The sequence below is a fragment of the Galbibacter sp. genome (assembly GCF_048266365.1).
Taxonomy (GTDB): Bacteria; Bacteroidota; Bacteroidia; order Flavobacteriales; family Flavobacteriaceae; genus Galbibacter.
In genome coordinates this window covers 1-115,343 of the sequence record NZ_JBLWZP010000002.1, presented here as the reverse complement: position 1 = coordinate 115,343, position 115,343 = coordinate 1, and the positions used below count along the sequence as shown (strand labels likewise).

104 protein-coding genes (1 of these 104 running past the window's edge) are annotated in these 115,343 nt (G+C 37.3%); 52 read left to right on the top strand and 52 right to left on the bottom strand.

Going from position 1 to position 115,343, the window contains the following annotated elements:
• On the bottom strand, positions 1-279 hold the 5' portion of the coding sequence (locus ACN0TV_RS03475; RefSeq protein WP_417360157.1) for a vWA domain-containing protein. It extends 780 nt beyond the left edge of the window; 279 of the gene's 1,059 nt are visible here — the first part of the coding sequence; the start codon lies at positions 277-279; its stop codon lies beyond the left edge, outside the window.
• A gap of 105 nt (positions 280-384) precedes the next feature.
• Positions 385-1,002: an alpha-ketoglutarate-dependent dioxygenase AlkB family protein gene (locus ACN0TV_RS03470; RefSeq protein WP_417360155.1), complete on the bottom strand. Its 618-nt coding sequence runs from the start codon at positions 1,000-1,002 to the stop codon at positions 385-387.
• 162 nt (positions 1,003-1,164) lie between these two features.
• Here ACN0TV_RS03470 and ACN0TV_RS03465 point away from each other — a divergent pair, with 162 nt between their 5' ends.
• From ACN0TV_RS03465 to ACN0TV_RS03420, 10 genes are all read left to right on the top strand, one after another.
• Complete coding sequence (locus tag ACN0TV_RS03465; RefSeq protein WP_417360153.1) at positions 1,165-1,995, top strand: S1 RNA-binding domain-containing protein; 831 nt, start codon at positions 1,165-1,167, stop codon at positions 1,993-1,995.
• Between the two features lie 125 nt (positions 1,996-2,120).
• Complete coding sequence (locus ACN0TV_RS03460) at positions 2,121-2,963, top strand: 1,4-dihydroxy-2-naphthoyl-CoA synthase (protein WP_417360151.1); 843 nt, start codon at positions 2,121-2,123, stop codon at positions 2,961-2,963.
• Between the two features lie 31 nt (positions 2,964-2,994).
• Positions 2,995-3,603: an SPOR domain-containing protein gene (locus ACN0TV_RS03455; RefSeq protein WP_417360149.1), complete on the top strand. Its 609-nt coding sequence runs from the start codon at positions 2,995-2,997 to the stop codon at positions 3,601-3,603.
• Between the two features lie 6 nt (positions 3,604-3,609).
• Positions 3,610-4,518, top strand: coding sequence for a 1,4-dihydroxy-2-naphthoate octaprenyltransferase (gene menA, locus ACN0TV_RS03450; protein ID WP_417360147.1), 909 nt, complete (start codon positions 3,610-3,612; stop codon positions 4,516-4,518).
• 28 nt (positions 4,519-4,546) lie between these two features.
• Positions 4,547-5,305: a LytR/AlgR family response regulator transcription factor gene (locus ACN0TV_RS03445; protein WP_417360145.1), complete on the top strand. Its 759-nt coding sequence runs from the start codon at positions 4,547-4,549 to the stop codon at positions 5,303-5,305.
• A gap of 618 nt (positions 5,306-5,923) precedes the next feature.
• Positions 5,924-7,831, top strand: coding sequence for a histidine kinase dimerization/phosphoacceptor domain -containing protein (locus ACN0TV_RS03440; RefSeq protein ID WP_417360143.1), 1,908 nt, complete (start codon positions 5,924-5,926; stop codon positions 7,829-7,831).
• Positions 7,832-7,926: 95 nt separating this feature from the next.
• The gene (locus tag ACN0TV_RS03435; RefSeq protein ID WP_417360141.1) at positions 7,927-8,604 is read left to right on the top strand and encodes a metal-dependent hydrolase; all 678 of its coding nucleotides are present in this window, start codon (positions 7,927-7,929) and stop codon (positions 8,602-8,604) included.
• The gene (locus ACN0TV_RS03430) at positions 8,605-9,651 is read left to right on the top strand and encodes an o-succinylbenzoate synthase (RefSeq protein ID WP_417360140.1); all 1,047 of its coding nucleotides are present in this window, start codon (positions 8,605-8,607) and stop codon (positions 9,649-9,651) included.
• Between the two features lie 3 nt (positions 9,652-9,654).
• A complete protein-coding gene (locus ACN0TV_RS03425) occupies positions 9,655-10,569 on the top strand; it encodes a CPBP family intramembrane glutamic endopeptidase (RefSeq protein WP_417360138.1) in 915 nt (304 codons plus the stop codon).
• Between the two features lie 91 nt (positions 10,570-10,660).
• Positions 10,661-11,758 (top strand): AMP-binding protein, encoded by a 1,098-nt coding sequence (locus tag ACN0TV_RS03420; RefSeq protein WP_417360136.1) that lies wholly within the window; start codon positions 10,661-10,663, stop codon positions 11,756-11,758.
• A 33-nt stretch (positions 11,759-11,791) separates the two neighbouring features.
• On the opposite strand, the gene ACN0TV_RS03415 is transcribed toward ACN0TV_RS03420, so the two are convergent.
• Positions 11,792-13,420: an acyl-CoA carboxylase subunit beta gene (locus ACN0TV_RS03415; protein WP_417360135.1), complete on the bottom strand. Its 1,629-nt coding sequence runs from the start codon at positions 13,418-13,420 to the stop codon at positions 11,792-11,794.
• Positions 13,421-13,618: 198 nt separating this feature from the next.
• On the opposite strand from ACN0TV_RS03415, the gene ACN0TV_RS03410 reads away from it, so the two are divergent.
• The gene (locus ACN0TV_RS03410; RefSeq protein ID WP_417360946.1) at positions 13,619-13,795 is read left to right on the top strand and encodes a CAL67264 family membrane protein; all 177 of its coding nucleotides are present in this window, start codon (positions 13,619-13,621) and stop codon (positions 13,793-13,795) included.
• A 79-nt stretch (positions 13,796-13,874) separates the two neighbouring features.
• Complete coding sequence (gene ettA / locus ACN0TV_RS03405; RefSeq protein ID WP_417360133.1) at positions 13,875-15,569, top strand: energy-dependent translational throttle protein EttA; 1,695 nt, start codon at positions 13,875-13,877, stop codon at positions 15,567-15,569.
• Between the two features lie 81 nt (positions 15,570-15,650).
• Here ettA and ACN0TV_RS03400 read toward each other — a convergent pair whose 3' ends face one another.
• On the bottom strand, positions 15,651-16,664 hold the full coding sequence (locus ACN0TV_RS03400; protein WP_417360131.1) for a formimidoylglutamase: 1,014 nt from the start codon (positions 16,662-16,664) through the stop codon (positions 15,651-15,653).
• Positions 16,665-16,797: 133 nt separating this feature from the next.
• On the opposite strand from ACN0TV_RS03400, the gene ACN0TV_RS03395 reads away from it, so the two are divergent.
• From ACN0TV_RS03395 to ACN0TV_RS03385, 3 genes are all read left to right on the top strand, one after another.
• Entirely contained in the window at positions 16,798-17,700 is a 903-nt protein-coding gene (locus ACN0TV_RS03395; protein ID WP_417360129.1) for a hypothetical protein, read from the top strand.
• Between the two features lie 282 nt (positions 17,701-17,982).
• Complete coding sequence (locus ACN0TV_RS03390; protein ID WP_417360127.1) at positions 17,983-18,216, top strand: DUF5808 domain-containing protein; 234 nt, start codon at positions 17,983-17,985, stop codon at positions 18,214-18,216.
• A 4-nt stretch (positions 18,217-18,220) separates the two neighbouring features.
• Entirely contained in the window at positions 18,221-19,618 is a 1,398-nt protein-coding gene (locus tag ACN0TV_RS03385) for an alpha/beta hydrolase family protein (protein ID WP_417360125.1), read from the top strand.
• A 22-nt stretch (positions 19,619-19,640) separates the two neighbouring features.
• Here the strand turns inward: ACN0TV_RS03385 and ACN0TV_RS03380 are convergent, their stop codons facing one another.
• The 6 genes from ACN0TV_RS03380 to xerD all read right to left on the bottom strand — a co-directional run bounded on the left by ACN0TV_RS03380 (position 19,641) and on the right by xerD (position 25,060).
• Complete coding sequence (locus tag ACN0TV_RS03380) at positions 19,641-20,159, bottom strand: gluconokinase (protein ID WP_417360123.1); 519 nt, start codon at positions 20,157-20,159, stop codon at positions 19,641-19,643.
• Positions 20,146-21,066: a tRNA (adenosine(37)-N6)-dimethylallyltransferase MiaA gene (gene miaA, locus ACN0TV_RS03375; protein WP_417360121.1), complete on the bottom strand. Its 921-nt coding sequence runs from the start codon at positions 21,064-21,066 to the stop codon at positions 20,146-20,148. The genes ACN0TV_RS03380 and miaA overlap by 14 nt, the downstream gene beginning before the upstream one ends.
• The gene (locus tag ACN0TV_RS03370) at positions 21,056-21,895 is read right to left on the bottom strand and encodes an ion transporter (RefSeq protein WP_417360119.1); all 840 of its coding nucleotides are present in this window, start codon (positions 21,893-21,895) and stop codon (positions 21,056-21,058) included. Before ACN0TV_RS03370 ends, miaA begins: the two co-directional genes overlap by 11 nt.
• A 93-nt stretch (positions 21,896-21,988) precedes the next feature.
• A complete protein-coding gene (locus ACN0TV_RS03365; protein ID WP_417360117.1) occupies positions 21,989-23,344 on the bottom strand; it encodes an exonuclease domain-containing protein in 1,356 nt (451 codons plus the stop codon).
• Positions 23,345-23,385: 41 nt separating this feature from the next.
• Complete coding sequence (locus ACN0TV_RS03360) at positions 23,386-24,060, bottom strand: YggS family pyridoxal phosphate-dependent enzyme (protein ID WP_417360115.1); 675 nt, start codon at positions 24,058-24,060, stop codon at positions 23,386-23,388.
• Positions 24,061-24,157: 97 nt separating this feature from the next.
• The gene (gene xerD, locus ACN0TV_RS03355; RefSeq protein ID WP_417360113.1) at positions 24,158-25,060 is read right to left on the bottom strand and encodes a site-specific tyrosine recombinase XerD; all 903 of its coding nucleotides are present in this window, start codon (positions 25,058-25,060) and stop codon (positions 24,158-24,160) included.
• A 196-nt stretch (positions 25,061-25,256) separates the two neighbouring features.
• On the opposite strand from xerD, the gene ACN0TV_RS03350 reads away from it, so the two are divergent.
• From ACN0TV_RS03350 to ACN0TV_RS03340, 3 genes are all read left to right on the top strand, one after another.
• A complete protein-coding gene (locus ACN0TV_RS03350; protein ID WP_417360111.1) occupies positions 25,257-25,778 on the top strand; it encodes a hypothetical protein in 522 nt (173 codons plus the stop codon).
• A 172-nt stretch (positions 25,779-25,950) separates the two neighbouring features.
• Positions 25,951-26,370: a type II 3-dehydroquinate dehydratase gene (locus ACN0TV_RS03345; protein WP_417360109.1), complete on the top strand. Its 420-nt coding sequence runs from the start codon at positions 25,951-25,953 to the stop codon at positions 26,368-26,370.
• A 19-nt stretch (positions 26,371-26,389) separates the two neighbouring features.
• The gene (locus ACN0TV_RS03340; RefSeq protein WP_417360107.1) at positions 26,390-27,109 is read left to right on the top strand and encodes a diphthine--ammonia ligase; all 720 of its coding nucleotides are present in this window, start codon (positions 26,390-26,392) and stop codon (positions 27,107-27,109) included.
• 97 nt (positions 27,110-27,206) lie between these two features.
• Here ACN0TV_RS03340 and lpdA read toward each other — a convergent pair whose 3' ends face one another.
• The gene (lpdA, locus tag ACN0TV_RS03335) at positions 27,207-28,598 is read right to left on the bottom strand and encodes a dihydrolipoyl dehydrogenase (RefSeq protein WP_417360105.1); all 1,392 of its coding nucleotides are present in this window, start codon (positions 28,596-28,598) and stop codon (positions 27,207-27,209) included.
• Between the two features lie 224 nt (positions 28,599-28,822).
• On the opposite strand from lpdA, the gene ACN0TV_RS03330 reads away from it, so the two are divergent.
• Complete coding sequence (locus ACN0TV_RS03330) at positions 28,823-30,340, top strand: carboxypeptidase-like regulatory domain-containing protein (RefSeq protein WP_417360104.1); 1,518 nt, start codon at positions 28,823-28,825, stop codon at positions 30,338-30,340.
• A gap of 114 nt (positions 30,341-30,454) precedes the next feature.
• On the opposite strand, the gene ACN0TV_RS03325 is transcribed toward ACN0TV_RS03330, so the two are convergent.
• On the bottom strand, positions 30,455-30,949 hold the full coding sequence (locus tag ACN0TV_RS03325; RefSeq protein WP_417360102.1) for a hypothetical protein: 495 nt from the start codon (positions 30,947-30,949) through the stop codon (positions 30,455-30,457).
• Between the two features lie 85 nt (positions 30,950-31,034).
• Positions 31,035-31,916 carry an alpha/beta hydrolase gene (locus ACN0TV_RS03320; protein WP_417360100.1) on the bottom strand — a complete coding sequence of 294 codons (882 nt, stop codon included), beginning with the start codon at positions 31,914-31,916 and terminating at the stop codon, positions 31,035-31,037.
• A gap of 361 nt (positions 31,917-32,277) precedes the next feature.
• Between ACN0TV_RS03320 and ACN0TV_RS03315 the strand changes: the two genes are divergently transcribed.
• A complete protein-coding gene (locus ACN0TV_RS03315) occupies positions 32,278-33,099 on the top strand; it encodes a M48 family metallopeptidase (RefSeq protein ID WP_417360098.1) in 822 nt (273 codons plus the stop codon).
• Positions 33,100-33,176: 77 nt separating this feature from the next.
• A complete protein-coding gene (locus ACN0TV_RS03310) occupies positions 33,177-34,493 on the top strand; it encodes an MFS transporter (protein ID WP_417360096.1) in 1,317 nt (438 codons plus the stop codon).
• Here the strand turns inward: ACN0TV_RS03310 and ACN0TV_RS03305 are convergent.
• The gene (locus ACN0TV_RS03305; RefSeq protein ID WP_417360094.1) at positions 34,486-35,079 is read right to left on the bottom strand and encodes a TetR/AcrR family transcriptional regulator; all 594 of its coding nucleotides are present in this window, start codon (positions 35,077-35,079) and stop codon (positions 34,486-34,488) included. The two genes, ACN0TV_RS03310 and ACN0TV_RS03305, sit on opposite strands and share 8 nt — an antisense overlap.
• Positions 35,080-35,329: 250 nt before the next feature.
• Positions 35,330-37,936, bottom strand: a complete 2,607-nt coding sequence (clpB, locus tag ACN0TV_RS03300; protein ID WP_417360092.1) for an ATP-dependent chaperone ClpB — start codon at positions 37,934-37,936, stop codon at positions 35,330-35,332.
• Positions 37,937-38,081: 145 nt separating this feature from the next.
• On the opposite strand from clpB, the gene ytxJ reads away from it, so the two are divergent.
• Positions 38,082-38,477: a bacillithiol system redox-active protein YtxJ gene (ytxJ, locus tag ACN0TV_RS03295; RefSeq protein WP_417360090.1), complete on the top strand. Its 396-nt coding sequence runs from the start codon at positions 38,082-38,084 to the stop codon at positions 38,475-38,477.
• A 28-nt stretch (positions 38,478-38,505) separates the two neighbouring features.
• Here the strand turns inward: ytxJ and fahA are convergent, their stop codons facing one another.
• Positions 38,506-39,798: a fumarylacetoacetase gene (fahA, locus tag ACN0TV_RS03290; protein WP_417360088.1), complete on the bottom strand. Its 1,293-nt coding sequence runs from the start codon at positions 39,796-39,798 to the stop codon at positions 38,506-38,508.
• A 111-nt stretch (positions 39,799-39,909) separates the two neighbouring features.
• Here fahA and glyA point away from each other — a divergent pair, with 111 nt between their 5' ends.
• Complete coding sequence (gene glyA / locus ACN0TV_RS03285; protein WP_417360086.1) at positions 39,910-41,187, top strand: serine hydroxymethyltransferase; 1,278 nt, start codon at positions 39,910-39,912, stop codon at positions 41,185-41,187.
• Positions 41,188-41,728: 541 nt separating this feature from the next.
• Here the strand turns inward: glyA and ACN0TV_RS03280 are convergent.
• The 3 genes from ACN0TV_RS03280 to ACN0TV_RS03270 all read right to left on the bottom strand — a co-directional run bounded on the left by ACN0TV_RS03280 (position 41,729) and on the right by ACN0TV_RS03270 (position 44,182).
• Positions 41,729-42,568 (bottom strand): OmpA/MotB family protein, encoded by an 840-nt coding sequence (locus ACN0TV_RS03280; RefSeq protein ID WP_417360084.1) that lies wholly within the window; start codon positions 42,566-42,568, stop codon positions 41,729-41,731.
• Between the two features lie 114 nt (positions 42,569-42,682).
• Positions 42,683-43,693: a glycosyltransferase gene (locus ACN0TV_RS03275; protein WP_417360082.1), complete on the bottom strand. Its 1,011-nt coding sequence runs from the start codon at positions 43,691-43,693 to the stop codon at positions 42,683-42,685.
• A 42-nt stretch (positions 43,694-43,735) separates the two neighbouring features.
• A complete protein-coding gene (locus tag ACN0TV_RS03270) occupies positions 43,736-44,182 on the bottom strand; it encodes a type I restriction enzyme HsdR N-terminal domain-containing protein (protein WP_417360080.1) in 447 nt (148 codons plus the stop codon).
• 53 nt (positions 44,183-44,235) lie between these two features.
• Here ACN0TV_RS03270 and holA point away from each other — a divergent pair, with 53 nt between their 5' ends.
• The gene (gene holA / locus ACN0TV_RS03265) at positions 44,236-45,237 is read left to right on the top strand and encodes a DNA polymerase III subunit delta (RefSeq protein WP_417360078.1); all 1,002 of its coding nucleotides are present in this window, start codon (positions 44,236-44,238) and stop codon (positions 45,235-45,237) included.
• 13 nt (positions 45,238-45,250) lie between these two features.
• Here holA and ACN0TV_RS03260 read toward each other — a convergent pair whose 3' ends face one another.
• A complete protein-coding gene (locus ACN0TV_RS03260; RefSeq protein WP_417360076.1) occupies positions 45,251-47,662 on the bottom strand; it encodes an alpha-ketoacid dehydrogenase subunit alpha/beta in 2,412 nt (803 codons plus the stop codon).
• A 219-nt stretch (positions 47,663-47,881) separates the two neighbouring features.
• Positions 47,882-50,716: a metalloprotease gene (locus tag ACN0TV_RS03255; protein WP_417360074.1), complete on the bottom strand. Its 2,835-nt coding sequence runs from the start codon at positions 50,714-50,716 to the stop codon at positions 47,882-47,884.
• 141 nt (positions 50,717-50,857) lie between these two features.
• On the opposite strand from ACN0TV_RS03255, the gene ACN0TV_RS03250 reads away from it, so the two are divergent.
• Positions 50,858-51,376, top strand: coding sequence for a DinB family protein (locus ACN0TV_RS03250; RefSeq protein WP_417360072.1), 519 nt, complete (start codon positions 50,858-50,860; stop codon positions 51,374-51,376).
• 50 nt (positions 51,377-51,426) lie between these two features.
• Here ACN0TV_RS03250 and ACN0TV_RS03245 read toward each other — a convergent pair whose 3' ends face one another.
• The 5 genes from ACN0TV_RS03245 to aroB all read right to left on the bottom strand — a co-directional run bounded on the left by ACN0TV_RS03245 (position 51,427) and on the right by aroB (position 56,462).
• Complete coding sequence (locus ACN0TV_RS03245; protein WP_417360070.1) at positions 51,427-51,726, bottom strand: hypothetical protein; 300 nt, start codon at positions 51,724-51,726, stop codon at positions 51,427-51,429.
• Between the two features lie 75 nt (positions 51,727-51,801).
• A complete protein-coding gene (locus tag ACN0TV_RS03240) occupies positions 51,802-52,779 on the bottom strand; it encodes a deoxyhypusine synthase family protein (RefSeq protein WP_417360069.1) in 978 nt (325 codons plus the stop codon).
• Entirely contained in the window at positions 52,772-53,650 is an 879-nt protein-coding gene (speB, locus tag ACN0TV_RS03235) for an agmatinase (RefSeq protein WP_417360067.1), read from the bottom strand. The genes ACN0TV_RS03240 and speB overlap by 8 nt, the downstream gene beginning before the upstream one ends.
• A complete protein-coding gene (locus ACN0TV_RS03230; RefSeq protein WP_417360063.1) occupies positions 53,637-55,040 on the bottom strand; it encodes an arginine decarboxylase in 1,404 nt (467 codons plus the stop codon). The genes speB and ACN0TV_RS03230 overlap by 14 nt, the downstream gene beginning before the upstream one ends.
• 351 nt (positions 55,041-55,391) lie before the next feature.
• A complete protein-coding gene (gene aroB / locus ACN0TV_RS03225; RefSeq protein ID WP_417360061.1) occupies positions 55,392-56,462 on the bottom strand; it encodes a 3-dehydroquinate synthase in 1,071 nt (356 codons plus the stop codon).
• Positions 56,463-56,567: 105 nt separating this feature from the next.
• On the opposite strand from aroB, the gene ACN0TV_RS03220 reads away from it, so the two are divergent.
• Entirely contained in the window at positions 56,568-57,734 is a 1,167-nt protein-coding gene (locus ACN0TV_RS03220; protein ID WP_417360059.1) for a proline dehydrogenase family protein, read from the top strand.
• A gap of 10 nt (positions 57,735-57,744) precedes the next feature.
• Here the strand turns inward: ACN0TV_RS03220 and ACN0TV_RS03215 are convergent, their stop codons facing one another.
• The 7 genes from ACN0TV_RS03215 to ACN0TV_RS03185 all read right to left on the bottom strand — a co-directional run bounded on the left by ACN0TV_RS03215 (position 57,745) and on the right by ACN0TV_RS03185 (position 62,978).
• The gene (locus tag ACN0TV_RS03215; protein ID WP_417360057.1) at positions 57,745-58,146 is read right to left on the bottom strand and encodes a DUF4258 domain-containing protein; all 402 of its coding nucleotides are present in this window, start codon (positions 58,144-58,146) and stop codon (positions 57,745-57,747) included.
• A 4-nt stretch (positions 58,147-58,150) separates the two neighbouring features.
• The gene (locus ACN0TV_RS03210; protein ID WP_417360055.1) at positions 58,151-59,350 is read right to left on the bottom strand and encodes an alanine dehydrogenase; all 1,200 of its coding nucleotides are present in this window, start codon (positions 59,348-59,350) and stop codon (positions 58,151-58,153) included.
• Positions 59,351-59,412: 62 nt separating this feature from the next.
• Positions 59,413-59,904: a hypothetical protein gene (locus ACN0TV_RS03205; protein ID WP_417360053.1), complete on the bottom strand. Its 492-nt coding sequence runs from the start codon at positions 59,902-59,904 to the stop codon at positions 59,413-59,415.
• A gap of 113 nt (positions 59,905-60,017) precedes the next feature.
• Positions 60,018-60,179, bottom strand: coding sequence for a hypothetical protein (locus tag ACN0TV_RS03200; protein ID WP_417360052.1), 162 nt, complete (start codon positions 60,177-60,179; stop codon positions 60,018-60,020).
• A 141-nt stretch (positions 60,180-60,320) separates the two neighbouring features.
• A complete protein-coding gene (gene tsaE, locus ACN0TV_RS03195; RefSeq protein WP_417360050.1) occupies positions 60,321-60,728 on the bottom strand; it encodes a tRNA (adenosine(37)-N6)-threonylcarbamoyltransferase complex ATPase subunit type 1 TsaE in 408 nt (135 codons plus the stop codon).
• A gap of 114 nt (positions 60,729-60,842) precedes the next feature.
• Entirely contained in the window at positions 60,843-61,235 is a 393-nt protein-coding gene (locus tag ACN0TV_RS03190) for a hypothetical protein (protein WP_417360048.1), read from the bottom strand.
• Positions 61,236-61,424: 189 nt separating this feature from the next.
• The gene (locus ACN0TV_RS03185; RefSeq protein WP_417360047.1) at positions 61,425-62,978 is read right to left on the bottom strand and encodes a PglZ domain-containing protein; all 1,554 of its coding nucleotides are present in this window, start codon (positions 62,976-62,978) and stop codon (positions 61,425-61,427) included.
• 48 nt (positions 62,979-63,026) lie between these two features.
• On the opposite strand from ACN0TV_RS03185, the gene ACN0TV_RS03180 reads away from it, so the two are divergent.
• The 10 genes from ACN0TV_RS03180 (at position 63,027) to ACN0TV_RS03135 (ending at position 73,988) form a co-directional block, all read left to right on the top strand.
• Positions 63,027-64,250 carry an HD domain-containing protein gene (locus ACN0TV_RS03180; RefSeq protein WP_417360045.1) on the top strand — a complete coding sequence of 408 codons (1,224 nt, stop codon included), beginning with the start codon at positions 63,027-63,029 and terminating at the stop codon, positions 64,248-64,250.
• 28 nt (positions 64,251-64,278) lie between these two features.
• The gene (gene lpxD, locus ACN0TV_RS03175; protein WP_417360044.1) at positions 64,279-65,292 is read left to right on the top strand and encodes a UDP-3-O-(3-hydroxymyristoyl)glucosamine N-acyltransferase; all 1,014 of its coding nucleotides are present in this window, start codon (positions 64,279-64,281) and stop codon (positions 65,290-65,292) included.
• 4 nt (positions 65,293-65,296) lie between these two features.
• Positions 65,297-66,712, top strand: coding sequence for a bifunctional UDP-3-O-[3-hydroxymyristoyl] N-acetylglucosamine deacetylase/3-hydroxyacyl-ACP dehydratase (locus ACN0TV_RS03170; protein WP_417360041.1), 1,416 nt, complete (start codon positions 65,297-65,299; stop codon positions 66,710-66,712).
• Positions 66,712-67,500 carry an acyl-ACP--UDP-N-acetylglucosamine O-acyltransferase gene (gene lpxA / locus ACN0TV_RS03165; protein WP_417360039.1) on the top strand — a complete coding sequence of 263 codons (789 nt, stop codon included), beginning with the start codon at positions 66,712-66,714 and terminating at the stop codon, positions 67,498-67,500. The genes ACN0TV_RS03170 and lpxA overlap by 1 nt, the downstream gene beginning before the upstream one ends.
• Positions 67,501-67,509: 9 nt before the next feature.
• A complete protein-coding gene (gene efp, locus ACN0TV_RS03160) occupies positions 67,510-68,076 on the top strand; it encodes an elongation factor P (RefSeq protein WP_417360037.1) in 567 nt (188 codons plus the stop codon).
• A gap of 25 nt (positions 68,077-68,101) precedes the next feature.
• On the top strand, positions 68,102-69,031 hold the full coding sequence (locus tag ACN0TV_RS03155; RefSeq protein ID WP_417360035.1) for a UDP-3-O-(3-hydroxymyristoyl)glucosamine N-acyltransferase: 930 nt from the start codon (positions 68,102-68,104) through the stop codon (positions 69,029-69,031).
• Positions 69,032-69,173: 142 nt separating this feature from the next.
• Complete coding sequence (gene sucD / locus ACN0TV_RS03150) at positions 69,174-70,049, top strand: succinate--CoA ligase subunit alpha (RefSeq protein WP_417360033.1); 876 nt, start codon at positions 69,174-69,176, stop codon at positions 70,047-70,049.
• Between the two features lie 207 nt (positions 70,050-70,256).
• Positions 70,257-71,003, top strand: a complete 747-nt coding sequence (fabG, locus tag ACN0TV_RS03145; RefSeq protein WP_417360031.1) for a 3-oxoacyl-[acyl-carrier-protein] reductase — start codon at positions 70,257-70,259, stop codon at positions 71,001-71,003.
• 109 nt (positions 71,004-71,112) lie between these two features.
• Positions 71,113-73,152 (top strand): VWA domain-containing protein, encoded by a 2,040-nt coding sequence (locus tag ACN0TV_RS03140; RefSeq protein ID WP_417360029.1) that lies wholly within the window; start codon positions 71,113-71,115, stop codon positions 73,150-73,152.
• 20 nt (positions 73,153-73,172) lie between these two features.
• Positions 73,173-73,988: a prohibitin family protein gene (locus ACN0TV_RS03135; RefSeq protein ID WP_417360027.1), complete on the top strand. Its 816-nt coding sequence runs from the start codon at positions 73,173-73,175 to the stop codon at positions 73,986-73,988.
• A gap of 14 nt (positions 73,989-74,002) precedes the next feature.
• Here ACN0TV_RS03135 and ACN0TV_RS03130 read toward each other — a convergent pair whose 3' ends face one another.
• The 7 genes from ACN0TV_RS03130 to ACN0TV_RS03100 form a co-directional block, all read right to left on the bottom strand.
• Positions 74,003-74,572, bottom strand: coding sequence for a hypothetical protein (locus ACN0TV_RS03130; protein WP_417360025.1), 570 nt, complete (start codon positions 74,570-74,572; stop codon positions 74,003-74,005).
• A gap of 278 nt (positions 74,573-74,850) precedes the next feature.
• A complete protein-coding gene (locus tag ACN0TV_RS03125; protein ID WP_417360023.1) occupies positions 74,851-75,615 on the bottom strand; it encodes a hypothetical protein in 765 nt (254 codons plus the stop codon).
• A gap of 168 nt (positions 75,616-75,783) precedes the next feature.
• Positions 75,784-76,269 (bottom strand): DUF6146 family protein, encoded by a 486-nt coding sequence (locus tag ACN0TV_RS03120; RefSeq protein ID WP_417360021.1) that lies wholly within the window; start codon positions 76,267-76,269, stop codon positions 75,784-75,786.
• Between the two features lie 110 nt (positions 76,270-76,379).
• Complete coding sequence (locus ACN0TV_RS03115) at positions 76,380-77,009, bottom strand: DUF937 domain-containing protein (RefSeq protein WP_417360019.1); 630 nt, start codon at positions 77,007-77,009, stop codon at positions 76,380-76,382.
• 90 nt (positions 77,010-77,099) lie between these two features.
• Positions 77,100-78,050: a D-2-hydroxyacid dehydrogenase gene (locus ACN0TV_RS03110; RefSeq protein WP_417360017.1), complete on the bottom strand. Its 951-nt coding sequence runs from the start codon at positions 78,048-78,050 to the stop codon at positions 77,100-77,102.
• A gap of 44 nt (positions 78,051-78,094) precedes the next feature.
• Complete coding sequence (gene serC, locus ACN0TV_RS03105) at positions 78,095-79,159, bottom strand: 3-phosphoserine/phosphohydroxythreonine transaminase (RefSeq protein WP_417360015.1); 1,065 nt, start codon at positions 79,157-79,159, stop codon at positions 78,095-78,097.
• Positions 79,160-79,312: 153 nt separating this feature from the next.
• Complete coding sequence (locus ACN0TV_RS03100; protein ID WP_417360013.1) at positions 79,313-80,365, bottom strand: acyl-CoA reductase; 1,053 nt, start codon at positions 80,363-80,365, stop codon at positions 79,313-79,315.
• A 186-nt stretch (positions 80,366-80,551) separates the two neighbouring features.
• Between ACN0TV_RS03100 and ACN0TV_RS03095 the strand changes: the two genes are divergently transcribed.
• On the top strand, positions 80,552-80,902 hold the full coding sequence (locus ACN0TV_RS03095; RefSeq protein ID WP_417360011.1) for a 4Fe-4S binding protein: 351 nt from the start codon (positions 80,552-80,554) through the stop codon (positions 80,900-80,902).
• 86 nt (positions 80,903-80,988) lie between these two features.
• Here the strand turns inward: ACN0TV_RS03095 and ACN0TV_RS03090 are convergent, their stop codons facing one another.
• Complete coding sequence (locus tag ACN0TV_RS03090; protein WP_417360009.1) at positions 80,989-81,522, bottom strand: hypothetical protein; 534 nt, start codon at positions 81,520-81,522, stop codon at positions 80,989-80,991.
• Between the two features lie 190 nt (positions 81,523-81,712).
• Between ACN0TV_RS03090 and ychF the strand changes: the two genes are divergently transcribed.
• From ychF to ACN0TV_RS03075, 3 genes are all read left to right on the top strand, one after another.
• Complete coding sequence (ychF, locus tag ACN0TV_RS03085; RefSeq protein WP_417360007.1) at positions 81,713-82,804, top strand: redox-regulated ATPase YchF; 1,092 nt, start codon at positions 81,713-81,715, stop codon at positions 82,802-82,804.
• 253 nt (positions 82,805-83,057) lie between these two features.
• Positions 83,058-84,920, top strand: coding sequence for a DNA topoisomerase IV subunit B (locus ACN0TV_RS03080; RefSeq protein ID WP_417360005.1), 1,863 nt, complete (start codon positions 83,058-83,060; stop codon positions 84,918-84,920).
• A gap of 93 nt (positions 84,921-85,013) precedes the next feature.
• Positions 85,014-87,614 carry a DNA gyrase/topoisomerase IV subunit A gene (locus ACN0TV_RS03075; RefSeq protein WP_417360003.1) on the top strand — a complete coding sequence of 867 codons (2,601 nt, stop codon included), beginning with the start codon at positions 85,014-85,016 and terminating at the stop codon, positions 87,612-87,614.
• A gap of 134 nt (positions 87,615-87,748) precedes the next feature.
• Here the strand turns inward: ACN0TV_RS03075 and ACN0TV_RS03070 are convergent, their stop codons facing one another.
• The 4 genes from ACN0TV_RS03070 to ACN0TV_RS03055 form a co-directional block, all read right to left on the bottom strand.
• Entirely contained in the window at positions 87,749-88,192 is a 444-nt protein-coding gene (locus ACN0TV_RS03070; protein ID WP_417360001.1) for an MgtC/SapB family protein, read from the bottom strand.
• A 64-nt stretch (positions 88,193-88,256) separates the two neighbouring features.
• Positions 88,257-88,646, bottom strand: coding sequence for a TerC family protein (locus ACN0TV_RS03065; protein WP_417359999.1), 390 nt, complete (start codon positions 88,644-88,646; stop codon positions 88,257-88,259).
• A gap of 326 nt (positions 88,647-88,972) precedes the next feature.
• Positions 88,973-89,359 carry a hypothetical protein gene (locus ACN0TV_RS03060; RefSeq protein ID WP_417359997.1) on the bottom strand — a complete coding sequence of 129 codons (387 nt, stop codon included), beginning with the start codon at positions 89,357-89,359 and terminating at the stop codon, positions 88,973-88,975.
• Complete coding sequence (locus tag ACN0TV_RS03055; protein WP_417359995.1) at positions 89,356-89,769, bottom strand: helix-turn-helix transcriptional regulator; 414 nt, start codon at positions 89,767-89,769, stop codon at positions 89,356-89,358. Before ACN0TV_RS03055 ends, ACN0TV_RS03060 begins: the two co-directional genes overlap by 4 nt.
• Positions 89,770-90,069: 300 nt before the next feature.
• Here ACN0TV_RS03055 and ACN0TV_RS03050 point away from each other — a divergent pair, with 300 nt between their 5' ends.
• The 4 genes from ACN0TV_RS03050 to ACN0TV_RS03035 all read left to right on the top strand — a co-directional run bounded on the left by ACN0TV_RS03050 (position 90,070) and on the right by ACN0TV_RS03035 (position 95,069).
• Positions 90,070-91,203, top strand: coding sequence for a M14 metallopeptidase family protein (locus tag ACN0TV_RS03050; protein WP_417359993.1), 1,134 nt, complete (start codon positions 90,070-90,072; stop codon positions 91,201-91,203).
• A 102-nt stretch (positions 91,204-91,305) separates the two neighbouring features.
• Positions 91,306-91,785 carry an Lrp/AsnC family transcriptional regulator gene (locus ACN0TV_RS03045; RefSeq protein WP_417359991.1) on the top strand — a complete coding sequence of 160 codons (480 nt, stop codon included), beginning with the start codon at positions 91,306-91,308 and terminating at the stop codon, positions 91,783-91,785.
• Between the two features lie 87 nt (positions 91,786-91,872).
• Positions 91,873-94,461 (top strand): phosphoenolpyruvate carboxylase, encoded by a 2,589-nt coding sequence (locus tag ACN0TV_RS03040; protein ID WP_417359990.1) that lies wholly within the window; start codon positions 91,873-91,875, stop codon positions 94,459-94,461.
• A 248-nt stretch (positions 94,462-94,709) separates the two neighbouring features.
• A complete protein-coding gene (locus ACN0TV_RS03035; RefSeq protein ID WP_417359988.1) occupies positions 94,710-95,069 on the top strand; it encodes a hypothetical protein in 360 nt (119 codons plus the stop codon).
• A 95-nt stretch (positions 95,070-95,164) separates the two neighbouring features.
• Here ACN0TV_RS03035 and ACN0TV_RS03030 read toward each other — a convergent pair whose 3' ends face one another.
• Both ACN0TV_RS03030 and uvrA read right to left on the bottom strand, forming a co-directional pair.
• Positions 95,165-95,854, bottom strand: coding sequence for a TIGR00730 family Rossman fold protein (locus ACN0TV_RS03030; RefSeq protein WP_417359986.1), 690 nt, complete (start codon positions 95,852-95,854; stop codon positions 95,165-95,167).
• A 54-nt stretch (positions 95,855-95,908) separates the two neighbouring features.
• Positions 95,909-98,749: an excinuclease ABC subunit UvrA gene (uvrA, locus tag ACN0TV_RS03025; RefSeq protein ID WP_417359984.1), complete on the bottom strand. Its 2,841-nt coding sequence runs from the start codon at positions 98,747-98,749 to the stop codon at positions 95,909-95,911.
• 238 nt (positions 98,750-98,987) lie between these two features.
• On the opposite strand from uvrA, the gene ACN0TV_RS03020 reads away from it, so the two are divergent.
• The gene (locus ACN0TV_RS03020; RefSeq protein WP_417359982.1) at positions 98,988-99,947 is read left to right on the top strand and encodes a bifunctional helix-turn-helix transcriptional regulator/GNAT family N-acetyltransferase; all 960 of its coding nucleotides are present in this window, start codon (positions 98,988-98,990) and stop codon (positions 99,945-99,947) included.
• 45 nt (positions 99,948-99,992) lie between these two features.
• On the opposite strand, the gene ACN0TV_RS03015 is transcribed toward ACN0TV_RS03020, so the two are convergent.
• Positions 99,993-101,366, bottom strand: a complete 1,374-nt coding sequence (locus tag ACN0TV_RS03015; RefSeq protein ID WP_417359980.1) for an aldehyde dehydrogenase — start codon at positions 101,364-101,366, stop codon at positions 99,993-99,995.
• 531 nt (positions 101,367-101,897) lie between these two features.
• Between ACN0TV_RS03015 and ilvD the strand changes: the two genes are divergently transcribed.
• From ilvD to ACN0TV_RS02985, 6 genes are all read left to right on the top strand, one after another.
• Positions 101,898-103,580, top strand: a complete 1,683-nt coding sequence (ilvD, locus tag ACN0TV_RS03010; RefSeq protein WP_417359979.1) for a dihydroxy-acid dehydratase — start codon at positions 101,898-101,900, stop codon at positions 103,578-103,580.
• A gap of 54 nt (positions 103,581-103,634) precedes the next feature.
• A complete protein-coding gene (gene ilvB, locus ACN0TV_RS03005) occupies positions 103,635-105,368 on the top strand; it encodes a biosynthetic-type acetolactate synthase large subunit (protein WP_417359977.1) in 1,734 nt (577 codons plus the stop codon).
• Between the two features lie 15 nt (positions 105,369-105,383).
• The gene (gene ilvN, locus ACN0TV_RS03000; RefSeq protein ID WP_417359975.1) at positions 105,384-105,911 is read left to right on the top strand and encodes an acetolactate synthase small subunit; all 528 of its coding nucleotides are present in this window, start codon (positions 105,384-105,386) and stop codon (positions 105,909-105,911) included.
• A gap of 37 nt (positions 105,912-105,948) precedes the next feature.
• A complete protein-coding gene (gene ilvC, locus ACN0TV_RS02995; protein ID WP_417359973.1) occupies positions 105,949-107,418 on the top strand; it encodes a ketol-acid reductoisomerase in 1,470 nt (489 codons plus the stop codon).
• A gap of 67 nt (positions 107,419-107,485) precedes the next feature.
• Positions 107,486-108,748: a threonine ammonia-lyase IlvA gene (ilvA, locus tag ACN0TV_RS02990; RefSeq protein ID WP_417359971.1), complete on the top strand. Its 1,263-nt coding sequence runs from the start codon at positions 107,486-107,488 to the stop codon at positions 108,746-108,748.
• Positions 108,749-108,876: 128 nt separating this feature from the next.
• Entirely contained in the window at positions 108,877-110,478 is a 1,602-nt protein-coding gene (locus ACN0TV_RS02985; protein WP_417359970.1) for an NADP-dependent glyceraldehyde-3-phosphate dehydrogenase, read from the top strand.
• A gap of 148 nt (positions 110,479-110,626) precedes the next feature.
• Here ACN0TV_RS02985 and trxA read toward each other — a convergent pair whose 3' ends face one another.
• The 3 genes from trxA to ACN0TV_RS02970 all read right to left on the bottom strand — a co-directional run bounded on the left by trxA (position 110,627) and on the right by ACN0TV_RS02970 (position 112,290).
• Positions 110,627-110,926, bottom strand: coding sequence for a thioredoxin (gene trxA / locus ACN0TV_RS02980; protein WP_417359968.1), 300 nt, complete (start codon positions 110,924-110,926; stop codon positions 110,627-110,629).
• 112 nt (positions 110,927-111,038) lie between these two features.
• A complete protein-coding gene (locus tag ACN0TV_RS02975) occupies positions 111,039-111,320 on the bottom strand; it encodes a DUF3817 domain-containing protein (protein ID WP_417359966.1) in 282 nt (93 codons plus the stop codon).
• Between the two features lie 136 nt (positions 111,321-111,456).
• Positions 111,457-112,290, bottom strand: a complete 834-nt coding sequence (locus tag ACN0TV_RS02970) for an OmpA/MotB family protein (RefSeq protein ID WP_417359964.1) — start codon at positions 112,288-112,290, stop codon at positions 111,457-111,459.
• Positions 112,291-112,628: 338 nt separating this feature from the next.
• Here ACN0TV_RS02970 and ACN0TV_RS02965 point away from each other — a divergent pair, with 338 nt between their 5' ends.
• The gene (locus ACN0TV_RS02965; RefSeq protein ID WP_417359962.1) at positions 112,629-114,584 is read left to right on the top strand and encodes a heavy metal translocating P-type ATPase; all 1,956 of its coding nucleotides are present in this window, start codon (positions 112,629-112,631) and stop codon (positions 114,582-114,584) included.
• Here ACN0TV_RS02965 and ACN0TV_RS02960 read toward each other — a convergent pair.
• Positions 114,541-115,146: a pseudouridine synthase gene (locus ACN0TV_RS02960; protein ID WP_417359960.1), complete on the bottom strand. Its 606-nt coding sequence runs from the start codon at positions 115,144-115,146 to the stop codon at positions 114,541-114,543. The two genes, ACN0TV_RS02965 and ACN0TV_RS02960, sit on opposite strands and share 44 nt — an antisense overlap.
• Positions 115,147-115,343: the final 197 nt, after the last annotated feature.

The following is a 115,343-nucleotide window of genomic DNA, read 5'->3' as shown; positions in this document are numbered from 1 at the left end:
GCAGTTGTCATTTGAACCTTTTTCAAAAATTTTAAAATTAGTGGCTGTAAGCCCGGAAACAGGATGATTACCGTCCTTTGTGGTGACTTTAAAAAACACGGAGACTTTACCAGGTAAAGTGGTGTAATGATCCTGAATTTTTAAAGAAAGTTGCTCGGCACCAAGACCTAAACAATCATCTACTACAGGGCCTGAACCAAAGTCATCGTCTGAAGAACCACAGCTAGTTAGTACGAACAGTGTACAAAATAGGCTGAAAAATAAATTGTTAAGTTTCATTTGCATCGTTATTTTTTGATTTGTTTACACTAAACATTTAACGATGTATCATTGCATAAAGTGTGCCAGGCCTCTAATAATTTATAAAATTAAACAAAGAATAGCCTAAGCCTTAGTACTATCAATGGTGCGAAAGGTAAGGTTTATCCTGGGCTGATTGATTTTTTTGGTAGGAGGTAAGCGGTGAAGCCAATGCCGCTGCGTTTCTCCCTTCATCACTAAAAGACTTCCTGAAGGTAGGTGAATAGCACGTGTTTCCTTGGTTGTCTTATGTTTGAATGCAAACTTGCGCTGCGCTCCTAAGCTAAGCGAAGCGATGGCTCCATTTTCTTTCAAATCCTTCTCCGCATCACTGTGCCAGGCCATAGATTGATTACCGTCGTGGTATAAATTTAAAAGGCAGGAGTTGAAACTTTCATTTGTATACGATTCGACTAAGGATTTTAGCTCCAATAGTTCCTTAGTCCATGGTAATGCGGTTTTGGTAGTATTGGAGTAAGAGTAGGAAAAAGGTTGGTCTGCATACCAAGCAACCTCTCTTTTGGTGATGATGAGCTTCCCAAATATAATAGCCCGATCATTTTGCCATGAAATTGTATCCATTAAAATCCGATAAAAATGCGCTGCTTTTGTGGCATCCATAATGAGACCGTAGTAGTTGACTATTCCTTGATAGGGAAGAAGATTCTCAGAAGGATTATTTGAATGGCTAAAAAGATCCATATAATTTAGTGTTAACTCTCGCAAAGTTATTAAATTTCAATGGGGTGAGCATTACGAAAAGTTGCTGTATTTCTATGTAAACGGTAGGGTAAAAGCACGGATTTTCTACATTATTTCACTTTAATTGTGTTCCTTTGCAGCCAGTTTAATAACTTGAGCTTTATGATACGTATCGGTGAATATAATACCTTAGAAATATTAAGAGAAACCTCTGTAGGAATTTTTCTTGGAGATGAATCTGGAAATGATGTTTTATTGCCTAATAAATACGTTCCCAAAGAATTTGAGATTGGGCAAAGCATTACTGTATTCTGCTATCTTGACCACGAAGAGCGTCCAGTGGCTACGACCTTAAAACCTAAAGTTACTAAAGACGAATTTGCCCTATTAAAGGTTGTGGAGGTGAACAACATTGGCGCCTTTTTAGATTGGGGACTAGAGAAGCATCTTTTCGCACCCTTTAGGGAGCAAGCTCGAAAAATGGAAGAGGGGAAGTGGTATTTAGTATATGTGTACGAGGACACTGAAACTGGAAGGTTGGTAGCCTCGAGTAAAACCAATCAATTTGTATCCAATGAGCATATAGAATTAGCCTTTAATGATCAGGTTCAATTGATTGTCTCTAGATTCACTGAATTGGGTGTGGAGGTGATCATTAACAACAAGAATAAAGGCTTGATCTATAACGATGAACTTTTCGAAAATTTGAAACTTGGGAGTATTCATCAAGGGTACATCAAAAAGGTAAGGGAGGATCAAAAAATTGACGTGAGTTTACAACCGCAAGGTTATAAAGCAATCGAGCCTGCTTCTCAAAAAGTGCTCGATGAGTTAAGAGCCAATAACGGCTATTTAGCCTTAGGAGATAAAAGTGATCCTGAACTTATAAAAGCAACCTTAAATTTGAGTAAAAAGAGCTTTAAAAAAGCTATTGGATCCTTGTATAAGGAGAAGCTAATTACCATCGAAGAGAATGGTATTCGCCTACAGTAGGCACTACCATAAGTAATGTATAATCGCGATTAGAATCGAATATTTAATGATTCAGGCTAAAATCTTCCCTATAAAGTTAGCTTTGAATTGTATAACTTCATATTTTTGAGAAAAATAGAAATCCTATGAATGAGCCTAGCTGGGAAACCGTTAGAGAGTTTGAAGATATTACCTATAAAAAATGCAATGGGGTTGCTCGCATTGCATTTAACAGACCAAATGTAAGAAACGCATTTAGACCCAAAACGACAAGTGAGCTTTATCAGGCATTTTACGATGCTCAAGAGGATGTCAATATTGGAGTTGTACTCCTTTCTGCTGAGGGACCGTCAACTAAAGATGGTGTTTATTCATTCTGTAGCGGTGGTGATCAGAAAGCCCGTGGAGATCAAGGATATGTTGGAGAAGATGGCTACCATCGATTGAATATACTGGAGGTTCAACGTCTGATACGTTTTATGCCAAAGGTTGTCATCGCTGTGGTTCCAGGTTGGGCAGTAGGAGGAGGGCATAGCCTTCATGTAGTATGTGATATGACTCTAGCCAGTAAAGAACACGCTATCTTTAAACAAACTGATGCTGATGTAACCAGTTTTGATGGTGGCTACGGATCTGCTTACTTGGCTAAAATGGTGGGGCAGAAAAAAGCTAGAGAAATTTTCTTTTTAGGAAGAAATTACAGTGCACAAGAAGCCTTAGAAATGGGTATGGTAAATGCAGTTGTACCTCATCAAGAGCTTGAAAATACCGCTTACCAGTGGGCACAAGAGATATTGGAGAAATCGCCAACTTCAATAAAAATGTTGAAATTTGCGATGAACCTAACTGATGATGGAATGGTTGGGCAGCAAGTTTTCGCAGGAGAAGCCACACGTCTGGCTTATATGACTGATGAGGCCAAGGAAGGAAGAAATGCATTTTTAGAGAAAAGGAAACCAGATTTTAAAGGGATAAAATGGATTCCTTGAAAATATCAAGTAGAATTAAATCTGTTCGATCATGCCTTATATTGACGAAAATCATTTAGTTAGCTTACATAAAACTATTGAGGTCAAAGAAATACAAGAGCAAAGACTACTGAACGAATTGAAGAAGCAACGTGTTGAAAAAGATAAACTGTATCGATCACGCAATTTTTTAAGGTTAGTCTCAGTATGCCTGTTTGTGGTTTTGGTCCTCGGTATAGCATTGTATTTTATAAAACCTTCGGTGTATATTAATGAGCGCTTTTTGGAATCTAAAAACAAGATGCTCATCGAGAAAAGTGAATGGAATAGTTTTGAGAATGAGATTGTAAACTTAAATCAAAAACTGCACAACCTATCACTAAAATCAAAAAATTCAGCTGAAGCCCTAATAGACACAATGCTTGTATACGCCGTACAGGTGGCAGCATTTGAGGACAAAGGAATTTCTTTGTATTCTAGTGAATTGAAGAATATAAATCAATATAAAGATAAGCCGTTTAACAAATACGCACTTGGCAATTTCACAAATTTGGAAGATGCAAATTTATTCCGAAAAGAAATGGTTGCTCTGGGTTTTAAAGATGTTTTTGTAGCCTCTTATAAAAATGGTAAACGGATTAAAATTGAAGAAGCATTTTAAACCTGAATGACAAAATTTAAAACCCTCATAGAGGCCGCTCGTTTGAGAACGCTGCCCTTGTCAGTATCCGGAATTCTAGTAGGTTCTGCTATCGCCTTTACTGAAGGCTTTTTTAATCCTTATATTTTCATTTTAGCCTTGGTGACCACTGTAGGTTTTCAGGTGCTTTCCAATTTTGCCAATGATTATGGTGATGGAGTTAAAGGAACGGATAATGCGGAAAGGGTAGGTCCGGTTCGCGCATTACAAAGTGGCGTTATTTCTGCTAAAGAAATGCTTTATGCCATTGTGGTTACAACGTTATTGACACTACTAATCGCAATAGGGCTTATTTATGTCTCCTTCGGCAGTGAACAACTATTGCTATCACTATTGTTTTTTGTATTAGGTGTTTCGGCAGTTGCAGCGGCTATTAAATACACTGTTGGTAACTCTGCATACGGATATCATGGATACGGAGATCTTTTTGTTTTTATTTTCTTTGGTTTAGTCAGTGTTGTAGGGTCTTACTTCTTATATACTAAAAAATTAGAGTGGGACTTGTTATTACCGGCCGTATCTATAGGACTTTTAAGTGTTGGAGTATTGAATTTAAACAATATGAGAGATGCTAAAAGTGATGCCCTATCAAATAAAAACACCATGGTTGTCAAGCTGGGAGTTGCTAGAGCAAAAAGTTATCACACCTTATTGATATGGATAGCATTGGTGTCGGCAACATTGTTTTTATGTCTTAATTTTAAGCATTGGTCGAATGCCTTGTTTTTAATTTCCTATGTTCCAATTATTTTGCATCTAAACCGAGTCCGTTCCAATACGGAAGAATCACTGCTGGATCCGGAGTTGAAAAAACTATCCTTATCTACATTTTTATTTGCCTTGCTTTTTCTATTAAGTTATAATAATTTTTTGTAGCTTTAAATCTTAATTAACAGCATTTATTTTGAACCAACTAATAAAGATTCTTATCCTTGAGGATAATGTGATCATAGCCGATGACATGCAGTCTATGCTCGAAGACATCGGTTATGAAATTGTCGCAAATGTAGTGGACTTTGAGAGTGCTGCTCAGGCGCTTAAGGAAAATGAAGTCGACTTAGCCCTTGTAGATATTGTATTAGCAACGGATAAAACGGGAATAGATTTTGGAAAATACATCCGAGAAAATTACAATATCCCCTTTATTTTTGTTACTTCAAATTCTGATAAAGCAACAGTCGAGAATGCCAAAAGCGTCCATCCTAGTGGTTATTTAGTCAAACCATTTGAACAACAAGATTTATTTACTTCTATTGAAATAGCTCTTTCCAATTTTAATGAAGAAGCCAGCACTGCCGTTCAGACTGATATTGTTGCGGAAGACGAAAACAAACATTTGTCCAGTTCTGTACTAAGGAATTCTATCTTTGTTAAAAAGAATCAACATTATTATAGAATTCCCTTTGACGACATTCATTATGTCAAAGCAGACAATGTGTATTTAGAGGTCTATACAGCTGATAAGAATTTCTTAGTGAGATCTGCTTTAAAAGATTACTTGGAAAAACTTCCTTCGGAACAATTTTATCGTGCACATAAATCATACATCGTTAATATTGACCACATTGAGGCCATTAATACTAAGGACATCATGATCAATGGCAAAAACATTCCAATTTCTAAAGAGTTCAGGGAATTTATACTCTCAAACATGAACTCTTAAATTAAGAATTACATCTCTTAACAACAGTTATACCGGAATTAACAACAATCTGAGGCTAGTTGTCAACATATATTTTATACTACACTTCAATAATTATATATTTGAAGTGTAGTTAGTGTTACGATAATTAATTTCCCCTAACCAATACCGTTATCTACATCCCCCACACTAACTGACACTTTAACAACCTAACTAATAAATAGGTTACAAAAGAGTTTTGGAGTTTCCAGAGCTCTTTTGACTTTTTTGGGAGATTCTAATAATTTTAACTTTGTTTTTATGGTAAACTACAAATAGGTTTCGTGCTAAAGAAACAATTAACCGACTGCTATATCATCCAATAGGTTTGCAATTAAATTTCTTAAAAAAATCACTTTTTTTACCACACAAAAGTATTCTTATACAACAAAAATTTAATTAATTAAATATATTGAAGTAAGTTTAACCGCTGTTAAGATGTTAATTATATAATAATGACGCTTGAAAGATTATTTATTATATAGTGACCAAAAGCCTAAATGTAATGTTTAGGCTTTTTTAAAGAAACATGTAGAAAATTAATTTACATAAAAACTCTTGAGAAAGCTCCGCACAACATATATTTTTTTCCTTTTAATAATGGGTAGTACGCTAAACGGGAGTGCCCAAAACTCAGATACCATTGAAGATCCATTGGAAGTATTTCTCGGCATGAAAGATGTTGACCAGCGGGTGAATTACTTCTTTGATACCAAAAGGCGCTACTCAGTTAGTTCCGCATATAGTTGGTTAGATTCCATTAATCAGCCACTTATTGCAGCCGAAAAGAAAAAAGATTCCGTAGCTGTTTTTAAGTACAAACTAATGCTCTCCGAGCTTTATTACGATGTAGGTAATTATGATAAGGGTGCCCTTTTAGGAGAGGTGTTATTACGCAAACCTAAAAAATTAGATCGTCCTATAAAGATTCAATTACTGTATACTTTGGATAAGCTCTATAAAGAGCTGCAACTATATGACAAGCAATTGGAGATTAGAAGGCAGCTAAAAGGCCTGGGGGAGAAAGTCGTTCTTTATGATATTTATGCTGAATTAGGGCTGTATCGACAGGCTATGATGGAATATACCATTGCCAATAAATCTAAATTAGGCAAAGGAGAGGACAATTTTTACAAGGCTGAATATTATAATAATCTGGGCACCTATTTATTAAAAGATGGGTCTATTTACACCGCTTTAAAAGATATTGAAATTGCGCATCAGAGCATTTTAGCTTATCTCAATAATGAAAGTTTAATCAGTTCTGAGGACTTTAATGAAGCCGTGTATTTAAAAGGCCAGATCGAGAGTAATCTAGGGAAGTGCAAAATGTTCCAAAATAAATTTGAAGAAGCTATTTCTTACTTGGAGTCTGGAGTTTCTTCAAGTAGGGTATACGACAAGGGAAGGTACTCAAAAACGACTGTTAATTTGTGGGGTAATTTAGCAGAATGCTATATGGAAATCAACAATCTGGAGATGGCAAAATCCTATCTGGACAGTATAGTAACCAAACAAAAGTTAGTTAAATCAACCACAGTAAATTACAACCGATTAAGAGCAAATCTTTACCTTCGGGACAGTGCTCCGGATTCTGCATCTATATTTTTCAAACGCTATGTGAAATTAAAGGACTCTCTGGATTACAGCAGCAGGAAAAAACAGCTATTGAGTTTGTTGGTGCAATTTGACTTAAACAATCAAAAGGAAACCATCGAGCGCCAACGACTTAACTTGGAGAAAAATAAAACTGAGATTTTAGAAAGGGAAAAAGCGATTTACCTGAGTGTGTCTGCTCTTATATTGTGCTTTATATGTGTGATCGGCCTGGTAGTGGCTTACCTTAAGAGTTTGAAAAACAAACGTCTGATAGAGAATCAAAAACAAATCATTGAAAACTCTCTAATTGAAAAAGATTCGCTTTTAAAAGAAATCCACCACCGTGTTAAGAACAACTTACAGGTGGTCTCTAGCCTACTGAGTATACAAACAAAGAACACCCGTAGTAAATCTGCAATCAACGCTCTAGAAGAGGGAAAGAGCAGAGTGAAGGCTATGGCACTGATTCATCAAAAACTCTATCAAAACGAAGATTTATCCGTCATTAAGATGCAGGAGTATATAGAATCCCTTTCGGCGAGTATTCAGTCGGTCTACAAAAAAAGAGGATTCAGGATTACTATGCATATCGATGCCCATAGCGCAGCTTTGGATGTGGATAGAGCCATTCCTATAGGACTTATCTTAAACGAACTCATCTCGAACTCCTTTAAATATGCTTTTGAGGGTGAGAAGACTGGAAATATTTTTATCCAGTTAAAGGAGGAAAACGGGCATTTATTGTTTGACTATAAGGATGATGGAATCGGTTTACCCGCTGGTTTCGATCTAGAATCCTCAGGATCCATGGGGCTAAATCTTATCCGAAGACTAGCCAATCAACTTCGTTCTATTCTAAATGTAGATACCGATGTAGAAGGTGTTCATTTTTGGTTTGTTTTCAAATAAGATATCAAATTAGTTGATTTTAGTATAATTGTTTAAATTTAAACTTTGAAGACTAATTCGAGGAGCATTATTATCTTAAACAAATTCTATACAATATGAAAATCACATTCTATGGACACGCTTGCATTGGCATACAAATAGAGGAAATTCACCTTTTGGTTGATCCATTTATTTCTGCAAACGAAAAAGCCTCCCATATTGATATGGAGTCCGTCAAAGCTGATTATATACTAATTACTCATGCACACCGGGATCATACGGCTGATGTCGAATCCATAGCTAAAAGAACAGCTGGGGTAATTATTTCAAATGCTGAAATTGCAGATTATTACAGTGACAAAGGTTTTGATAGCCATCCTATGAATCATGGTGGAAGTTGGGATTTTGAATTCGGTGTCCTGAGATACGTCAATGCAATTCACTCTTCCTCCTTTGCAGATGGATCCCATGGTGGGCAACCTGGAGGGTTCGTACTCGAGGGGGAGCACAAAAACATCTATATAGCCGGAGATACGGCTTTAACTATGGATATGAAGCTTATTCCGCTACGCACCAATCTGGATTTGGCCGTTTTACCTATTGGTGATAATTTTACTATGGGGGTTGAAGATGCCATTATAGCTTCTGATTTTATTCAGTGCGATAAAATCCTGGGATACCATTATGACACCTTTGGTTATATCGAGATTGATCACGAGGAAGCTAAAAAGAAATTTTACAGTGCTCAGAAGGATTTGATGTTACTCAGTATTGGTGAAAGCATTGAATTGTAAATGGAGGCCTACTACAGAAAACACATATTAGATTTTAAAAGGCCAAGCGGAACCTCTAGAGGTGTACTACGGCAAAAGGAAACTTGGTTTATAGTTATCGAAAATAATGGGAAAACTGGCGTTGGAGAATGTGGATTATTGGCTGGACTAAGTATTGATGATCGTCCAGACTACGAATCTAAGTTACAATGGACCTGTAATCATATCGGTTTGGGGTTTGAGCAGCTGTGGACAGACCTTTTAGAGTATCCTTCCATTCAATGTGGACTTGAACAAGCCTTCCGGTCCCTTTCCGCAGCACAACCATTTGAATTATATCCTTCCTCGTTTACTCGCGGTGAAAAAGGGATACCGATCAACGGTCTTATATGGATGGGGGATGAGGATTTTATGAAATCCCAGATCAAAGAAAAAATTGATCAGGGTTTTTCTTGTATCAAAATGAAAATTGGAGCCATTGACTTTTCTACAGAAATAAAACTTTTAACAGCAATTCGAAAAGAGTTCAGTGCTACGGATATCGAGCTCAGAGTAGATGCCAATGGTGCTTTCTCTCCTGAGGATGCACTATCAAAACTCCGGCGATTAGCAACTCTTGATATTCATTCGATTGAACAGCCTATTAGGCAAGGGCAGTGGGAAGCTATGGCCGAACTCTGCAGTAAAACACCTTTACCGATAGCTTTGGATGAAGAACTTATCGGGGTCTTTGAACCTGAAGATAAAAAGAAATTACTCCAAATTATGAAACCCCAATACCTGATTTTTAAACCGAGTTTAATTGGAGGATTTAAGGGCGTCAATACATGGATAAAGCTTTGTGAAGAAGCTGCAGTTGATTGGTGGGTCACTTCAGCCCTAGAAAGTAATATTGGGCTCAATGCCATTGCCCAATGGACTTATACATTAAACAATTCCATGCCCCAAGGACTTGGGACAGGTAGCTTATATACCAACAATATTAGTTCGCCACTACAGGTTATTGGCGAGAATTTATATTATAAGAGAAATGGAAATTGGGATACGGAATACCTAAAACTTAATTAAACTATGTACATAGAGCAAGGATATCGAGGACAATTGGGCCTTTGGAAATATTTGGTGATTCCAACTGGATTTATCGGGTTAATTATTATCAATTATATAACTGTACTAAACACTCCTCAAAGCACAGAAGAAATAATGCAAATAATGGTAGAGCGGCTAGGTTCTAACCTAGTACTGATCACCATGTTACTTCCTCTCGCCATTGCCTTATTTCTGCTATGGATCTGGGTCAAACTGATACATCAACAAAGCATCACATCATTAACTACATCTCGAAAGAAAGTCGATTGGAAGCGCATTTTCTTTTCATTTTTCCTTTGGGGAGGAATTACGGCACTTTTTGTGGTGGTCGACTACTATTTTAATCCACAGGATTACATTTGGAATTTTGATCTCGTTCCCTTTTTATCACTAGTAGTGATAGCCATCTTATTGGTACCCTTACAAACGAGTTTTGAGGAGTACCTATTCAGAGGCTACTTGATGCAAGGTATTGGGATTTTTGCTAAAAACAGATGGGTTCCATTGGTGGTAACCTCGGTAATATTTGGCCTAATGCACATCGCTAATCCAGAAGTGGAAAAACTTGGCTACGGCATCATGATCTACTATATCGGAACAGGATTCTTTTTGGGAGTCATTACACTGATGGATGAAGGTATGGAGCTTGCATTGGGATTTCATGCAGCCAATAACCTGGTAACAGTGTTATTGGTTACAGCAACTTGGACTGCTTTTCAAACAGAATCGGTATTAAAAGATGTATCCACTCCCGCATTAGGTTACGATGTGCTTGTTCCTGTTTTAGTCGTCTTCCCTATATTGATTTTTATATTTTCCAAAAAGTACAAATGGAGTCAATGGAAGGAAAGATTAACTGGTGCGGTTGAAAAAGCAAAATTGAATTTAGAGTCTTAGAAACTAATACGTTTTACGCTTTTAATTGTGATATTTCAATCATAACTTTGGGAATCACTAATTGATTGCTAGTTTAATAGAAAAAGAGACTATGAATACAACACCTACCTTTGATAAACTTCACTTAAGATTTAAGCTAAACGGTTCCTATTATGACCGTGAAGATTTAATGGAAGTAGCATATAGCTACATTAAGGAAGGGGAACCTTATGAACAATCTATCGGTGATTTTTTGATGGATTGGTTAAATGAGAAGCCATTTATGTACGTCCGTACTTCTGGATCTACTGGGCAGGCTAAACAAATTCGTATTCATAAGCAAGCCATGGTAAATTCTGCAATTACCTCTGGTGATTTTTTCAAAATAAATGTAGGAGATAATGCGTTACATTGCCTTCCAGCTGCTTTTATCGCTGGCAAAATGATGTTGGTTCGTGCCATGATATTGGGGCTGGAGATTGATTTAGTGGAGCCAAATTTAACGCCTTTAACAGGGTTGAGTAAAACCTATGACTTTTCAGCTATGATCCCATTACAAGTTGAAAATTCACTGGATAAACTCGATCAGGTTAGAAAATTAATTGTCGGCGGAGCACCAATAGACAGTACATTAATAGATAGTCTTCAGGATAAATCTACTGAAATCTTCGAAACTTACGGGATGACAGAAACGGTGACCCATATTGCCGCGAAGAAAATCAATAATTTTTCAAATTCAGAAAATCTTGAGAATTCAAATTTTAAAATATTGCCTAATATTACCATAGGAACTGATGATAGGGGATGTTTAGTGATTGATGCACCGAATATCGCTGAGCAAGTCATTGTAACCAACGACTTGGTAAGTCTAGTAAGTGCCGATTCGTTTAAATGGAAAGGCCGCATTGATCACGTGATAAATTCTGGTGGGGTGAAATTGGTCCCTGAACAAATTGAAAAGAAATTGGCAGAGGTTATTCCCTCGAGATTTTTCATTTATGGTGTAGACGATTCTTCCCTGGGACAAAAATTAATCGCCGTTGTGGAGGGTAAAAAAGATCCCAAATTACTAGAAACCATTAAGGGATTAACATCACTAGAGAAGTTTGAACATCCTAAGGAAGTGTATTTCATTGATACTTTTCTTGAAACCGAAAATGGCAAAGTAAAAAGGGAGGCTACCATAGAAAAAGTGGTAAATCAATTATAAATAAGGGTGCCATTTTCAGACTTAGTCTTGAGATTAGGTCTGAAGAACACCCATATTAAAATCCTTAGTGATGGGGGCATTATTGGCAGCCTCAATCCCCATACTAATCCATTTGCGAGTATCTAGAGGGTCTATGATGGCATCGGTCCAAAGTCTTGCCGCTCCATAGTAAGGGGAGGTCTGCTCATCGTACTTGGATTTAATTTTTTGGAACATGGCTTCTTGTTGCTCTTCTGTTATGGTTTCACCTTTTTTCTTCAATGATGCGGTTTCTATCTGCAACAGTACTTTAGCAGCCTGAGTACCACCCATAACGGCCAACTCTGCACTAGGCCAAGCTACAATTAACCTAGGGTCATAAGCTTTACCGCACATTGCATAATTTCCAGCACCATAGGAATTCCCCATGACCACTGTAAACTTAGGTACCACTGAATTTGATACGGCATTCACCATTTTGGCGCCATCTTTAATAATTCCACCATGTTCAGATTTACTACCGACCATAAAGCCAGTAACATCCTGTAAGAATACAAGAGGGACTTTCTTTTGATTGCAGTTGGCAATAAAGCGTGTTGCTTTATCTGCAGAGTCGGAATAGATTACTCCTCCAAATTGTAATTCTCCCTTATTGGTTTTAACCATTTTGCGTTGGTTGGCTACAATACCTACAGCCCAACCGTCTATTCTTGCATAACCACAGATTATCGTTTTACCAAAACCAGCTTTGTATTCTTGAAAAGAATTGGCATCAATTAGGCGGGTGATAATTTCAAGGGTATCGTAGGGTTGGGTTCGACTCTTAGGAATCAATCCATAAATATCTTGGGGCTCCAGAAGTGGCTTGATGGATTTTTTCCGGCTAAAACCAGCCTTAGGTACATCCCCAATTTTATCCATAATATTTTTAATAATATCCAAGGCGTGGTGATCATCCTTTGCTTTGTAATCGGTTACCCCACTAATTTCTGAATGTGTAGTAGCCCCACCAAGGGTTTCATTGTCAATTTGCTCGCCAATAGCAGCTTTGACCAAATAACTCCCTGCTAAAAATATACTCCCGGTTTTTTCAACTATAATTGCCTCATCACTCATGATGGGAAGATAAGCTCCTCCAGCAACGCAACTACCCATAATGGCAGCTATTTGAGTAATACCCATGCTACTCATTTGCGCATTGTTTCTGAAGATACGTCCGAAGTGTTCCTTGTCAGGAAATATTTCATCTTGCATGGGTAGATAAACTCCAGCGCTATCCACTAGGTATATAATGGGTAATTTGTTTTCTATTGCAATTTCTTGTGCACGAAGGTTTTTCTTACCGGTAATCGGAAACCAAGCACCAGCTTTTACCGTGGCATCATTAGCCACCACAATACACTGCTTTGCTCCGATATAGCCAATCTTCACCACAACCCCGCCAGAGGGGCATCCACCGTGTTCTTGATACATCTGATCACCGGCTAGGGCTCCAATTTCTATAACTGGGGCTTTGCTATCTAATAGATAGTCGATGCGTTCTCTAGCAGTCAACTTTCCTTGGGAGTGTAATTTATCTATTCGCTTTTCTCCACCTCCTAAAGACACCTTAGCTAGTTTTTGTCTTAAGGCAGAAAGTGATAATTTATTATGATCCTCGTTCTGATTGAATTTTAAATCCATTAAATTGTGATTCTGTTAGTGTGAGACTTCGTGAAAAACGCGTTCTAATATAAATATTCTATTAAAACACCTTGTATTTTCTGCTAAAATACGAAATCAAGCCAAATCGAATTGTTTAATAATTGCTTAAATTGTACGATATTTGTCAATTGGAAAATACGCAATAGAATTTATATGAAAAGTAACACAGGTCGAGGTATGAATAAAAATACAATATTAGCATGGGCAACTTGGATAATGATCATCGTAGGATGTGGACTTATTGCATTGGGAGCCTTTCGTTATGATGATGTTGCCGGATATGGATTTGCATCCGTTGGCATAGGTTTTTTTGCCATTGCTTGGGTATTCAATGCCCTAAAAGGCAGGGTATAGGTATACTGGTCAAAATTCATGAAGTAAATCGCTAGAGAAGCGACCCATATAATAACATAAAAGTAAATATAGGAATATAATGGCTGATGATAAAAAGGTGATATTCTCCATGTCTGGAGTATCCAAGACTTACCAGAGCACAAATAAACAAGTTCTAAAAGATATCTATTTGAGTTTCTTCTACGGAGCTAAGATTGGGATCTTAGGTTTAAATGGTTCAGGAAAGTCAACGCTACTCCGTATTATTGCTGGGGAGGAAAAAAATTACCAAGGAGATGTTGTATTCTCATCTGGGTATTCTGTGGGGTATTTGGCCCAAGAGCCTCAATTGGATGAAACGAAAACGGTAATCGACATCGTTAAAGAAGGTGTGGCAGAAACCGTAGGCATTCTCGATGAATACAATAAGATAAACGATATGTTTGGTTTGCCAGAGGTATATGAGGATGCAGATAAGATGCAAAAGCTCATGGATCGCCAAGCAGAATTGCAAGATAAGATCGATGCTAGCAACGCCTGGGAACTCGATACCAAGCTCGAGATTGCAATGGATGCTTTAAGAACACCAGAACCTGATACACCAATTAATATACTCTCTGGTGGGGAACGCAGACGTGTAGCCCTATGTCGATTACTACTTCAAGAGCCTGATGTTTTGCTGTTGGATGAGCCTACCAACCACTTGGATGCAGAGTCTGTGTTGTGGTTAGAACAACATCTACAACAGTACAAGGGTACTGTAATTGCAGTAACCCATGATAGATACTTCTTAGATAATGTGGCAGGCTGGATTTTAGAATTGGATAGAGGAGAAGGTATACCTTGGAAAGGGAATTATTCATCTTGGTTAGATCAAAAGTCTAAAAGGCTGTCCCAAGAGCAAAAGCAAGCCTCTAAACGACAAAAGACTTTAGAACGAGAGTTGGAATGGGTCCGTATGGCTCCAAAAGGAAGACAGGCTAAACAAAAGGCTCGTTTGAATAATTACGATAAACTCCTAAATGAGGATCAGAATAAATTGGATGAAAAATTAGAGATTTACATTCCAAATGGGCCACGATTAGGAACCAATGTGATAGAAGCCAAAGGCGTTTCCAAAGCTTTTGGAGATAAACTACTTTATGAGGATTTGAATTTTAACCTACCACAAGCCGGGATTGTTGGAATCATTGGTCCAAACGGTGCGGGGAAAACGACGATTTTCAAAATGATCATGGGGGAGCAAACCCCTGATAAAGGAAGTTTTGAAGTTGGCGAAACTGCAAAGATTGCTTATGTGGATCAATCGCACTCTAATATTGATCCTTCAAAAACTATTTATGAGAATTTCTGCGACGGACAAGAGCTCGTTATGATGGGAGGGAAGCAGGTGAATTCTCGCGCCTACCTAAGTCGCTTTAACTTTGCAGGTAGTGACCAAAATAAAAAAGTAGAGGCTTTATCTGGAGGTGAACGCAATAGACTACACTTGGCTATGACCCTAAAAGAAGAAGGCAATGTGTTATTACTCGATGAGCCTACGAATGATTTGGACATTAATACCTTAAGAGCACTTGAAGAAGGTTTGGAAAACTTCGCAGGTTGCGCTGTGGTCATATCTCACGACCGTTGGTTCTTAGATAGAATTTGTACTCACATTCTTGCTTTTGAAGGGAATTCTGAAGTTTATTTCTTTGAGGGAGGATTCTCTGATTACGAAGAGAACAAACGTAAACGTCTTGGAGCTGATATTACTCCAAAACGTATCAAATACAAAAAATTGATCCGAGATTAGGTCACAACAGATATAATTCATATAACCAAACGAGAAGTACTTCACAATACTTCTCGTTTAGTTATGTCTGTTTAGAGTATACTATTTTCGAATAAAATCAATAATCAAATAACTAAGGGCTTTTCCTAATTGAAACTTATCTTCTGTATCTAAATTCGGTGCAGCTTCACAAATATGTAAGTAGGCTACATTTTTAATCCCACTGGCCTTATTTACAATCTCACGAACTTGATTTAGTTGAAATCCTGAGCTGCTTTGCGCGCTACTGGGTGCATGTGCAATACTATCCATATCGACTTCTATCCCAAACTTGGACTGTCTGACAAAGTTAATGGCTTCATGAAGCTCAAAATCAAATTCTTTTTCCTTGCGAACATACAACTCTTCAAGTGTATTAAATCTGATCCTTTTCTCCGCTTTCAAGCTTTTGAACACCTTTTTTGAGTTGTAATTTTCATGTAAACCCATGATGAAATATTGATTTAAGAATCCCTCTCGGAAAGCATAAGTAAAACCATTGCCACTATGGCGGCCTTCTCGTTTTCTAAAATCACTATGTGCATCTACATTTAAACAATTGATAGCCGTATTATAGGCCAATGCCGTCCCCTTTATAATACCATAGGCATTATTGTGTCCACCTCCGATAACTATAGGGATTTTACCGCATTGAACAATTTGGCGAACAAGATCTGTAACTTCTGTATCGATATAAGCAGTGAGCTCACGAGCCTTTTCGATTTTTGAATCATCAGTAATTGCATCGATTTGCTGCAATTCTTTCTCAAAATTCAGATGACCTAAGAGAAGTAGGTTTTTACCTTTCACAAATTTATTGTTCTGCACATTTAAAAGGTGGGGGAGACAGTTTAACCACGCATCACGAGCTCCAGGTTTACCATAGTTACCTATCACTCCAATATCTTCTGGAATCCCAAAGAGTACATATTTTGCATTTGAATTTAACAGAGCTGTTTCTAAAGTATCCTCCTTGGATAAGAATTCCATATGCTCACCGAGCTTTCCTTCGCCTTTTCTAACCTTTATCAAAGGAGTCACTTTTTGAAGGTCATAGATCACTAGTCTAGATCTCATATTTTAATTTAATTGTGCGTTATGCAAAAGTATATAATCTAAATTCATTTTTGATTCGTATATACAATCGTAAAGCAATTTAAAAAAGATTGATTAAATTGCTGAACCAAATTGTAAAAAAAATAATGAGCTTATGGCAGAAACAAAAAGTAATAATGGTCTAAAGGTCATTGCAGGGCTACTTGCTGCTGCTTTGATTGGAACCCTTATTTACACTGGTAGTTTGTACAAGAGTAAAAAGGACACTACCGAGAAGTTAAATAAGGAGAAAAACTTGGTTATTGAAGATCTGAACAACCTAAAATCAGACTATGATCGAGCTATATCTGAAAATGAATCTACTAATGCAGAGCTTATTGAAGCTCGAAACAAGATCGCGGTTTATATTGACTCCGTTCAGAAAATGAAGGCTGACATCAGCACTTTATCTCGTTACAGAAGACAAGTTAACCAATTGACAAAGGAAAGAGAATACCTGCTAGCACAGAACGACTCTTTAAGAGCTTCAAACACTTTGTTATCTATGCAGAGAGATAGTACTCAAGCTGCCTTGGCTGAACAATCTATGTTTACAGATTCTTTGATCATGCAAAACACACAATTGTCTAAAGTTGTAGAAACTGGAGCTTCATTGGGATTGTCTAAATTCTCAGCAGAAGCGGTAAGAGAACGCAGCAGTGGAAAAGTGGTATCTGTTAGTAATAACAGAAGAGCGGATAAGCTAAAAATTTGTTACACCGTTGGATCAAATAAAATTACCAAGCCCGGAGCTAAACAATTTTATATTCAGGTTACTGATCCAAGTGGAACTATTATAGGAGAAAGAGCTGTTGCTGCTAAAGAAGGTGATGAATTAAACGAATCTATCAGTGTAACTTATAGTAAAGCTTCTAGCTTCTATTACGAGAACACTTCATTAGATGTTTGTGATTTCATTGACAAAAGTGGCGCTGAATTTCCAGAAGGGACCTATGGCGTTGTGGTTTATGACCAGAACTTGAAAGAATTAGGATCAACAGAGTTCCAACTCAATTAAGCAACATACTAACCGATCAACTTATTGATAAAACACCAGCATCGCTGGTGTTTTTTTATACCCAAACCTGACATACTATTGGTCGTGAATGATCCTTAATGCGTTGGTCCTAAAATCTACTATAGGCTTCATTCGCTAAACGAAACAAAACACTTCCTTCTAAACATAAAGAACAATTAGTATTTCTTGGACTACCTAATTTAAGATATTATCTTGCATCTGATTTTGTAGCTAAACCTATGATATGCTATATATCAGTTTGATAATCATATTTGTAGCAGAATGAATCCAAAACGTCGACCGACCAAAGAATTAAAAGAGCAGTGGCACAAAGACTCCAATAACTGGAAATTTGGCCTGCTTTACTATAACAAAGAAGATAAAAGAATATTCCCGCCAAAGCGCTTTAAGTATCTTGGCTGGACTGTAAATTTTGCGAATCCAACTTCAATTTTAGTCTTATCGCTGATAATCATCGCGATTATTGTCAAGGCTATATACATCGATAAATCCTAGTAAAATGAAACACAAACTGTTGATGATTTTAGTTGCTATGTTCGCCATGAACATGTACGCACAAGACCTAACCGGACAATGGAACGGTGTTTTAAAAGTCCAAGGCGTACAGTTAAGATTAGTGTTTAACGTTGCAAAATCAGACAATGGTTATAGCTCGACCATGGATAGTCCTGACCAAGGAGCCAATGGAATTCCGGTAACTAGTACCACCTTTGAAAATTCAACACTTCAATTTGTAGTCTCCAATGCCGGAATTCAATACACTGGTGTGTTAGTAGAAAACAAATTTGTTGGAACCTTTAAACAAGGTGGGATGGAATTGCCACTGAATCTGTCAAGGGATGTAGTTGCGAAAGAAAATAGTATACGACCTCAGGAGCCTAAAGAACCATTCCCGTATTATTCTGAAGATGTTACTTTTATAAATAAAGAAGCCGATATTTCATTATCTGGAACTTTAACGCTCCCAAGCAAAGTTGGAAAGTTTCCTGTAGTCATTTTGATTTCAGGTAGTGGACCTCAAAATAGAGATCAAGAGTTGTTTGGTCACAAACCATTTCTAGTGATATCAGATTATTTAACCAAGAAAGGAATCGCGGTTTTGAGATATGATGATAGGGGGGTAGGGCAATCAAGTGGCGAGTTTAAAACTGCGACCACCGTTGACTTTGCAACAGACGTCGAAAGTGCAATTGCGTATTTGAAAACCAGAAAAGAAATCAATAAAAATAAAATTGGTCTTATAGGGCATAGTGAGGGAGGGATCATTGCTCCTCTAGTAGCCTCAAAATCTAAAGACGTTAGCTTCATTGTTTTGTTGGCAGGCACAGGGATTCCAGGGGATCAATTATTGCTGCGTCAGCAACAAGCCATTTCCAAAGCAGGAGGTGTTTCAGGCACAGAATTAGCAAAGTCCCTTGAAACCAGCGCACAAGCCTTTGAATTAATCGCTCAATCAAATAACGATCAGACTTTAAAAGAAGATTTGACAAAGCTTTTGGAAAAGAATCTGGAAAGGGACATAACTGTGAATTTATCAAACGGTATGACCAAAGAAGAATTTATCAGCGCGCAAGTCGAACAAATCTCAAGTCCCTGGACTCAGTATTTTGTAAAATATGACCCTGCAACAGCTTTAGAAAAGGTCAAATGTCCTGTGCTAGCTGTCATTGGCGAAAAAGACTTGCAAGTGCCCGCGAAAGAAAACTTAGAAGCCATTAGCAATGCTTTAAAAAATGGAGGGAATAAGGAAGTTACTACCAAAGTGTTTCCAGGGCTGAATCACTTGTTTCAAGAATGTGAGACAGGTTTACCCATGGAATATGCTAACATTAATCAGACATTTTCGCCAACAGCATTGTTAGAAATAACTGAATGGATCATAAAGCAGGCAAAATAGTTTTTAGTTTACAAAAGGGGCTTTACGTGATTTCATTATCCAATGCCTTAATGATCTTATCGATTATCTGTTGTGGATTAAGCTTTAAATCCACCGTAATAGCATTTTTAGGTGGTTCTAAGGTGTCGAATTGTGATTTTAACAGGGTAGCGGGCATAAAGTGAGAATTGCGCTTAGAGAGCCTTGTTTGTATAGTTTGATAATCACCTTCCAGGTAAATAAACTTAAGTTCTTTTTCCATACCCTTGCATAAGACATCACGATAAGACTGTTTTAGGGCGGAACATGCGATGACACAGGAACAATTTTCTTCTAATTGTTGAAGTCCAAAATCGTGAATAGCTTCTAACCAGCCAGCTCTATCCTGATCGTTTAAGGGATGTCCAGCGCTCATCTTGTCAATATTCTCTTGTGGGTGGAAATCATCTCCGTCATAGAATTCGATATCTAGGGCATCGGAAAGCAACTTCCCTATGGTCGATTTACCAGAGCCAGAAACTCCCATAATTATTAATATAACTGGTGTATTATTGTGAATCATCGTTTAAAATTTCGATTACTTTATCGGTGCGTATTCGGTGTGGTGTTTTAAAATCAAACCAATGTATGTCTTCTTCCTTGTTTAGCCAAGTCAGTTGCCGTTTTGCGAATCTTCTGGTGTTTTTTTTGATTTCAGATACTGCAAATTCTAGAGAAACATTTCCTTCAAAGAACTCAAAGAGTTCTTTATAACCAACAGTTTGGAGCGCATTTAAATGGCGATAGGGATACAGGGATTTAGCCTCTTCCAATAACCCGTTTTCCATCATAATATCTACCCTTTTGTTGATTCTATCATATATTACTGAACGCTCTGCAGTTAAACCAATCTTAAGCGTCCGAAATGAACGTTGTTGCGGATTATGATTTAAAAAGGAAGAGAAAGGTTTCCCGGTGCCAATACAAATTTCTAGCGCACGGATCAAACGGCGAGTATTTTGAAGGTCCATGCTAGAATATGACACCGGATCCAGGGTTTGTAATTGTCTCTGTAGCACTTCAATTCCCTCTTCTTCCAGTTGCAGATTTAATGCCGTTCGAATTTCAGAGTCTACCTTTGGAAAGTCATCCAAGCCTTCTGTCACGGCCCTGTTATATAATCCACTACCTCCAGCCATGACGACAATGTCGTTGAAGTTAAAGAGTTGCTCTAGAGTGTTTATAGCTTCTATTTCAAAATCCCCAACGGAATAGGGATCGTGTATACTTATGTGCTGAATAAAATGGTGTTGTACCGCTTCTAATTCACTAAGACTTGGAACCGCTGTTCCAATATACATTTCTTTATAAAACTGCCTTGAATCAGAGGAGATAATTTGCGTGTTAAAATGCCTTGCCAATTCAATAGCTAGGGCAGTCTTTCCGATGGCAGTAGGACCAAGGACAGTTATTAGTGTTTTAGGCTTCATTTAAAAGGTTTCCGCAATTATAGCAATACTCAGCCTTATCGTTGTGGTTATGCGCGTTGCAGTTCGGACAGGCTTGAGTGTTAATATGTATATTGTTAAGTTTACTTTGTCGGGAGAACTGAGCTGAAACAATTCCTGTGGGAACAGCAATAATTCCGTACCCCATAACCATGACAATAACCGAAATAGTCTGTCCCAAAGCCGTCAGTGGTACCATGTCACCAAAACCAACGGTAGTCATAGTCACTATTGTCCAATAGATACCTTTTGGTATACTGGTAAACCCGGCAGCAGAACCCTCCACCAAATACATAACGGTTCCGATAATCACCGAAAGAATCATCATGGTAAAAATAAATACTGAAATTTTAGTTCGACTTTCCCATAGTGCATCCTTAAGTTTACTTGCTTCACCAATAAACTTAATCATTTTTAGAATCCTAAAAATACGTAGTAGACGAATTGCTCTAATAACGATAAGCGCATGAGAGCCTGGAAATAGAAACGATAAATAGAGGGGTATGGTGGAGAGTAAGTCTATGATACCATAAAAGCTAAAAATATACCTATGAGGTTTTTTTAAACTTAAGCATCTGGCGATATATTCAACGCTAAACAAAATAGTTATCACCCATTCTGAAATATACAAAAGCTGATGGTGCTCCCTATCAAAAGATGCTACACTTTCTAGGATCACTAATAAAATACTAGCAAGGATCAGAATAAAAAGTGTGATGTCAAACCATTTTCCAACCGGGGTGTCAGCTTCATAGATAATCTCATGAAGTCTGGATCTCCAGTTTTTAACGGTGGCATTATTGTCTTTCATGTGAGGTGTCAATTTAGTTTAATAGTGGTATTGAATGGCATCTCAATTAATGGCTTATAATGGCCTTCTCATACAAGATTGAAAATTTCAATTCTAGTTGCTAATACGCTCAGATTCGTACTGAATTATTTTAAGATTTTGTTTTTTCCTCAAATACTTTTGAATACAATAACGAGCCATATCTGAGTCCTTCATTGAGGTTATGATGGACTTGAGTATGTCAAGGTTGTTTAGTTGGTGGTTAAGCTCATAGAAGCCATAACCATTGAATTCTCCTTGGATAAATAAAACAACACTGTGTTCATCAATAGCTCTACCAGCATCTATGATGGCGAAGCTCTTGTCAGAAATACCATATTTGTGTATGGCGCTACGAACACGTTTGTTATAAGCTTTAGAATCTTCATTATACTCTTGGCCATTTCCTAAATGGTCTGCGATATCACGAGATCCATCGCCATTGAGGTGCAACTGAAATTCTAATGAAATTTCACCTAGAACCTTTATTGCCTGATTATAACCCACAAAATTGATGATTGAATCTTTGTTCAAGTCAAAATTGTCTAGGACTAAATTTAATCGAGAATCATTGCCTTTTGTCACATACAAGGCATGGGTGAATTTTTGTTTTTTCTTAGGATTATACCTTGGTTTGTTTTTCGCGATCTCCTGATACTCTTTAAGTTCCGCAATCAACGTATTTCCAGTGAGGTCAAAGGTGACTATCTTAACTTCCTTCTGTATTTTTCTGTTTTTCGCGGCACTGCTGATAAATAGTTTATTGACTCTTTTTCGAATATTGCTACTTTTAGAGAGATAAATGAGCTCCCCATCGGTATTGTACATATAGAATACTCCAACGTCATTGGGAAGTCGCTCAACAATTTCAATAAGCCTTGGGTTGAGTTGGCCCACCTGTTCTTGGCGTATATTGTTCTGAACAATTTTCTTATTGGAATCCTTTGACAATAGGAGTTTAAATAATTTCACTGTGGCTAGGGCATCACCATTTGCCCGGTGCCTATCACTTACAGGTATGCCTAAAGCACGCACCAGTTTTCCTAGGCTATACGAGGGTTGTTCCGGTAATAGTTCCTTAGATAATTCTACAGTACAAAGTGATTTTCGTTGGTAATCATAACCTAAACGATTAAATTCGGTCTGTAGGATTCTATAATCAAACTGAGCATTGTGTGCAACCAAGGTACAATTGTCAGTAATTTCAATGATTCGTTTGGCAATCTCGTAAAACTTTGGCGCTGTTTGTAGCATTTGGTTATTGATGCCCGTTAATTTTACTACAAAGGGCTGAATCTCCTTTTCCGGGTTAACTAGACTAATGAACTGATCCTCCACTTTATGGCCGTCAAACCTATAAATTGCAATCTCTGTAATTCCTTCTTCATTGTATTTCCCTCCAGTGGTTTCTATATCAAGTACGGCATACATTCTTTTACATGAGTTTTTAGTGAAATTTTTAAAGCTAGTTTTTAGTTGTAATTTCTAGATCCGAAAATATGACTTCCAATGCGCACCATAGTACTGCCGCATTGTATTGCGATGTTATAATCACCGCTCATACCCATGGATCGGATACTTAATTCTAGGTTATCAGTTTTGGGGTGTGTGCTTTTTAAGGATTCAAAAATAGAATTTAAATGTGTAAATTCATTTGCTATTTGCTTACTATCTTCCGTAAATGTCGCCATGCCCATAAGCCCAACCACTTTAATAGCATTGAGTTTTTTAAAAGTATCACTGCTTAGAAGTTCTTCCAATTCAGAAACATTCATCCCAAACTTAGTATCTTCATCAGCAATATGAACTTGTAACAAACAGGGGATTACGCGATCGGTCATATTCGCTTGTTTATTGATTTCTTTGAGTAATTTAAGACTATCAACTCCGTGAATTAAACTGACAAAGGGAGCCATATACTTGACTTTATTTCGTTGAAGATGTCCAATCATATGCCATTCAATATCCTTTGGAAGTTGTTCCCATTTTCCGACCATTTCTTGAACCTTATTTTCTCCAAAAACGCGCTGTCCAGCTTGATATGCCTCCATGATATCATCATTACTTTTGGTCTTCGAAACTGCCACTAGATTTACATGTGAAGGAAGTGATTCCTTAATGCGAAGTAAATTTTCTTTTATATTCATTATACATTAAAACTTTCTAGGCTAAAAATAAGTATTTCTTTCTGGATTCACCTTCAATTCAGTAAAGAACTTACTAAAATAGCCACACTAGCAAAGCTTAATATTCGTTTCTGGGGTGATGTTTTGAAATTACATTGGCCAAATCCTTCTGGTTGAGATGCATGTATATTTCAGTGGTTGTAATACTTTGGTGTCCTAACATTTGTTGTATAGCCCGTAAATCAGCGCCGTTTTGCAATAGGTGAGTGGCAAAAGAATGCCTAAAAGTATGAGGGCTGATGCTTTTTTTAATGCCAGCTTTTTTGGCAGCGTTTTTTATAATAGTAAATACCATAGCCCTAGTTAACTGGGCACCTCGACGGTTTAAAAACAATATATCTTCATGCCCTTTCTTAATGGCAATTTGAGGCCTTATTTCTGTAAGATAGATGTCGATATACTTTATTGTGACTTGGGCGATGGGGACAAAGCGCTGTTTACTACCTTTTCCAAGTACGCGAATAAAACCTTCTTTAAAGTACAATTCTGATATTTTTAAACTGATAAGTTCCGTTGCCCTGAGACCACAACTGTATAATGTTTCAATCATACAGCGATTTCTTTCGCCTTCGGGTAAGCTTAAATCGATACTTGAAATCAACATGTCTATTTCATCTATTGTGAGCGTATTAGGTAATTTTCTTCCAAGCTTTGGAGTTTCAATTAAAGCCATTGGATCATCGGCGCGGTAATCCTCAAAAACCAGGTAATTGAAAAAACTTTTTAAACCAGAAATCAACCTAGCTTGCGAACGCGCACTTAGAGATTTTGCGGCTTGGTAAATGAAATTTTGGAGCGTTTCGGAATCAATAGCTGTTGGGGAACTCTGAATTTTATGATGCTCTAAGTAGTTCAACAACTTCTGAATATCCAAGCCATAATTTTCCACAGAATTTACAGACAGCCCTCTTTCTATTCTAAGGTAGTATTTGTAGTCCGATATGATCTGTTTCCAATCCATGGGGTAAAGCTAAATATTATATTTAATTCTTCATCATCAAGCTTTGAATAATTAGATAATCGGATGGAATGTGGACTAACGAACGTTGGAGTAGTAGCCAATTAAGGGGTTGAGGTTTTCCATAATTTCAACTCTTTTGATTGGAGTATGTAAGAATAATCTTTAGATTTGGGCTATCAATTAAAATTCAATAATCATGAAAAAAATTTTAGTAACAGCTACATTTATTTTAGGAGCATTATTCGCATCTAATGCTCAATCTACTTCTAATCCAGCATTGTCTGAGGGGAGTTGGCTTGTAGAGGCCAATACGAACTTTGGAAGAGCGCATCGTTCCAATACTGGTTTTAGCCTAAACACTAGTGACGATTATACCGAATGGAATGTCGGTTTTGAAGGTGGATATTTTATCATCGATGATCTTGCACTTAAAGCTGGACTAGGTTATGGTGATGCCGATGGCGCTGATGGAAGGTTCTCTTATAAACTGGGCGCTAAATATTATATCGAATCTCAATTTCCCGTACAAATTGATTTAAATGGTGTTAGCAGTGATAACTTTAGTCCATTATTTGTTGGTCTGCAAGGTGGATATGCCTGGTTTGTTGCTGATAATGTTGCTTTGGAACCTGGAGTACGTTACGATGTGGATATTAATGACGACGCAGACAATCTTGGTGGTCTGGGATTAAGCGTAGGATTTGCTATCTACTTTTAAGCGGTAAAACGACTGTAGATTACCATTATAGAATTAAAGAGGCTTCGGCCTCTTTTTTAGTGGATAATGTTTAAATTTACAGCATTAGGTCAAACCATAATCAGCGAAATCTAGGAGAATCACACAGGTGATAAAACCTTCCAGAATTGCTCATTAATTAAAATTTAAGCTATTGAAAATCACAATTATCAACGGTCCCAATTTAAATTTATTAGGTAAACGAGAGCCCGAGATCTATGGATCTGAAAGTTTTGAGGATTACTTAGGAATCCTTAAAACCAAATACCCTTCGGTATCTTTTGAATATTTCCAATCCAATGTAGAGGGTGAACTGGTTAATAAACTTCACCAGGCAGGCTTTGAAGGGGATGGAATTATTCTTAATGCTGGAGCATATACGCATACCTCAGTGGCTATAGGTGATGCTGTTAAAGGCATTACAACAGCTGTAATCGAAGTGCATATTTCCAATACCTTTTCAAGAGAATCTATACGGCATCAATCCTATATCTCTGCCAACGCAAAAGGCGTAATCCTTGGATTTGGTATGCAGAGTTACGAATTGGCACTACAAAGTTTTCTTTTGCAATAGCCCGAGTGGCAACTAGCGTATGGCATTTAAAACGTTTTTTAATTGGAGTACCGGTAAGGATAGTGCCTTAGCATTATATAGCCTGTTACAGGACCCATCTTACAGTGTTGACCAACTTTTCACCACGATAAGCATGGATAGTAATCGTGTATCCATGCATGGCATTCAAAGAGATTTACTGTTAAAACAGGCATCACAAATTGGTTTACCACTGTCAATTCTAGAATTGCCGGAGCAAACATCGATGCAGGTGTATGACCAATTGATGCAAACAACTTTAGTTGAGAAAAAGAAACAAGGATTCACTCATGCCGGTTTTGGAGACATCTTTTTAGAAGACCTTAGAACTTATCGGGAAAGTAAGTTAGAATCTATTGGCTTACAGGCTCATTTTCCGTTGTGGAAAATAGATAGCCTCAAGCTGATGCATAAATTCATAGACTTGGGATTCAAAGCCATTACAGTGGCTGTGAACGCCAAGGTATTGGATAAAACTATGGTCGGTAAAGAAATAGATGAAGACTTTTTGCAATTGCTCCCTCTTGGAGTAGACCCATGTGGTGAAAATGGAGAGTTTCATACATTTGTATATGATGGTCCCATTTTTAAAAAACCTGTTGAATTTATAATTGGAGATAAAGTACTTAGGACATACAGCTCTCCCAATTCGAAAGAGGACAAGGATCATCAAAGGAGTTGGGATGATTCCTTTTGGTTCTGTGATCTATCTGTCAAATAATTAACATTTTCATTTGATGTATTAAAAAAAGGCGAAACCTCTAGGTTCCACCTTTTTTACGTTATGATATGCTTTTTTATTTTAAGTTTTTTTCCAACTAGATATGGATAACTTCTCCATATGCAGCTGCAACAGCCTCCATCACCGCTTCACTCATTGTAGGGTGGGGGTGTACTGCTTTTAACACCTCATGAGCGGTAGTTTCAAGTTTTCTAGCTACGACTGCCTCGGCAATCATATCAGTAACTCCAGCTCCTATCATGTGGCAGCCTAACCATTCTCCGTATTTGGCATCAAAAATTACTTTTACAAAACCATCAGGGTGCCCACTAGCTTTTGCTTTTCCACTTGCAGAGAATGGGAATTTCCCGACTTTGAGATCATAACCTTTCTCTTTGGCTTGCTTTTCAGTCAAACCAACAGAGGCGATTTCAGGTGAACAGTAGGTACACCCAGGGATGTTTCCATAATCAAGTGCTTCAACATGTTGTCCTGCAATTTTTTCAACACAAAGAATCCCTTCAGCAGATGCAACGTGTGCCAAAGCTTGTCCAGGGACTACATCACCGATAGCATAATATCCAGGTATGTTCGTTTGATAAAAATCATTGACTACTATTTTATCACGGTCAGTCGCAATTCCGACTTCTTCTAATCCGATATTTTCAATATTGGCTTTAATTCCAACCGCAGAAAGCACCATGTCCGCCTCAATAACTTCTTCTCCTTTACTGGTTTTTACAGTAGCTTTAACACCTTTACCACTAGTGTCAACTTTAGTGACCTCTGCAGAGGTTTTGATCTTAACACCCATCTTTTTAAAGCTACGTTCTAACTGTTTAGAGATATCTTCATCCTCTACGGGAACAATGTTTGGTAAATACTCAACAACAGTAACTTCAGTACCCATAGAATTGTAGAAGTACGCAAACTCAATACCGATAGCACCACTACCAACAATAATCAATTTTTTAGGCTGCTCTTTTAGGGTAAGAGCTTCGCGATATCCGATAACTTTCTTACCGTCCTGTGGCAGACTTGGTAATTCCCTAGAACGAGCTCCTGTCGCGATGATAATGTGATCAGCGCTATATACGGTTGCTTTATTGTCCTTGTCCTTAACTTCTATTTTCTTTCCTGACTTAAGGGTTCCGTAACCTTGAAGTACGTCAATCTTATTTTTCTTCATCAAGAACTGAACACCCTTACTCATATCCCCGGCAACGTTTCTACTACGATTAATTACGGCGTTAAAGTCCTTTTCAACATTATCTACATGAAGTCCGTAATCTTCAGCATGCTTTAGGTATTCAAATACTTGTGCTGATTTTAACAGTGCTTTAGTAGGGATACATCCCCAATTCAAACATACGCCTCCTAGATTTTCTTTTTCGACAACAGCGGTTTTAAAACCTAGTTGAGAAGCACGTATGGCAGTTACATATCCACCAGGGCCACTTCCTAAAACAATTACGTCATATTTATTCATTTCGTATGATTTTTTAATGAGCTAAAATTTTGCGAATACGAAGTTAAGCAATAAGTTTTTAAAGGGTAAATTTTTAATGGCTTTTTGCCTGATTCTAATTCAAAACAATAGTGGAAAACTGTGGGTATAATTTTTAAGCCGTATGTTAAATTCTCTATAAACTGTATTTTCTTGGGAGCAGAATTACTTAATTTCCCCATGAAAACAATACCACACGCCAATCTATGAATCGATTCACCTTATTTTCATTGCTGATTATCAGTTTAGTAACCCATAGTACATTTTCCCAAACCATTAAAGCAACCTTGGTTGATCAAACTTCCAAAGAACCCATACCATTTGCTACCATAAGTCTGAATCAAGAATCTTGGATGATTAGCTCTGAGCAAGGGAAGTTTGACTTTCATATCAATGGTGAAACCTCAGAGCAGGATTCGATATATATTCGATCTCTAGGTTATGAAGAAAAAGTAATCGCTGTATCAAATTTTACAGATAGTATCATTAAACTTCAACCTCAAGATATCATACTCAGTGAGGTAGTTCTATTGAACAACAGTTATACTGCAGAACAGATCATGGAGAAAGTGTTGGATAGTCTTCAAGAAAATTACCAGGCAAATTATACAAGCCAAAGAGTATTCTACAGAGATTCCGATATTAATAAATTAAATAATTCTAAGGTTGATGTGAAGCAGAGCACCATTGAGGAGTTTGATCAACATTTTGCCGATAAAATTATCGAGGAGATTCCTAACTCATTTCCTTACCATAGGGAATTACTTGCTGACCTTTACCTAAAAAGTACAGTTACAGGGGTAGAGGAGTTAAAAATGGATCCTATCAAAGCTTGCCAATTATACGATAAAAACAATGAGTTTTCCAGTGATAAAATGGAAGATAAATTGCAATCACTTCTTCGTAAACACATAAAGCGAAATTCGTATTTTGTAATCAAGTCGGGGCTTATAGGTGCCAAAACGGAGGAGATTGATTCCAGTTTTTTCGATCATAAAGTAGATTCATTGGTCTCGGCTAAGGATTCTTTGGAAAAGCAAAAAAAATCCAAGGAACACTTCAATAGCTCACTCCGCAGTGGTATTACTGATTTTTTGAATTCTAATTTTTTGGATCCCGAATCTGATTTAGATGTCATCCATAGGCAAAACAAGTATAAGTATAGTTTAGAAGGTTTGACCAATTTGGATAACGCCTTGGTCTATAAAGTCACTTTTGAGCCCAAAAGGGGGGATTACAGCGGAATCCTGTATATCAATACTGAAGATTTTGGGATTATGCGCATTGATTATCACAATGTCGAACCTTTGCGAAAGATTCGTCTTTTTGGAATATCCTACAGGCATAACCTTAGGGAAGGAACTTATTTATATAAAAGAAACACTAATGGTACCTATAGTATAAAATTCCAAGAAGAGAACAACAGCATTGTGTTTGGAATTGAGAGACCATTAAAAATCATCGAAAAAAACAAGCACGTCAAGGGTAGGAGAAAACAAAACCAAGTTCGTTTAGGTGTAGATTTTAAAATACAAAACAGCCAAAAAAAGACACTTGTAGTTTTTGAAAGCAGTCCATTAACACAAGAGTCCTTTGGCCAAATAGATGGAAAGAATAATATAGAGCCGGCATATCTACCCAAGTATGATCCTGCTTTTTGGGAGGGCTATAATATTTTAGCGCCAAACCAGGCTATAACTGAATTCAAAAGTTTAGAACAGTAAAATCCAGGCAAAACTCAAGATTTTTCTGCAACACTTATTTACGGCTGGGATAAAAAAAATCCCTGATTTTTATTCAGGGATTTTTCCGTATTCTTATAGTAGTTTACGACTATATTATTGAACTCTTTGTACGGTTTTAATATTTGCAGCCTCCATCACAGCATCAATGTTTTTGGTATCTACAGAATTCATAAGATCTGCCGGCACAATTACGGCTCTAAATACTTGATTGCTTAAAAAATCTGCACCGAAACCTGGATAGTCATTGCTTTCTACTCCAATTTGGACATTACTAAGTGTGTAATTAAACCAGTATTGTAAATCAGTACCAGCATCAGTATAATAAAGCGCGGTAGGTACTTGTTCCCATACATCTGCTCCGCCATCAACGGCTTGAAGTCTGTAAACAAGCATTGCATCACCATTTATTAGTGGTGGATTAAAACTTGCCGTAAATGTGTAGCCATTTGCATCGGTGAAATTAACGTTTGTGTATTCAAATGTTTCACCAACGATATTTGTTCCTGGTTCACCAGGAGGTCCTTCAGGTCCTTCACAGGCGGTGAATACAAAAAGAGTTACGAATGCTAAAGTGATTAATTTTTTCATGATTATTGAGTTTTAAAGATTTTTTAATTTTAATAATTATAAAACAAATGTTATGCCAATTTATTTTAGAAAACTTAATGTAAAGCTACTTTTTATTTGTTGTGGCATGTAAAAATTCAAGTAATTGTTGGATAACTTCAGGATCTCCCAATATTTTTCTGTGCCCAAGGCCTTGAGTTAAGATGAGCTTAGACTCTTTGAGAATTTGGTTTATTTTTCTGGAAGCATCAACTGGCGAATCCATATCCTGCTCATCGTGTATTAAGAGAACCGGTATGTGAACATGTTCGGCGCTGGCACTGGCTGAAAAAGTATTGATGTCGATTTGGAATCTTTGATCTAACGATTTCTTGAGATTAACTCCAATCGCTCTATCGAGTCCTAATTTGTCCGTAAAGTCATATATAATTTCTTCAATTTTATTCCCACTTCCAATCAGCGCCATCCGCTCGAGATTAAGCCCTTCTTTAACGCTATACAAAAGCGCCATACTGCCTAAGGAATGTCCGATAGCAGCTTCAAATGGGCCGTAAGCTCGTTCCATTTCTAGAATACATTTTACAAATTCGAGCATATTGGTTGTTTTTCCGCTAGACTTACCATGAGCCGGGCCGTCAAAACTGTATGTCGTATAACCTTGCTGTACCAGAGCATCAGCAATTTTGACAAGTTGGGTGCCTCTACCACACCAGCCATGAACCAAAAGTGCCTTCTTCTCCCCATCACCATAACGGAAAGTTTGGATTTTTTTATGGATTTCAGGGATTTCTAAGATAGATTTTATAGCCTCTCGCTCCATATGTTCTTCTCGTTTAGGAGTAGGGTAAATGACGGGAGTCTGAAACAATTTAGCAGCAAATTTTTCTGCCTGTTTAGGCGATACGAATTGTAGTGCTTTGGCAGTTATTAATATAGATTTTGGAATTTTAAGATTCTGACGGTAATTTTCGTTAGTACGCTTGGACATCTTTATAATTTTTTACTAAGCAAGGTGTTGGAGGAGAAGTTGGATTAATTGCCTTTCTCAAAGTAAAGAAAACAATTTTATCAAAGTAACGGATAATTTTTTCCATTGTCAGATTTAAAATTATATTTTTTGTCTCTACATTAAGTTGCTGTTAAGGATAAGCTTCTAAAAACGAAGTACAAAGAAATAGTTAGGCTTTGAAAACCTTTGCGTATTGCAGTGGCGTGAAATCTGAGAAGACAAATTTCATCGTATGTATTAACGCAGGGATTCTAATTTTATGATCAAAAGATTGTAATTTTTTCCGTAAATTCGATTTGTTAAATAAATTATTAAACTTATCCATAATAATATAACTCACATGAAAAAGTATCTAACTATAGCAGTTTTTGCGGTATTGGTTTTGTCTTGTTCGACAAATCCATTTACGGGTAAACAAACGCTTAATTTTCACTCCAATGCAGAGATATTCCCAACGGCCTTTGCTGAGTATGACAAGTTTTTGAATACCCATGAGGTTATTAAAGGAACTGAAGCGGCAGCAACCATTCAAAGGGTAGGTAAGCGCTTGACTAAAGCAGCTGAACTTTGGTTTAATGCCAATGGTTACCAAGGATATTTGGATGATTACAAGTGGGAGTATAATCTTGTAGCCGATGATGCGGTCAATGCATGGTGTATGCCTGGAGGTAAAATCGTTTTTTATACAGGGATATTACCTATCTGTCAAAATGATGCAGGAGTTGCTGTGGTTATGGGGCATGAAATCGCCCATGCATTAGTCAATCATGGAGCCCAACGTATGAGTGCAAGTGCTTTACAACAGTATGTTGGTTTAGCAGGAAATGTTGCCTTAGGGGCTAGTGGAAGTAGCGCACAAACTATCAATATATTTAATCAAGCTTATGGGATTGGATCCCAAGTAGGAGTAATGCTTCCCTTTAGTAGAAACCACGAAACGGAGGCTGATGCCATTGGGTTAAGAATTATGGCGATTGCAGGTTATGATCCAACCGAGGCTGCTAGATTATGGGAACGGATGAGCGCCAACTCTGGAGGATCACAACCTTCCGAAATTTTAAGCACACACCCTTCAAACCAAAGTAGAATTGCTAATTTGAGATCCTTAGCACCAGCAGCAAAAGCCGAAGCTTCCAAATATGGCGTAACTTCTTTTGAATAAGTATTTAAATTAAAAAAAACATTACCAACCGAGCAGGAGGCGCACTCACACCTCTTGCTTTTTTTATTTCATATCGCATGAGACCATTAGAAAAAGGGAGTAAAAAATTACTCAACGCCTGGGCATTTTATGACTGGGCAAATTCTGTTTATAGTCTTACCATTGCCTCTGCAATATTTCCGTTATTCTACGGGGCTCTATTTCGAGAGGCTGGTGTGGAAAAAATAGAAATTTTTGGCGGCGAAATTGCCAGGGGACCGCTGATTACCTATGTAACCTCCTTTGCTTTTTTAATTGTTTCATTTTTAACCCCATTGCTTTCCGGGGTTGCAGATTATGTGGGTAATAAAAAGGTGTTTCTCAAATTCTTTTGTTATCTAGGTTCGCTGGCAAGCATTGGACTATATTGGTTTAGCCTTGAAAATATATACTTAAGCCTTAGCGTGTACCTTTTAGGACTGATCGGCTTTTGGGGTAGCTTAGTTTTTTATAATTCATATCTACCTGATGTAGCCTTTGTGGAACAACAGGATAGCATTAGTGCTAAAGGCTATTCCTTGGGGTACATTGGAAGTGTGCTGCTATTAGTACTCAATTTGGTCATGATAATGAAATTCGAATGGTTTGGCTTCGAGAGTGCAACTGCGCCAACCCAAATTTCCTTTGTTCTTGTTGGGCTCTGGTGGGCAGGATTTAGCCAGTATTCTTTTTATTACCTACCCAAAGGCAACGGAAACCAAGGTAAAGTCTCCAAAGGAATACTTTTAAGTGGTTTTAAAGAGCTCAAAAAGGTTTGGAATGCATTGGGTACTAATAAAACTTTGAAGCGTTACTTAGCGGCCTTCTTCGTTTATAGTATGGGCGTACAAACTGTGATGCTCGTGGCTTCATATTTCGCTGAGGAAGAACTCGCATGGGAGAGTGATAGCCAACGTACCACGGGCCTTATTATAAGCATCTTGCTCATACAGTTACTTGCTGTGCTAGGAGCTACACTTACCTCGAGAGCATCCTCGAAGTTCGGTAATATCAAAACCCTTATTGGAATTAACCTTGTATGGGTTGTGGTTTGTGTGGTGGCGTTCTTTGTGGTGACTCCCAATCAATTTTATATAACTGCAGCTGTTGTTGGGCTAGTGATGGGAGGAATTCAAGCCTTATCGAGATCAACTTATTCCAAGTTTTTACCACAGACAAAGGATACAGCTTCATATTTTAGCTTTTATGACGTGGCTGAAAAAATAGGAATCGTCATTGGGATGTTTCTTTATGCATTTATTGCTCAAGTAACAGGAAGCATGAGAACTTCCATTGTACTTATTGCGCTAATCTTTTTTATCGGGATGTTTTTATTGCTTAGAGTCCCAAGGAAAAAAGAGATTGAATCTATTTAAATCTTTGGTTTATGGTGTCTATGATAACATTAAGACAGTCAGTAGTATAATTTTTATCACCTGTGGTTTGACTCATGAAAATAGCCCCTTGAATTAGACTAAAAAAGCGTTTTCCGTATTTGGCTCCAGGGATGGTTTTGCGAATCTCTCCGATTTGTTTACCGTACTCAATTTGTTGGGAGATATAGCCTTCAATGATCGCGATGGTTTCTTGTGCTTTTTGAAGTAGAGCAGGATGAGTGTTTTTGGAATCGACAGCGGTATTTATGATAGGACAACCCCCAAAATTATTAGTAAATTCGTAGTAGTTTTTATAGAACTCGACAAGATTGAGCAAGCGCTGCAAAGGCGTTTTTCCCTTATCCATGTACTGCTTAATTCGACTCAGAACAATAGTGGTATTGTATTCAAAGGCCATTAGAGCCAGTTCATCTTTGTTTTTAAAGTTTCCGTAAATAGCCCCTTTGGTAAGGCCTGCAGCCTTGGTAATATCGTTTAGGCTAGTCGCAGCATATCCCTTTTTATTAAATATTGGAGCTACGGTTCGAATGATATACTGTGTGGTATTCTCCGCCTTTGTTGTCATTATAGGTAGTGTTCTACCTCAAATATAAATAAAATACTGACAGGTATGATTTAGAACCTAAAGAAATAAGTCCTTAATTAAAAACACCCGTAACTCAATTGCTACGGGTGCCTTAACTAACCAACCAACTTAAAACTAAATAATCCTTACGAACTACCTAACTTTATCCTTTATAATTTCTGTTTTATATTCTTAATTTTCAATCACTTAATAAGTCGACAAATTTATATTTACTTACACGGACCTACTGTTAATTTTCTATTAAATCTGTCTGGTTTCTAAAAACTAATTCTCCATCAAAGGCATCTATTAAAATAATGCTCTCTGCGCTGATCTTTCCACTGAGTATTTCCTTAGAAAGTTTGTTGAGTACTTCCTTCTGAATTACTCGTTTTACCGGCCTTGCACCATATTGAGGATCGAAGCCTGTTTTTGAAAGATGGTCGATTGCCTCCTGTGTAGCATCCAAGGTAATGTTTTGCTTGGCAACCATTCTGGCAATTCCTTTAAATTGTAATTCTACGATTTCTTTAATGTCTGTCTTACTCAAGGGTGTAAACATGACGATATCATCAATACGATTTATGAATTCCGGTCGTACACTTTGCTTGAGCAGTCCGAGTACTTCAACTCTTGCCGCCTCAGTAGCACTAGTGATATCAGTTGTTGCTTCAAACTTCTCCTGAATAATTTGACTACCGATATTACTAGTCATAATTATAATAGTATTTTTAAAGTCTGCCAAACGTCCTTTTGAATCCGTAAGCCTTCCTTCGTCTAATACCTGTAATAGGATATTGAAGGTATCTGGATGAGCCTTTTCAATTTCATCCAACAAGACTACAGAGTATGGCTTTCTTCGAACAGCCTCTGTTAATTGCCCTCCTTCATCATAACCTACATACCCTGGAGGCGCACCTATCAATCGACTCACAGCGTGGCGTTCTTGATATTCACTCATATCAATACGAGTAAGCGCTGATTCATCATCGAAAAGGTATTCCGCCAAGGCTTTGGCTAATTCTGTTTTACCAACACCAGTGGTTCCTAAGAAAAGGAAAGAGCCGATAGGGCGATTAGCATCTTGAAGGCCAGATCGACTTCTTCTAATAGCATCAGAAACAGATTCTATAGCCTCGTGTTGACCAACAACTCTTTTGTGCAATTGATCCTCTAGTCTTAAGAGTTTCTCCCGTTCACTCTGAAGCATTTTTGTCACTGGAATTCCAGTCCATTTCGCAACCACCTCAGCAATATCTTCATTGGTCACCTCTTCTTTGATAAGATTCGTTCCTGAAGATTGCTCTTGAAGGAGCTGATCTTGAAGTTTATCTAAGCGTTCCTGCGCCTGCTGTGTTTTACCGTATCGTATTTCAGCCACCTTTCCGTAATCACCATCTCGTTCTGCTCTCTCAGCTTCCTTTTTAAGGTTTTCCAGTTCTTCCTTAGTGGTTTGAATAGCATCGACTACATCCTTCTCGCTTCTCCATTTGGCATAAACCTCTTTCCTATCATCCTTTAAGTTGGCCAGCTCCGCGTTAAGCGCTTTTAACTTCTGTTCGTCATTCTCTCTTTTAATGGCTTCAATTTCAATTTCCAATTGCATAATTTTACGATCTAAAACATCCAATTCTTCAGGTTTGGAATTGATTTCCATTCGAAGTTTAGAAGCGGCTTCATCCATTAGGTCAATCGCTTTATCCGGTAAAAATCGGTTTGTAATATAGCGCTCAGAAAGTTCGACCGCCGCAATGATGGCCTCATCTTTAATGCGTACCTTGTGGTGTGTCTCATACTTTTCCTTGATTCCTCTTAAAATAGAAATTGCACTCTCAGTATCCGGCTCATCCACAAAAACCTTCTGGAATCGTCGCTCGAGAGCCTTGTCTTGTTCAAAATACTTTTGATATTCATCCAAAGTTGTCGCTCCTATAGCTCTGAGTTCTCCACGTGCCAGAGCCGGTTTTAGGATATTGGCCGCATCCATAGCACCCTGACCGCCACCAGCACCAACTAAGGTGTGTATTTCATCTATAAACAGGACGATATCACCATCAGAGGTGGTAACTTCCTTAATTACAGATTTAAGACGTTCTTCAAACTCTCCCTTATATTTGGCACCCGCAATTAGAGCTCCCATGTCTAAAGAGAATATTTGCTTGTTCTGTAAGTTTTCAGGAACATCTCCCTGAATTATACGATGTGCAAGCCCTTCCGCTATGGCCGTTTTACCTACTCCTGGTTCGCCCACGAGCATAGGGTTATTCTTAGTTCTACGTGATAGTATTTGTAATACTCGCCTAATTTCCTCATCACGCCCAATGATAGGGTCTAATTTTCCATCATTGGCCAACTGATTAAGGTTGTTGGCGTATTTATTTAGTGCGTTATACGTTTCCTCAGCACTAGCCGAGGTTACTCTTTCGCCCTTTCTAAGGTCTGTGATGCTGGCCTCTAAATCCCTTTCAGTAACCCCTTGATCTTTTAAGATTTGAGAGATTTTACTTTTGGATTTAAAGATGGCAAGAATAAGATGTTCTACAGAAACAAATTCATCCTTCATCTTCTTAGCTATATTTCCCGCTTGGGTTAGGGTAGAGCCAGCTTCTCTAGAAAGTTGCAGGTCTCCACCTTCTACCTTTGGATAGCTCTTTAAGGTGCTCTCGAGAATTTGTTTTAGTAAATCCACATTTACATTCAGCTTTTTAAGTAGAAAAGGCAGTACATTTTCATCGACATCAAAAAGAGCCTTGAAAATATGTTCGTTTTCTATAATCTGGTGCCCATAAGCCTGCGCAATTTGTTGCGATTGCTGTATCGTTTCCTGTGATTTTATTGTAAAGTTGTTTAAGTTCATTATCTTGTATAATTTGTTTTCTAACAGAGTTAAGCAAAACGTGTACCGAACCACGTAAGCGACACATTGTCATCTAATTAATATAATTTTAATGACATTACGTCATGTTAATTATAATATTTTAAAGTAAAACACTCTTAAAGTTATGGCTTTTTTTAAAACTATCTTTGGTTCGAAGGATTCAATTTCAAAAGAAAATTTTCAATGGACACCACTAGATCAAGCGGAACAACTAGATCAATTGGTGGAGGAATCCAAATCGCAATATGTCCTTATTTTTAAACACAGTACGCGTTGTGGAATCAGCCGGTTCAGTTTACAGAATTTTGAATCTGAATTCAAACCCGATCCCTCAAAGGTGTCTTTATACTTTTTGGACATACTCAACAATAGAGCGCTTTCAAATGCAGTTGCATCGCGTTTTGATGTAGTTCATCAGAGCCCACAGGTGTTGTTAATCAGAAATACCAATATTATATGCGCTGAATCTCACGGCCAGATTAGTGCTGAAGATTTACAAAGCCTAATTGAGGGTAACTAAAAACCCTCAATTAAACTTTTGGAATTCGTTATTTTCTTTTCTTTGAACCGAAAGGTGGGAGTAACTTATTGGATGCTTCTCCAAAGCCTATTCGCACTTTATCATTCTTACAATATCCTTTAAGGGTGATGGTGTCACCATCCTCTATAAATTTACGTTCGGATCCGTCACTTAGAATGATTGGATTTTCGCCTCTCCAGGTGAGTTCCAGCATGGATCCGTATGAATCCTTGGTTGTACCGGAGATGGTTCCGCTACCCATCATATCTCCACTATTGACTTTACATCCGTTAATTGTATGATGTGCCAGTTGTTGGGACATATTCCAATACATATGCTTAAAATTACTTTTTGTAATGGTTTGTGGTGGAGTATTTTTAGTTTCTATATCGACTTCTAAATGAATGTCAAAACTTTTTCTGCCTTTGTATTGCAAATAGGGCAGTGGAACAGGGTCTTGTTTCGGACTTTCCACTCGAAAGGGCTCTAAGGCATCTAAGGTCACAATCCAAGGCGAAATGGAAGAGGCAAAGTTTTTTGACAGAAATGGACCTAAGGGCACATATTCCCATTTCTGAATATCGCGAGCACTCCAGTCGTTAAACAGCACCATTCCAAAGATATAGTTCTCCGCATCTTCCGTTGAAATCGGTTCTCCCAACTGATTGGCATCGGTGGTAATAAATGCCATTTCCAATTCAAAATCAACCAATTTAGAAGGGCCAAATACCGGAGTTTCTGCACCTTGAGGTAAGGTTTGCCCCATAGGTCTATGAATAGGTATTCCACTAGGTACTATACTGGAACTTCTACCATGATAACCAACAGGCATGTGCAACCAATTGGGAAGTAAAGCGTTATTGGGATCTCTAAACATGCTTCCAACATTGGTCGCATGTTCTTTACTACTATAAAAATCTGTGTAATCTCCAATCTGTACAGGGAGTTGCATCTCTATTTCATCTAAGTCAAATAAGACCACCTTCCTATGGTTCTTATTGTGTTGTAAGGTTTTATTATTTTGATCAAAAATATTGGCGATGCGATTACGCACCAATCTCCAGGTCTTTTGGCCATCGGAGATAAAATCATTCAATGTATCTTGCAAGAAAATATCATCGGTTAAGGGGATATCTCTGAAGTACCCTAATTGATGTAGAGCTCCAAGGTCAATAGCCGTGTTTCCAATCCGTGTACCAATGGTAATCACATCATCTCTGGTTAAAAAAACTCCAAAGGGTATGTTTTGTATCGGGAAATCAGAATCAGTCGGAACAGAGATCCATGATTTTCTATTCGGGTCATTAGCTGTTTGAGACATAACAAAATTATTAGATTTGAATTGTTAATTAGGATTTAAAGGTATTAATTTATATTAATTTACCGAATGTATTTTATATTTTTGAACTTTCTTTAACGCTAACAACTCGAAATGAAAAGAGACGATCAAATTTTTGAACTTATTGAAGCTGAAAAGCAGCGCCAATTGGAGGGGATAGAACTTATTGCATCCGAAAACTTTGTAAGTGAACAAGTCATGGAAGCTGCAGGCTCAGTGCTAACAAACAAGTATGCCGAGGGCTACCCTGGAAAACGATACTACGGAGGTTGTGAAGTAGTTGATGTTGTAGAGAGTATTGCCATTGATAGAGCAAAAGAATTATTTGGAGCTGCCTATGCAAATGTGCAGCCTCACAGTGGTTCTCAAGCGAACACTGCTGTATTTGCCGCTTGTTTAAAGCCAGGAGATAAGATTTTAGGTTTTGACCTTTCTCATGGAGGTCACCTTACTCATGGTTCACCAGTAAACTTTTCAGGGAAATTATACAACCCTGTATTTTACGGCGTAGAGAAGGAAACAGGAAGGCTAAATTATGACCGTATTTTGGAGATAGCCAAAAAGGAACAACCGAAATTGATTATAGCTGGTGCTTCTGCGTACTCTAGAGATATTGATTTTAAAAAATTCAGAGAAATTGCTGACCAGGTAAATGCGATTTTATTTGCAGATATTTCTCACCCTGCTGGACTTATCGCTAAAGGAGTATTGAGTGATCCAATTCCTCATTGTCATATTGTAACCACAACAACGCATAAAACCCTTAGAGGACCAAGAGGTGGTTTGATATTGATGGGAAAAGATTTTGAAAACCCATTTGGACTTAAGCTTAAAAACGGGAATTTAAGAATGATGTCCTCATTGTTGGATAGCGCTGTTTTCCCTGGAAACCAAGGAGGTCCGTTGGAACACATAATTGCTGCCAAAGCGATCGCATTTGGAGAAGCGCTTTCAGAGGATTTCTTACATTATATTGTTCGTGTAAAGAAAAATGCTGCTGCCATGGCAAAAGCCTTTGTTGACAAAGGCTACAATATCATATCTGATGGAACTGATAACCATATGATGTTGATCGATCTTAGAAACAAAGATCTTTCCGGAAAAGAAGCAGAGGAGGCATTAGGAAAAGCTAATATCACGGTGAATAAAAACATGGTTCCTTTTGACGATAAAAGTCCATTTGTAACTAGCGGTATTCGTATTGGAGTATCTGCAGTTACTACTCGAGGACTTAATGAATCTGAGGTGGTTGATATCGTTGATTTAATCGATCGTGTATTGACTGGTAGAGAAGATGAAGCAGCTTTAGAGGCGATAAAGAAAGAGGTTTATGATCTAATGGCAGATAGACCTTTGTTTTTTATTGGATAAGCATTGTTAAATAACTTTATAAAAACCTTTAAGGAGCATTTCTTAAAGGTTTTTTTGTTCTCTGTTGTTCTTCAAAACCTTTGTGCGGTTTTCACTCGCCCATCATACTAACTTTTAATGTGCGGCTTGGCGTCGGTTGAATAGCAACCTTTCACTGCCTGATCCACTATAGGCTTTTCAATATCAATACGCAGACTTTTTTGTGGTGTATAATTGTTAATTACAACAGTACAAAGGGTCCATTTGACGCGCTCCTATTTGCGATGCCGGCACCAGCGAGTAGCACAGCCTAACCTGTGTCGTTGATCCCCGAAATACTTATAATCATCAGAACAAGGCGAACAATCAAACAAATCGCAACCAAAGTAGTGAGGAAGGTTTACTCGGATAAATCTATGATCCGTTAGCTGACCACCTTCTATACATAAGCGTAACCCGTTTAAATAAGTATCCAATTACCAACAAAAAAGGCCGCCTAGTTATAGACAGCCCCTTTTGAAATATATTATAATACTTTAACCTAGGTGATAAATCGACCTAATTAGTTAATAGCAGGATCTTTCATTCCTTCTTCAATCATACTGTAGAACTGATCCAATTTAGGAAGAATAACGATTCTTGTTCTTCTGTTTTTAGCTCTTCCATCTTTAGTATCGTTAGATGATACTGGAATGTATTGACTTCTACCCGCAGCAGTCATTCTAGATGGAGATACTCCGAAATCATTTTGAAGAATTCTAACTACTGAAGTAGCTCTAAGTACACTCAAGTCCCAGTTATCACTCATTTTAGCAGTGTGAATCGGCACAGTATCAGTGTGACCTTCAACCATAAATTCGAAGTCAGGTTTGTTTTTAACAACAGTTGCAACTTTACCTAGCACTTCTTTAGCTCTTGCAGATACCGTAGTACTACCACTAGAGAATAATAATTTGTCAGAAATGTTTACATAAACCACTCCTTTTTCAACGCTGATGTTGATATCCTCGTCATCAAGGTTACCCAACACTCCTTTTAAGCTTTGTACAAGCGAAAGGTTTACAGAATCTCTACGAGTAACAGCATCTTGTAATTTGCGGATTGTCAAATCTTTTTCTCTAAGACTTTCTAATGATTTTTCTAAGTTATCGGCACCTTTCGCGGTAAGCGTTGTAAGGTTACCCATGTTGTTAATTAAATCCTGATTGTTCCTTCTAAGAACGTCCAACTGCGATTTATAATTATCTTTCTCTTCCAAACATGTATTAAGCTTTACAGTGGCAGAGTTTAATAAGTCTTCGGTTTGCTTCTGCTTGGTTTGTAACTCCGCGTACTTCTTAGAAGACACACAGGAAGAAAGAAAAATTGCAGCAGCTGCCCCAAATAATAAAATTTGTTTCATGATTATGATTTTACTTAATTAACGTTTTAACAATTTTACACAAAAATAGATAAAAAGCGCATGTTTGTTCTTCGTTTTTAGTTAATTTTCTCTTAAATCAGTAATAACGCGGGTTTAAGTAGATTTTTTCTTTGCGTATTGACTGAAATATTGTTTCCCTTTGACAAAATAACCTAAAACAACAGAATTGCCTTCATAATACTTTATATCCTTTTCAATTAGACCCCTCTTTTTAAAGGTTTTATTAAAATTATAGTAATAACTGAAGTGCGCTCTTATTATTGCCCATAAATGTAAGAATTTAAATTGAAAAAGAAAGCGGATTCCCGCGATTCCATCTAAAAATAATCGTGCAATAATTAAAGGTAGTACTTTGCGCTTTGGCAAATTTTTGGTGATCGAGTACAGGGAGTTTCTAAAGTTTAAAAACGTCTTTTTGGGATTCATATTTGCCAAGGTTGCACCACCGACATGATAGATTTGTGAATCAGCAATATAATACACTTTTAAACCGTGATTATGAGCTCGCCAACACAAATCAATCTCCTCCTGATGCGCAAAGTAATCTTCGTCAAAACCTCCAAGATTATGGAAAACCTCTTTACGTATGAACATACAGGCTCCAGTTGCCCAAAATATTTCTGTAGTATCGTTATACTGACCTTTGTCTTCTTCAAGAGTTTGGAATACCCGACCTCTACAAAATGGATATCCAAGGCGATCTAAAAATCCACCTGCTGCTCCAGCATATTCAAAATGAGACTTCATTTTATAGTCCTTTATCTTTGGCTGGGCAATGGCTATATTCTTATTTTGTTCAAAAAGAGTGGTAATAGGGGCAATCCAGTTGGGGGTAACTTCCACATCTGAATTTAACAAACAGTAAATGTCTTCCTTAACATTGACAAGGGCATCATTATATCCTTTGGCAAAACCTCCATTGGAGTCATTTTTAATGATAGTGATCTCCGGGTAGTGCTTTTTTACAAAGTCAACAGAATCATCACTCGAGGCATTATCTGCTACATATATAGCCGCATCATTGGAATGCTTTACGACAGAAGGTAAAAATTTTTCTAATAAGTCCTTTCCATTCCAATTTAGAATGACAACTGCTACTTTCATTGGTAACTTTTAATTACTACACATTTTAAACATGGCTGCAAATTAAAGCATATAAGGTGGAATTTCCTTTAGAAAGACATACATTTCTTTCTCGTAATCCATTTTACAATAATAATGCTGTAAGCCATTGGTCACCATGAGGAAATTTCCTTGCAAGGCGCTATTATAACGTGCTAATTGGTCAAAAGTATCCTGTGTGATGGGGATTTTTGGCGCTTTACACTCGACAACCAATTCAATACTACCATCTGGGTTATAGACAACAACATCGTATCGTTTTTTTAATCCGTTGACTGTTAGCTCCTTCTCTACATTAATTAATGAGATGGGGTAATTTTTTTGAATCCTAAGGAATTTGACCACATGTTGTCGCACCCATTCCTCTGGCTGGAGAAGGATAAACTTTTTCCTGACTTCATCAAAAATATGGATTTTATTTTTGCTATTTTTGAAACGAAACTCATATGTCGGAAATGATAATTGCTGCATAGTCACAAATATCAGATTAATTCATGGATTAATTAAATTTAGGTTCAAATCAAATGGATGAAGTTGCTAAAATAGTAAAGGAAATTAAGGCTGGACAAATTAAACCTATATATTTCCTGATGGGTGAAGAACCTTACTATATCGATAAGATAGCCGAGTACATGGAACAATCTATTTTAAGCCAGGAGGAGAAGGGGTTTAATCAGATGGTGATGTATGGAAAGGACGTTAGCATTGAGGCTATTACTTCGAGCGCCAAACGTTATCCGATGATGGCCGAACGGCAGGTAATTATTGTAAAAGAAGCCCAACATCTCTCCAGAACCATTGATCAAATAGAGTCTTATGCGCTGAACCCACAACCTACAACAGTCTTGATTTTTTGTTATAAATATAAGAAGTTGGATAAACGTAAAAAAGCCTATAAAGCTATTGCTAAAAAGGGCTACATCTTTGAGAGTAAAAAGCTCTATGAGAACCAGGTTGGGGAATGGATTCGGAGAATACTCAGTGGAAGGGACTACAAGATCTCACCAAAAGCTACCCAAATGTTGGTTGAATTCTTAGGTAACGATCTTAGTAGAATTAGCAAAGAATTAGAAAAACTACAGATCATTATTCCAAAAGGTACTGAGATTACGCCAAGCCACATCGAAGAAAACATAGGTATTAGTAAGGAATTCAATAATTTTGAATTGCGCAAAGCCATAGGCGAGCGCGATGTTTTAAAAGCTGCTAAAATTATTCAGTATTTCTCTCAAAATCCTAAAGACAATCCATTTGTAGTCACCATCTCTTTGTTGTATAGTTTTTTCGCACAATTGCTGCACTACCATGGACTTTCGGATCAATCCAAATCTGCTGTAGCATCAGCCCTTAAAATTAATCCATATTTTGTCTCAGAGTATCAAGTTGCAGCACGAAATTATCCTATGAAGCAATGTAGTCAAGTGGTTTCTAAGTTACGGCAACTCGACATGAAGGGTAAAGGGGTAGGCGCTACCAATATGCCTCAAGGCGACTTACTTAAAGAATTACAACTCGCAATTTTCTAATACTAAAAATTTTCTAACGAAGTTTTGGATATTTTAAAGGGTTGGATTCGTGCATAATCGCATATATTTTTTCAAATATATCCTCAGCATTGGGTTTAGAAAAATAATCCCCATCACTAGCATATGCAGGTCTGTGTGCTTTAGAAGCCAATGTTTGTGGAGCACTGTCTAAATATTTGTAGCCTCCTTGGTTCTCAACAATTTCCTGAAGTAAATATGCAGAACATCCGCCAGGGACATCCTCATCAACTATTAATAAACGATTGGTCTTTTTCAAACTCTCTACCGTGTGATGGTCAATATCAAATGGAAGTAAGCTCTGAGCATCGATAAGTTCAATATCAATATCAACTTCTAACAGCTCCTTTGCCACCTGCTCTACAATTCTAAGTGTAGAACCGTAGGAAACAACGGTGATATCACTACCTGTTTTTAAGGTTTCAACAACACCAATTGGTACTCTGAATTCTCCTAAATTCGTCGGTAGTGCCTCTTTTAAACGATACCCATTTAAACTTTCTATAATCAGTGCTGGCTCATCACTTTCCATTAAAGTGTTGTAGAAACCAGCTGCTTTGGTCATGTTTCTAGGAGTTAGGATGTACATCCCTCTCAACAGGTGTATCAATCCTCCCATAGGTGAACCGGCATGCCAAATTCCTTCTAAACGGTGACCACGTGTTCGAATAATCACTGGAGCCTTTTGTTTTCCAACAGTCCGGTATAATAAAGTCGACAAATCATCACTCAACACATAGAGGGCATATAATATATAGTCAAGATATTGTATTTCTGCAATAGGGCGAAGTCCTCTCATGGCGAGCCCAATTCCTTGTCCCACTATAGAAGCCTCACGTATCCCGGTGTCGGCCACACGAAGTTCTCCATATTTTTCTTGAAGTCCATCTAAACCTTGATTAACATCCCCGATTTTTCCACTGTCCTCACCAAAGACTAGAGCATTTTTATGGGTAGCAAATAGCTTATCAAAATTATCTCTAAGCACAATTCTTCCATCTACCTGTTCGGGATTGTCTGGATAGAGTGGTGCTACAGCAGCTATATTTACTGCATTGTTTTTAGTTTCACTGTAAAGGTGTGAACTGTATTCTGGTTGGGTCTTAGTATAGAAGTTCTCAATCCACCGAATTAAAGTGGCTTTTTCTTTAGAATCTTCGTTTACGACATATCGAAGTGCTTTCCTAGCTGAACCTAAAATCTGACGCTTTGCTGGATCATCTACCGCTATAAGGTCATTTTTAATTCTATCGATAAAGTTCTTATTAGTACTTGAGTTCGACAATTCTGCAAGCAATTTTACAACGGCTTTCTTTTGTTCTTTTATAGGAGTAATAAATTCAAGCCATGCTTCTTTCCTACCATCACGAACATCTTTTTTGACTTGTTTCTCAATGATCTCCAATTCTTCACTAGTCGCAAAATTATTGGCAATGATCCAGGATCTGAATTGGGCATTACAATCGTATTTCTTTTCCCAGTCTAAGCGCTGCTTGGATTTGTAACGCTCATGTGAACCTGAGGTAGAATGACCTTGCGGTTGGGTGAGTTCATTAACGTGAATAATCACAGGTACATGCTGTTCTCTAGCAATACTTTCAGCCTTGGAGTAGGCTTTGGTTAATTCTACGTAATCCCAGCCGTTTACAACAATAATCTCGAACCCTTTTTCAGTTTCTGTTCTTTGGAATCCTTTGAGAATTTCTCCAATATTTTCTTTGGTGGTCTGATGCTTGGCATGTACGGATATTCCATAATCATCATCCCAGATACTTATCACCATGGGAACCTGCATAACACCCGCAGCATTGACAGTTTCAAAGAAAATCCCTTCACTGGTACTCGCGTTTCCTATAGTACCCCAAGCAACTTCATTTCCGTTTACTGAAAATCCGCTGCTATCAATATCTTTGAGTTCTCTATAAATTTTAGAAGCTTGTGCCAGCCCAAGCAGTCTTGGCATTTGCCCACCGGTAGTTGATATATCGGCGGCGCTGTTTTTTTGTTGTGTCAAGTCCACCCAGCTACCATCAGGATTGTTGCTGGTGGTAAGAAAATGCCCTCCCATCTGCCTTCCGGCACTCATGGGTTCTTTTTCGATATCAGTATGCGCATATAATCCTGCAAAGAAATTTTTGATACTTAACGCTCCAATGGCCATCATAAAGGTTTGATCTCTGTAGTATCCACTTCTGAAATCACCCTTTTTAAAAGTCTTAGCCATGGCGAGTTGTGGCAACTCCTTTCCGTCACCAAAAATTCCAAATTTAGCTTTACCTGTTAAAACTTCTCTACGGCCAAATAAACTACATTCACGGCTAGTGACCGCCACCTTGTAGTCATTAAGTATTTGACTTTTAAAATCTTCGAATGAAATATCTTCTTTTGTAAAGGATTTAGCTTGCATAAAATATAAGATCTAACCCGACAAAAATAGGCAAAAAGAATGGGTTATGCAATTAAATAAAATGAGCATTTATTAACAATAATCCATTAATATCTTAATCGATTGCTGATTTTTTAAATTATATTTAGATAATAGCCAAAATTATGAATAATTTTCATTATTTTATCAAAACGGATGCATCAGAAGCTTATTAAAATCATGCTGTTATTTGCATGTTTTTTAGAACCACTTCCTTGTAAAGAGTCCAATTAGGGTTTTCGGGCTTAGGGTTACAATAAAACGAATTTTCTCATCGTATTGAGGTTGAGCTATTTCCCAGCCATTATTGGAGTACACAGGTAAGTACAGTTCAAAATAATCTGTCACTAGATTTAGTCGTATTCCGGAATCATATACAAAGTGTGCGTCTTGGTATTTGTTTTTAATCATTCCTAAATCTCCATATACCTCTATCCACTTCCAAATATTAATACTTGCATTAGTGGTTACTATCCAGTCATTGGCGTAAGGAGTAGATAATTTGGATTTAAATCCACCTTCTGAAATAATAAGTTGTTGGCTAAATATCCCCGAATCTTCTGATCGACCTAAGTAATCATAGTCAAACATATAGTCGGTTGGACGATCCAAGGCGAAACTGAAGAAGTCTGAGTTGGTCTGATTGTAGATGAATTTTCCCGCGAATACCCTTAAGTTCAATTGCCGATTATTGGGGAATAGCTTTCGCAGTTCCCAGTTAAATGAAAGTTTAGAGAACTCACTAGCCACCTCCAAGTCTACGAACCAGGATCTGTAATCAATAATACCATTATTACCATAGGCATATCTGGCATTTAACACACTATAATCAGGATCTGAATCAATCGTCGGTGATTTATCTCTTAAGACATTGACAAAACGCACGTTGAGCAGTTCACGTTCATTGGATCTCAGATCATCATTTCTAAAATGAAAAGTAATCGAAGGAGTAATAGTACTATAGCGCAGTCCGTCAGCATAATGAAAAGAAGAACCATAAAGGTAGTAGTCGATTTGATGCATATTGCCATGTTCTACATAATCCCTATACCGAAATGTCCCGGATCCAACTAGAGCACCTTCTCCGAAAGCATATGATGGTTTTAAATCGTATAGAAAAGGCTTGGCTAAAAACGTTTTGTTGTAAAACCGAAGCCCCGTCGTTACTCCATCGTAAATATTAAAGCTAAAAACGGGCACATATAAGATTTGATTGTAATAGGGGTCTTCAAAATCTTTGAAGAATTGGAATTTTAATTTACGATCCGTGGAAAGAAATCCATTTACTGATTTCCAATTATCACGCTCATTGATCTCTGGAATTATCCGGTCATAATTTAAAACCAAACGTTTCAGATCTTTTTTAGGAACACTTACTTTCTTAGTATCATCAATGCCTTGATACCATTGTTTAAATAATATGGAATCATTTTTATCCATGCCAAAGAGGGTGATTGGTGCCTCTGTCCCACGTTTGTTTTTAATATTGACAAATACTGAATCCTTCGTTTTGTGTAACTTGGTGATTTTAAAATCAATCTTGTCCTTAGTTTCTATAAAGGTATCAAAATACCAGTCAATATCCTTAGGTGTATCTGCTTTTAGAAAATCTTCAAAATTTTGCGCAGAACTGCTTTTTTGTGCGTACGCGTTATAGTACTCTTTAATCTTGCGATCGATATAATGATCTCCTAAATAACTATTGAGATAAGCCAACCCGACACCGGATTTGTAGCGATTAGCGATACGTTCGTTAAATTTAATCAAAGAATCTCTTGAAATGTTTAGCGGTTGATCTGTGTTGTTTCTAGCCGTTAGCATATAGAGTAGCGGATACTGATCATTAAAGTCCATTTGAGCAAGGTGATAATTGCGTATTCCCCATATTTTGGACAATTTTCCCAAGAGTTTCATGTCCTTATAGTAGGTGTTGATGTACGCCATCATCAGATAAATTTGGATTCCTTCCTTTACCCAATGTTCCTTGCGATCATCTAGAAATAAAGTGTTATCAAGATAGGCCTGTGTGGCAATTTTAAGCAATTTTAAATCATATTGAAAACTATCAGGAAAAGGCCTTAAAAAGGATGGTAGCTGATTGATGCCGTAATTTGGACTTCTTCCATATTCCTCCTCGCTGACCATGATCTTATTATGGGGATAAGAACCTAGTCTATTTTCTAAAAAGTCAAAGACACGTTCGGCGGATAATAACTTATTAACTTCCAAGGTGTCTCTACTTTGCAAATTGGTAATAAGTTCAATGTCATTGGTGCGAACTGTCTCAAAATTATTGGATTTGGTTATATCTAACTGAATCTCACCACGGTTTTGACCCTTTAGATACAGGGTTTTTTTATCCCCGTTTTCTTGAGCCTTTAACTGGTCAAGATCACTGATGAGGGTGTAGGTCTTAGGAACCGTTAATTCTAGGGATACCTCTTTTACTAATTGGTTTAAATCATTGAGATTTTTATTGCTATAAGCCATCCATTTTTCATCGTAAATCCCGGGTACGATATACCAGTAACGCAGTCGGTAATCATTGAAATTATTATATCCGTACCCTGTAAATTCAGCACTGGGTAACTTTACTTTATACGATAACTTCAAACGGTAAGATTTGCCTGGATAAATCGGGAAATTTAGCTGAACCCTTATAATGTCTTGGACCTTTAATCGTTCCCATTTCAAAAATCCGAAGTTTGGATCTGTCAGGCTTATAATTTCAGTATGACCTCTTTGTTCTGGCCGCGCTAAGTGAATACTTTTATTGAACTCCTCCGCAAAGCGTTTGGCTAGGGGAGTGGTTTTATCCACATAGGCATTATTCCAATCATATAACCAGATTTCATTTAGAGTATCCAAACTTTTATTGGTGTACACCAATTCTTGCTGAATGTTTAAGGTGTGGGTTTCGGTGTTAAGCTCAGCCTTGATATGATTAACCTCTTGGGCGTGCAATACCAAATTGGTGAGCGATAAAAAAAGAATAAAAATGTGTTGTATAGGCTTCAACTTTAAAGTTTGGTTCATGCGTAATCTTTAAATTAATAGGTCAAGGTTGAACCTTTTTTCTAACACTGTTATTTTTGGTTGAGATGTTTACAATATTAGCTAAAAAAAATTAGACTTCCGAATCAAAATCCTTAATTTGCGAACTCATAAAACCAAGCCATGAATTCAGCAGAATTACAACCAATTGACTGTCCAGAATATTTTAATAAGTATATAGATTTACTTGGGTCGGTAGACCTTCTTGAGTGCTTACAACAATCAAAAGACCATTTTATTACCTTTATGCAAAGTATTCCACAAGAGCAATATAATTTCTCGTATGAACAAGGAAAGTGGAGTATTGGGGAGGTTGTTCAGCATCTTATTGATGGAGAGCGGGTATTTCAATACCGTGCACTTTGTTTTGCCAGGAATCCAGGAACAATACTCGAAGGTTATGATCATGATGTGTTTGCAGAAAATGCAAAGCGGACGTTGGCTGAAAAGAAACAACTTCTCGAACATTACGATGTTGTTCGTTCAAGCACCATTAAGCTTTTTGAAAGCTTTTCTAAAGAAGAATTGTTAAATCGCGGAATTTTAATTGGGAACTCCGTTAGTGTAGCCGCGCTAGGATTTTTTAGCTGTGGTCATCAGAAACACCATTTGAATATTATAGAAGAGCGATATTTAAGGTAAAAAGCTATACTTACACCCAAACTTAAAGTTCAGGCGTAAGTATTTAATGCTTATTCCTCTTCTTGGTCTTGATCTTCTCCAGGAATATCTAGGTTCTCAGCCATTTCTTCTGAACCAAAGTCTTCCTCGTCTTCATCTTCGAATTTCTCCATGGTATTAGCCAAACGTGTACTCACTTTAACCAAGTAAATGGTGTCATCTGTTCGTACCTCTACGGCCTCAACTGACTCATTATTAGCGTTTTTAAATCTAATGATATCGTCATCCCCATAACCATCGGGATACTTTTCTACTAACATGGATAGGATCTCATTTGTCAGTTTTTTGAAATCAACAATTACACGTCTCATGGTTGATAAAGAATCTAAGTTTACAGCTGTAAATGTAAACGAAAGTTAATAATATTTTTAATTTTATTTCTAAAATTACATATCTAATAGATACGCGAAAATTAGAGGCGCAACAATGGTTGCGTCCGATTCTATAATGAATTTTGGAGTGTTAATATCCAATTTTCCCCAAGTAATCTTCTCATTTGGAACTGCTCCAGAATATGAACCATAACTCGTGGTAGAATCAGAAATTTGACAGAAGTAACTCCAAAACGGAGTATCTGTTCTTTCGAGGTCCTGATAAAGCATTGGCACTACACAAATTGGGAAGTCTCCTGAAATTCCCCCTCCAATTTGGAAGAAACCTACGCCTTTATCTGAGTTATTGGTATACCATTCTGCTAGAAAAGTCATGTATTCAATACCACTTTTCATCGTTTGTGCCTTGAGTTCACCTTTAACAACATAGGAAGCAAAAATATTTCCCATGGTACTATCTTCCCATCCAGGAACGATAATTGGAAGGTTCTTTTCAGCAGCAGCATACATCCATGAGTCTTTTAAGTCGATCTCATAATACTCTTCTAGAACTCCAGAAAGTAATAATTTATACATATACTCATGTGGCAAGTAGCGCTCTCCTTTATCATCAGCATCCTTCCAAATCTTAAAAATGTGCTTTTGAAGTCTTCTAAAAGCTTCTTCTTCTGGAATACAGGTATCTGTAACACGATTAAGTCCGCTCTCCATTAAATCCCATTCCTCCTTTGGTGTAAGATCCCTATAATTAGGAATTCTTTTGTAATGAGAATGCGCCACTAGGTTCATGATATCCTCCTCAAGGTTTGCTCCTGTACAGGAGATAATTTGAACCTTATCACGACGGATCATTTCAGCAAAAATTTTACCTAGTTCAGCAGTACTCATTGCGCCTGCCAAGGTTACCATCATTTTAGAACCTTTATCAAGCTGCTCTTCATATGATTTGGCTGCATCCACAACGGTAGCTGCATTAAAATGTAAATAGTACTTTTCAATAAAATTACTAATTTCTCCCTTTGTCCTACTCATCACTTATGGTTTTGAAATTCGAATATTTAAATTTATATGCTAACATCTTATAATACAACTTTGCCGCTAAAAAGTCGGATGACTTCTCAGTAGGATTTGGACATAATTCTACGATGTCAAATCCTACTACATTTTTCTTTTTAAATACCTTTTTCAAGTATTCTAAAGTCTCAAACCATAATAGTCCACCAGGTTCAGGAGTACCTGTTGATGGCAATATGGAAGGATCAAACGCATCGAGATCAATTGTAATAAAGACATTTTCAGTCATCTGATCTATCGAGTCTGACATCCAATCTTCATCTAGAATAATTTGCTCTGCAAAATAGGTTTGCTCTTCAACCATATTATCTAATTCGGAAATGTCCATGCTTCGGATTCCAACCTGAATTAACTTCGTCGTTAGACTAGCCTGGTAAACGGCGCAAGCGTGGTTACATTTGCTCCCGTTATATTCCTCCCTAAGATCCGCATGGGCATCTAATTGAAGTACGGTTAAATCTTCAAAAACATCCGCAAATGCTTTAATAGAGCCTATAGAAATAGAGTGCTCTCCACCAAAAAGGGTTACGAACTTTTGTTGATTTATGTAATTCTTGGTAGTCTTATAAACGGCCTCAACCATTTTTTCTGGACTGCTATTTTCCAGTACTGCTGGTGCGAGGTAAACCCCTTTTTTATATGGCTCACTTCGTGTTTCGATATCGAAGAGCTCCATGTTTTCCGAAGCTTGTAAAAATGCTTCAGGTCCTTTGTCTGCACCCTTTTGCCAAGTACTTGTTCCATCGTATGGTACAGGAATTAAGACGACTTTGGCATCTTCTAGACGAGCGTATTTATCTGGTATACCAGCATAATTAGTTTTGTTCATCGTAACCTAATATTTTTAAAAAGTCATTTGCTGTTTGTTGTTCTGAAAATAGCTTTGTAACCACATTACCATGGTCGTCTCTATCAATTAAGACCTGCTTTGGCGACGGGATTAAACAGTGTTGTAATCCACCAAAACCTCCGACACTTTCTTGATAGGCCCCAGTGTTGAAAAACCCTATATATAACGGATTGTTTTTAATGTACTTCGGCAGGTAAATGGCATTGAGGTTCTGTTCTGAGTTGTAATAATCATCACTATCACAAGTCAGTCCGCCAAGTAGAACACGTTCATATTCTTCGTTCCAGCGGTTGAGCGGTAGCATGATAAATCGTTTACTAATTGCCCAGCTATCTGGAAGGGTGGTGATAAATGATGAATCTATCATATTCCATTTCTCTCTGTCGTTCTGCTGTTTTTGGTACAAAACCTGATAAATAGCACCTCCACTCTCACCAACGGTAAAACTTCCGAATTCAGTAAAAATATGAGGAACATCAACATCTGCCTCTTCACAAGCTCTTTGAATTTGGTGAATGATTTCATCAACCATATACTGATAATCATACTCAAACGCCAGTGAATTCTTGATAGGAAAGCCTCCTCCAATATTTAAGGAATCAAGTGTAGGGCAGACTTTCTTTAGTTGGATGTATACTTTTAAACATTTTAAAAGTTCATTCCAATAATAGGAGGTGTCACGAATCCCAGTATTGATGAAAAAGTGAAGCATTTTTAGGTTCACATTTTTTTGATCCTTAATTTCTCTATTGTAAAATGGAACTATGTTTTTATACCCAATACCTAATCTGCTGGTGTAGAACTCAAACTTTGGTTCTTCCTCAGATGCGATACGGATCCCAACATTAAATGAACCATCAATGGCTTCTGTCAATAGGTTTAACTCCTCGTAATTATCAATTATAGGAATACATTTCTTGTGAGAACCGTTGATTAACTCTGCTATATTTTCAATATACTTATCCCTTTTAAAACCGTTGCATAGCACATAATTCTCTTTGCTTAATTTGCCTGATTTTATAAGGTTTTTTACAATATCAATATCAAAAGCTGAAGAGGTTTCAATATGGATGTCGTTTTTTAAAGCCTCGTTTAACACATGGCTAAAGTGAGAACTTTTAGTACAATAACAGTAGTGGTAATCTCCCTTGTAATCATGCCTTTTAATAGCATCTTGAAACCAGAATTTCGCACGATTTATATTGTTTGATATCTGTGGTAAATAGGTGAATTTTAAAGGTGCACCATAGGTTTTTACCAATTCCATCAAGTCAATACCATGAAATTGTAAATTGTTCTCCGCCAAGGTAAACTCTTCTTGAGGAAAATAAAATGACTGATCGATCAGATCGATGTATTTAGTTTTCATAATGAAATTTATGTAATATTAAATAAAAAGTAAAATCTTGTTAATTCAATTTTCAGATAATTATTACAAAATATTAAATACGCAAATAAGCAGGGGAATACATGACCCAATAGGGCATAGTATTATTTATTAGATCATTGGAAGTAACATTTAAGAACCGAGACCTCAAACTTTGAGATACATATAGTGAAAACTTCCTAGTCCCTATATACGCGGAATTCAAAAAAATATTCATTAATACGATAAGACAGTATTATTAACTACCGTCAGATTAAATATACATTTAAAAGTACAAAGCAAATTATACCTAGACAAAAATCATTATTTTTTTTAAACGCACAACAAAAAATATTATTTTTTATAGTATTCTAAGGACTTGTAGATCAACTCGTTATCTGCGTTTATATCCCAAACGGGTTTTGCGATGTCTTCCAATAGGGCAAAATTCACCTTACCACTGTTGTTTTTCTTATCAAAACGCATCAGTTCAATGATGCTTTCTAATTCTTGTGGTTCTATATTTTGAGCCTTGTAATAATTTGAAAAGACAGCCTTAATTTCATCTAGTCTTTCTTGTGGTAGACCTGTCAGATGTACTGACAAATAGGCTTCCATAATCATACCTATTGCAATGGCCTCGCCATGAAGAAGTGTTGTTTTATCAGGATGCTCTAAGAAATAGGATTCTATGGCATGTCCTAAGGTATGACCAAAGTTTAAAATTTTACGTAGACCGCCTTCTAATGGATCCTGGCTAATCACCTGGTTTTTGATCTCAACTGAACGGTGGATTAGATCCTGAAGGGCAGAGGGGTCAAGCTGGTCCATCTTGCTGAGTTGATTCCAATAGTTAAGATCACAAATAAGTCCGTGTTTCAACATTTCCGCTAAACCACTTCTGAGTTCATTCCCGGGTAGGCTATTGAGGTATTCAATATCTACTAACACCATTAAAGGTTCTGTAAAAACACCCACCTGATTTTTTAAAGGTCCGAGATCCACTCCGGTTTTCCCACCAACAGAAGCATCTACCATGGACAATAAGCTTGTAGGAATATTTACAAATTCGATCCCCCGCATATATGTTGCAGCGACAAATCCACCTAGATCAGTAACAACACCGCCACCTAGGTTGATCAATAAGGATTTTCGGTCGCCTCCCAACTCAGAAATTGCTTCCCATACTTGGGTGCAGGTCTCAATTTGTTTGTGAGCCTCTCCAGCTGGAATCTCTATAATTTCAAAATGATGTTCCTTTTCCAACTTCGCAAGAAATACGCTTAAGCAATATTGATGTGTATTTTGATCCACCAACAAAAATAATTTGGAATACGCTTTTGAAGCTAACAAATTGTTGAGTTCGACATATGCTTTTTCATTGAAGTGAACATGAGAATTATTGCTTGAAATGGTAGTTAACATAAGAACAGATTTATATTTTATCACGTGTGTAAAAATAACAAGATTTTTATAGATATAACTTTATTTTCTAATCCTATATTTGCAAAAATTTAAAGGGTTTGTTAAATGGAAAACTTTTTTGATAATACAGAAATTGCTTTTAAATTAAAAAGCGATTCTGAGCTCGAAAGAGCTTATTTTTTGTTTAAAATGATTGCTCATCAACCACTGGTAAGAATTGGAACTGCGGTAACCAATTTTGCGATTAAAGCACATCTTCCAGTTGAAGGATTGATTAGAGCTACTGTATTTGATCATTTTTGCGGTGGTGTAAGTGAACTAGACTGCATGAAGACCGTTGACTTAGTATACTCGGCAGGAGTGTGCTCGGTACTGGATTACTCAGTAGAAGGCAATGAGACAGATCAAGAGTTCGACGCGGTGGTAGCCCGAACACTAAAGATCTTAGATCTCGTGAAGGAGAAAACGGCCATTCCGTTTGCTGTTTTTAAACCTACAGCTGTTGGACGTTTTGATTTGTATGTCAAAGTAGGAGAGGGAACAAGCCTTACGAAAGAGGAACAATTGGAGTGGGATCGCGTCTGTTTGCGCTACGAGACCATTTGCAAAAAGGCATATGAACTGGATGTTGCCCTTTTAATAGACGCAGAAGAAAGCTATATGCAGGATGCTGCCGATGAACTTGTCGAAAGTATGATGAAAAAATACAATCGCGAAAAAGCTATTGTTTTTAATACCTTACAACTCTACCGTTGGGATCGTATGGATTACCTAAAAGGTCTTCATCAAAGAGCCAAAGAAGATGGGTTTGTCGTAGGAATGAAACTTGTCCGCGGCGCTTATATGGAGAAAGAGAATGACAGAGCAGAAGAAATGGGCTATCCAACACCAATTTGTGAGTCTAAAAAAGCTACGGATGACAATTACAACATAGCAATTCGCTATATGCTTGATCATTTGGGGGAATTAGAATTGTTTCTTGGTTCTCATAATGAAGAAAGCACAGTAATGGCTTTAAATCTTATGGAAGAGAAAAACCTGGAAATTAACGATTCTAGAATATGGTTTGGACAACTTTATGGAATGAGTGATCACATCAGCTACAATCTTGCGGATCGTGGTTATAATGTCGCAAAATATTTGCCATTCGGACCAGTTAGGGATGTGATGCCATACCTGATTAGAAGAGCTGAGGAGAATACCTCTGTAGCAGGCCAAACTACGAGAGAACTAAGCCTGCTTTCTCAAGAACGTAAGCGCAGAAAATTATAATAACAAGTTCTTAGTGCTGCTCAGTTTTATTCAATTCTTTGACTTCGGCTGAAAATTTACAATTATAAACGACGAGCTCAACGGGCTCGTTGTTTATATATCCATCTATATAATAGGTGTTGCAATGCTCATTAGGAGCAACCTCACTTCTGTCAATTTTACTTTTTGAAAAATTCACATCTCCATAGGTAAGTATAGAGTCGATATTGGCTTTAGCGATACTTTGTTTATCGATAAGGGCTTGTATTGAGGCACTATAACTCAAGGTGTCTTGAGTTCGGATGGTTTTTAGGGTTCTGCAATTCGGTAGGTAACAAAATTCAGCATTTTTTTCTTTAAAAAAATAAAACACGAAAATTAGACCTAAACAAACTCCAAATAGGTAGAAACCAAATCGTTTAAATAAAGACATACGTTTAAAAAATCAATAAATTAATATCGCGGTAAGAAAGATCGAACCATTGTGCAACGGATTTACTAGTTAAGATACCATGATAGAAATAGAGTCCGCTTCTCAGACCTCTATCAAATCGGATGGACTGTTCTAAACCTCCATCTTCTCCAATTTTTAAAAGATATGGTGTGAATATGTTACTCAATGAAACTGATGCAGTTCTGGCGTAACGCGCTGGAATGTTTGGTACGCAATAATGAATAACACCATTTTTTACAAAAGTAGGCTTGTCGTGTGAAGTGACCTCACTGGTTTCAATACAGCCTCCCATGTCAATACTGACATCGATAATAACTGCACCATTTTTCATATTCTCAACCATGGTTTGCGAAACGACGATAGGTGCTCTATCTACGCCTCTGACTGCGCCGATTAAGACATCGCATCGTTTTAAGGCTTTAAGAAGATACTTTGGTTGAAGCGTAGAGGTATAAAGTGCTCTACCTAAATTATTTTGAATGCACCGCAATCGGGTAATAGAATTGTCAAAAACCTTAATATTGGCGCCAAGTCCAATGGCAGATCTTGCTGCAAATTCTCCTACAGTACCCGCACCGATAATTACGACATCTACAGGCGGAACTCCCGTAATGTTTCCGAACATCAGACCATTTCCACTATTGGCATTTGTCATTAACTCAGCGGCGATAAGTACTGAAGCTGTTCCAGCAATTTCACTTAGCGCTCTAACAGCAGGATAATTACCATCGTCATCCTTTATATATTCAAATGCCAAGGCTGTAATTCTCTTTTGAGCCAAGGTTTCAAAATACTTTTTACTTCTAGTTTTAATCTGTAGGGCAGAAATAAGAATGGACTGTGGATTGATTAGCTCCAATTCCGAGAGTGAAGGTGGTTCTACTTTTAGTATGATAGGGCAGGAGAACACCTTTTTTCTGTCGCTGGTAATTTGAGCTCCAGCATCGCTATATTCTCTATCCGAATAATTTGCACTAACCCCGGCATTGGATTCAATAATTACTCTATGACCTTGTGAGACTAGGGCGCTAACGGCATCAGGAATCAAGCAGACTCGATTCTCTTGAAAAGAGACCTCCTTGGGAATCCCAATAAACAACTCACCCTTCTGCTTTAACAGCTCAAGTGTTTCTTCCTGGGGTATTAATTCCTGTTTCGTAAAAGGTGAATTCGGATATGACATCTAGTTCGCTTAATTGCTCAAAGTTAATTTAAACTTTTTAAGTCTAAAAGAAATAATGTGCTTTAGGGTCTTTTTTCTTTTTCTTTATAAGCCTTAAGCTCTTTGTTGATTTTATCCAGATCAATGCCATGGACATATTTGTCAATAAATTTTAAACGAACTATGTATACTACTGGAATTACTATCATCATCACTGGTATGGTGTAGTAAATCTCAAATTCATCAACATACTGTATTTCAGCATTAAGTGAGCTGAAGAGCTGAAAGACGTACATACTAATCGGTATAAGAATAACATGGTACCACCAATGTTTACAGGTAAAAAACCAAATAATTAGCAGCAACAATGGAACAATCTTATTCATTATAGTCCATGCTGCCACGTATAGGGAAGGATAATATTCGGTTCTAAAATCAAAAAACCGTGTATGCCAGACATTGTTATTAGGGAAGCTCTCATAGAGATAAAATAGGTATGGAGAAATCGCAATTAAAATAGCCATCAATGAACCGACGGATAGAATTCTAATTTTCTTATTACCTATATTGTTCACAATATCAGATTTGGATATAACTACAAATTAAACGAATCTGTAGATTATATCCAAATCTGATTGCATGTAAAAACACTGCTGCTTTTACATCTTTATAAATAGATTTTTGTTAATTACCCTCCTGGAGGAACAACGATATCTCCTTTATCGATACTTTGAGAATTGTTGTATAATGCGTCTGTGTCAGCAACGCTATCGTTTGTACAAGAAACGAAGGATACTCCTAACAATGCAACTGCTGCTAGAGCAAAGAAATATTTTTTGATAGTATACATAAGTAATAATTTAAATTGGTTATTAGTACTTCAAACCTACCAAAAAATTAGATGCGGAAAATAAAAACCTTTGCCGTATCTTGTTAAATTTTTCATACACAGCAGATTATGATATTCCGTAAAGTTCTCGAATGTAATTAATTATTGTAGCACCAGCTTTCTTTTTCCGCCCAACTGTTCTTTAATATCGATTAAGGAAACGTTGTCAGGTAATAGATTCTTGATCTTATCTGGCCATTCAATAAGACACCAACAATCACTGTAAAGGTAATTTTCCAGACCAATCTGATGGGCCTCATCACTGTGTTCTATTCTGTAGAAATCAAAATGATACACCGCAATGCCCTTGGCTTCATATTCATTGACCAATGAAAAAGTAGGACTAGTCACCCTGTCGGAGCTTCCCAACTGCTTTACAATTTGCTTTATAAGTGTCGTTTTTCCAACACCCATGTCGCCGTAAAAGCACAACACTTTACTTGTGGCATTTTTGATGATCTCTTTGGAGATATATTCCAAGTCTTCTAGGGTGTAAGTGTACTGATTCATTTGCTGCACTAATTTTTATGCAAAAATACTACTATTTTAAGTAGTTTTTATCTCATCTATGGGTATAAAAAAACACCCCAATGAGGTGTTTTGTTCTACTTTAAAAAAAATTAGCTATTCGCTGATCTTTCTTTTAGTGGTGTCAATTTCACTTTTGATCTGATCCATAAGGTTACTGAGTTCTCGTTCCTGATGGGCTTTGATCTTTTGTTCAATAATAGCTTCCACTTCTTTATAAGTGAGTCTCTTGTCGTGATTTACACTGCTATCTGCAGAGGTGGTATTTTCAGTACCAAACATGGTACCTTTACCGGTCACTACCCATGTAATATTTACAAAGGGATACTTCTCGACAATTCTCTCTAGAATATCACTTCCTACTGAAGCATTATTCTTTTTCATTCGAAGTGTGTAACCATTAGATGCGCCGATAGACATATCAAATTGTCTTGCGCTCATTCCTAAGGATTGGATGATAGAGAAAATTCTATCAATTGCTTTTGCCATTTTTATAATATTGAGGGTTCCCTCAAAAATAGAAAAAAAACTAAATATCAAAGAAGGAATGTTATTTTTTTAGAAAAGATTAACACCTTCATGTATTTTATCGAGTATTATTGCGTTTCACCGTAAGTTTATTGCGAAAAACAGCTTTCTCTAACAATTATAAATTTAAAATGCAACAATATACTACATTTAATTCCTAGGGTTAAGTACAATAAAAGGGATAATAATCTCCTCCAATGAAATACCTCCATGTTGATAAGTGTTTTTGTAATAGCTTACATAATGATTGTAACTATTAGGATATGCAAAAAACATGTCCTCCTTAGCAAATATGAATGAACTACTCATGTTGAGACAGGGTAGGTGAATGTCCTTTGGGTTTCTAACAGCATAGGCTTGCTTTTCATTATAGGTAAGGCTTTTTCCTGTTTTGTATCTCAAATTCAAACTAGTATCTCTATCTCCTATTACTTTAGAAGGGTTCTTCACATTAATGGTGCCGTGATCTGTGGTAATAATGAGCTTAAACCCTGACTGCTGTGCTTGTTGTATAATGTTTAATAGGGGAGAGTTTTTAAACCAACTTTGTGTTAGTGATCGATACGCCTTATCATCCGATGCCAATTCCTTAACGACTTCCATTTCTGTTTTGGAATGGGATAACATGTCTACAAAATTATAGACGATGACCGTTAGATCATTTTCTTTTTTGGATTTAAAGTTTTGCGCAAGTTGTTTTCCAGATCTTAAATTGGATATTTTATGGTATTCCCACTGAATATCCAAGCCGAGCCGTCGGATTTGTTTTTCCAAGAATTCAGCTTCATATAAATTCTTTCCCCCTTCATCGTGTTCATTCTTCCAAAGATCTGGGTGCAGGCGTTCCATTTCTGAGGGCATCATGCCTGAAAATATAGCGTTTCTAGCATATTGTGTTGCCGTTGGCAGTATACTGAAATAAGGAATTTCTTTTTCTTTTTTATAATGGAGGTTGACAATGCCTTCCAAAGATTTCCATTGATCGTATCTCAGGTTGTCGATAACAACTAATAGTGTTGGTGTTTTTTTGTTAATTTCTTTAGAAACTAAATCCTTAAAGATCGTATGAGACATAAGTGGGGCCTGAGAATTTCCATTAAACCAATTTTCATAGTTCTTCTCAATATACTTTCCAAAATGGGAATTTGCTTCGGATTTTTGAGATTCAAGTATATCAGTCATTCCACTGTCCTCTATATTTTCCAACTCAATTTCCCAGAAGATGAGCTTTCTGTATAGTTCTACCCATTGTTCGGGGGAGTTCACCATGGTGAGATCCATTGCGATTTTCCGAAACTCCTGTTGGTAATTGGAAGTTGTTTTTTCTGAGATCAGTCTTGAGTGGTCAAGATTCTTCTTTAAGCTCAATAGAATTTGATTCGGATTTACTGGTTTTATGAGGTAATCCGCAATCTTCGAGCCAATTGCCTGCTCCATTATATCCTCTTCCTCGCTCTTGGTGATCATAACCACCGGTACGGAGGGACGAATACTTTTAATTTCCGAAAGGGCTTCCAACCCAGACAATCCAGGCATATTTTCATCTAAAAAAACAATATCAAAGTTGGTGTTTTCAACAGCCTCCACAGCCTCACTGCCGCTAATACAGGTCTGTACAATATAATTTTTCTTTTCTAAAAAAATAATGTGAGGCTTAAGGAGTTCAATTTCATCATCTACCCAAAGTATCTTTATTTCATCCATATATGCTTATTGATGTATATTTGTATGTAACTTTTCAATTTACTCAGTTTGAATACAGAAAACAAACTTAAAATATTTAACGATCCAATTTACGGATTTATTACCATCCCAAACGAACTTATCTTTGATTTAATAGAACACCCTTATTTCCAACGTTTAAGACGAATCTCTCAGATGGGGCTTTCTTATTTGGTGTATCCTGGTGCACATCACACAAGATTCCACCACGCTTTAGGGTGTATGCATTTGATGAAAAATGCAATTAATGTATTGCGTTTTAAAAATGTAGAATTTTCCAAGCAAGAGGAAGAAGGCTTGTTAATCGCCATATTACTACACGATATAGGCCATGGTCCTTTTTCACATGCCATGGAGCACAGCATTGTAAATGGTATTTCCCATGAGTATATTTCTCTAAAGTTTATGGAGGCCTTAAATAAGGAGTTTGATGGGGCTCTTAGCTTGGCTATTGAGATTTTCAAGGGGGATTACCCACGTAAGTTTATGAATCAGCTGATCTCTGATCAATTGGACATGGACCGATTGGATTATTTAAAAAGGGACAGTTTTTACACTGGCGTATCTGAGGGAAACATTAACTCTCAGCGTATTATTACGATGTTAAATGTCGTAGATGATACCTTGGTGGTAGAGGAGAAAGGGATCTATTCGATTGAAAAATTCCTAGTAGCTAGAAGGTTAATGTATTGGCAGGTGTATTTACATAAAACATCTCTTGCAGCAGAGCAGTTGCTGATCCGCATATTAAAACGTGCCAAGGAACTTCATAAATCTTCTTACAAGCTTCACGCCAACAAGTCCTTATTATATTTCTTAGATCATCAGGTGGGAATTGACCAATTCGACAGCTCTGTGTTGGAAGTATTTTCAAAATTAGATGATATCGATATTATTTCTGCGATGAAAGTATGGAGTGAAGAGGAAGATTTTGTACTTTCTCATCTTTGTAAGATGCTTTTAAATCGAAATTTATTGAAAATTAGAGTTAAGAAAAAATTGGTAAAAAGCAGCCTAAAAGAAACTCAATTACAAAGTTTAATGAACAGGTACAATATAAGCAGAGAGGAGGCGGAGTACTTTGTGTTCACGGGAGTTATAGAGAATCAAGCCTACAATTTAAACAAAGATAACATCCATATTTTAATGAAAACTGGTAAGATCCGAGATGTTACAAAAGCATCCGATCAATTCAATTTAAAAGCGCTCTCTAAACCAGTCACGAAATATTACATGTGTTATCCTAAAAAATAAGGGCACTTTTTTATACTTTTGTCGGGAAATGAAATTTACAGCAAGTCAAATAGCCGGAATACTAGATGGAGAAATTATAGGGAATCCCGACGTGGAAGTTTCCAAACTCTCCAAGATCGAAGAAGGGACAGAGGGGTCGCTGACGTTTTTAGCAAACCCCAAGTATACGTCTTATATTTATTCAACAAAAGCCTCAATCACGATTGTCAACAAAACCTTTGATGCCGAACATAACGTAAGCACCACACTGATACTAGTGGAAGATGCTTATAAATCGTTTTCAAAATTATTGGAATACTACAATCAGGTAAAGCTTAATAAAACTGGAATTGAGCAACCTGTATATATAGCAGAATCTGCTACCTATGGTGACGACCACTATATTGGTGCCTTTGCCTACATCGGAGAAAAGGTTACCATCGGAGACAATGTCAAAATATATCCTAATGTTTATATAGGAGCCAATACTAAGATCGATGACAATGTAACGATTTTCCCTGGAACACAGATTCAGTCTGAGACCATAATAGGGAAAAATTGTATCATTCATAGCGGGTGTGTTATCGGTGCTGATGGATTTGGGTTCTCTCCTGATGAGAATGGACACTACCATAAAGTTCCTCAAACAGGAAATGTAATACTAGGTGATTCAGTCGAAATAGGTGCAGGAACAACAATCGATAGAGCCACCTTGGGTTCAACCCGCATAAATGATGGTGTAAAGCTGGACAATCAAATCCAGATAGCCCATAATGTAGAAATTGGAGAAGATACCGTGATAGCAGCCCAAACGGGAATTGCTGGCTCAACCAAAATAGGAAAGAACTGTATCATAGGAGGACAAGTGGGTATTGTAGGCCATATCACTATAGGAGATCGTGTTAAAATACAAGCACAATCTGGGATTGGCCGTAATGTCAAAGATGATGAAGTACTTCAAGGTTCGCCAGCATTAAGCTATGGCGATTTTAATAAATCATATGTGCATTTTAAGAATTTACCGAAATTGGTAGATAGAATCGATCAACTGGAAAAAAAATAATACAATGAGTAATCAAGCTGCAAAGCAAAGGACCATTGCAAACGAAGTTTCTTTGAAGGGTGTAGGATTACACACGGGTAAAGAGGTAACTATGACATTTAAACCAGCACCAGAGAATTTTGGTTATGCGTTTAAAAGAATAGATTTAGAAGGTCAACCCGTTATTGAAGCAGATGCGAATTACGTGGTCAATACCCAAAGAGGTACCAATCTGGAGAAAAATGGTGTGAAAATTCAAACTTCAGAACACGTGCTCGCTGCATTAGTTGGACTGGAAGTCGATAACGTACTTATCGAATTAAATGCCTCTGAACCTCCGATTATGGATGGTTCTTCAAAATTCTTTATCGAGGCAATTAAAGAAGCTGGTGTTTTAGAACAGAAAGCAGATCGGGAGGAGTTTATCGTCACTGACGTAATTTCTTACTCAGATGAAGAAACCGGTAGTGAAATCACAATTATACCTGCGGACGAATATCAAGTGACTACCATGGTTGATTTTGGCACCAAAGTATTGGGTACTCAGAATGCTACCCTTAAAAGGTTAGCTGATTTCGAATCTGAAATTTCAAATGCCAGAACCTTTAGTTTTTTACACGAAATAGAAACCTTGCTAGAACACGGTCTTATTAAAGGTGGAGACCTTAACAATGCCATTGTTTATGTAGATAAAGAATTGTCTCAAGAAACCATGGAAAAACTTAAGGTCGCTTTCAAAAAGGATTCTATATCCGTGAAGCCTAATGGAATTTTAGACAATTTAACCCTTCACCACCCGAACGAAGCTGCACGACATAAGTTGTTAGATGTCATTGGGGACCTAGCGCTAGTAGGCTGTAGAGTTAGAGGTAAAGTGATTGCAAACAAACCTGGACATTTTGTCAACACTCAATTTGCAAAGAAACTATCAAAAATTATCAAAATAGAACGAAGAAATAAGGTGCCTAAATTTGATTTGAACCAGCCTCCACTAATGGACATCAATCAAATCATGAAGATCCTACCACACCGATTCCCTTTTTTATTGGTCGATCGTATCATTGAATTATCAAGCAATCATGTGGTAGGTATGAAAAATGTTACCATGAATGAACCGTTTTTCCAGGGACATTTCCCAGGGGCACCAATTATGCCAGGTGTCCTTCAAGTTGAAGCTTTGGCACAAACGGGTGGTATATTAGCTTTGAGTACGGTACCGGATCCTGAAAATTACTTAACTTACTTCATGAAGATTGACAATGTGAAGTTTAAACAACAGGTGATTCCAGGGGACACCCTTATATTTAAAATGAATTTAATTTCCCCCATACGAAGAGGCATCTGTCATATGCAAGCCTACGCGTACGCTAATGGTAAATTAGCAACCGAAGCAGAATTGATGGCACAAATAGTTAAAGTTAAAGACGAAACCAAGGAATAATGAATCAACCACTTGCTTATGTGCATCCTGGCGCAAAAATCGCCAAAAATGTAGTTATAGAGCCTTTTACGACCATTCACAACAATGTGATCATCGGAGAAGGTACATGGATTGGAAGTAATGTCACCATTATGGAGGGGGCACGTATTGGTAAAAATTGTAGTATTTTTCCAGGTGCTGTAATTTCTGCCATTCCACAGGATTTAAAATATAATGATGAGGATACCACCGTTGTAATCGGGGATAACACAACCATTCGAGAATGTGTAACCATCAATAGAGGAACCACAGATCGAATGAAAACCGTAATTGGCAAAAATTGCTGGATTATGGCCTATAGTCACATCGCACATGATTGTGTGGTGGGCGATCACTGTGTTTTTTCAAATAACAGTACCTTGGCAGGTCATATTACAGTTGGCGACTATGTTGTACTAGCAGGAATGACTGCTGTCCATCAGTTTTGCTCCATCGGTAATCATGCCTTTGTAACTGGAGGATCCTTAGTAAGAAAGGATGTACCCCCTTACACTAAAGCAGCGAGAGAACCTTTATCTTATGTCGGAATCAATTCAGTAGGACTAAGAAGAAGAGGATACTCTACCGAAAAAATTAGAGAAATTCAGCACATCTATCGAATTCTATATCAGAGGAATTACAACAATTCTCAAGCAGTAGAGATCATAGAGGCTGAAATGGAAGCTACTCCTGAGAGGGATGAAATTCTTCAATTTATCAAGGATTCTCAACGCGGAATCATGAAAGGTTATTTTAGTTCAAATCATTAAACAATATTTATGGCATCCACATCAGATATTAGAAAAGGGTTATGTATTCGTTACAATCATGACATTTATAAAATCACTGAATTTCTTCATGTAAAACCAGGGAAGGGACCGGCTTTTGTTCGTACCAAACTTAAAAGTGTAACTACAGGAAAAGTACTTGAAAATACATTTTCTGCAGGTCACAAGATCGAGGATGTTCGTGTTGAAACTAGAGCTTATCAATATCTGTATCCGGAAGGGGACACTTTCCATTTTATGAATACAGATGATTACAATCAGATTTCTCTGCAAAGAGAAACTTTAGATTCACCTGACTTACTAAAAGAGGGTGAGGTTGTTACTATTTTATTTAACACTGAGGACAACATGCCATTATCTGTTGATTTACCTGCGCATGTGATTTTAGAAGTTACACATACCGAGCCTGGTATTAAAGGAAATACTGCTACCAATGCGACCAAACCTGCAACCGTAGAGACTGGGGCTAGAATAAATGTACCTCTTTTTATCAATGAAGGTGATCGCATTAAAATTGATACAGAAAAAGGCGCATATATGGAGCGCGCTAAGGAATAACACAGTTTAAATACCATAGGTCTCTATGAAATTTCCACAACAACATAGCTTAAAGCAAATTGCAGGCCTTTTGGACTGCTCCTATGTAGGGGAAGATGATTTTCCAATATTGGGGATGAACGAAATTCATGTTGTTACACCGGGTGATATCGTATTTGTAGATCATCCAAAGTATTACGATAAGGCATTAGAGTCGGCTGCCACAGTGGTGCTCATCAATAAACAAGTGGAGTGCCCACAAGGCAAAGCTCTTTTAATTTCAGAGGATCCTTTTCGTGACTTTAACAAGTTAACGGAATATTTTAAGCCTTTTGAAAAGGCGAGTCATCCTATAGCCGCCACCGCCACAATAGGCGAGGGGTCTGTAATTCAACCTGGTGCTTTTATCGGAAATCACGTTCGTATAGGAAAAAACTGTGTCATACATTCCAATGTTGTAATTTATGACCACTGCGAAGTTGGGGACAATGTCACCATTCATGCCGGTACTGTAATTGGAGCAGACGCATTTTATTATAAAAACCGACCAGAAGGTTTTGACAAGTTAAAATCCGGAGGTAAAGTCGTTATTGGGGATGACGTGGACCTTGGAGCACTTTGCACCATCGATAGAGGTGTAAGTGGCACAACACTGATCAAACGAGGAAGTAAAATTGACAATCAAGTTCATATTGGTCACGATTCTGTTATTGGAGAAAAATGTTTGATCGCTTCTCAGGTTGGTATTGCAGGTTGTGTTGTTATTGAAGATCAGGTGACTATTTGGGGTCAAGTTGGAGTTGCCAGTGCCATTCATATTGGTAAAAATGCAGTGTTATTAGCTCAATCTGGAATTAGTAAATCTCTAGAAGGAGGGAAGACATATTTTGGATATCCTGCTGAAGAAGCTAGAAAAAAATACAAGGAACTTGCGTCCATTCGTCAAATACCTTCAATCATTGAAAAACTGAGCTAAAATTAGAGCGTTTAAGCTTAATTTTAAGTGCAGAAGTCAAAAGCAGAATTGGTTTAAAATTATTCATTAATTTTCAATTCTTTATTTCTCTATTCCTATGCAAAAGGCTATTTTTGCATAGCTTTAATTAAATTCAACCCTAATGAGTGTATTAGTAAACAAAGATTCAAAAATAATAGTACAAGGATTTACAGGTAGCGAAGGAACATTTCACGCTGAACAAATGATCGAATACGGAACCCAAGTTGTTGGTGGAGTTACACCAGGAAAAGGGGGACAAGAACATTTAGGAAAACCTGTTTTTAATACTGTAAAGGATGCTGTTGAAAAAACCGCAGCAGATGTTTCTATTATTTTTGTTCCGCCAGCATTTGCTGCCGATGCAATTATGGAAGCTGCCGATGCAGGAATTAAAGTAATTATCACGATCACAGAAGGAATTCCTGTGGCAGATATGATCAAAGCCTCTAACTATATTAAAAATAGAGAGTGTCGCTTAATCGGTCCTAACTGTCCTGGAGTAATTACACCAGGTGAGGCTAAAGTTGGTATTATGCCAGGTTTTGTCTTCAAAAAAGGAAAAGTCGGGATTGTTTCAAAATCTGGAACCTTGACCTATGAGGCTGCTGATCAAGTTGTAAAACAAGGATTGGGAATTACCACTGCCATCGGTATTGGAGGTGATCCAATTATTGGAACCTCTACTAAAGAGGCTGTAGAATTGTTGATGAACGATCCAGAAACTGAATGTATCGTTATGATCGGTGAGATCGGAGGACAATTGGAAGCTGATGCGGCTAGATGGGTTAAAGAAAACGGAAATAAAAAACCAGTTGTTGGTTTTATTGCGGGTGAAACAGCGCCTAAAGGAAGAACTATGGGACACGCTGGTGCGATTGTTGGTGGAGCTGATGATACAGCTGAAGCTAAAAAACGCATCATGCAAGAGTGTGGAATCCACGTGGTAAATTCTCCTGCAGAAATTGGTGTCAAAGTCGCTGAAGTAGTGAACGCATAACACTATAGCATTACATTATTATAATCATATCCATCTTCTCTACAAAAGGAGATGGATTTTTTTTTGTGTGCAATTGTAGAATATATTTCCATTGAATTTTATAAGATGAAAATTCGAATTGCTATATTTGGATAATTAAAAACCAACTGTGTAAGGAGGATTATCAAAACTTACATGGAGTCATTGAAATGCAATATAGATAAAGACATGAAATTATTAGAAGGTAAAACAGCCATTGTAACTGGGGCCAGTAGAGGTATCGGTAGAGGCATCGCTCAAGAATTTGCAAATCAAGGTGCTAATGTCGCCTTTACGTATAGTTCTTCAGAAGGCCCTGCAATGGCGTTAGAAGAAGAATTGACTGCCCTAGGAGTAAAGGCAAAAGCGTATAAAAGTGATGCTGCAAATTTTGCCGCTGCTCAAGAATTAGCTGATCAAATTCTTACAGATTTTGGAAGTATCGATATTTTGGTAAACAATGCTGGAATTACCAAAGATAACTTGTTGATGAGAATGAGTGAACAGGATTTTGACAAGGTCATTGAAGTGAACTTGAAATCCATTTTCAACATGACCAAAGCGGTTCAAAGAACCATGCTAAAACAGCGCAAAGGATCTATTATAAACATGAGCTCTGTGGTGGGCGTTAAAGGAAACGCCGGACAAACCAACTATGCGGCATCAAAAGCTGGTATCATTGGTTTTTCTAAATCAGTAGCCTTAGAACTTGGATCCAGAAACATTAGAAGTAACGTCGTCGCCCCTGGTTTTATCGAAACCGAGATGACCGGAGCTTTGGATGAAAAAGTTGTTCAAGGATGGCGTGATGCCATTCCGCTAAAAAGAGGGGGGACTCCAGCAGATATTGCCAATGCATGTGTATTCCTTGCCTCTGATATGTCTTCTTATATAACTGGACAAGTATTGCAGGTTGATGGTGGAATGCTCACTTAAGAAGTCATTGATTTTAATCCTAAAGAATTGTATTAAAAGCCGGTAGTTAACTATATTAATTCCCGGCTTTTGTAAATCGAGTCTTTTGCCCTTTCAATTTAGAATACCCATGATGGTTGAATTCAGCCTTACTGTTTCCTTATTCATTGCTTTGGTGATTGCCTTAGCAATTACCCTTTTTCAATATGCACAATTTAAAATAAAAGAGGGTGTCTATTTATGGATGGCAGTATTTCGATTTTCAGCCCTTTTCTGCGTGGTACTGCTTTTGCTTAACCCAAAGATTCACAAGAATAAAGTCTATACTGAAAAGCCTAGATTAACCTTGTTGGTGGATAACTCTAGTTCCATTGCTGACTTAGGTTATGATTCCATAGCTTCTGATGTACTAAAACAACTCTCCCAGGACAAATCCCTGTTACAGCGTTTTGATATTGAAACCCTAGTATTTGACGATCAGCTTAAACCACTGGATAGTTTACAGTATAATGGAGTGCAAACCAATATTTTCAAAGCCTTAAAACTCGCCGCTGAACCAAAGACTGTAAATCAAAGGGCTATTGTTCTGCTGAGTGATGGTAATCAGACTATTGGCAAGGACTTTCCATATGCACTCGAAAGAGATACTACTACTGCAGTATATCCCGTGGTCATGGGGGATTCTACTATGGCATTGGATTTAAATATCTCACGATTAAATGTCAATAAATACGTCTATCTAAAAAATAAATTTCCGGTAGAAGTTTTTGTGAATTATCAAGGAGATCAGCCCCTTGAAACCAGTGTAAATATCTACAGAGGTGATCAGCTTTTGGGACGGAAATCTATCAAATTTGATAGTAACTCCTCCGTTGAACTACTCCATTTTGAAATAGATGCTAACAAGGTTGGACTTCAAAGCTTAAGTGCCACTATCCAAGCACATCCAGGGGAGAAAAATACGCTTAATAACTCCAAATTATTTGCTGTGGAAGTCATTGACCAAAAATCAAATATTGCCATTCTTAGCACAGTGGTACATCCTGATTTGGGAGCACTTAAAAAAAGTATTGAATCTAATCCGTATAGAAGTGTTCAAATTTTAGATCCTACTGTGGATCAACTGAACCTAGAGAAATTCGAATTAATTGTACTCTACCAACCCAATACAGACTTTAAAGCTGTAGTACAACAATTGGAACGAGAACAGAGAAACTACTGGCTGATAGGTGGAGCAGACACCCAGTGGGAGTTTTTAAACACCCTTGAGCTCGGCTTTATCAAAAGAACCCAATACCAGCTTGAAGATATTTTGCCACACCAAAACCCTTCTTTTGACGTCTTTGGCGTAGGGGAATTGAGTTTTGATACGATGCCTCCACTTATACAACAAATAGGAGCATTGGATTTTCTAGTAAGCCCAGAGGTATTATTGTATCAAAAGGTAGTTGGAGTAACAACAACAGAACCCTTACTCATGGTTTTTGAAGCGCATAATCACAAAAGAGCCGTTTTAGGGGCAGAGGGCATCTGGCGTTGGCGTGCCTCAATCTATATAGACACAGATAGTTATGCGCAGTTTGATAGTTATATCGGGGCTTTAGTTCAATACCTATCCAATACCAAGGCAAGAAAACGACTAGAAGTCTATCATGAGCCTTTCTATTATGAAAACGTCAAGAGTATTCTTAGAGCAGACTATTATGATAAAAATTATCGTCTACAGCCAAATAGCAAATTAAGTATTGTATTAAAGGATATAAATTCACATCAGAGTATAGAGTTGCCTCTGATCAACAAAGGAGGATCCCATGAAACCGATTTAGGTGGTTTGGCACCATCGATCTACGAGTATACAGTCAGCGTTGCGGATCAAGGGTTGAGCGAGACTGGAAGGGTTCAAATACTTCCATTTGAAGTTGAAAAACAGTTCATCAATCCAAATATCAAAAAGCTTAGGCAATTAGCGCAAAAGAACCATGGCAGCCTTTATTTTTCTGATCAGATCCAGAAATTAAAAACCGACTTATCTTCCTCCAAATCCTATTTACCCGTACAAAAAATCACACAAAATATTGTACCTTTGATCCATTGGAAATGGCTGTTAGCCTTAGCTATTTTCTTTTTAACTGGGGAATGGTTTCTTCGTAAATATAACGGGCTTATCTAATAAATATCAAGTACATTTTTATGGAAAAATTACCTAAATTCGGAATACCTATCGTAGTCATAGGGATTGCTGTTATCATTTTTATAGCAAAATCTACAGTAACCATTGCCTCTGGAGAAGCTGGAGTCTTATTCAAAACCTTAAGCGGGGGAGTAGTGACTGACGAACCACCTTTATCAGAAGGATTTCACTTGGTTGCACCATGGAATAAAATATTCATCTATGAGGTGCGTCAACAAGAGATGTCTGAAAAAATGCAAGTCTTATCTTCCAATGGATTGGAAATACGCTTGGACGCTTCAATCTGGTTCCAGCCAGAGCGTGAAAATCTCGGTTTTTTACACCAGGAAAAGGGGACGAATTATATCAGTAGAGTATTGCAGCCTGCAGTACGATCTGCAACCAGAAGTGTTGTTGGCAGATACACTCCTGAACAGTTGTATTCCTCTAAAAGAGATGTAATTCAAGAAGAGATCTTTGATGAGACCAAAGAAATTTTGGCTAACCAATTTGTCCAACTCAATGAAGTTCTTGTCAGAGACATCACTTTACCTCCGACTATTAAGGATGCCATAGAGCGAAAATTGAGACAAGAACAAGAATCCTTGGAATACAAGTTTAGAATTGAGAAAGCTGAAAAAGAAGCCGAGCGTCAAAGAATTGAGGCCAAAGGTAAGGCTGATGCTAACCAGATTCTAAGTGCTTCACTCACGGACAAAATATTACAAGACAAAGGTATTGAGGCCACTTTAAAATTATCCGAATCTCCGAACTCCAAAGTAATCGTCATTGGAAGTGGTGACGGAGGATTGCCTGTGATTTTAGGTAACCAATAATTCGAACTATTTGTCTAATCCTTTTTGGGTTTAGTGTTTTGGGAAAGCAGCTTTTCAGCCTTTTGTTTCCATTGATCACGTTTAATCCTTCCAGGAAAAAACTCAATTAACTCCGTGATGGTGATAATATCGCTATCACGGAGCTTACTTAGTTGTTCATAGGAATATATCCCAATACTGTTCAACTTCTTCTCAATAAAAGGGCCTATCCCTTCAATACGTTTTAAATCATCTTTTGATTGTTGATCTCCAAGTCCCAAATGCTTAAAATCAACTAGGGTGGAAGCAGAGACTTCTTCTATTTTTTCAGCCGCTTCATTTGTACTCTCACCCAAGGAAATACCACTTCTGCCACGGGTTTGAATCGCTTTAATGGTATTGTCTTCCTTAAATGAAATCGGGCTGTTGTTTAGATGACTAGATAATCGAAGCTTTTCGAGTTGGCAGCGATCGAGATCGGCTTTGTATTTGTTATTTTTCATGCTACGTCCTAAGGTAATGCCTAGGATAAAGCCCAACACAGTAAGTACAAAGATCAATAATAGGAGATCATTTTGATTTGAGGGTAAAATAGATTCTATCATTACAATGAATAAAAATTGGATTCAGGGGTTAATAGGTAAATTGTTTAGTTCTTACGAAGTTATAAAATTAAAAAACGAGTATCAATCTTTCTGAATTAAAAAATTAGAAAGTCTGCTCCTCCAGTGATCTATTTGTAGGCTTAATTTCTAAATAGCATGTCATTTTCACAGGGAACAGCATGAAATAAAAAAATCCCGATGCTTACAAAGTTGAAAAACATCGGGACTACTATTTCAAAGCCGTTAGGCAAGTAATGGTGTCAAACTATCAATTACTTTTAGTTTCCACTCTTTAAGTCGTCTTTCATATCGAGGTAAAAAGCGTTAAAATCTGGGTGTAATTGAACCCTTACAACGCTGCTAAACCCTGTATTTAAAATAGATCTTAGACGGTTAGGTGCTACCTTGAAATCATTTTCAAGAGCAGCAGTAACACCAGATATTCTTGGTCCATTAACTTCTGGCTCAAGTCCTGCATCGCCGACAACAGAGACCGCCAAGTTGTTGTATTTATTAGCGATAACAGCAATCTTGCTCAAAAAGTCTTTAGAAGGATCTAATAACTTGGTGTTTTTGTCTTTGTCACCGTACAAAAAGCTTTGTTCCAATTGAATGGTAATCGCTCCTTTGTCAACTCCAATTTGTGCGCTTTCTCCTAAGGTACGTTTAAGGTCAGTGATGACAAGGATTGCAATAGAATCCTGTGCACTGAACACATCTCGAATTCCTTTGATTTGCGCTTCACGTTGTTGCAAAGCTTCCAAGGTTTTACCTATGGTACTTGATTGTTGGTTCGAGGCTTCTAAGAATTTATTCATATTAGCCATTAAACCATCATTTGTCGTTTGAAGTTGTTCAAGTTGAGTCTCAAGGCTAGTCACTTTTCTTTGTGCCTGACCTAGATCTGCCTGCGTCTGCTCTAATACCTTTAGTTTATTATTCAAAGCACTGACCTGCTCTTTTAACTCCTTTTTGCTTTGAGCAAATGTTGTAGACACTGAAAATGCGAATACTAAAAGTAGGGATGTGGTTAAAGTTCTCATTTTAATAAATTCAATTCGTTTGTTTTAATTTAAAGGCACAAGATATTATTTTTTAAGTATATCGCATTCAAGATTTCAAAAGATTAGGTTAATTTTTTAATTTCGAATGCATTTCTTAACAAAGTCACCAGAAAGCCGGCTTATTATTATGATCTAAGGAGTAGAGAGTCACCGAATCCTAGGCAAGTAAGGGCCTAATCGTTGTCGGTACTTCCGTTGGAAATATAAAAAGTAGTTATAAAGCTTGTAATTTACTTGGTAACCGTAATCGATATTGGAATTGTAGTTGATTTGCATTTCATAAAGGTTGGGATCATAACGTAGTGGATTTTGCACCCGTTGATTCCAATTCATGACATAAATTCGATTTCGAGCCTCCATATGCTCTTGACTGTAGTAACCCTCCGGCATAGCTATGCTGTGTAGCCAGCTGTAATACCCAGGATCAATGATTATGATTTCGTACGCTGTTTTTTCATCTGTTATACTCACAGTATCACCTTTGGCATTTTGGCCGGAAAAAGCAGTTTCTTCTGCAGTTGAAATATGCAGTTCTTCTGTTGTAAAATCAGAATTTTCTTGGATGGTACTCATAGGAGTAGAGCAGGCCCAACCGAAAAGTAAAAGGATCCATATTCCTATAAAATACCGCATCGTTTTTGATTTTAGCTACTAAGTATTAAGAATGTTATCCCTTAAATTACAAAAAGTTGGATTATAATAACCCAACTTTTTGCTAAAACATAATATTTTTAAAGGGTAGCTTATTTAAATAAGCCACCAAGGAGTCCTCCAAGTCCTCCTTTTTTCTTATTCGATCCTAGAACCATGTCTGCAACATCGTCTAATACGCTTCCATCGCCATCAGAATCAATTAAAGACGTAATTAAACTTTGATTCTCCTGTGGTTGACCTCCTAACATGCTGCCAAGTAAGCTATTGAGTCCGCCTTGATCACTAATGTTGTTCTGTTTTGTTTCCTTTCCTAAATATCCTAATATAAGCGGAGCTGCAATTTTTAAAATTTGACTGACAGTACCTGCATCCACCCCAGATTTACTACTAAGTGCATTTTCAACTGTACTTTGTTTTCCACCCAAAAGATGACCTAGTATACCAGCGCCATCATTTATAGCACTTTGATCTACACCACCTCCAAAAAAACCTCCGAGATTGTCTAATATACTTCCATTGTGTTTACTATTAATAGCTCCAAGAAGGCCTTGTGCTCCTTGTGGAGTTGCGACGTTTTTTTTCATTGCACCTGCTAATAGTGGTAGAGCCATTCCTAAGACATTGGCTGTGTTACTTTCTGATGTTCCTGTTTGATTACTTATACCTCCGACAATTTGACGGCCTAAGTCACTACTCAATAATGATGCTAATCCTGACATGATTTTCTTGATTAATTAAAATTACTTCTTACAAGGTACAAAAAAAGTCCCTCGGTTAGGAAGGACTTTAAAAAAAGTGAATTTTTTATATTACTTTAATAAAGCTTCAATTTGATCAGCCAATTCAACTCCGATTCGATCTTGTGCCTCTCCGGTTGCTGCTCCAATGTGAGGAGTAAGTGAAACCTTAGAGTGCATTAAGACTTTAACCGCTGGAGTAGGTTCGTTTTCAAATACATCAATACCTGCAAAAGCAACTTTTCCGCTATCAAGAGCGTCTACCAAAGCTACTTCATCAATAACACCACCACGAGCTGCGTTGACAACACCAACTCCGGTTTTCATAAGTTCAAATTCCTTTTTGCCCAAAACATAATCTTTTTGAGCTGGAACGTGAAGTGTAATAAAGTCAGCTTGTTTAAGCACCTCTTCTTTAGAAATAGTCTCAATGTTGAAATCTACAGTTTGACCGTCAAAGAAAGAAAGTTGAAGTGCTACATTCTCTATAAACGGATCGTAAGCAACAACCTTCATTCCAACTGCAAGTCCAAGCTTTGCAGTTTCCTGACCGATTCTACCTATTCCGATGACACCTAATGTTTTTCCTCTTAACTCAATTCCTCCGGCATAAGCCTTCTTAAGTTTGGCAAAATTAGTTTCACCTTCTAAAGGCATGTTTCTGTTGGCATCATATAGATAACGAACACCACCATAAAGGTGAGCGAAAACCAATTCAGCAACTGATGCAGATGAAGAAGCGGGAGTATTGATTACATGTAAACCTTTTTCTTTTGCATAGGCAACATCAATATTGTCCATTCCAACACCACCACGTCCGATAAGTTTAAGTGAAGGACAGGCATCAATAAGATCTTTACGGACTTGCGTTGCACTTCTAACTAGTAGTCCGACGACTTGGTTTTCATTGATGTAGTTTTCTAATTGTTCCTGAGCAACTTTAGTGGTAATGACTTCAAATCCCTTACTTTCCAGTGCATCTACTCCGCTTTGAGATATACCGTCATTTGCTAATATTTTCATTTCTAACTTTATTTTGATTTGTATTCCAGTGTTTTAATAAACCATTAGGCTTTTCTTTCCAATTCTTGCATAACATCTACCAAAGCTTGTACGCTTTCAATTGGAAGTGCATTATACATAGAAGCTCGGTACCCACCAACACTTCGGTGTCCATTGATACCATTCAAACCTGCTTCTTTAGCAAGAGCATCGAAAGTATCTTTATACGACTCATCAACGAGGTTGAAGGTAGCGTTCATATTAGATCTATCTTCCTTAGCAGCAAAACCTTTAAAGAGTGGGTTTCTGTCAATCTCGTTGTAAAGCAATTCTGCTTTAGCCTCATTTTTCTTTTCGATCCCAGCAATACCTCCTAGATTTTTAAGCCAATCAAGGGTTAACATAGAGGTATAAACTGCAAATACTGGAGGCGTATTGAACATGCTTTCTTTTTCAGCATGAACGCGATAATCCAACATTGAAGGAATCACGCGGTCAACTTTTCCTAAAACAGACTCCTTAACTGCTACTAGAGTGGCACCAGCGGGTCCCATGTTCTTTTGAGCACCTGCATATATGATATCAAATTTTGAAAAATCCATTTGACGTGAAAATATATCAGAACTCATATCACAAACTACCGGACAATTTACCTCCGGAAAATCTTTTATCTGAGTTCCGAAAATTGTATTATTTGTTGTAAAATGGATGTAATCCAAATCTGTCGGAACATCATAACCTTTAGGGATGTAATTGAAATTCGCATCTTTGGAAGAGGCTAACTCTACCACTTCACCTAAAATTTTAGCTTCTTTCATGGCCTTAGAAGCCCAAGTTCCAGTATTTAAATATCCCGCTTTGGTATTCATTAAGTTAAATGGAACATTGATAAACTGCATACTTGCTCCACCTTGGAGAAACAAAATTTTATATCCTTTTCCTTCAAGTCCTAAGAGCTCCAAAGCCAATTGTTGGGCTTGTTCCATAACTGCAATAAAATCTTTACTGCGGTGGGAAATCTCTATTAGTGAAAGGTCTGAATTGTTAAAGTTTAAAATGGCCTCAGAAGCTTTTTGAAATACGTCTTGAGGCAGAATGCATGGTCCTGCGCTAAAATTATGCTTTTTCATAAAAATAGTTAGTTGTGATTTTTATGGGTACAAAGTTGCTAATTTATCACTTAAAAACTGTTATCAAAACCATAATAATTTTGTTAGAATGCTAACAGATATTAAGGAGTTGTTATAATGTGACAATTTCTTTTGAACAAATGCCAATTCGACCTATAATTCCAATAAAAATTTTAAAGTATCAACGTGATCAGCATAATCCCAAAGTTCAGGTTTTTGCGTTTTTCCAAACGGAATTTCATCAGTTGTCCATCCATTTGAAACTACACATTGCAATTGCTCTCGATCTGAAATCAATTTTTGCTTTAATGAGTCTTCATCCAAATAATGCTCGTAGAACAATGTTGCTATTGGTGAACCGTATTCATCATCTTCTTTTAGCATTAAAAACCCGTTGTCCAACATATCGTACAGGCTCATCAAATAAACGGCCTTATTGTAGTCGTAATTGTTGGCATATTTATTTTGATTGATAATATCATGATACGGATAAATCGCCTTAAAAAATGCTTCAAAATTATAATCTTGTGGTACAAATAATTTCGAAACACTTCTACAGCCTAATCCATAATAAGTAAAGATATCTTTTCCTAAAGCATAAAGTTGCTCTGGGGTTTCTTCGCCAGTTAAAATGGCAATAGAATTTCTATTTTTCCGAATGATGTTAGGCTTGCTTGAAAAATAATATTCAAAATAACGAGCTGTATTGGAACTTCCAGTAGCGATCACCGCATCATACTCTGGAAGTTTATCTTTATAAAACGATATCTTTCCTTTAAACCAGGGTTGAACCGCTTCGAGATATGTTGCAATAAAGGGGAGTAGATGCATGTCATTAGAGGATTGTTTTACGACAATCCGATGGCCACTAATTAAAACGCATAAAAAGTCATGGAATCCTACTAAGGGTATATTGCCCGCCATAATAACGGCGACAGTTTTAGGTTCTCTTTCCTCAAATTGGTAATTGGATAGCCATTTCTCAATATTTGGAAGGGTTAGTGCATCTGCCCAATTGGATAAGGCAAATTTGAGATTTTCCTTGGTAAACCAAGCATTATGTTGCTCTGCCAAATTGAGCTTCTGGGTTAAGACATCGATATATTCTTGGTCGCTCTCTTTAATTGGAGTGTCCTTTTGTCCTATTTGTCTAAATAAGTTGCCGAGTTTAACAAAAGCAGATATTCTATCATGAATCTCACCCATTATATTTGTTTAAGATATAGTTTGTCTTTATTTTTGACTTGCAAATTTACGCATAAGCTACTGATTGCATATTTATATTCAATATAATTTTGTTGTTGAGCCGAAAGTTTTCTGTGGTTCGCCTTAATATTTGAGCCAAGTATGTGTATTTTTGCATAAAAATATTAATTCTAGAAAAAGAAAAACATGGCTATTATCATTACAGATGAGTGTATAAATTGCGGGGCCTGTGAACCAGAATGCCCAAATAATGCAATTTACGAAGGCGCCGATGACTGGCGTTATAGTGATGGCACTTCACTTACAGGAGATGTAGTTTTGCCTAATGGAAAACAAGTTGGAGCCGACGAGACTATGGAACCGGTTAGTGATGAATATTACTTCATTGTTACCGATAAATGTACTGAGTGTATGGGCTTCCATGAGGAACCTCAATGTGCAGCAGTATGTCCAGTGGATTGTTGTGTCCCCGATGAAGATAATGTAGAAACAGAAGAAGAATTGTTGGCCAAACAACGCTTCATGCACCCAGATTAAATCTAAAATTAAATCATAGTGTCATATAATAAAAGGGAAGCAAACGCTTCCCTTTTATCAATTAAACTATATCTATTTTGCGAGTTTTACTTTGTTTTAGAGGTATATATTCTTTTGATTAACTCATTAGTGCTTTTGTCATAATACTCTAAAACGAAATTTCCGTCTTTGTCAAAATAGCCAACACCGTTACCCTTTTCAGTTTCTACAATAAAATTCTTATTGGAAGAAACATATGTTGTTGCATTTAGTTCGGCATCATCCAAAGAAGCGATTGTAAAACCATCATCTTGTGGGGTGAAATCACATTCAGAACCATTACATATAAAGGTCGCTTTCTTATCAAGCATTACTTTACTGTCTCCTTCAACAACAATTTGATGTGTGGTAACTTTCATTGAAGAATCAACTCTTGATTGATTAATTTTATTTTGATCTTCTTGGCTTAGCTCCACAGCCTGCTCTTGCCGTACAACCATACTTTTACTGACTTTCTCAGCACCTTGATTGTCAACGACAGTTTTCGTTTTTGTGACTGTTTCTTCCAAAACATCTTTATTTTGAGCAAACCCAAAGGTCATACTCAAAACCAATACGGATGATAAAACTAATTTTTTCATATACATTTCCATTTTTGGTTATCTACTATATTTACGAAAATAAATTAAACTTTGATGTTAATGGTCTCATAATTTATACTAACGTACTGTTAAAGCTATTAAGGCATATAGCTTTAAATCCCTATGTCTATATGTGATACCATTGAATGATTTGATTATATTTGCACTCGAAAAAAACAATCAGTATCGAATGAAAGCAGGAATTGTAGGATTACCAAATGTTGGAAAGTCAACATTGTTCAATTGTTTGTCGAATGCTAAAGCACAGAGCGCCAATTTTCCATTTTGTACCATTGAGCCTAACCTAGGAGTGGTTAATGTTCCAGATGAGCGTTTAGAAAAATTAGAATCACTTGTTGTGCCGGAACGCGTATTACCAGCGACAGTTGAAATCGTTGATATTGCCGGATTGGTTAAGGGGGCAAGTAAAGGTGAAGGTCTTGGAAATCAATTCTTAGGTAATATCAGAGAGTGTAATGCTATAATCCATGTTCTGAGATGTTTTAATAATGACAATATCGTTCATGTGGATGGTAGTGTAGATCCTATTAGGGATAAAGAAACCATTGATATTGAATTACAGTTAAAAGATCTTGATACGGTAGATAAACGTTTAGAAAAGGTCAATCGCGCTGCCAAAACAGGCGATAAGGATGCTCAAAAGGAACAAGCCTTATTAAATCGCTTTAAGACGGCCTTAGAGAGCGGGATTTCTGCTAGAGCTGTAGAAGTGGATGAAGATGAAGCGGAATTCATGCAAAGCTTTCAATTGTTGACTGCCAAACCTATTCTATACGTATGTAACGTAGATGAAGGGTCTGCTATGACTGGAAATGCTTATGTGGATAAAGTGATTGAACTTACCAAGGATGAAAATGCAGAAGTTATTGTACTTGCAGTAGGGACTGAGGCAGATATCGCAGAATTGGAGGACTATGAAGAACGACAGTTGTTCTTAGAAGATATTGGTCTTAAAGAACCAGGAGCATCTATCTTAATTCGAGCTGCTTATAAACTACTCAACCTTCAAACCTATTTTACCGCAGGTGTTAAGGAGGTTAGAGCATGGACCATTGAAGTCGGAAACACGGCTCCCCAAGCAGCAGGTGTAATTCACTCTGATTTTGAGAAAGGCTTTATTCGCGCCGAAGTAATTGCTTATGAAGACTTTGTAAACTACGGTAGTGAAGCCAAGGTAAAGGAAGCTGGAAAAATGAAAGTAGAAGGTAAAGAATACATTGTTAAAGATGGTGACATTATGCATTTTAGGTTTAATGTATAATCAAAAGATCAAATAAAATAATTTGTTATTCAATGGTGTCTTAAGTATATTTTAGGATGCCATTTTTTGAATTTCAGTCATAGGGATGCTATCACTGAAATTTCAAAATTTTAATGGGTTATAAAGATTAATCTACAAAATATCAGGTTCTTAACAATTTTAATTTTTAGTATGTTAATTACTTTAGTTTAAAGGGGTTTCATTTTAACTGTTGAAGCCTTATATTAGCATCAAATCCCATCTCTAAATAGATATGTCAGAAACTACTAAGTATACAGAAGACAATATTAGGTCCTTAGATTGGAAGGAGCACATCCGTATGCGCCCCGGAATGTATATTGGGAAATTAGGTGATGGATCCTCTGCCGATGATGGTATTTATATATTGATAAAAGAGGTGCTCGACAACTGTATTGATGAGTTTGTCATGGGCGCTGGAAAAACCATCGAAGTTTCGGTACAAGGAAACAAAGTGATCGTAAGGGATTACGGTCGTGGAATCCCATTGGGAAAAGTTGTGGACGTGGTTTCCAAAATGAACACCGGAGGTAAGTATGACACCCGAGCTTTTAAGAAGTCTGTCGGACTAAATGGAGTGGGTACAAAGGCAGTCAATGCATTGTCGTCATTTTTTAAAGTCGAGTCCAATCGAGATAATCAATCAAAATCTGCAGAGTTTGAACAAGGTAATCTTGTCAACGAAGAACAATTAGAGCAGAATAGTAGGAGAAGAGGTACCAAGGTAACCTTTATACCAGATGAAGTCATCTTTAAGAATTTCAAATTCCGTAACGAGTATATTGAAAAAATGATACGCAATTATGTGTATCTCAATCCAGGCCTTACCATTATTTTTAATGGTGAGAAATTTTATTCAGAAAATGGGTTGAAGGATTTATTGGAGGATACTACCAATAAAGAGGATATGCTTTATCCGATAATCCATCTCAAGGGCGAGGATATTGAAGTTGCAATTACACATAGTAAAACACAGTATAGTGAAGAATACCATTCCTTTGTGAATGGACAGAATACGACCCAGGGCGGTACGCACTTGGCTGCCTTTAGAGAAGCTATTGTAAAGACTGTTAGAGACTTTTATGGAAAAAACTTTGAAGCTTCCGATGTTAGAAAATCAATTATTGGCGCTATTTCAATAAAAGTTATGGAACCAGTCTTTGAGAGCCAGACTAAAACAAAGCTGGGTTCCACAGATATGGGAGGAAGATTACCGACAGTAAGGACCTATATCAATGATTTCTTAGGTACACAACTGGATAACTTCTTGCACAAGAATCCTGAAGTTGCCGAACTCATGCAGCGTAAAATTCTTCAAGCAGAACGGGAGCGAAAGGAGCTTTCAGGAATACGTAAGCTCGCTAAAGAAAGAGCTAAAAAGGCTAGTCTTCACAATAAAAAACTTCGTGATTGTCGAGTACATCTAGGCGATATGAAAAATGATAGAAGGCTAGAGAGTACGTTATTTATAACCGAGGGAGATTCTGCATCAGGATCAATAACAAAATCAAGGGATGTAAATACCCAGGCCGTGTTTAGTTTAAGAGGTAAGCCACTGAACTCTTACGGAATGTCGAAGAAAATTGTGTATGAAAATGAAGAATTCAATTTATTACAGTCTGCTCTCAATATAGAGGAATCCCTCGGTGATTTACGCTATAACAATATCGTAATCGCTACGGATGCCGATGTGGATGGTATGCATATTCGCTTATTACTCATTACGTTTTTTCTTCAATTCTTCCCTGAGCTCATTAAGGAAGGTCACCTGTATATTTTGCAAACACCGCTGTTTAGAGTTCGAAACAAAAAACAGACCTTTTATTGCTACAGTGAGGAGGAGAGAAGAGAGGCTATACAGAAATTAAGTGGTAAACCTGAAATCACACGATTCAAAGGATTAGGTGAGATTTCTCCTGATGAATTTGCCAATTTTATTGGGGAGGATATCCGATTGGAGCCAGTGATGCTGGATAAGGCAATTTCCATTGAAAGTCTGCTAGAGTTTTATATGGGAAAAAACACTCCTGATCGTCAAAAGTTCATCATAAACAACCTTAGAGTAGAACTTGATGTTGTAGAAGAAATGCAATTTTAATTCAATTGATTAACTTTTGCTTTTCTACACCTATTTTGTAGTTGAATCATATTGTATTTTTTATATTAATTTGTTAACCTGACATTGCCATTTATGGAAGAAATTACAGATTTAAATCCAGAAGATAACAGCCAACAAGACACCATTACTAGGGTCGGAGGCATGTATAAAGATTGGTTTTTGGATTATGCTTCTTATGTGATTTTAGAAAGAGCAGTACCTGCTATTGAAGATGGTTTTAAACCGGTACAACGTCGGATTATGCACTCCTTAAAGGAGCTCGATGACGGGCGTTATAACAAAGTAGCAAACATCGTTGGACACACGATGCAGTACCACCCTCACGGAGATGCTAGTATTGGAGATGCCATGGTACAAATTGGTCAAAAAGATTTATTAATCGACACTCAAGGAAACTGGGGAAATATCTTAACCGGCGATAGTGCGGCAGCATCTCGATATATTGAGGCACGTTTATCGAAATTTGCCTTAGATGTTGTTTTTAGTCCAAAAATTACGGAATGGCAACTTAGCTACGATGGGAGAAAAAAAGAACCCATCAACTTACCCGTTAAATTTCCATTATTATTAACACAGGGAGCGGAAGGAATTGCCGTAGGACTCTCTACAAAAATATTACCTCATAATTTCATAGAACTCATAGATGCCTCTATTAAACACCTAAAAGGCAAAGGTTTTACTATTTATCCAGATTTCCCAACCGCTGGAATCATGGATGTAAGCAACTATAATGATGGTATACGAGGTGGCAAAATACGTGTTCGTGCTAAAATTGCACAATATGATAAGAACACCTTAGTAATCAATGAAATTCCTTTTGGAACAAACACCTCAAGTTTAATTGACTCCATCCTAAAGGCCAATGAAAAAGGGAAAATTAAGGTCAAAAAGATTGAGGACAACACTGCAGCAAATGTAGAGATCTTAGTGCATTTGCCTCCAGGATTATCTCCCGATAAAACCATAGATGCCCTGTATGCCTTTACGGCATGCGAGTCTTCTATTTCACCACTAGCGTGTATAATAGAGGATAATAAGCCTCTATTTATAGGCGTAAGTGAAATGCTTAGACGCTCCACAGATAATACCGTAGAGCTGTTAAAACAGGAATTAGAAATCCAACTCAATGAGCTGGAAGAACAATGGCATTTCGCATCCTTGGAGCGTATCTTTATTGAAAATAGAATCTATCGCGATATAGAGGAAGAAGAAACTTGGGAGGGTGTTATTAACGCCATTGACCAAGGTTTACAACCACATGTAAAACATTTAAAGAGAGCCATAACCGTTGATGACATTAGCCGTCTTACTGAAATTAGGATTAAGAGAATTTCTAAATTTGACATCGATAAGGCTCAGGAAAAAATTGAAGCTCTAGAAGGTGAAATCGCGCAGGTAAAACACCACCTTGAACACCTAATTGATTACGCCATTAACTATTTCAACAATCTGAAGAAAAAGTATGGTGAAGGTAGAGAGCGAAAAACCGAAATAAGAATCTTTGACGACATCGAAGCCTCGAAGGTTGTTATTAGGAATACCAAATTATACGTCAACCGTAAGGAAGGTTTTATTGGTACCTCACTTAAGAAAGATAGCTATGTTTGTGATTGTAGTGATATCGATGATATTATAGTATTTACCGCTGCGGGCAAGATGATGGTGACTAAGGTAGACACCAAAACCTTTATTGGTAAAGACATAATCCACGTTGCTGTATTTAAAAAGAAAGACAAACGAACCATTTACAACTTGATATACAAAGACGGTACCGGAGGTTCAACTTATATCAAACGGTTCTATGTTTCAAGTGTTACCCGAGATAAAGAGTATGATCTTACCAATGGAAAGACAGGCTCCGTGGTTCATTATTTTTCAGCAAATCCAAATGGAGAGGCTGAAATCGTAACGGTGTTCTTAAGACAGGTGGGAAGCGTTAAAAAACTCAAATGGGATATAGATTTCGCTGACATACTGATTAAAGGTAGGAATTCAAAAGGTAATATTGTATCCAAGTATGCTGTTAAAAGAATTGAACTCAAAGAAAAAGGAGTTTCAACGCTTAAACCACGTAAGATCTGGTTTGACGAAACAGTTCGCAGATTAAACGTGGATGAAAGAGGAACCCTATTAGGTGCCTTTAAAGGAGAAGATAAGCTTCTTGTAATCACTCAAGACGGTATTGTCAAAACCATAACTCCAGAACTGACAACCCATTTTGAAGACAATATGATTGTTCTTGAAAAGTGGAATCCTAAAAAGCCAATCTCTGCCATTTATTACAATGGTGAGAAGGAGTTGTATTACGTCAAACGTTTTTTGATTGAACAGGTAGATAAAGAAGAGTCGTTTATTTCTGATCATGTAGATTCTACTCTCGAATTGGTAACCACGCATTGGCTGCCAAAAATCGAAATAGAATTTACAAAGGAAAGAGGAAAGGATCGCAAAGCGAACCAAGAGCTGGCATTAGGAGAATTTATTGCTATCAAAGGAATCAATGCGTTAGGGAATCAGCTTACTAAGGAAAAAGTGAAACAGGTTAACCTCCTAGAACCATTTCCTTACGAAGAACCGGAAGAAGTAGAACCTGAGGATATCGAAGTGAATGAAGAGGAAGAATTGAATAGCGGGTCGGAAAATGCTAATACAGATCCAACCCTATTTGATTAAATACCAATCTGATACATCGACTTTCATTTTAGAACCAACAATGGTGTATTGAGTGATATGAATGGCTGAAAGCTATTTGTTTGTCAGTCTGTTTGGAGAAGAACATCCTAAAAAGGAGGTGCATATTATGCAGGCTAGTTTTTTATCCCGCTAGTTTCTATCCAGCCAAATATAAGATTTACAGCCACGATAAGGAAGGTAGCTAAAGTAAGCTCTACATAAAAAGCATTAGCTGCTAAACAACCGGCTGCGGCGCTACACCATATTGTCGCTGCCGTAGTCAGTCCTTGAATTTTATTCTCTCGTTGAACAATAACTCCCGCACCTAAAAAGCCGACACCCACCACAACCTGACCTAAAACCCGTGTGATATCGACACCGAACTGATTTTCAAAATGTAAAGAGATCATAACAAAAATAGAGGCTCCCATAGCTACAATAGTGTTGGTTTTAAGTCCGGCGCTTTTACCTTTATACTCACGTTCTAATCCAATGAGTAACCCCGCGAGACAGGCAGCCAATATTTTATAAATAAAACCCGGAATTTGCAGTTCAAATAATGAATTTAATGCAATCATACTCTAAAGTTAGAAAATCTTGTTATACCAAAAAAGAAAACAAACTCATTATGCATGCTCTAAATTAATCCTTTTTTGGCTGTTTTTTCCATAATCGCATATTTAAAAACTCTAGTAACAGTGAAAATGCTATGGCAAAATACAAATAGCCTTTAGCAATGGCTCCAATGGATTGTCCGAAAAAGGAAGCATTTGATAAATGTAAAGCCTCGGTCACAAGCATAAATCCAATCAGAATTAAAAAGGATAAAGCTAATAATCGTATTGATGGATGTTTGTTTATAAAATCTCGAATGGCATTGGCGAAGACCATCATGACAACAATTGAAACTACTACTGCAATGATCATAAGTATTAGCGCATCATTTGGATTATCACTGATACCATTTGTCATCCCAATGGCTGTTAATATTGAATCAATAGAAAAAATAAAATCAATTAATAGGATCTGCACTAGTGCACTAGAAAGCGTTTTAATACTTTTACCCTTTAATTCATTAGCATTATGATTCGGTAATTCTAATTTTTAATGGATCTCCATTGTACTTTTATAAAAGTACAACCAATCCACCGACAAGTAGAATAATACTTTGCCAACTGAGCTGAGCAGAAAACCAGGAGGAATTAATTTCAAATAAAGCTTTTGATAATCCCACTAAAAATGAGATTAAAAATAGCAATATAATTCGTTGCTCCATTGCCATTACCAAGTCCCAATACAATTTCCTAAAATGTGAGCGTCAATAAAGCACACGAAAACAGCGACGGATAGCAGACCGGTTACTTTATCTTAGTTACGGTCCCTTTTTGCTTGTTGGAAGCGTCACCAACAAGGGAATATTCATAGGTATAAGAATTGTCTTTTGTGGTTAAAATCTTCATATGGACAGCCTTGGATTCATTTAGTGAAGTAGGATTGATTTTCTCGACTATAAACTCGCAATCATTAATCCAGCGTATACTACTAGAATCGGGTACATTTTCATAGTAGTCCACTTCCAGGGTGTCATTTCTAAAAAAAGTGCTAGTTTGTTCTACGCCATCAATGGTGTAAGTGTATTCAAAAGTCCCAGTTTTGAAATCCGTACAATTGCGCTGAACATTGTAGCAGGATGCCAAGATTAAACTAAATAAAAAAAGCAGTAATAATTTTTTTAGATGTATCATTCCCTTTCATTTTTATATTCCTCAAAGGTACCATCTTTATAAAAGATTACAATACGGGAAATGGGCTTTTTTTGAGTAGGTATCCCAGTGCTATAATCAGCTGAAGTCGAATACTGACCAGTCTCAGGCTGATTTTGCTCTCCAAGATCCATAACGACCTGTGAGGGGGTATCCGATTTAGCTGAAGTAGGAAAATTTCCCTTGCCATTTAATAGCCAGTACAATTCAACATCAGGATATTCATGAAGTATTTTTAAAACAAAATCCAAACTAGGATTGTTTCGTCCAGACAATAAGTGTGAAATAGAAGAGCGTTGCACACCAATAGAATCTGCAAAAGCAGAGGCAGAAAGGCCGTAATATTCTAATACTTTCTCGAGTCGTTTAATAAATTCATCTTTGTTTACCATTGTAAACTATAATTAAAAATAGTATTAAGTTACAAATGTAAATAGTAATACCGACAAATCAAAATTAATAATTTAAGGCTTATTTTGTATAAAGTAAAGCTTTATTTGTACTCTATAAAACACTAATAACGTGCATTATATGTGTAAATTATAGATTTATGCTATAGTGTACTTACTTTTGTAAAACATACTGTTTACAATTGACACATCTATCAAGTTTCACCTATTTACAAATGTTATAATTTCGGGTTTACACTTGTAAATTAAATTCCTTTTACATTTGTGAATTCAAAATTGCATATGAATTACCTAAACACTTTTTACAACGCTTATTTGGATTATAAAGACGCTTCTCTTAGTGGTCGATATATCCATTTAGAACAAATCGAACCCTTATTGGTTACATATAAAAATCTCTTCCAAATCAAGATACTTGGAGAATCTGTTGAAAAAAGACCTATATATAGTATAAGTTTAGGAAGCGGATCTAAGCGGATTTTAATGTGGTCACAGATGCATGGAAATGAATCCACCACTACAAAGGCTGTTTTTGATGTCTTGAAATATATTAAGAACAATAGGAGTTTTAGGGATTATATATTGGAAAATTTTACGATTTGCATTTTACCTATGGTAAATCCAGATGGTGCTCTTGCATATACCAGAGCTAATAGTAAGATGGTGGATCTGAATCGCGATGCTCAAGACCGTTCACAGCCAGAAAGTGTGGTGCTAAAAGAAGCCTTTGATTCTTTTAAACCAGAATATTGCTTTAATCTCCATGATCAGCGGACCATTTTCAGTGCCGGTATAGCGGCTTTACCTGCGACGGTATCCTTTTTAACTCCAGCAGAAGATAAAGAACGTTCAATCACACAACAACGCAAGCGCAGCATGGAAATTATCAGTGTAATGAATCAGTTTCTTCAGAAACATATTCCTGGGCAAGTAGGACGTTATGACGATGGCTATAATATAAACTGTGTGGGTGATACATTTCAATCTGCACAAATTCCAACCATATTATTTGAATCCGGCCATTTTCAGAACGACTATCAACGCGAACAAACGCGAATGTATATAGCAAGTTCCATTGTTTGTGCCATTAACTATATAGGAGAACACAATATTGATGGTACGCAATACAAGGCTTATTTTGAAATCCCTGAGAATGATAAATTGTTTTATGATGTGCTGCTGAGGAACTTTCCTGTAGTGGAAGACTCTACAGTTCAGCACGTAGACATCGCTGTACTTTTCAAGGAATCATTAAGAAATGGTAAACTTGAGTTTATCCCAAATGTAGAGCGGATTGAGAAGGATTTAAAATTTTATGGACATAAGGAATTCGATATGAATCAACTAGGTACCCCAGCTGTTGAGAAACATGAAATTAATGAATCCTTTTTAACTAAATTATTAAGAAAAATTTAATAATAAATTTATTTGATTCGCTAATTTATTACTCTTAGATGGTGATAAATTCAGTTTTTTTTATTTTTTTTGCATATCCTTTAAAGATAATTAAAAAAAACTATGGCAAAATTTAAATTAGACGAAGTTGATCACCAGATTCTGGATATGTTGATTGAAAATACCCGAACTCCTTTTACGGATATCGCGAAAAAATTATTAATTTCTGCTGGTACCGTACATGTTAGAGTGAAAAAGATGGAAGACGCGGGTATTATCAAAGGTTCTTCATTAACGCTAGACTATGTGAAATTAGGGTATTCCTTTATTGCTTACGTAGGGATATTTTTAGAAAAGACTCATCAAACTAAATTTGTTCTTGAGCGCTTAAACCAAATTCCATATATCACTGTAGCTCATATTACTACAGGAAAGTTCAATATTTTCTGTAAAATACGAGCTAAAGACACAAAACATGCAAAAGATATTATCTTTAAGATAGATGATATCGACGGGGTCTCTCGTACAGAAACTATGATATCATTGGAGGAGAGTATCAATGACAAACGCAGATTAATGCATACTATATTTAACGATTTGTAAGATTTATGTTTAAATCGTCTTAAAACCCTCTCAATCCTTTCTATTGAGAGGGTTTTTTGTATTTTTACCTAAAACAGAAATAAATTTATGCTAAGAAAACCAAAAATTGACCGCTTTAATGAAAATGTGCTGTCGCGATATCAAATATACAACAGCATATTTATCACACTACCATTTGACGAAATCAGTAATACTGGGGTGCTACTTCCTTTATTTTCAGAACTATGTGAAAAAGGATATGACCAGAATCGGAATCCAAGTGAGATTGTAGAGCGTTTTTTTAAAAAATATTATGATAAACCATCTGAGACGGAAAGAATAGATCTCCTTTTCAGATTCATTCAATATATAGAAAGACAGGTCGTATTGTTTGATGCTATCGAAGATGCTACCTTCCCTGTAGTTCATAATATGGATGGTATCGGGACGCTTCGCAATATGAGAGAGGAAGCCGAGGCTAAGAATAAAGTGGCTGAACTCAAAACCTGTTTAGAGCAATTTAATATCCGCCCGGTGCTCACTGCCCATCCGACTCAATTCTACCCAGGCTCAGTTCTGGTAATTATTACGGATCTGGCAGATGCCATTCGTAAAAACGATTTAAACCTGATCAAAAAATTATTGGCACAATTGGGTAAAACTCCTTTCTTTAAAAAGGAAAAACCGTCGCCATTTGATGAGGCTATGAGTTTGATTTGGTATCTAGAGCATGTGTTTTATCATTCTGCGAGTCAGATTTACAATTACATACAAGACAACATATACATCGATTCAGACTTGGACAACCAAGTTATAAACCTAGGGTTTTGGCCTGGAGGTGACCGGGATGGAAATCCATTTGTTACCACAGATATCACTTTAAAGGTTGCGGATCGATTGAGAACTACCGTTCTTAGAAATTACTACAGAGACGTAAGAAGGCTTCGCCGTCGTATTAGTTTCAAATACGTAGATAAGCTCATCCTTGATTTGGAGAATAATCTTTATGAAAATATCTTCTTAGAAAGTTCTCAATCTACAGCCTCCGTGGATTATACCATGGACACATTGCTTAAGATCCGAGAAATCTTAATCGAGAAACACCAATCACTTTTCGTAGAAGAAGTCAACAGTTTGATCAATAAGGTAAAATTATTTGGCTTCCATTTTGCTACCCTGGATATCAGACAAGATTCCAGAGTGCATCACAATGTCCTATCCAATATCGTTGAAGAATCTTTAGCTATGGGATTGGATATTTTCCCTAAGGATTATTTGAAATTATCCGATGCACAACAAATAGAAGCACTCAGTAGAGTAGTAGGGAAGGTGAATCCAAGTCTTATTAAAGATGAGATGAGCCGAATCACATTAGAGTCCATCTATGCCATGAAAACCATTCAACAACACAATGGTGAGCTTGGCTGTAACCGTTATATCATCAGTAATAATGGAAGTGTTCTTAATGTAATGCAAGCCTTTGCGATGATCAGAATGTGTGATTGGGAAGCGCCAACTGTTGATGTTATTCCGCTTTTTGAAACAGTGGATGATTTAGAGATTGCACACAAAGTAATGGAAACATTATACAGCAATAAGGCCTATAAGGAACACCTTAAGCGAAGAGGAAATAAACAGACCATAATGCTAGGCTTCTCTGATGGAACCAAGGATGGTGGATATCTTATGGCTAACTGGAGTATTTACAAAGCTAAAGAAACTCTTACTGCTATTTCAAGACAATTCGGTATCAAAGTGATATTCTTCGATGGACGTGGAGGACCACCAGCTCGAGGAGGAGGGAAAACACACCAGTTCTACGCCTCACTAGGACCGACAATTGAAAATGAAGAAGTTCAACTAACAATTCAAGGACAAACTATTAGTTCTAATTTTGGTACGCTGGATTCATGTCAGTACAATATGGAACAACTCATTAGTTCCGGTGTGGTAAACAATGTGTTTAACGATGAGCACGATCGTTTAAATGATGAAGATCGCGATACAATGAATCGTTTGGCGGCCATTAGCTATCAATCCTATATTGATTTTAAAAATCATCCTAAATTCTTACCGTATTTGGAAAACATGAGTACTTTGAAATACTATGCTAAAACAAATATTGGTAGCCGTCCTTCCAAAAGAGGAGGTTCTGATAAATTAGAATTTTCAGCACTAAGAGCGATTCCGTTTGTTGGAAGCTGGAGTCAGTTAAAACAGAACGTTCCTGGATTTTACGGTGTCGGTATAGCCATTGAAGAATTTGTAAAAAACAATGAGTTCGAAAAGGTTGTTTCTTTGTATAAAAACTCTACCTTCTTTAGAACTTTGTTAGAGAACAGTATGATGAGTCTTTCTAAGTCTTATTTTAAGCTCACAGCTTATATGCAAAATGACCAAGAATACGGCGAGTTCTGGAAAATTATCCATAATGAATACGAACGCAGTAAAGCCATGATCCTTAAAGTTACAGGTTATAGCGAACTTATGGAAGACACTCGTTCTATGAAAGCTTCTATTGAAGTACGGGAAAACATTGTTCTTCCTTTATTGACCATTCAACAATATGCTCTTAAAGAAATTCAATTATTGAAAAAAGAAGGCAAGGAAGTTGATGCCAAGCGATTAGAAATTTTTGAACGCATGGTGACACGTTCCTTATTCGGTAATATCAACGCGAGTCGAAACTCGGCATAATTACAGAGACTAGAGCCTTAACTTAGTCTGGAACATATAAATTATTAAAGCCGTTAATACTATCCTAACCGATGGTTTAACGGCTTTATAGTTTAATCGTCTTTAATTTATTGATCAGCTTCAAAATGAGGTGTCGCTAAATATGATTACCTCCAGGTGAGTTAAATGATTTTTAATCAACCCTAGATCAATTAAAATTGAGGTATATTCTACTAGTGAAATCCAAGCAACCAATAAAACACCAAACCATGAAATACTACCTATATCTATTGGTTTTAATACTTGTAAGTTGTACTGACGATGACCAAGAGCGTGAGTTAATATCTTTTGATGAATTGTACGGATATACCTCTTCCGGTGCAACCTCTGAAATTTGTAACGGTACTTTTCTTTTACACATCAAGAATCAGCAGGGAGAAATGAAATATTCTGATGAGTTTGGATATTATGTGAGTTTTTCTACAGAAAATACCTTTGATTGTGCCATTGTAGGAATCGTTTGTCAGGGAGACTATAATGATTTTGTTGGATCAATCGTTAGCGTAACAGCTGACATCCACCAATACACTCTAAAGCACCAATCTGGTATTGGAGGTCAAAAACTATAAGCTTTAACTGCGTTAGAAATTAATTGACACCAGCTTTGGTATAACCCGATGCCAATTAATGGTATGAAGTATATCAACTTTGAATAGCATTCTAATTAAAAATTGGGACTTAGATTGTACTTTTTGTAGAAAGAGTCAAGGATTTCTACAACCTCCTCCTCGTGATCTACAACTTGTAACAAATCAAGATCGTTTGGTCCAATATTATGGTTGGCCTCGAGTAGGGTAGCTCTAATCCAGTCGATTAAGCCTCCCCAGAATTCACTTCCAACTAAAATTATTGGGAATTTTGCTATTTTTTTGGTTTGGATTAGTGTTACAGCTTCAAAAAGCTCATCAAGAGTACCAAACCCACCTGGCATAACTACAAACCCTTGTGAGTACTTTACAAACATTACCTTTCTTACGAAGAAGTAATCAAAGTCAAGGTTTTTATCACTATCAATATAGGGATTATCGTGTTGTTCGAAGGGAAGATCTATATTGAGGCCAACTGAGGTACCCCCGCCTAAGTGAGCGCCCTTATTTCCAGCTTCCATTATACCCGGACCACCTCCAGTAATAATACCATATCCGGATTCAACAATCTTACGGGAAATACGTTCAGTGAGTTCATAATATTTGGTATTAGGTTTAGTCCTCGCGGATCCGAATACAGAAACACATGGTCCGATGCGACTAAGACGTTCGTAACCACTAACAAATTCACTCATTATTTTAAAGATAGCCCAGGAATCATTTGTTTTTATTTCATTCCAGCCTTTGGTGTGTTGTTCCTCTCTCATTCTATAATCTTTAGTTGTATATTTTACTTAGTTACAATTACTTGAGTTGTTTGTTTAAATCATTACTTCAAGCTCTGCTTTGAGGTATTTAGCTGTATAACTCTCTTTATTTTTGATGATTTCTTCAGGTGTTCCACTTACCATAAGTTCCCCACCTGATTTACCCCCTTCAGGTCCAATATCAATAATATGATCCACAATTTTTATGACATCTAAATTGTGTTCAATAATCAACACCGTATTGCCCTTGTCGGTAAGTTTATTCAAAACTCCCATAAGTACGCGTATGTCTTCAAAGTGTAGACCAGTAGTTGGCTCATCTAAAATATAAAACGTATTTCCGGTATCTCTTTTGGATAATTCCGTGGCTAGTTTTACACGTTGTGCTTCACCACCCGAGAGGGTAGTGGACTGTTGTCCAAGGGTAATGTATCCGAGACCTACATCCTGTAAGGTAGCAAGTTTTCGGTGAATTTTAGGAATGTTTTCAAAAAAATCTACTGATTCATTAATGGTCATTTCCAAAACATCGGATATAGATTTTCCTTTGTATCTGATTTCCAGCGTTTCTCGATTAAATCGTTTTCCTTGACAAGTTTCACAAGCCACGGTGACATCGGGTAAAAAATTCATCTCTATAACCCTCATACCGGCACCTTGACAGGTTTCGCAGCGACCGCCCTTGACATTAAAGCTAAACCTTCCTGGTTTATACCCTCGAATCATCGCCTCAGGAGTTTGTGTAAAAAGGCTTCGAATCTCACTAAATACTCCAGTGTAAGTTGCTGGATTGGATCGAGGAGTCCGACCGATTGGAGATTGATTAATGTCTATAACCTTATCCACATTCTTTAAGCCTTTTATTTGCTTATAAGGCATCGGTACCTTAACTGCGTTAAAGAAATATGCGTTTAAAATAGGGTATAGGGTCTCATTGATAAGGGTTGATTTACCGCTTCCGGAAACACCGGTGACACCAATCATTTTCCCTAGTGGAAATTTCACGGTAATATTCTTAAGATTGTTTCCCGTGCAGCCCGATAGGGTAATGGATTTTCCATTGCCTTGACGTCGCACCTTAGGAACTTCTATTTCTTTTACCCCTGAGATATAATCCGCAGTAAGTGTATTGAAGTTTTTAAGACCTTCCGGAGGTCCTTGAGAAATGATCTCGCCACCGTGCCTTCCAGCTTTTGGCCCAATATCAATCACGTGATCTGCTCTTAGGATCATGTCCTTATCATGTTCTACGACAATCACCGAATTCCCGATATCCCTTAAGGATTCTAATGATTTTATCAAACGGTTATTGTCCCGTTGATGTAATCCAATACTTGGCTCATCAAGGATATATAGTACGCCTACGAGCTGCGAGCCGATTTGAGTTGCCAGGCGTATGCGTTGTGCTTCACCACCAGATAAGGTTTTTGAGCTACGGTTTAGCGCTAGATAGGTCAAGCCGACATCTAGTAAAAATTGTATTCTCGTGCTAATTTCCTTTAAAATTTCCTGGGCAATTTTGAATTGTTTTTCGGTAAGGGAATCTTTAAGATGATCGAAAAAATGAGCCAGATCAATTAAATCCATCGCAGCAAGTTCTGCAATGTTCTTTTGATCGATTTTAAAATGAAGCGATGACTCTTTTAATCGGCTTCCACCACACTCTTGGCAGGATACCTTATCCATGAATTCTTTTGCCCACCTTTTAATACTGGTTGAATTACTCTGATTGTATTGATTGGTGATAAAATGAACAATACCCTCAAATTCGATCTTGTAATCCCGCGTAATACCAAGGGTTTTGGAGGTAACTTGGAATTTCTCATTTCCCCCATTTAGGATGATATCCATTGCTTGGGCAGGGATGTCCTTAATAGGGTCTGTCAGTTTAAAATCGAAGCGCTGAGCAATGGTTTCAAGTTGTTTAAAAATCCAGGTGCTCTTATAAGGCCCAATGGGTAAGATTCCACCAGACTTAATACTTTTGGCATCATCTGCAATCACCTTCTTTAAATTCACTTCATACAGGCTCCCTAAACCAGAACAGTGAGGACACATGCCCTTAGGCGAGTTAAAAGAGAAGGTGTTGGGTTCAGGATTGGGATACGAAATTCCAGTGGTAGGACACATAAGGTTACGACTAAAAAAACGCAATTCTCCACTGTCTTGGTCTAAAACTATCAGCACGTCATCTCCATGATACATTGCCGTTTGAATAGACTCAGTTAAACGTTTTGTAGTCTGCTCAGTACGTTCTACAACTAGACGGTCGATGACAATTTCTATATCGTGGGTCTTATAACGATCGACCTTCATTCCTTTCTCTAAATCAAAGAGTTCCCCATCAACTCTAACTTTAGCGAAACCCTGTTTTGAAATATGCTCGAAGAGCTCTCGGTAGTGGCCTTTTCTACTTCGAATTACCGGTGAGAGTATATTAATTCGGCGAGCTTCAAAATCCGTGAGAATCAACTCTTGAATTTGTTCATCACTGTAACTCACCATTTTTTCTCCGGTATTATAACTATACGCATCGGCAGCTCTTGCATAAAGCAGCCTTAGAAAATCATAAATTTCTGTGATGGTTCCAACGGTAGAGCGCGGAGATTTTGAAGTTGTCTTTTGTTCGATGGCAATCACCGGGGACAAACCATCGATCTTATCTACATCAGGTCTTTCAAGGCCACCTAAAAACTGTCGTGCATAGGCTGAAAAAGTTTCAATATATCTTCGTTGGCCTTCCGCATAAATGGTGTCAAATGCAAGTGATGATTTACCACTTCCTGAAAGTCCCGTAATCACGACTAATTTTTCTCGGGGTATGCTAACATCTATATTTTTAAGGTTATGAACTCTAGCGCCCTTTACCTCAATATTATTCTCATGGTTTGTCATATGATACGCAAAACAGCAAAATTACAATATTCAACTGTAAATAAGAAGTAGCAATGGTCTTGATCGTTACTAAATTACCAAAGCCTTGGGATTTCTCTAGCAGATAGGGTATAACACAAGGTGACCTATTAAAAACTTTAACATAACCTAAACAAAAATTGAGTTGATTTTATTTGAAAATAAGGATCTATGAAATACATTTGCATAACCAGTTATACAATTAACAATTCATTTAGTAATGGCAGAATTTTTTGAACGAGCAGGTAAGATGGCTATAGGCAGCAGATTGCGTTTATTGAGTCAACAACTAACAGATGATGCAAGTAGACTTTATGAGTTATACGGCATAGAAGGGTTTTCACCCAAGTGGTTTCCGGTGTTTTTTATGCTCTTTGAGGATGGAGAAATGACCATCACGCAAATTGCCGAAAACATAGGCCATTCACAGCCATCGGTTACTAAAATCATAAAGGAGATGGCCAAGGCCGGCCTTGTGAAAGACAACCTTAGATCAAAGGATAAACGAAAAAATGTTGCCGGACTTACAGAAAAGGGCATGGACATCTCAGATCAGATTTTAAACGATCTCTCATCAGATGCCAACACCGCTGTTGACGGTATAATCGCTGAAGCCGGTAACAACCTTTGGGAAGCCATTGCTGAATGGGAATATTTGATCGAGCAAAAATCCTTACTCAAAAGGATACAGGAACAAAAAAAGCTAAGAGAAAGCAAGCATGTTCGCATTGTTGAATATCAAGAGAACCATAAATCCATCTTTAAAAGTCTAAACGAAGAATGGGTTTCCACGTATTTTGAGATGGAAGCTACAGATTACAAGTTACTGGATTATCCTAAAGAAAATATTATTGATAAAGGAGGGAAAATATTAGTAGCTCTATATAAGGATGAGCCTCTGGGTGTCTGTGCTTTAGCGAAGATGGATGATTCACAATACGATTATGAAATGATCAAAATGGCAGTTTCTCCAAAAGCTCAAGGCAAAAACATAGGTTATCTACTAGGCCTTGAAGCGATAAGGGTTGCCAAGGAATTAGGTGCCTCGAAACTATACCTTGAAAGTAACCGTGTTTTGAAACCGGCTGTAAATCTTTACCATAAACTAGGATTTGCAGACATCTCCGGACGTCCCAGTCCTTATAAAAGGGCAGATATTCAAATGGAATTAACGCTATAATCTTTACTTCAACCACTTGCCCTTAAGTTGGTTAAATTGCGGGCTTTACAGGTATCTTTGGATAAATTTAAGCCATTTCGCCTTATCTTTATAAGGAGGGTAGCGCAAGGGAATGTCCAGCCAACGGCTCCTTTTTACAATGGATTTTTGATGGGAAAATGTTTTAAAGCTACTAGCCCCGTGGTAAGCCCCCATACCGCTATGCCCCACACCTCCAAAGGGTAGATTTCTTTCAGCGTAATGCACCATAGTATCGTTGACGACTCCACCGCCGAAAGAGAAGTTTTCCAGTACTTTTTTAACAAAGGATTTTTCATTGCTAAACACATAAAGAGCAAGGGGTTTCTCATACCGATCAATAATTTGCTTCACCTGTTCGAAAGATTGAAATCCAATGATTGGTAGAATAGGTCCAAAAATCTCCTGTTGCATCAGTGGACTGTCGATATTAGGTTCATCAACTAAAGTGGGGGCGAAAAAATTACCCTCAGCCGTACCTCCATATAGAATATCTTGACCCTCGAGAATCCTCAGAAGCCTATCCCTATGTGCGGCGTTTATGATCTGGGTGTAGTCGGTACTGCTTTCAATACGCTCTGAATACGCCTTAGTTATAGCCTCCTTAAGTGCTGCAATTAATTGATCTTTCACCTGATAACTCACTAAAAGATAGTCCGGGGCAATACAACTTTGTCCGGCATTTAAAAATTTACCCCATATAATTCGTTTTGCCAGGTGCTTAACCGAGGCGCTCGAATCGACTATACAAGGACTCTTACCCCCGAGTTCTAGCGTAACGGGTGTTAAATGTTCTGCTGCTTTTTGGTATACATATTTTCCAACACGAGTACTCCCGGTAAAAAAGATGTAATCCCAACGAAATTCTAAAAGCTGTTGAGCGATTTGTTGGTCACCTACAACCACTGCTATATGTTCTTTTGGAAAAATATCCTGAAGAATCTCCGCTATTAAACTTGTGGTATTTGAACTTAATTCAGAAGGTTTGAGCACTATAGTGTTCCCAGCAGCTAAGGCGCCAATTAATGGCATCAATGCCAAAGCAAAAGGATAATTCCATGGGGAGATGATCAACACGCGTCCGTAGGGTTCCGAGTGGATTTCAGCCGTTGATGGAAAGTTTAACAGATTTGAACTAACCCTTCTTGCACGGACCCATTTATCAATATGTTTCAGGGTATAATTAATCTCACTTATCACCATATTAAGCTCGGTTGCCAAGGCCTCAAAGACCGGTTTATTTAAATCCTCATAAATTGCTTTGAGGATAACTTCCTCTCGGTTAATTATCGTATCCCTGAGCGCTTTTAACAATTGCTTTCTCGTAGAAATAGGTAGACTTTGCCCACTTTTAAAATACGCATCCTGACCTTTGATCAATTCTAATAAATCTGTTTCCATTGTTAAATTCGACAAAAAGTTTTTTCAATTTAGAAAATATATCTAATATTGTTCTTATGAAAAAACAAATAATTCTCATACGTCCAATTCATAACTTGGTGATTATTCATTGAGCGGGGAGGGGTATTAATAAAACTTAATTATTGTAGCCTTCCAAAACATGGAAGGTTTTTTTATTTCATATGGTGAACAATAGTAACATAATAGTCATTCGAATTATGAACTCCAATTGAGTTGATACAGTTTCGAGTGCTCGAAAATATAGGGTCTGTATCAATTTTGGTACAGACCTTTTTTTTTAACGGCATCTGGGCGATAATACGCCAAAAGAAGGATGTTTTAAAAATTATTCAAGAATTAATAAGGCTTGAGTGTCCTAATTTAATCTATTTAAAACGCTGTAAAATAGTCATTTAGCTATTTTATAATGCAATTGGATTTAAAGTCTGACTAAGAACATGGTATTTATTATAAATACAATGCTATAATTTTGAATATAATTAAATAATACTCGAAAATTTAACAATTAAAGTGAATTTAAAAAAGTTTAGTCAACAGGTAACACAGGATCCAACCCTACCAGCTGCACAAGCAATGCTACACGCCTTGGGTCTAACAGATGAGGATTTACAAAAACCCTTTATTGGTATTGCTAGTACCGGTTACGAAGGGAATCCATGTAATATGCACTTAAATGATTTGGCAATCCATATAAAAAAGGGAACGTCAAATGCAGACATGGTCGGTTTGGTCTTCAACACTATTGGAGTCAGCGATGGTATTTCTAATGGAACACCTGGAATGCGATATTCTCTTCCTTCGAGGGATATTATTGCGGATTCTGTAGAAACAGTAGTGGAAGCCATGTCGTATGATGGTCTGATCACTGTCGTAGGTTGTGATAAAAATATGCCTGGTGCACTTATGGCTATGCTAAGGCTTAATCGCCCTTCTATTTTGGTCTATGGCGGTACTATCGCCTCAGGATGCCATAATGGTAAAAAATTAGATATTATATCTGCCTTTGAGGCCTATGGTCAAAAAGTCGCAGGAACTATAGATGACGGAGAATTTAATGAAGTTATTCACAAGGCTTGTCCGGGTGCCGGTGCTTGCGGTGGAATGTATACTGCCAACACTATGGCTTCAGCAATTGAAGCACTCGGAATGTCTTTACCATTTAACTCTTCAACTCCAGCAGTAAGTAGCGGAAATTTAAAAGAGCAGGAATGTGTAAAAGCAGGTGAGTCCTTAAGATTATTACTAGAAAAAGATATTAAACCATCTGACATTGTCAGTAGAAAATCACTAGAGAATGCCTTTAGGTTAGTGACCGTTTTAGGAGGATCTACCAATGCGGTACTTCACTTCTTGGCCATTGCTAAAGCTGCTCAAGTAGAATTTACTTTAGAAGACTTTAAACGCATCAGTGACAACACACCATTATTGGCTGACTTAAAACCTAGTGGTAAATATTCCATGGAAGATTTGCACGGTGTTGGAGGTATCCCCGGTGTTTTAAAATATATGCTAGACAATGATATGCTGCACGGTGACTGTTTAACTGTGACCGGTAAAACTTTGGCTGAAAACCTTAAGGATGTACCAAACTTATTGAAAGACCAAGATATCGTTCACACGCTAGACAAACCTATCAAAGAAACTGGACATATCAGAATCTTATTTGGAAACCTTGCCACCGAAGGAGCTGTAGCTAAGATAACGGGGAAAGAAGGATTGGAATTCAAAGGACCCGCAAATGTATTTGACAGTGAGGTTGCAGTAAATGAAGGTATTAAAAATGGAGATGTCAAAAAAGGTGATGTGGTCATCATCCGTTACGAGGGCCCTAAAGGAGCACCTGGAATGCCAGAGATGCTTAAACCAACTTCCTCTATAATGGGAGCAGGTCTTGGAAAAGAAGTCGCCCTTATTACAGATGGTCGTTTTTCTGGAGGATCTCACGGTTTTGTTGTAGGACACGTTTCTCCTGAGGCACAAGTAGGTGGGAATATTGCACTGGTAGAGAATGGAGACATCATTGCTATCGATGCGGTGAACAATACTATTGATATTGAAATTTCTGATGAAGAATTGGAAAAAAGGCGTGCTTTGTGGAAGGCTCCGGAATTAAAAATTAAGAGAGGATCTCTATACAAATATGCCATGTCAGTTTCCTCTGCATCCAAAGGATGCGTTACTGATGAATTTTAACTTAACATCAATTTGCTAATTGCGGGAGATACCGTAACTAAAAGTTTATTACTTATGGAAGTAAAAACATTGAAAAAAGAAGATAGCAAAACCGGAAAGAAAATTAGAATTTCGGGTGCTGAAGCAGTAATCCACTGCTTATTGGCTGAAGGCATTGATACCGTTTATGGTTACCCAGGTGGTGCCATTATGCCCATTTACGATGAACTATACAAGTTTAGAAATAAGCTTCATCATGTATTAACCAGACATGAGCAAGGGGCAACTCATGCTGCTCAAGGCTATGCCAGGGTTTCAGGAAAAGTCGGTGTAGCTATGGCTACTTCTGGACCTGGAGCTACCAATTTAATTACCGGTATCGCAGATGCTCAAATTGATTCTACACCTATGGTATGTATCACCGGGCAGGTTGCACGTCATTTATTGGGGTCTGATGCGTTTCAAGAAACAGATATTGTAGGGATCTCTACTCCAGTGACTAAATGGAACCACCAAATCACTCAGGCATCTGAAATTCCTGAAATTATCGCTAAAGCATTTTATATTGCACGTTCTGGAAGACCAGGACCAGTATTGATCGATATTACAAAAAATGCGCAATTCGAGGAATTTGATTTTGATTATCAAAAATGTACTGCAATTCGCAGTTACAATCCATATCCAAAAATTGACAAAGCAAAAATTAGTGAAGCAGCTGAGCTGATCAATGGTGCTAAGAAACCAATGATTGTTTGGGGTCAAGGAATCATCCTTGGAAAGGCAGAAGAAGAATTAAAAGCATTCATTGAGAAATCAGGGATACCTGCTGCTTGGACCATATTGGGTGCATCAGCAATATCTTCAAGCCATCCTCTTAATGTAGGAATGGTGGGTATGCACGGTAATTATGCACCTAACATCCTTACCAATGAATGTGATGTGCTAATTGCCCTAGGAATGCGATTTGATGATAGAGTTACGGGAGATTTGAACACCTATGCCAAACAAGCCAAGGTTATTCATTTCGAAATAGACCCTTCAGAAATTAACAAAAACGTACATGCGGATGTTGCGGTTTTGGGTGATGTTAAAGAATCACTTGCAGCAATTTTACCACAAATCAACCAAAATAGCCACCAGAGCTGGCATGATATATTTAAAGAAAAATATACCATTGAGTTTGAGCAGGTAATTAAAAATGACATTCATCCAAAAAAACCAGGTCTAACCATGGGAGAGGTCATTGAACAAATCAATATCGCTTCCAATCATCAGGCTGTGATTGTATCTGACGTAGGACAACACCAAATGTTTACCTGTCGTTATGCAAAGTTTGAATCGACCAAAAGCAACATTACCTCAGGCGGTTTAGGAACTATGGGATTTGCATTGCCGGCAGCAATTGGTGCGAAAATGGGTGCACCTGAAAGACAGGTTGTTGCAGTAATTGGAGATGGTGGTTATCAAATGACTATCCAAGAATTGGGTACCATCTTCCAAACTAATGTTCCTGTTAAAATTGTCGTTCTAAACAATGATTTCCTTGGAATGGTACGTCAGTGGCAACAGTTGTTCTTTGACAAGCGTTACGCTTCCACGGAAATGACCAACCCAGACTTTGTAACCATAGCTCAAGGGTATCACATTGAAGCTAAAAAGGTAACTAAACGAGAAGATCTTAAGGATGCAGTTCAGGCGATGATAGCCTCGGAGAAGGCTTTCTTCTTAGAAGTAAGGGTTGAGAAGGAAGACAATGTATTCCCTATGATACCTTCAGGTGCTTCAGTTTCAGATATTCGTTTAAGCTAATAAATTGCACTAAAAATGGAAGAAAAAAAGAATTTTACCATTTCAGTTTATTCTGAAAACAACATAGGATTGTTGAATAGAATCTCAGGAATATTCCTAAAGAGACACATCAACATAGAGAGCTTAAACGTTTCTAAATCAGAGATTGAAGAGGTCTCTAAATTCACAATCGTAGTCCATACCACTGAAGACTGGGCGCGTAAAATTGTAGGGCAGATTGAGAAGCAAATCGAGGTCATAAAAGCGTATTATCACACCGATGAAGAAACGATCTTTTTAGAAACAGCCTTGTTTAAAATCGCATCTAACCTTTTGTTTGACGAACGTCAGATTCAAAACATCATAAGGGACAATCACTCCGTTATTGTTACAGTTTCACCAGAGTTCTTCGTGATTTCAAAATCGGGTAGAAGAGAGGAAATTGAAACAATGTACGAGGAATTGAAACCTTATGGAATTATGCAGTTTGTCCGCTCTGGTCGTGTGTCAGTATCGAAAACAACGATGCAGATTTCATCAATTTTAAAAGAATTTCAAGTTTAAATACAATTAATAAACCTAAAAATTTAATACAAAAAAAATGGCAAATTATTTTAATACACTATCACTTAGACAACAATTGGAACAATTGGGGGTTTGTGAATTTATGGATATCTCGGAATTTGCTGATGGTGTAGAAAAGCTAAAAGGAAAAAAAGTAGTTATCGTAGGATGTGGAGCTCAAGGACTTAACCAAGGGTTAAATATGAGAGATTCAGGTCTTGATATTTCTTATGCCCTTAGAGAAAGTGCTATAAAAGAGAAGCGTCAATCCTTCATAAATGCAAGCGAGAATGGCTTTAAGGTAGGTACCTACCAAGAGTTGATTCCAACTGCTGACTTAGTGAGCAACTTAACTCCGGATAAACAACACACCGATGTTGTTAATACGATCATGCCACTAATGAAAAAAGGGGCTACCCTTTCTTATTCTCACGGTTTTAATATCGTTGAGGAAGGTATGGAAGTTAGAAAAGATATCACTGTAATTATGGTAGCACCTAAATGTCCTGGTTCTGAGGTGCGTGAAGAATATAAAAGAGGATTTGGTGTACCAACTCTAATTGCTGTTCACCCTGAGAATGATCCTGAAGGAAAAGGATTGGATCAAGCTAAAGCATACGCAGCGGCTACAGGAGGTCATCGTGCAGGTGTATTGCGCTCTTCATTTGTTGCAGAGGTGAAATCGGATCTTATGGGAGAACAAACCATCCTTTGTGGTTTGTTACAAACAGGATCTATTGTTTCATTTGATAAAATGGTAGAAAAAGGTATTGAGCCTGGTTACGCATCTAAATTGATACAGTACGGTTGGGAAACCATAACTGAGGCTTTAAAATACGGTGGTATCACCAACATGATGGACCGCCTTTCTAATCCTGCTAAGATTGAAGCTTTTAAACTTTCAGAAGAATTAAAAGGCATCATGAGACCATTGTTCCAAAAACATATGGACGACATTATGAGTGGTCATTTTTCTAAAACAATGATGGAAGATTGGGCCAATGATGATAAAAATCTTCTTACATGGCGTGCAGAAACAGGAAACACTGCGTTTGAAAAGACAGCTCCAGGAACTGATGCCATTTCTGAACAAGAATATTTTGATAATGCGGTGTTAATGGTTGCTTTTGTTAAGTCAGGTGTTGAATTGGCGTTTGAAACTATGGTTGAAGCCGGTATTATCGAAGAATCTGCATATTACGAATCATTACACGAGACCCCACTTATTGCAAATACCATTGCAAGAAAGAAACTCTTTGAAATGAATAGAGTGATTTCTGATACTGCAGAATACGGTTGTTATTTATTCGATCACGCATGTAAACCTCTTCTTAAGGACTTTATGAAGAAAATTGATACCAACGTTATCGGAAAACCTTTTTCTCAGAACAATGGGGTTGACAATAAAGAGTTGATCGAGATCAATGACCAAATACGAAATCATCCGGTAGAAGAAGTAGGAGCGTGGTTACGTTCTTCCATGACTGCAATGAAAAAAATCGTATAAGAAGTCATTTGTTCTGACTTTTCGTTTGCGGATGATCCGCAAACAAAAATTGCTAAATAGAGATTTTATGCAAACACAAACGGTATACATACCTAAATTAGAACATATAAAAGAAGCTGCTGCAACTCTTAAAGGAGTTGCGGCAGTTACTCCTTTAAATCTAAGCCATCGCTACTCAAAACAGTATGAGGCGAACATTATGCTCAAACGAGAGGATTTACAGGTAGTGCGCTCCTATAAGATTAGAGGTGCCTATAATAAAATGAATTCTCTAACTCAAGAGCAACGAGATAAAGGTATTGTATGTGCCTCAGCCGGGAATCACTCACAGGGAGTAGCCTACAGCTGTAAAGAACTCAAGATTAAAGGAACTATTTTTATGCCTGCTCCAACGCCTAAACAGAAGATTGAACAGGTAGCAATGTTTGGGGAAGACTATATTGAAATTGTCTTACACGGTGATACCTTTGATGATGCTAATAAAGCTGCAATGGCCCAATGCGAACAGTTGGGAAAAACCTTTGTGCACCCTTTTGATGATCAAAAAGTTATTGAAGGACAAGGAACTGTAGGACTTGAAATTCTAGAAAAGTATAAAGATCCGATTGATTACCTTTTTGTGCCCGTAGGCGGTGGAGGTTTAGCCTCTGGTGTCATTGGCGTTTTCAGTCAACTCTCTCCACAAACAAAAATTATTGGTGTGGAGCCCAATGGAGCGCCATCCATGTCTACTTCATTAGCAAATAAGCAAAACACGGAAATAAGTAATATTGACAAATTCGTCGATGGTGCGGCGGTACAAAGAGTAGGAGATATGACCTTTGCAATCTGTCAACAGTACATACATCAAATGGTACGCGTTGCAGAGGGTAGAGTTTGTCAAGAAATCTTGGACCTATACAACAAGGACGCCATTGTCGTTGAACCAGCCGGGGCATTAACACTTTCAGCTCTGGATCAATTTAAGGATGAGATTAAGGGCAAAAATGTTGTCTGTGTTATTAGTGGCAGTAACAATGATATTACACGAACTGCTGAAATTAAGGAGCGTGCATTATTGTATGCTAATTTAAAGCATTACTTCATTATCCGATTCCCACAAAGAGCTGGTGCTCTAAAAGAATTTGTTGCAGAGATCTTAGGACCTAACGATGATATCGCTCATTTCCAGTACACCAAAAAGAATGCTAAGGAAAATGCCCCGGCTGTGGTTGGCATTGAACTTAAATCGGAACAGGATTTAGAACCTCTTATTGCTCGAATGAAAAGCAGGAACTTTTTTGGCGAATATTTAAACAACAAACCAGATTTGTTTCAGTACCTTGTATAAATTGCAAATTTGTGATTTAAAGTGCTTTTTATTATTAATAATTGAATCTTAATGTCGTATTTACGAACTTTAGGGTCAAATTGTCTGTTTCATTTAACATAAAAGAAAAAATTATCAAAAAACAAACTATGGAAACCAAAACCAAAACATTTAACAAAATCCCGGACCAATATTTGGTCAAAGAACCCATAGAGCATAGAACCTACTTATCCAACGGAGTCCTCAAACCATGGACTGGAAAGACTACCCCGGTTTATTCTACGATTTCATCCACTGAAGAATACCAACCAACGCTATTGGGAAGTATTCCATTTATGGGAGAGAAAGAAGCCCAAGAGGTTCTGGAATCTGCTGGAAATGCGTACGGAAAAGGTAAAGGCATATGGCCGACAATGAAAGTATCACAACGTGTCGCTTGCATGGAAAAATTTGCCAAGCAAATGCTTACAAAACGCGATGAAGTTGTAAAATTGTTAATGTGGGAGATCGGTAAAAATTTGGCAGATTCACAAAAAGAATTTGATAGAACCGTTGAATATATCTATGATACCATAGAGGACTACAAACAATTAGACCGTGATTCTGCAAACTTCAAAAAACGCGATGGCATTTACGCACATATTCGTAGAGGACCACTTGGAATCGTCCTATGTTTAGGACCATATAACTACCCGCTAAACGAAACTTTCGCTTTATTAATTCCCGCAATAATGATGGGAAATACAGTGATCTTTAAACCAGCTAAACACGGTGTTTTACTACTCACTCCATTATTAGAAGCTTTTAGATCTAGTTTCCCTAAAGGAGTTGTAAATATCGTATTTGGAAGAGGTAGAGAAGTAGCTGCTCCAATTATGAGGTCAGGTCGAATAGATGTATTGGCCTTAATTGGGAATAGTAAATCTGCTGTTGCCCTTCAAGATCAGCACCCTCACAAAAACAGATTGAGACTCGTATTGGGACTGGAGGCAAAGAATCCAGGAATTGTACTTCCTGATGCTGATTTGGATCTAGCGATTAACGAATGTATCGCAGGAACTTTATCATTTAACGGTCAGCGTTGTACAGCCTTAAAAGTACTCTATGTACATCAGGATGTCTTAGAAGAATTTAATGCGCGTTTTTCAAAAAGGGTCGATGAATTAAAATTCGGTAACCCTTGGGAACAAGGTGCTACATTAACGCCGCTTCCAGAACCAGATAAACCTGCATATATTCAAGGTCTTATCGATGATGCCAAAGCTAAAGGCGCTAAAATTATAAATGATAAAGGTGGAGAAACTACTGATAATTTTATATTCCCTGCAGTTTTGTATCCAGTGACCAAGGAAATGCGCGTTTTTCAAGAGGAGCAATTTGGTCCGGTAATCCCAGTGGTGCCATTTCATAATATTGATGAGCCTATTAACGATATGGCAGATTCTAATTATGGTCAACAGGTAAGTTTGTTTGGTACTGACATCAGCACCCTTGCGCCGCTTATTGACAACCTTGTCAACTTAGTTTGCCGTGTGAATCTCAACAGTTCTTGTCAACGAGGTCCAGATATGTATCCATTTACAGGAAGAAAAGATTCAGCAGTAGGAACACTGAGTGTTCACGATGCGTTAAGATCATTCTCTATCAGAACTTTTGTTGCTTCAAAAGATAATGAGCACAATAATAGAATTCTAAATGATCTTCTTGGAAGCAAAGCTTCTAATTTTGTAAGCACGGATTATATCTTGTAATACTATACATAAAAATTGTTTGGTTAATTCACCTGAAGACCAAATAACTAAAAATAAAAAGGCTTTTAAATGTAAATCAGAGATCCCATGGATTGAAGAACATTTAAAAGCCTTTTGTATTCGTCTTATTTATGTCTTAATACCGTAATCAGGCATAAGAGTTTAACAGATTTAAAAGATCTTTTTTACTGAGTAAGCCTGATTGGCGCCATAGATGGGCTCCATTTTTAAAAATCATAAAGGTAGGTACACCGCGAATCTGAAAACGAGCCGCCAGTTCTTTGTTTTGGTCAACGTTGATTTTAATGATGCGTATGCGATCTCCCATCTGATCTTTAACTTCTTTTAAAATAGGAGCCATCGTTTGGCAAGGCCCGCACCAGTCAGCAAAAAAATCAATCAGAACAGGTTTATCGACCTTGATTATATCTTTAAAATTACTTTGCATGAATTTTAATTTTGAAATTTGGTATAATAAGCAACAGATCCATCACCCAATAAATAAATACAGTGGATCTTATACTTTAAATTTTAGCACATATTTAAAAAAGAATTTTGGCTTAGGCCGAACGCAAATACTTTCTTTCCATCCAGAAGGTTCCAAAGGGAAGTATCGAGCAAAATAACATAATCCCAAGGGTCATATATGACCACCCGTGTTTTCTTTGAAGGACAACGGCCATAAGTACATATATAACAAATAAAACACCGTGTATCATTCCGATTACTTGATTCGGCTCTGGCATTTCCGCCATATATTTTAAAGGCATCGTTACGCCAAAAAGTAGCAGATACGAAATTCCCTCAAGGATACTGATTATTCTAAAATTCTTGATATTCATCTTTTCAATTTTAATGCAAAAATAATGTTCTATAAGGATTATGCTCGCTTAAAATTGTTAAAGCTGTGTTAGTTTAATTAAAAAACGCCTGATCGTTAAACCAGACGTTTTTTATTAAAGTGTGTGCTAATCAAATCTACTCATTCGATGCCATTAGAGCAAAGAATTTGTTTATGTTTGGAAGAAGTACAATTCTTGTTCTTCTGTTTTTACTTCTGTCCTCTGCTGTATCATTCCCAACTAGTGGTTGAAACTCACCTCGACCAGAAGCAATCATTTTCTCAGGTGCTACGTTGAAATCGTTCTGAAGTTTTCTAACTACTGAAGTTGCTCTAAGTACGCTTAGATCCCAGTTATCCTGAACTCTAGCATTGCTAATACTTCTAGAGTCGGTGTGACCTTCAACCATAACTTCAATGCTTGGTTCTGAATTGATCACATCAGCTAATTTCTGTAAGATATCATCTGCTTTGCTACTAACTCTATAACTAGCAGTGTTGAATAACATCTTGTCAGATATTGAGATCATCACTACAGTTTCATCAATGTCAATTGCAATATCTTCATCCTCGTTCAAATCAGTGTTACTCATTGATTTTTGAAGGTTGTACGTTATAGCTAAGTTCATCGAGTCCTTTAGTGTGGTTGCTTGACTAACTAGTGATTGGTCTACCTTTTCAAGGGTTTTTCTCATCTCTACTTTCGTATCTTCGGAGATAACAGCAGCATCACCTACAGCGACCATTTTACTATTACTCTCGTCAGTTAGGCTGCTTATTTTACTATTGTATTCATCAACTCTTTCTTGAATAGCAGCAAATTTACCTTCCAACTCCTCATTCACCACTTGAGTTTTCTGAAGCTGACTCTTTAGTTCTCCGTTTTGATTTTCAAGGGCAACATATTTTTTCTTAGAAACACACGAAGCCAATAACGCAACGGTTAATAAAGTTAAAGCTGTTTTTTTCATAATTGTCTATTATAAGTTTTCTGCTATACGTACGCTTATTTTCTTTAAATAGATTTTTCTCATGTGTTAAAAAAGTAATTTTTATCAGCAAATAGTGACTGATAATCGATGATTCCCAAACCTAATTTGTTGATTTTCAATTAGTATTTCAAAATTAGATTCACAATAATTTCTGTAGCATTTTTTTTTAATTCTATAAGATTTTGATGGAATTTCAAGTCTTATGTTTCGGTAACCTTAGATTAATCGATCATAAAACACCTGTATCATTATGCAATTCCATTGCACTCCTATTATCGATACTTTTGTTATAAAGTAAGATTCAAAAGGTATACGTCATGGAAAAACATTCCCAATATAGTGTTGATTGCAGCTGCTGTGAAACCTCAACACCGTCGCAAAATCACCAAATTAGTGACACTAGTTATACAAGTCCCATTAAAATATACATTCCCGCCATCTTTAGTTTTATTCTTCTAGCCATTGGATTAGGACTGGATTATGTTGATATCGATTTTTTCAAAGGCTGGGTTCGGATCCTTTGGTATGTAATAGCCTACCTTCCTGTTGGGTTTCCTGTTATTAAACAAGGATACCTCCTTTTAGTAAAAGGAAACTTCTTTTCAGAATTCACCCTGATGGCTGTGGCTACCATTGGTGCTTTTGCCATAGGAGAGTATCCGGAAGGTGTTGCCGTTATGTTATTTTATTCCATAGGGGAGTTATTTCAAGGTGCAGCGGTTAGAAAGGCCAAAGGAAATATAAGAGACCTCTTAGATCAACGTTCATCAATGGCAATGGTATATAGAGATTCTAAATTCATTGCCATGAAACCTGAAGAGGTGACCGTTGGATCTAAAATTCAAGTCAAAGTCGGGGAGAAGCTGTCATTAGATGGTATTCTTAACTCTGAACATGCTACTATGGATACTTCTGCCATCACAGGGGAAAGCGTACCGAAAATCATAAGAAGAGGAGAAAAGGTATATGCAGGTTATATCAATACCGATCAAGTGATCGAAATGGAATCTACCAAAAAGTATCAGGATAGCTCTATCGCAAGGATATTAGAAATGGTTGAAAAAGCCAGTGCCAGAAAATCTAAAACAGAGTTATTCATACGCAAATTTGCGAAAATCTATACCCCAATAGTATTTTTTGCAGCACTTGCGATTACGCTTTTACCATATCTTTTTGTAAGTGATTACATCTTTGAAGATTGGCTGTATAGAGGTCTTATCTTCTTAGTGCTTTCTTGTCCATGTGCACTGGTAGTGTCTATACCGCTAGGCTATTTTGGTGGGCTAGGCGCAGCTTCTAGAAATGGTTTACTATTTAAAGGAGCTTCTTTCCTAGACGCCATTACAAAGGTTAATGCTATAGCCATGGATAAAACAGGAACCTTGACTAAAGGTAATTTTAAAATTCAAACTGTGGACTGTGTAACCATGGATGAAACAAGCTTTTTGAGCTATATTAAAAGTATAGAGAGCCAATCTTCACACCCTATTGCCAAGGCCATACTGAATTACAAACCTAATATCGAATATACTAACCAAGCCACGGGGGTAAAAGAAATTCCAGGGCAAGGTTTGAGTGGTGTTGTAAATAAGCATAAAATTCTAGTAGGTAATTTAGAGCTTATGCAAGCGCAGCAAGTGATCGTACCAGAAAAGAGTAAGGGAATTGTTGAAACAGTAGTTTTCATGGCCTTAAACGGCATCTATGCCGGCCATATCGTAATCGCTGATCAGCTCAAGGATGATGCAATTAAAGCCATTAATAATATCAAGGAAACAGGAATTTCAAACCTAATGATTCTCTCCGGGGATAAACAAAGTATCACCATGGAAATTGGTAGGACCTTAGGTATTACAAATGTTAAAGGAGATTTATTCCCCGAGGACAAGCTTAAAGAAGTAGAAAAGCTTAAAGAGGATCCCAAAAATATGGTCGCTTTTGTAGGAGACGGTATCAATGATGCTCCAGTATTAGCCATTAGCGATGTTGGTATTGCCATGGGAGGTTTGGGTAGTGATGTAGCTATTGAAACTGCGGATATTGTAATTCAAACTGACCAACTTTCCAAAATTGCTACGGCCATAAAGATTGGTAAATCAACTCGAAGTATTGTTTGGCAAAATATAGCCTTAGCATTTGGAGTTAAGTTAATTGTACTTCTAATGGGAGCTTGGGGGGTAGCTACGATGTGGGAGGCAGTTTTTGCGGATGTCGGCGTGGCCTTTTTAGCTATTTTGAATGCAATTCGATTGCAGCGAATGCAGTGGAAGTAAGCGCATGTACCTCACCAGGCTGCATGTTGTCCAGGTGGATCTCACCGATACGCACTCTTAGCAATCGCAATGTGGGGTATCCAACGGCAGCAGTCATTTTTCGAACCTGCCGAAATTTACCTTCCTTAATTGTGATACTAATCCAGGAAGTAGAACCATGCCTCTGATCTCGTATTTTCTTTTCTCGTTGTGGTAGATTAGGAATCGCTATCCTTTGGACGTCACATGGCAGCGTTTGATACTTTTCGCCTTTAAGACCAATCGGGACTCCTGTGATGAGATCCGTAATGGCTTGATCTGTAATCTGACCATCCAGCAAGGCGTAGTATTGTTTTTCAACTCCGCTTCGATTGATTTGGTCACTTAACTTTCCATCGGTAGTCAATAATAAAAGCCCTTCAGACTTTTCATCCAAGCGCCCCACAGGCATTATTCCCTGGTCAAAATCATACAATTCATTTAAGAACCGTTTTTTTCGCAATTGCCGTGGATCATTACTTGACAATTGGCTAATATAGCCGTAAGGCTTAAAAAGCTTATAGTGATTGTGTGAATAGCTCATGGCGGCAAAAGTATTAAATTTAGAAGTGGCCATTGCAAAGTCGAACTACATTCCTCTAGCAGATTCATAAACTTACCGCGGAAACCCATTGATCTTTAGTGGATGGGAACAAAGCAGTACTCCCTTTTTGTTAATAACTATTTTTTCTTGACTGGTAATCATGTAGCAACTTTTATGAACTTTGTACTATGAAATTG

What these genes read in the sequence shown, in the direction of transcription:
- glyA (WP_417360086.1), top strand. Translation starts at nt 39,910, where the DNA reads ATGAAAAGAGACGATCAAATTTTTGAACTTATTGAAGCTGAAAAGCAG.
- ACN0TV_RS02965 (WP_417359962.1), top strand. Translation starts at nt 112,629, where the DNA reads ATGGAAAAACATTCCCAATATAGTGTTGATTGCAGCTGCTGTGAAACC.
- ACN0TV_RS03350 (WP_417360111.1), top strand. Translation starts at nt 25,257, where the DNA reads ATGAAAAAAATTTTAGTAACAGCTACATTTATTTTAGGAGCATTATTC.
- ACN0TV_RS03060 (WP_417359997.1), bottom strand. Translation starts at nt 89,359, where the DNA reads ATGATACATCTAAAAAAATTATTACTGCTTTTTTTATTTAGTTTAATC.
- ACN0TV_RS03330 (WP_417360104.1), top strand. Translation starts at nt 28,823, where the DNA reads ATGAATCGATTCACCTTATTTTCATTGCTGATTATCAGTTTAGTAACC.
- holA (WP_417360078.1), top strand. Translation starts at nt 44,236, where the DNA reads ATGGATGAAGTTGCTAAAATAGTAAAGGAAATTAAGGCTGGACAAATT.
- xerD (WP_417360113.1), bottom strand. Translation starts at nt 25,060, where the DNA reads ATGGATTGGAAACAGATCATATCGGACTACAAATACTACCTTAGAATA.
- fahA (WP_417360088.1), bottom strand. Translation starts at nt 39,798, where the DNA reads ATGTCTCAAACAGCTAATGACCCGAATAGAAAATCATGGATCTCTGTT.
- menA (WP_417360147.1), top strand. Translation starts at nt 3,610, where the DNA reads ATGACAAAATTTAAAACCCTCATAGAGGCCGCTCGTTTGAGAACGCTG.
- ettA (WP_417360133.1), top strand. Translation starts at nt 13,875, where the DNA reads ATGGCTGATGATAAAAAGGTGATATTCTCCATGTCTGGAGTATCCAAG.
- ACN0TV_RS03320 (WP_417360100.1), bottom strand. Translation starts at nt 31,916, where the DNA reads ATGTCCAAGCGTACTAACGAAAATTACCGTCAGAATCTTAAAATTCCA.
- speB (WP_417360067.1), bottom strand. Translation starts at nt 53,650, where the DNA reads ATGAACAAAACTAATTATGCTGGTATACCAGATAAATACGCTCGTCTA.
- ACN0TV_RS03245 (WP_417360070.1), bottom strand. Translation starts at nt 51,726, where the DNA reads ATGAGACGTGTAATTGTTGATTTCAAAAAACTGACAAATGAGATCCTA.
- ACN0TV_RS03185 (WP_417360047.1), bottom strand. Translation starts at nt 62,978, where the DNA reads ATGGATGAAATAAAGATACTTTGGGTAGATGATGAAATTGAACTCCTT.
- lpdA (WP_417360105.1), bottom strand. Translation starts at nt 28,598, where the DNA reads ATGAATAAATATGACGTAATTGTTTTAGGAAGTGGCCCTGGTGGATAT.
- sucD (WP_417360033.1), top strand. Translation starts at nt 69,174, where the DNA reads ATGAGTGTATTAGTAAACAAAGATTCAAAAATAATAGTACAAGGATTT.
- ACN0TV_RS03240 (WP_417360069.1), bottom strand. Translation starts at nt 52,779, where the DNA reads ATGAGTAGGACAAAGGGAGAAATTAGTAATTTTATTGAAAAGTACTAT.
- ACN0TV_RS03135 (WP_417360027.1), top strand. Translation starts at nt 73,173, where the DNA reads ATGGAAAAATTACCTAAATTCGGAATACCTATCGTAGTCATAGGGATT.
- serC (WP_417360015.1), bottom strand. Translation starts at nt 79,159, where the DNA reads ATGAAAAAGCATAATTTTAGCGCAGGACCATGCATTCTGCCTCAAGAC.
- ACN0TV_RS03420 (WP_417360136.1), top strand. Translation starts at nt 10,661, where the DNA reads ATGAATACAACACCTACCTTTGATAAACTTCACTTAAGATTTAAGCTA.
- ACN0TV_RS03190 (WP_417360048.1), bottom strand. Translation starts at nt 61,235, where the DNA reads ATGGCAAAAGCAATTGATAGAATTTTCTCTATCATCCAATCCTTAGGA.
- ACN0TV_RS03030 (WP_417359986.1), bottom strand. Translation starts at nt 95,854, where the DNA reads ATGAGAGAGGAACAACACACCAAAGGCTGGAATGAAATAAAAACAAAT.
- ACN0TV_RS03370 (WP_417360119.1), bottom strand. Translation starts at nt 21,895, where the DNA reads ATGAAAGACAATAATGCCACCGTTAAAAACTGGAGATCCAGACTTCAT.
- ACN0TV_RS03045 (WP_417359991.1), top strand. Translation starts at nt 91,306, where the DNA reads ATGGCAAAATTTAAATTAGACGAAGTTGATCACCAGATTCTGGATATG.
- ACN0TV_RS03340 (WP_417360107.1), top strand. Translation starts at nt 26,390, where the DNA reads ATGGCATTTAAAACGTTTTTTAATTGGAGTACCGGTAAGGATAGTGCC.
- ACN0TV_RS03070 (WP_417360001.1), bottom strand. Translation starts at nt 88,192, where the DNA reads ATGATTGCATTAAATTCATTATTTGAACTGCAAATTCCGGGTTTTATT.
- ACN0TV_RS03120 (WP_417360021.1), bottom strand. Translation starts at nt 76,269, where the DNA reads ATGCGGTATTTTATAGGAATATGGATCCTTTTACTTTTCGGTTGGGCC.
- ACN0TV_RS03435 (WP_417360141.1), top strand. Translation starts at nt 7,927, where the DNA reads ATGAAAATCACATTCTATGGACACGCTTGCATTGGCATACAAATAGAG.
- ACN0TV_RS03395 (WP_417360129.1), top strand. Translation starts at nt 16,798, where the DNA reads ATGGCAGAAACAAAAAGTAATAATGGTCTAAAGGTCATTGCAGGGCTA.
- ACN0TV_RS02975 (WP_417359966.1), bottom strand. Translation starts at nt 111,320, where the DNA reads ATGAATATCAAGAATTTTAGAATAATCAGTATCCTTGAGGGAATTTCG.
- trxA (WP_417359968.1), bottom strand. Translation starts at nt 110,926, where the DNA reads ATGCAAAGTAATTTTAAAGATATAATCAAGGTCGATAAACCTGTTCTG.
- ACN0TV_RS03220 (WP_417360059.1), top strand. Translation starts at nt 56,568, where the DNA reads ATGGAAAACTTTTTTGATAATACAGAAATTGCTTTTAAATTAAAAAGC.
- ACN0TV_RS03140 (WP_417360029.1), top strand. Translation starts at nt 71,113, where the DNA reads ATGATGGTTGAATTCAGCCTTACTGTTTCCTTATTCATTGCTTTGGTG.
- miaA (WP_417360121.1), bottom strand. Translation starts at nt 21,066, where the DNA reads ATGAAGCCTAAAACACTAATAACTGTCCTTGGTCCTACTGCCATCGGA.
- ACN0TV_RS03260 (WP_417360076.1), bottom strand. Translation starts at nt 47,662, where the DNA reads ATGCAAGCTAAATCCTTTACAAAAGAAGATATTTCATTCGAAGATTTT.
- ACN0TV_RS03275 (WP_417360082.1), bottom strand. Translation starts at nt 43,693, where the DNA reads ATGAAAGTAGCAGTTGTCATTCTAAATTGGAATGGAAAGGACTTATTA.
- ACN0TV_RS03200 (WP_417360052.1), bottom strand. Translation starts at nt 60,179, where the DNA reads ATGTATACTATCAAAAAATATTTCTTTGCTCTAGCAGCAGTTGCATTG.
- ACN0TV_RS03130 (WP_417360025.1), bottom strand. Translation starts at nt 74,572, where the DNA reads ATGATAGAATCTATTTTACCCTCAAATCAAAATGATCTCCTATTATTG.
- ACN0TV_RS02960 (WP_417359960.1), bottom strand. Translation starts at nt 115,146, where the DNA reads ATGAGCTATTCACACAATCACTATAAGCTTTTTAAGCCTTACGGCTAT.
- ACN0TV_RS03410 (WP_417360946.1), top strand. Translation starts at nt 13,619, where the DNA reads ATGAATAAAAATACAATATTAGCATGGGCAACTTGGATAATGATCATC.
- ACN0TV_RS03080 (WP_417360005.1), top strand. Translation starts at nt 83,058, where the DNA reads ATGTCAGAAACTACTAAGTATACAGAAGACAATATTAGGTCCTTAGAT.
- ACN0TV_RS03270 (WP_417360080.1), bottom strand. Translation starts at nt 44,182, where the DNA reads ATGCAGCAATTATCATTTCCGACATATGAGTTTCGTTTCAAAAATAGC.
- ACN0TV_RS03325 (WP_417360102.1), bottom strand. Translation starts at nt 30,949, where the DNA reads ATGAAAAAATTAATCACTTTAGCATTCGTAACTCTTTTTGTATTCACC.
- ytxJ (WP_417360090.1), top strand. Translation starts at nt 38,082, where the DNA reads ATGGCTTTTTTTAAAACTATCTTTGGTTCGAAGGATTCAATTTCAAAA.
- ACN0TV_RS03100 (WP_417360013.1), bottom strand. Translation starts at nt 80,365, where the DNA reads ATGGGTGAGATTCATGATAGAATATCTGCTTTTGTTAAACTCGGCAAC.
- lpxD (WP_417360044.1), top strand. Translation starts at nt 64,279, where the DNA reads ATGAAATTTACAGCAAGTCAAATAGCCGGAATACTAGATGGAGAAATT.
- ACN0TV_RS03020 (WP_417359982.1), top strand. Translation starts at nt 98,988, where the DNA reads ATGGCAGAATTTTTTGAACGAGCAGGTAAGATGGCTATAGGCAGCAGA.
- ACN0TV_RS03255 (WP_417360074.1), bottom strand. Translation starts at nt 50,716, where the DNA reads ATGAACCAAACTTTAAAGTTGAAGCCTATACAACACATTTTTATTCTT.
- ACN0TV_RS03425 (WP_417360138.1), top strand. Translation starts at nt 9,655, where the DNA reads ATGTACATAGAGCAAGGATATCGAGGACAATTGGGCCTTTGGAAATAT.
- ACN0TV_RS03040 (WP_417359990.1), top strand. Translation starts at nt 91,873, where the DNA reads ATGCTAAGAAAACCAAAAATTGACCGCTTTAATGAAAATGTGCTGTCG.
- clpB (WP_417360092.1), bottom strand. Translation starts at nt 37,936, where the DNA reads ATGAACTTAAACAACTTTACAATAAAATCACAGGAAACGATACAGCAA.
- ACN0TV_RS03170 (WP_417360041.1), top strand. Translation starts at nt 65,297, where the DNA reads ATGAGTAATCAAGCTGCAAAGCAAAGGACCATTGCAAACGAAGTTTCT.
- ACN0TV_RS03075 (WP_417360003.1), top strand. Translation starts at nt 85,014, where the DNA reads ATGGAAGAAATTACAGATTTAAATCCAGAAGATAACAGCCAACAAGAC.
- ACN0TV_RS03215 (WP_417360057.1), bottom strand. Translation starts at nt 58,146, where the DNA reads ATGTCTTTATTTAAACGATTTGGTTTCTACCTATTTGGAGTTTGTTTA.
- ACN0TV_RS03385 (WP_417360125.1), top strand. Translation starts at nt 18,221, where the DNA reads ATGAAACACAAACTGTTGATGATTTTAGTTGCTATGTTCGCCATGAAC.
- ACN0TV_RS03465 (WP_417360153.1), top strand. Translation starts at nt 1,165, where the DNA reads ATGATACGTATCGGTGAATATAATACCTTAGAAATATTAAGAGAAACC.
- ACN0TV_RS03310 (WP_417360096.1), top strand. Translation starts at nt 33,177, where the DNA reads ATGAGACCATTAGAAAAAGGGAGTAAAAAATTACTCAACGCCTGGGCA.
- ACN0TV_RS03470 (WP_417360155.1), bottom strand. Translation starts at nt 1,002, where the DNA reads ATGGATCTTTTTAGCCATTCAAATAATCCTTCTGAGAATCTTCTTCCC.
- lpxA (WP_417360039.1), top strand. Translation starts at nt 66,712, where the DNA reads ATGAATCAACCACTTGCTTATGTGCATCCTGGCGCAAAAATCGCCAAA.
- ilvA (WP_417359971.1), top strand. Translation starts at nt 107,486, where the DNA reads ATGCAAACACAAACGGTATACATACCTAAATTAGAACATATAAAAGAA.
- ACN0TV_RS03460 (WP_417360151.1), top strand. Translation starts at nt 2,121, where the DNA reads ATGAATGAGCCTAGCTGGGAAACCGTTAGAGAGTTTGAAGATATTACC.
- tsaE (WP_417360050.1), bottom strand. Translation starts at nt 60,728, where the DNA reads ATGAATCAGTACACTTACACCCTAGAAGACTTGGAATATATCTCCAAA.
- ACN0TV_RS03455 (WP_417360149.1), top strand. Translation starts at nt 2,995, where the DNA reads ATGCCTTATATTGACGAAAATCATTTAGTTAGCTTACATAAAACTATT.
- ACN0TV_RS03380 (WP_417360123.1), bottom strand. Translation starts at nt 20,159, where the DNA reads ATGATTCACAATAATACACCAGTTATATTAATAATTATGGGAGTTTCT.
- ACN0TV_RS03315 (WP_417360098.1), top strand. Translation starts at nt 32,278, where the DNA reads ATGAAAAAGTATCTAACTATAGCAGTTTTTGCGGTATTGGTTTTGTCT.
- ychF (WP_417360007.1), top strand. Translation starts at nt 81,713, where the DNA reads ATGAAAGCAGGAATTGTAGGATTACCAAATGTTGGAAAGTCAACATTG.
- ACN0TV_RS03415 (WP_417360135.1), bottom strand. Translation starts at nt 13,420, where the DNA reads ATGGATTTAAAATTCAATCAGAACGAGGATCATAATAAATTATCACTT.
- ACN0TV_RS03305 (WP_417360094.1), bottom strand. Translation starts at nt 35,079, where the DNA reads ATGACAACAAAGGCGGAGAATACCACACAGTATATCATTCGAACCGTA.
- aroB (WP_417360061.1), bottom strand. Translation starts at nt 56,462, where the DNA reads ATGTTAACTACCATTTCAAGCAATAATTCTCATGTTCACTTCAATGAA.
- ACN0TV_RS03125 (WP_417360023.1), bottom strand. Translation starts at nt 75,615, where the DNA reads ATGAGAACTTTAACCACATCCCTACTTTTAGTATTCGCATTTTCAGTG.
- ACN0TV_RS03095 (WP_417360011.1), top strand. Translation starts at nt 80,552, where the DNA reads ATGGCTATTATCATTACAGATGAGTGTATAAATTGCGGGGCCTGTGAA.
- ACN0TV_RS03210 (WP_417360055.1), bottom strand. Translation starts at nt 59,350, where the DNA reads ATGTCATATCCGAATTCACCTTTTACGAAACAGGAATTAATACCCCAG.
- ilvN (WP_417359975.1), top strand. Translation starts at nt 105,384, where the DNA reads ATGGAAGAAAAAAAGAATTTTACCATTTCAGTTTATTCTGAAAACAAC.
- ACN0TV_RS03155 (WP_417360035.1), top strand. Translation starts at nt 68,102, where the DNA reads ATGAAATTTCCACAACAACATAGCTTAAAGCAAATTGCAGGCCTTTTG.
- ACN0TV_RS03110 (WP_417360017.1), bottom strand. Translation starts at nt 78,050, where the DNA reads ATGAAAATATTAGCAAATGACGGTATATCTCAAAGCGGAGTAGATGCA.
- uvrA (WP_417359984.1), bottom strand. Translation starts at nt 98,749, where the DNA reads ATGACAAACCATGAGAATAATATTGAGGTAAAGGGCGCTAGAGTTCAT.
- ACN0TV_RS03090 (WP_417360009.1), bottom strand. Translation starts at nt 81,522, where the DNA reads ATGAAAAAATTAGTTTTATCATCCGTATTGGTTTTGAGTATGACCTTT.
- ACN0TV_RS03280 (WP_417360084.1), bottom strand. Translation starts at nt 42,568, where the DNA reads ATGAAACAAATTTTATTATTTGGGGCAGCTGCTGCAATTTTTCTTTCT.
- ACN0TV_RS03390 (WP_417360127.1), top strand. Translation starts at nt 17,983, where the DNA reads ATGAATCCAAAACGTCGACCGACCAAAGAATTAAAAGAGCAGTGGCAC.
- ACN0TV_RS02970 (WP_417359964.1), bottom strand. Translation starts at nt 112,290, where the DNA reads ATGAAAAAAACAGCTTTAACTTTATTAACCGTTGCGTTATTGGCTTCG.
- ACN0TV_RS03440 (WP_417360143.1), top strand. Translation starts at nt 5,924, where the DNA reads ATGGGTAGTACGCTAAACGGGAGTGCCCAAAACTCAGATACCATTGAA.
- ACN0TV_RS03035 (WP_417359988.1), top strand. Translation starts at nt 94,710, where the DNA reads ATGAAATACTACCTATATCTATTGGTTTTAATACTTGTAAGTTGTACT.
- ACN0TV_RS03365 (WP_417360117.1), bottom strand. Translation starts at nt 23,344, where the DNA reads ATGTATGCCGTACTTGATATAGAAACCACTGGAGGGAAATACAATGAA.
- ACN0TV_RS03050 (WP_417359993.1), top strand. Translation starts at nt 90,070, where the DNA reads ATGAATTACCTAAACACTTTTTACAACGCTTATTTGGATTATAAAGAC.
- ACN0TV_RS03015 (WP_417359980.1), bottom strand. Translation starts at nt 101,366, where the DNA reads ATGGAAACAGATTTATTAGAATTGATCAAAGGTCAGGATGCGTATTTT.
- ACN0TV_RS03430 (WP_417360140.1), top strand. Translation starts at nt 8,605, where the DNA reads ATGGAGGCCTACTACAGAAAACACATATTAGATTTTAAAAGGCCAAGC.
- ACN0TV_RS03055 (WP_417359995.1), bottom strand. Translation starts at nt 89,769, where the DNA reads ATGGTAAACAAAGATGAATTTATTAAACGACTCGAGAAAGTATTAGAA.
- ACN0TV_RS03250 (WP_417360072.1), top strand. Translation starts at nt 50,858, where the DNA reads ATGAATTCAGCAGAATTACAACCAATTGACTGTCCAGAATATTTTAAT.
- ACN0TV_RS03360 (WP_417360115.1), bottom strand. Translation starts at nt 24,060, where the DNA reads ATGAATATAAAAGAAAATTTACTTCGCATTAAGGAATCACTTCCTTCA.
- efp (WP_417360037.1), top strand. Translation starts at nt 67,510, where the DNA reads ATGGCATCCACATCAGATATTAGAAAAGGGTTATGTATTCGTTACAAT.
- ACN0TV_RS03230 (WP_417360063.1), bottom strand. Translation starts at nt 55,040, where the DNA reads ATGAAAACTAAATACATCGATCTGATCGATCAGTCATTTTATTTTCCT.
- ilvB (WP_417359977.1), top strand. Translation starts at nt 103,635, where the DNA reads ATGGAAGTAAAAACATTGAAAAAAGAAGATAGCAAAACCGGAAAGAAA.
- ACN0TV_RS02985 (WP_417359970.1), top strand. Translation starts at nt 108,877, where the DNA reads ATGGAAACCAAAACCAAAACATTTAACAAAATCCCGGACCAATATTTG.
- ACN0TV_RS03400 (WP_417360131.1), bottom strand. Translation starts at nt 16,664, where the DNA reads ATGAGATCTAGACTAGTGATCTATGACCTTCAAAAAGTGACTCCTTTG.
- fabG (WP_417360031.1), top strand. Translation starts at nt 70,257, where the DNA reads ATGAAATTATTAGAAGGTAAAACAGCCATTGTAACTGGGGCCAGTAGA.
- ACN0TV_RS03115 (WP_417360019.1), bottom strand. Translation starts at nt 77,009, where the DNA reads ATGTCAGGATTAGCATCATTATTGAGTAGTGACTTAGGCCGTCAAATT.
- ilvC (WP_417359973.1), top strand. Translation starts at nt 105,949, where the DNA reads ATGGCAAATTATTTTAATACACTATCACTTAGACAACAATTGGAACAA.